Origin of the sequence: Bartonella sp. MF74HXZ, assembly GCF_042194445.1 — a bacterium.
GTDB classification, from domain to species: domain Bacteria; phylum Pseudomonadota; class Alphaproteobacteria; order Rhizobiales; family Rhizobiaceae; genus Bartonella; species Bartonella grahamii.
Genome location: NZ_JBHIMW010000003.1, coordinates 1 through 115343 on the forward strand (window position 1 = coordinate 1; position 115343 = coordinate 115343).

97 protein-coding genes, 4 tRNA genes and 5 pseudogenes (1 of these 106 running past the window's edge) are annotated in these 115343 nt (G+C 35.9%); 71 read left to right on the forward strand and 35 right to left on the reverse strand.

Translation table 11 applies throughout. The features are described 5' to 3' along the window. From ACFIJ8_RS02765 to ACFIJ8_RS02775, 3 genes and pseudogenes are all read left to right on the forward strand, one after another. Nucleotides 1-361, forward strand: a 361-nt coding sequence (locus ACFIJ8_RS02765) for a glycoside hydrolase family protein (RefSeq protein ID WP_375638959.1), incomplete at its 5' end; no start/stop codon positions are given. After that, nucleotides 358-586 (forward strand): annotated as a pseudogene (locus tag ACFIJ8_RS02770) (hypothetical protein). The gene ACFIJ8_RS02765 and the pseudogene ACFIJ8_RS02770, both read left to right, overlap by 4 nt. A 116-nt stretch (nucleotides 587-702) precedes the next feature. Then, nucleotides 703-927 (forward strand): annotated as a pseudogene (locus tag ACFIJ8_RS02775) (hypothetical protein); the annotation flags it as partial. Here the strand turns inward: ACFIJ8_RS02775 and ACFIJ8_RS02780 are convergent. Then, nucleotides 923-2872 (reverse strand): ATP-binding protein, encoded by a 1950-nt coding sequence (locus tag ACFIJ8_RS02780; RefSeq protein WP_375638960.1) that lies wholly within the window; start codon nucleotides 2870-2872, stop codon nucleotides 923-925. The pseudogene ACFIJ8_RS02775 and the gene ACFIJ8_RS02780 overlap by 5 nt on opposite strands. Nucleotides 2873-3149: 277 nt before the next feature. On the opposite strand from ACFIJ8_RS02780, the pseudogene ACFIJ8_RS02785 reads away from it, so the two are divergent. Continuing rightward, nucleotides 3150-3524, forward strand: a pseudogene (locus ACFIJ8_RS02785) (XRE family transcriptional regulator). An 89-nt stretch (nucleotides 3525-3613) separates the two neighbouring features. On the opposite strand, the gene ACFIJ8_RS02790 reads toward ACFIJ8_RS02785, so the two are convergent. Next, nucleotides 3614-3689 (reverse strand) — tRNA-Val (locus ACFIJ8_RS02790). A gap of 173 nt (nucleotides 3690-3862) precedes the next feature. Between ACFIJ8_RS02790 and ACFIJ8_RS02795 the strand changes: the two genes are divergently transcribed. From ACFIJ8_RS02795 to ACFIJ8_RS02910, 24 genes are all read left to right on the forward strand, one after another. Next, nucleotides 3863-3939: transfer RNA gene (locus tag ACFIJ8_RS02795), tRNA-Asp, on the forward strand. A 298-nt stretch (nucleotides 3940-4237) separates the two neighbouring features. Beyond that, a complete protein-coding gene (locus ACFIJ8_RS02800; protein ID WP_005773599.1) occupies nucleotides 4238-4603 on the forward strand; it encodes an NADH-quinone oxidoreductase subunit A in 366 nt (121 codons plus the stop codon). Beyond that, entirely contained in the window at nucleotides 4594-5175 is a 582-nt protein-coding gene (locus ACFIJ8_RS02805) for a NuoB/complex I 20 kDa subunit family protein (RefSeq protein WP_375619772.1), read from the forward strand. Before ACFIJ8_RS02800 ends, ACFIJ8_RS02805 begins: the two co-directional genes overlap by 10 nt. A 17-nt stretch (nucleotides 5176-5192) precedes the next feature. After that, nucleotides 5193-5801, forward strand: a complete 609-nt coding sequence (locus ACFIJ8_RS02810) for an NADH-quinone oxidoreductase subunit C (protein WP_375639059.1) — start codon at nucleotides 5193-5195, stop codon at nucleotides 5799-5801. Between the two features lie 124 nt (nucleotides 5802-5925). Beyond that, entirely contained in the window at nucleotides 5926-7116 is a 1191-nt protein-coding gene (locus tag ACFIJ8_RS02815) for an NADH-quinone oxidoreductase subunit D (protein WP_375638961.1), read from the forward strand. Further along, nucleotides 7116-7769, forward strand: coding sequence for an NADH-quinone oxidoreductase subunit NuoE (gene nuoE / locus ACFIJ8_RS02820; protein WP_015856354.1), 654 nt, complete (start codon nucleotides 7116-7118; stop codon nucleotides 7767-7769). Before ACFIJ8_RS02815 ends, nuoE begins: the two co-directional genes overlap by 1 nt. Before the next feature lie 181 nt (nucleotides 7770-7950). Beyond that, nucleotides 7951-9258, forward strand: a complete 1308-nt coding sequence (gene nuoF, locus ACFIJ8_RS02825; RefSeq protein WP_015856355.1) for an NADH-quinone oxidoreductase subunit NuoF — start codon at nucleotides 7951-7953, stop codon at nucleotides 9256-9258. A 63-nt stretch (nucleotides 9259-9321) separates the two neighbouring features. Then, complete coding sequence (gene nuoG / locus ACFIJ8_RS02830) at nucleotides 9322-11391, forward strand: NADH-quinone oxidoreductase subunit NuoG (protein WP_375638962.1); 2070 nt, start codon at nucleotides 9322-9324, stop codon at nucleotides 11389-11391. A gap of 21 nt (nucleotides 11392-11412) precedes the next feature. Next, nucleotides 11413-12459 (forward strand): NADH-quinone oxidoreductase subunit NuoH, encoded by a 1047-nt coding sequence (nuoH, locus tag ACFIJ8_RS02835; protein ID WP_026500749.1) that lies wholly within the window; start codon nucleotides 11413-11415, stop codon nucleotides 12457-12459. A 14-nt stretch (nucleotides 12460-12473) separates the two neighbouring features. Continuing rightward, nucleotides 12474-12965 carry an NADH-quinone oxidoreductase subunit NuoI gene (gene nuoI / locus ACFIJ8_RS02840; RefSeq protein WP_004860049.1) on the forward strand — a complete coding sequence of 164 codons (492 nt, stop codon included), beginning with the start codon at nucleotides 12474-12476 and terminating at the stop codon, nucleotides 12963-12965. A 93-nt stretch (nucleotides 12966-13058) separates the two neighbouring features. Next, nucleotides 13059-13679, forward strand: a complete 621-nt coding sequence (locus ACFIJ8_RS02845) for an NADH-quinone oxidoreductase subunit J (protein WP_273723185.1) — start codon at nucleotides 13059-13061, stop codon at nucleotides 13677-13679. Nucleotides 13680-13693: 14 nt separating this feature from the next. Next, a complete protein-coding gene (nuoK, locus tag ACFIJ8_RS02850; protein WP_015856359.1) occupies nucleotides 13694-14002 on the forward strand; it encodes an NADH-quinone oxidoreductase subunit NuoK in 309 nt (102 codons plus the stop codon). A gap of 6 nt (nucleotides 14003-14008) precedes the next feature. After that, a complete protein-coding gene (gene nuoL / locus ACFIJ8_RS02855) occupies nucleotides 14009-15973 on the forward strand; it encodes an NADH-quinone oxidoreductase subunit L (RefSeq protein WP_375638963.1) in 1965 nt (654 codons plus the stop codon). Next, nucleotides 15973-17442 carry an NADH-quinone oxidoreductase subunit M gene (locus ACFIJ8_RS02860; RefSeq protein WP_273787991.1) on the forward strand — a complete coding sequence of 490 codons (1470 nt, stop codon included), beginning with the start codon at nucleotides 15973-15975 and terminating at the stop codon, nucleotides 17440-17442. The genes nuoL and ACFIJ8_RS02860 overlap by 1 nt, the downstream gene beginning before the upstream one ends. A 17-nt stretch (nucleotides 17443-17459) precedes the next feature. Continuing rightward, nucleotides 17460-18914, forward strand: coding sequence for an NADH-quinone oxidoreductase subunit NuoN (gene nuoN / locus ACFIJ8_RS02865; protein ID WP_015856362.1), 1455 nt, complete (start codon nucleotides 17460-17462; stop codon nucleotides 18912-18914). Continuing rightward, nucleotides 18914-19723: a biotin--[acetyl-CoA-carboxylase] ligase gene (locus tag ACFIJ8_RS02870; protein ID WP_375638964.1), complete on the forward strand. Its 810-nt coding sequence runs from the start codon at nucleotides 18914-18916 to the stop codon at nucleotides 19721-19723. The genes nuoN and ACFIJ8_RS02870 overlap by 1 nt, the downstream gene beginning before the upstream one ends. A gap of 46 nt (nucleotides 19724-19769) precedes the next feature. Further along, a complete protein-coding gene (locus tag ACFIJ8_RS02875) occupies nucleotides 19770-21446 on the forward strand; it encodes a ribonuclease J (RefSeq protein ID WP_375638965.1) in 1677 nt (558 codons plus the stop codon). 201 nt (nucleotides 21447-21647) lie between these two features. Beyond that, nucleotides 21648-22973 (forward strand): proline--tRNA ligase, encoded by a 1326-nt coding sequence (gene proS / locus ACFIJ8_RS02880; protein ID WP_375638966.1) that lies wholly within the window; start codon nucleotides 21648-21650, stop codon nucleotides 22971-22973. Nucleotides 22974-22984: 11 nt separating this feature from the next. Further along, nucleotides 22985-24253 carry a lipoprotein-releasing ABC transporter permease subunit gene (locus tag ACFIJ8_RS02885; RefSeq protein WP_375638967.1) on the forward strand — a complete coding sequence of 423 codons (1269 nt, stop codon included), beginning with the start codon at nucleotides 22985-22987 and terminating at the stop codon, nucleotides 24251-24253. Beyond that, nucleotides 24253-24933 carry an ABC transporter ATP-binding protein gene (locus ACFIJ8_RS02890; RefSeq protein ID WP_015856367.1) on the forward strand — a complete coding sequence of 227 codons (681 nt, stop codon included), beginning with the start codon at nucleotides 24253-24255 and terminating at the stop codon, nucleotides 24931-24933. Before ACFIJ8_RS02885 ends, ACFIJ8_RS02890 begins: the two co-directional genes overlap by 1 nt. A gap of 66 nt (nucleotides 24934-24999) precedes the next feature. After that, entirely contained in the window at nucleotides 25000-25287 is a 288-nt protein-coding gene (locus tag ACFIJ8_RS02895) for a succinate dehydrogenase assembly factor 2 (RefSeq protein WP_375628437.1), read from the forward strand. A gap of 5 nt (nucleotides 25288-25292) precedes the next feature. Continuing rightward, entirely contained in the window at nucleotides 25293-28793 is a 3501-nt protein-coding gene (mfd, locus tag ACFIJ8_RS02900; protein ID WP_375638968.1) for a transcription-repair coupling factor, read from the forward strand. Nucleotides 28794-29049: 256 nt separating this feature from the next. Continuing rightward, on the forward strand, nucleotides 29050-29889 hold the full coding sequence (locus ACFIJ8_RS02905; protein ID WP_375638969.1) for a hypothetical protein: 840 nt from the start codon (nucleotides 29050-29052) through the stop codon (nucleotides 29887-29889). Between the two features lie 1656 nt (nucleotides 29890-31545). Further along, on the forward strand, nucleotides 31546-32157 hold the full coding sequence (locus ACFIJ8_RS02910; RefSeq protein ID WP_015856370.1) for an invasion associated locus B family protein: 612 nt from the start codon (nucleotides 31546-31548) through the stop codon (nucleotides 32155-32157). Nucleotides 32158-32243: 86 nt separating this feature from the next. On the opposite strand, the gene ACFIJ8_RS02915 is transcribed toward ACFIJ8_RS02910, so the two are convergent. Next, nucleotides 32244-34874: a ribonuclease E/G gene (locus ACFIJ8_RS02915; protein WP_375638970.1), complete on the reverse strand. Its 2631-nt coding sequence runs from the start codon at nucleotides 34872-34874 to the stop codon at nucleotides 32244-32246. Between the two features lie 589 nt (nucleotides 34875-35463). On the opposite strand from ACFIJ8_RS02915, the gene ACFIJ8_RS02920 reads away from it, so the two are divergent. The 3 genes from ACFIJ8_RS02920 to prfB all read left to right on the forward strand — a co-directional run bounded on the left by ACFIJ8_RS02920 (nucleotide 35464) and on the right by prfB (nucleotide 40625). Beyond that, a complete protein-coding gene (locus ACFIJ8_RS02920; RefSeq protein ID WP_273787983.1) occupies nucleotides 35464-36693 on the forward strand; it encodes an N-acetylmuramoyl-L-alanine amidase in 1230 nt (409 codons plus the stop codon). Between the two features lie 168 nt (nucleotides 36694-36861). Next, nucleotides 36862-39327 carry a penicillin-binding protein 1A gene (locus ACFIJ8_RS02925; protein WP_375628429.1) on the forward strand — a complete coding sequence of 822 codons (2466 nt, stop codon included), beginning with the start codon at nucleotides 36862-36864 and terminating at the stop codon, nucleotides 39325-39327. Nucleotides 39328-39496: 169 nt separating this feature from the next. Beyond that, a protein-coding gene (gene prfB, locus ACFIJ8_RS02930) for a peptide chain release factor 2 (protein WP_015856374.1) occupies nucleotides 39497-40625 on the forward strand; the annotation gives its coding sequence in 2 pieces (ribosomal slippage) (nucleotides 39497-39565 and nucleotides 39567-40625; 1128 coding nt in all). A 336-nt stretch (nucleotides 40626-40961) separates the two neighbouring features. On the opposite strand, the gene ACFIJ8_RS02935 is transcribed toward prfB, so the two are convergent. The 3 genes from ACFIJ8_RS02935 to ACFIJ8_RS02945 form a co-directional block, all read right to left on the reverse strand. After that, nucleotides 40962-41447 (reverse strand): peroxiredoxin, encoded by a 486-nt coding sequence (locus ACFIJ8_RS02935; RefSeq protein WP_375638971.1) that lies wholly within the window; start codon nucleotides 41445-41447, stop codon nucleotides 40962-40964. A 186-nt stretch (nucleotides 41448-41633) separates the two neighbouring features. Further along, a complete protein-coding gene (gene tyrS / locus ACFIJ8_RS02940) occupies nucleotides 41634-42887 on the reverse strand; it encodes a tyrosine--tRNA ligase (RefSeq protein ID WP_375638972.1) in 1254 nt (417 codons plus the stop codon). Nucleotides 42888-43202: 315 nt separating this feature from the next. Beyond that, nucleotides 43203-43883, reverse strand: a complete 681-nt coding sequence (locus tag ACFIJ8_RS02945) for an alpha/beta hydrolase (RefSeq protein ID WP_015856377.1) — start codon at nucleotides 43881-43883, stop codon at nucleotides 43203-43205. Nucleotides 43884-44044: 161 nt separating this feature from the next. Here ACFIJ8_RS02945 and ACFIJ8_RS02950 point away from each other — a divergent pair, with 161 nt between their 5' ends. The 10 genes from ACFIJ8_RS02950 to ACFIJ8_RS02995 all read left to right on the forward strand — a co-directional run bounded on the left by ACFIJ8_RS02950 (nucleotide 44045) and on the right by ACFIJ8_RS02995 (nucleotide 54489). Further along, nucleotides 44045-45190, forward strand: coding sequence for a cysteine desulfurase family protein (locus ACFIJ8_RS02950; protein ID WP_273787979.1), 1146 nt, complete (start codon nucleotides 44045-44047; stop codon nucleotides 45188-45190). Between the two features lie 192 nt (nucleotides 45191-45382). Continuing rightward, entirely contained in the window at nucleotides 45383-46894 is a 1512-nt protein-coding gene (sufB, locus tag ACFIJ8_RS02955; protein ID WP_015856379.1) for a Fe-S cluster assembly protein SufB, read from the forward strand. 158 nt (nucleotides 46895-47052) lie between these two features. Then, on the forward strand, nucleotides 47053-47808 hold the full coding sequence (gene sufC, locus ACFIJ8_RS02960) for a Fe-S cluster assembly ATPase SufC (protein WP_015856380.1): 756 nt from the start codon (nucleotides 47053-47055) through the stop codon (nucleotides 47806-47808). Nucleotides 47809-47819: 11 nt separating this feature from the next. Further along, the gene (gene sufD, locus ACFIJ8_RS02965; RefSeq protein ID WP_273787978.1) at nucleotides 47820-49082 is read left to right on the forward strand and encodes a Fe-S cluster assembly protein SufD; all 1263 of its coding nucleotides are present in this window, start codon (nucleotides 47820-47822) and stop codon (nucleotides 49080-49082) included. Nucleotides 49083-49092: 10 nt separating this feature from the next. Then, nucleotides 49093-50337, forward strand: a complete 1245-nt coding sequence (locus ACFIJ8_RS02970; RefSeq protein WP_375638973.1) for a cysteine desulfurase — start codon at nucleotides 49093-49095, stop codon at nucleotides 50335-50337. Further along, the gene (locus ACFIJ8_RS02975; protein ID WP_273787976.1) at nucleotides 50330-50731 is read left to right on the forward strand and encodes an SUF system Fe-S cluster assembly protein; all 402 of its coding nucleotides are present in this window, start codon (nucleotides 50330-50332) and stop codon (nucleotides 50729-50731) included. Before ACFIJ8_RS02970 ends, ACFIJ8_RS02975 begins: the two co-directional genes overlap by 8 nt. 57 nt (nucleotides 50732-50788) lie before the next feature. Continuing rightward, nucleotides 50789-52021, forward strand: coding sequence for a site-specific DNA-methyltransferase (locus ACFIJ8_RS02980; RefSeq protein ID WP_375638974.1), 1233 nt, complete (start codon nucleotides 50789-50791; stop codon nucleotides 52019-52021). Nucleotides 52022-52075: 54 nt separating this feature from the next. Beyond that, nucleotides 52076-52429: a hypothetical protein gene (locus ACFIJ8_RS02985; RefSeq protein ID WP_375638975.1), complete on the forward strand. Its 354-nt coding sequence runs from the start codon at nucleotides 52076-52078 to the stop codon at nucleotides 52427-52429. Between the two features lie 235 nt (nucleotides 52430-52664). Then, a complete protein-coding gene (locus tag ACFIJ8_RS02990; protein WP_375638976.1) occupies nucleotides 52665-53378 on the forward strand; it encodes a DEAD/DEAH box helicase family protein in 714 nt (237 codons plus the stop codon). A gap of 664 nt (nucleotides 53379-54042) precedes the next feature. After that, the gene (locus ACFIJ8_RS02995; RefSeq protein WP_375638977.1) at nucleotides 54043-54489 is read left to right on the forward strand and encodes a hypothetical protein; all 447 of its coding nucleotides are present in this window, start codon (nucleotides 54043-54045) and stop codon (nucleotides 54487-54489) included. Nucleotides 54490-55047: 558 nt separating this feature from the next. Here ACFIJ8_RS02995 and sodC read toward each other — a convergent pair. From sodC to ACFIJ8_RS03015, 4 genes are all read right to left on the reverse strand, one after another. Then, nucleotides 55048-55575, reverse strand: a complete 528-nt coding sequence (sodC, locus tag ACFIJ8_RS03000; protein WP_375638978.1) for a superoxide dismutase [Cu-Zn] SodC — start codon at nucleotides 55573-55575, stop codon at nucleotides 55048-55050. Nucleotides 55576-55787: 212 nt separating this feature from the next. Continuing rightward, nucleotides 55788-56144, reverse strand: a complete 357-nt coding sequence (locus ACFIJ8_RS03005; RefSeq protein ID WP_375638979.1) for a hypothetical protein — start codon at nucleotides 56142-56144, stop codon at nucleotides 55788-55790. Beyond that, nucleotides 56122-56466: a hypothetical protein gene (locus tag ACFIJ8_RS03010; protein ID WP_015856389.1), complete on the reverse strand. Its 345-nt coding sequence runs from the start codon at nucleotides 56464-56466 to the stop codon at nucleotides 56122-56124. The genes ACFIJ8_RS03005 and ACFIJ8_RS03010 overlap by 23 nt, the downstream gene beginning before the upstream one ends. A 542-nt stretch (nucleotides 56467-57008) precedes the next feature. Further along, complete coding sequence (locus ACFIJ8_RS03015) at nucleotides 57009-58235, reverse strand: UbiH/UbiF family hydroxylase (protein WP_273787967.1); 1227 nt, start codon at nucleotides 58233-58235, stop codon at nucleotides 57009-57011. A gap of 182 nt (nucleotides 58236-58417) precedes the next feature. Here ACFIJ8_RS03015 and pcsA point away from each other — a divergent pair, with 182 nt between their 5' ends. Genes pcsA through ACFIJ8_RS03030 form a run of 3 tightly spaced genes read left to right on the forward strand, consistent with a single transcriptional unit; the run spans nucleotide 58418 to nucleotide 60712 of the window. Continuing rightward, the gene (gene pcsA, locus ACFIJ8_RS03020; RefSeq protein WP_375638980.1) at nucleotides 58418-59227 is read left to right on the forward strand and encodes a phosphatidylcholine synthase; all 810 of its coding nucleotides are present in this window, start codon (nucleotides 58418-58420) and stop codon (nucleotides 59225-59227) included. A gap of 28 nt (nucleotides 59228-59255) precedes the next feature. After that, the gene (locus ACFIJ8_RS03025; RefSeq protein ID WP_273787965.1) at nucleotides 59256-60302 is read left to right on the forward strand and encodes an enoyl-CoA hydratase/isomerase family protein; all 1047 of its coding nucleotides are present in this window, start codon (nucleotides 59256-59258) and stop codon (nucleotides 60300-60302) included. Further along, nucleotides 60299-60712, forward strand: a complete 414-nt coding sequence (locus ACFIJ8_RS03030; RefSeq protein WP_375638981.1) for a DUF6163 family protein — start codon at nucleotides 60299-60301, stop codon at nucleotides 60710-60712. The genes ACFIJ8_RS03025 and ACFIJ8_RS03030 overlap by 4 nt, the downstream gene beginning before the upstream one ends. A gap of 373 nt (nucleotides 60713-61085) precedes the next feature. Here the strand turns inward: ACFIJ8_RS03030 and ACFIJ8_RS03035 are convergent, their stop codons facing one another. The 8 genes from ACFIJ8_RS03035 to ACFIJ8_RS03070 all read right to left on the reverse strand — a co-directional run bounded on the left by ACFIJ8_RS03035 (nucleotide 61086) and on the right by ACFIJ8_RS03070 (nucleotide 69646). Next, nucleotides 61086-61445 (reverse strand): hypothetical protein, encoded by a 360-nt coding sequence (locus tag ACFIJ8_RS03035; protein ID WP_375638982.1) that lies wholly within the window; start codon nucleotides 61443-61445, stop codon nucleotides 61086-61088. 110 nt (nucleotides 61446-61555) lie between these two features. Next, complete coding sequence (locus tag ACFIJ8_RS03040; protein WP_273787963.1) at nucleotides 61556-62365, reverse strand: MBL fold metallo-hydrolase; 810 nt, start codon at nucleotides 62363-62365, stop codon at nucleotides 61556-61558. 10 nt (nucleotides 62366-62375) lie between these two features. Next, nucleotides 62376-63149 carry a TatD family hydrolase gene (locus ACFIJ8_RS03045; protein WP_375638983.1) on the reverse strand — a complete coding sequence of 258 codons (774 nt, stop codon included), beginning with the start codon at nucleotides 63147-63149 and terminating at the stop codon, nucleotides 62376-62378. Further along, entirely contained in the window at nucleotides 63139-64698 is a 1560-nt protein-coding gene (gene metG / locus ACFIJ8_RS03050; protein ID WP_375638984.1) for a methionine--tRNA ligase, read from the reverse strand. The genes ACFIJ8_RS03045 and metG overlap by 11 nt, the downstream gene beginning before the upstream one ends. Nucleotides 64699-64774: 76 nt before the next feature. Next, nucleotides 64775-65818, reverse strand: a complete 1044-nt coding sequence (locus ACFIJ8_RS03055; protein ID WP_375638985.1) for a DNA polymerase III subunit delta' — start codon at nucleotides 65816-65818, stop codon at nucleotides 64775-64777. Then, nucleotides 65815-66459, reverse strand: a complete 645-nt coding sequence (gene tmk, locus ACFIJ8_RS03060; protein ID WP_375638986.1) for a dTMP kinase — start codon at nucleotides 66457-66459, stop codon at nucleotides 65815-65817. Before tmk ends, ACFIJ8_RS03055 begins: the two co-directional genes overlap by 4 nt. A gap of 28 nt (nucleotides 66460-66487) precedes the next feature. Continuing rightward, on the reverse strand, nucleotides 66488-67651 hold the full coding sequence (locus tag ACFIJ8_RS03065; protein ID WP_375638987.1) for a D-alanyl-D-alanine carboxypeptidase family protein: 1164 nt from the start codon (nucleotides 67649-67651) through the stop codon (nucleotides 66488-66490). 1095 nt (nucleotides 67652-68746) lie between these two features. Next, a complete protein-coding gene (locus tag ACFIJ8_RS03070; RefSeq protein ID WP_273787957.1) occupies nucleotides 68747-69646 on the reverse strand; it encodes a septal ring lytic transglycosylase RlpA family protein in 900 nt (299 codons plus the stop codon). 285 nt (nucleotides 69647-69931) lie between these two features. On the opposite strand from ACFIJ8_RS03070, the pseudogene ACFIJ8_RS03075 reads away from it, so the two are divergent. Further along, nucleotides 69932-70117, forward strand: a pseudogene (locus tag ACFIJ8_RS03075) (integrase); the annotation flags it as partial. 90 nt (nucleotides 70118-70207) lie between these two features. Here ACFIJ8_RS03075 and ACFIJ8_RS03080 read toward each other — a convergent pair. Further along, a tRNA-Lys gene (locus tag ACFIJ8_RS03080) sits at nucleotides 70208-70283 on the reverse strand. Nucleotides 70284-71449: 1166 nt separating this feature from the next. Here ACFIJ8_RS03080 and lexA point away from each other — a divergent pair. Continuing rightward, the gene (gene lexA, locus ACFIJ8_RS03085; protein ID WP_015856402.1) at nucleotides 71450-72163 is read left to right on the forward strand and encodes a transcriptional repressor LexA; all 714 of its coding nucleotides are present in this window, start codon (nucleotides 71450-71452) and stop codon (nucleotides 72161-72163) included. A 457-nt stretch (nucleotides 72164-72620) separates the two neighbouring features. Beyond that, nucleotides 72621-73934, forward strand: coding sequence for a 30S ribosomal protein S12 methylthiotransferase RimO (gene rimO, locus ACFIJ8_RS03090; protein WP_375638988.1), 1314 nt, complete (start codon nucleotides 72621-72623; stop codon nucleotides 73932-73934). A 523-nt stretch (nucleotides 73935-74457) separates the two neighbouring features. Here rimO and ttcA read toward each other — a convergent pair. The 4 genes and pseudogenes from ttcA to ACFIJ8_RS03110 all read right to left on the reverse strand — a co-directional run bounded on the left by ttcA (nucleotide 74458) and on the right by ACFIJ8_RS03110 (nucleotide 78046). Further along, complete coding sequence (gene ttcA, locus ACFIJ8_RS03095) at nucleotides 74458-75333, reverse strand: tRNA 2-thiocytidine(32) synthetase TtcA (RefSeq protein WP_375628391.1); 876 nt, start codon at nucleotides 75331-75333, stop codon at nucleotides 74458-74460. A gap of 267 nt (nucleotides 75334-75600) precedes the next feature. Continuing rightward, entirely contained in the window at nucleotides 75601-76218 is a 618-nt protein-coding gene (gene rpsD, locus ACFIJ8_RS03100; RefSeq protein WP_273722651.1) for a 30S ribosomal protein S4, read from the reverse strand. Between the two features lie 179 nt (nucleotides 76219-76397). Beyond that, complete coding sequence (gene murI / locus ACFIJ8_RS03105) at nucleotides 76398-77216, reverse strand: glutamate racemase (RefSeq protein WP_273787953.1); 819 nt, start codon at nucleotides 77214-77216, stop codon at nucleotides 76398-76400. Then, a pseudogene (locus ACFIJ8_RS03110) lies at nucleotides 77209-78046 on the reverse strand (RNA methyltransferase). Before ACFIJ8_RS03110 ends, murI begins: the two are co-directional and overlap by 8 nt. A 286-nt stretch (nucleotides 78047-78332) precedes the next feature. On the opposite strand from ACFIJ8_RS03110, the gene sfsA reads away from it, so the two are divergent. From sfsA to radC, 3 genes are read left to right on the forward strand one after another with little or no spacing between them, the layout of a single operon-like run. Next, entirely contained in the window at nucleotides 78333-79049 is a 717-nt protein-coding gene (sfsA, locus tag ACFIJ8_RS03115) for a DNA/RNA nuclease SfsA (RefSeq protein ID WP_015856408.1), read from the forward strand. Next, nucleotides 79042-79872 (forward strand): type I methionyl aminopeptidase, encoded by an 831-nt coding sequence (map, locus tag ACFIJ8_RS03120; RefSeq protein ID WP_015856409.1) that lies wholly within the window; start codon nucleotides 79042-79044, stop codon nucleotides 79870-79872. The genes sfsA and map overlap by 8 nt, the downstream gene beginning before the upstream one ends. Before the next feature lie 17 nt (nucleotides 79873-79889). Further along, nucleotides 79890-80684: a DNA repair protein RadC gene (gene radC, locus ACFIJ8_RS03125; RefSeq protein WP_015856410.1), complete on the forward strand. Its 795-nt coding sequence runs from the start codon at nucleotides 79890-79892 to the stop codon at nucleotides 80682-80684. Nucleotides 80685-80726: 42 nt separating this feature from the next. Here radC and ACFIJ8_RS03130 read toward each other — a convergent pair whose 3' ends face one another. The 4 genes from ACFIJ8_RS03130 to ACFIJ8_RS03145 all read right to left on the reverse strand — a co-directional run bounded on the left by ACFIJ8_RS03130 (nucleotide 80727) and on the right by ACFIJ8_RS03145 (nucleotide 83667). Further along, nucleotides 80727-80939, reverse strand: coding sequence for a DUF3126 family protein (locus tag ACFIJ8_RS03130; RefSeq protein ID WP_375638989.1), 213 nt, complete (start codon nucleotides 80937-80939; stop codon nucleotides 80727-80729). A gap of 616 nt (nucleotides 80940-81555) precedes the next feature. After that, nucleotides 81556-82329 carry an alpha/beta fold hydrolase gene (locus ACFIJ8_RS03135; protein WP_375636085.1) on the reverse strand — a complete coding sequence of 258 codons (774 nt, stop codon included), beginning with the start codon at nucleotides 82327-82329 and terminating at the stop codon, nucleotides 81556-81558. Then, nucleotides 82326-82838 carry a DUF192 domain-containing protein gene (locus ACFIJ8_RS03140; protein ID WP_375638990.1) on the reverse strand — a complete coding sequence of 171 codons (513 nt, stop codon included), beginning with the start codon at nucleotides 82836-82838 and terminating at the stop codon, nucleotides 82326-82328. The genes ACFIJ8_RS03135 and ACFIJ8_RS03140 overlap by 4 nt, the downstream gene beginning before the upstream one ends. A gap of 253 nt (nucleotides 82839-83091) precedes the next feature. Further along, a complete protein-coding gene (locus ACFIJ8_RS03145) occupies nucleotides 83092-83667 on the reverse strand; it encodes a cold-shock protein (protein WP_015856414.1) in 576 nt (191 codons plus the stop codon). A 324-nt stretch (nucleotides 83668-83991) separates the two neighbouring features. Here ACFIJ8_RS03145 and ACFIJ8_RS03150 point away from each other — a divergent pair, with 324 nt between their 5' ends. From ACFIJ8_RS03150 to ACFIJ8_RS03170, 5 genes are all read left to right on the forward strand, one after another. Beyond that, a complete protein-coding gene (locus tag ACFIJ8_RS03150; RefSeq protein ID WP_015856415.1) occupies nucleotides 83992-85125 on the forward strand; it encodes an ABC transporter substrate-binding protein in 1134 nt (377 codons plus the stop codon). A 114-nt stretch (nucleotides 85126-85239) separates the two neighbouring features. Further along, the gene (locus tag ACFIJ8_RS03155) at nucleotides 85240-86316 is read left to right on the forward strand and encodes a branched-chain amino acid ABC transporter permease (protein ID WP_273787948.1); all 1077 of its coding nucleotides are present in this window, start codon (nucleotides 85240-85242) and stop codon (nucleotides 86314-86316) included. Beyond that, on the forward strand, nucleotides 86316-87374 hold the full coding sequence (locus tag ACFIJ8_RS03160) for a branched-chain amino acid ABC transporter permease (protein ID WP_273787947.1): 1059 nt from the start codon (nucleotides 86316-86318) through the stop codon (nucleotides 87372-87374). Before ACFIJ8_RS03155 ends, ACFIJ8_RS03160 begins: the two co-directional genes overlap by 1 nt. Further along, nucleotides 87371-88153, forward strand: coding sequence for an ABC transporter ATP-binding protein (locus tag ACFIJ8_RS03165; protein ID WP_015856418.1), 783 nt, complete (start codon nucleotides 87371-87373; stop codon nucleotides 88151-88153). Before ACFIJ8_RS03160 ends, ACFIJ8_RS03165 begins: the two co-directional genes overlap by 4 nt. Then, complete coding sequence (locus ACFIJ8_RS03170; RefSeq protein ID WP_015856419.1) at nucleotides 88140-88850, forward strand: ABC transporter ATP-binding protein; 711 nt, start codon at nucleotides 88140-88142, stop codon at nucleotides 88848-88850. Before ACFIJ8_RS03165 ends, ACFIJ8_RS03170 begins: the two co-directional genes overlap by 14 nt. A 95-nt stretch (nucleotides 88851-88945) precedes the next feature. Here the strand turns inward: ACFIJ8_RS03170 and gatA are convergent, their stop codons facing one another. Both gatA and gatC read right to left on the reverse strand, forming a co-directional pair. After that, complete coding sequence (gene gatA / locus ACFIJ8_RS03175; protein WP_375638991.1) at nucleotides 88946-90430, reverse strand: Asp-tRNA(Asn)/Glu-tRNA(Gln) amidotransferase subunit GatA; 1485 nt, start codon at nucleotides 90428-90430, stop codon at nucleotides 88946-88948. A gap of 31 nt (nucleotides 90431-90461) precedes the next feature. Then, a complete protein-coding gene (gatC, locus tag ACFIJ8_RS03180) occupies nucleotides 90462-90749 on the reverse strand; it encodes an Asp-tRNA(Asn)/Glu-tRNA(Gln) amidotransferase subunit GatC (protein ID WP_015856421.1) in 288 nt (95 codons plus the stop codon). Between the two features lie 138 nt (nucleotides 90750-90887). Here gatC and ruvX point away from each other — a divergent pair, with 138 nt between their 5' ends. Then, nucleotides 90888-91367: a Holliday junction resolvase RuvX gene (gene ruvX / locus ACFIJ8_RS03185; protein WP_273787945.1), complete on the forward strand. Its 480-nt coding sequence runs from the start codon at nucleotides 90888-90890 to the stop codon at nucleotides 91365-91367. Here the strand turns inward: ruvX and ACFIJ8_RS03190 are convergent. Beyond that, nucleotides 91352-92971, reverse strand: a complete 1620-nt coding sequence (locus tag ACFIJ8_RS03190; RefSeq protein WP_375638992.1) for an acyl-CoA dehydrogenase family protein — start codon at nucleotides 92969-92971, stop codon at nucleotides 91352-91354. The genes ruvX and ACFIJ8_RS03190 overlap by 16 nt on opposite strands. A 125-nt stretch (nucleotides 92972-93096) precedes the next feature. On the opposite strand from ACFIJ8_RS03190, the gene ACFIJ8_RS03195 reads away from it, so the two are divergent. From ACFIJ8_RS03195 to dprA, 4 genes are read left to right on the forward strand one after another with little or no spacing between them, the layout of a single operon-like run. After that, on the forward strand, nucleotides 93097-94062 hold the full coding sequence (locus ACFIJ8_RS03195) for an aspartate carbamoyltransferase catalytic subunit (protein ID WP_273787943.1): 966 nt from the start codon (nucleotides 93097-93099) through the stop codon (nucleotides 94060-94062). After that, a complete protein-coding gene (locus tag ACFIJ8_RS03200) occupies nucleotides 94059-95360 on the forward strand; it encodes a dihydroorotase (RefSeq protein ID WP_375638993.1) in 1302 nt (433 codons plus the stop codon). Before ACFIJ8_RS03195 ends, ACFIJ8_RS03200 begins: the two co-directional genes overlap by 4 nt. An 11-nt stretch (nucleotides 95361-95371) precedes the next feature. Beyond that, on the forward strand, nucleotides 95372-96004 hold the full coding sequence (gene plsY, locus ACFIJ8_RS03205) for a glycerol-3-phosphate 1-O-acyltransferase PlsY (protein WP_375628377.1): 633 nt from the start codon (nucleotides 95372-95374) through the stop codon (nucleotides 96002-96004). Then, nucleotides 95979-97193: a DNA-processing protein DprA gene (gene dprA, locus ACFIJ8_RS03210; RefSeq protein WP_375638994.1), complete on the forward strand. Its 1215-nt coding sequence runs from the start codon at nucleotides 95979-95981 to the stop codon at nucleotides 97191-97193. Before plsY ends, dprA begins: the two co-directional genes overlap by 26 nt. On the opposite strand, the gene ACFIJ8_RS03215 is transcribed toward dprA, so the two are convergent. Beyond that, the gene (locus ACFIJ8_RS03215; protein WP_005773510.1) at nucleotides 97123-97329 is read right to left on the reverse strand and encodes a hypothetical protein; all 207 of its coding nucleotides are present in this window, start codon (nucleotides 97327-97329) and stop codon (nucleotides 97123-97125) included. The genes dprA and ACFIJ8_RS03215 overlap by 71 nt on opposite strands. Nucleotides 97330-97594: 265 nt before the next feature. Between ACFIJ8_RS03215 and topA the strand changes: the two genes are divergently transcribed. The 7 genes from topA (at nucleotide 97595) to ACFIJ8_RS03250 (ending at nucleotide 106263) form a co-directional block, all read left to right on the forward strand. Next, the gene (gene topA / locus ACFIJ8_RS03220; RefSeq protein WP_375638995.1) at nucleotides 97595-100168 is read left to right on the forward strand and encodes a type I DNA topoisomerase; all 2574 of its coding nucleotides are present in this window, start codon (nucleotides 97595-97597) and stop codon (nucleotides 100166-100168) included. A 3-nt stretch (nucleotides 100169-100171) separates the two neighbouring features. After that, entirely contained in the window at nucleotides 100172-102448 is a 2277-nt protein-coding gene (gene rnr, locus ACFIJ8_RS03225) for a ribonuclease R (RefSeq protein WP_375638996.1), read from the forward strand. A 288-nt stretch (nucleotides 102449-102736) separates the two neighbouring features. Next, the gene (locus tag ACFIJ8_RS03230) at nucleotides 102737-103909 is read left to right on the forward strand and encodes an MFS transporter (RefSeq protein WP_273787937.1); all 1173 of its coding nucleotides are present in this window, start codon (nucleotides 102737-102739) and stop codon (nucleotides 103907-103909) included. Nucleotides 103910-104022: 113 nt separating this feature from the next. Next, nucleotides 104023-104190: a 50S ribosomal protein L33 gene (gene rpmG, locus ACFIJ8_RS03235; protein WP_004864083.1), complete on the forward strand. Its 168-nt coding sequence runs from the start codon at nucleotides 104023-104025 to the stop codon at nucleotides 104188-104190. Nucleotides 104191-104534: 344 nt separating this feature from the next. Beyond that, a complete protein-coding gene (locus ACFIJ8_RS03240) occupies nucleotides 104535-105092 on the forward strand; it encodes a thermonuclease family protein (protein ID WP_375638997.1) in 558 nt (185 codons plus the stop codon). Nucleotides 105093-105120: 28 nt separating this feature from the next. Then, on the forward strand, nucleotides 105121-105750 hold the full coding sequence (locus ACFIJ8_RS03245; protein ID WP_375638998.1) for a uracil-DNA glycosylase family protein: 630 nt from the start codon (nucleotides 105121-105123) through the stop codon (nucleotides 105748-105750). Between the two features lie 21 nt (nucleotides 105751-105771). Then, nucleotides 105772-106263: an Lrp/AsnC family transcriptional regulator gene (locus tag ACFIJ8_RS03250; RefSeq protein WP_015856433.1), complete on the forward strand. Its 492-nt coding sequence runs from the start codon at nucleotides 105772-105774 to the stop codon at nucleotides 106261-106263. A gap of 47 nt (nucleotides 106264-106310) precedes the next feature. Here ACFIJ8_RS03250 and cobT read toward each other — a convergent pair whose 3' ends face one another. The 3 genes from cobT to glpD all read right to left on the reverse strand — a co-directional run bounded on the left by cobT (nucleotide 106311) and on the right by glpD (nucleotide 110897). Continuing rightward, nucleotides 106311-107297: a nicotinate-nucleotide--dimethylbenzimidazole phosphoribosyltransferase gene (gene cobT / locus ACFIJ8_RS03255; protein ID WP_273787934.1), complete on the reverse strand. Its 987-nt coding sequence runs from the start codon at nucleotides 107295-107297 to the stop codon at nucleotides 106311-106313. 392 nt (nucleotides 107298-107689) lie between these two features. Continuing rightward, nucleotides 107690-108670 (reverse strand): tRNA dihydrouridine(20/20a) synthase DusA, encoded by a 981-nt coding sequence (dusA, locus tag ACFIJ8_RS03260; protein ID WP_375638999.1) that lies wholly within the window; start codon nucleotides 108668-108670, stop codon nucleotides 107690-107692. A gap of 697 nt (nucleotides 108671-109367) precedes the next feature. After that, a complete protein-coding gene (gene glpD, locus ACFIJ8_RS03265) occupies nucleotides 109368-110897 on the reverse strand; it encodes a glycerol-3-phosphate dehydrogenase (RefSeq protein WP_273787932.1) in 1530 nt (509 codons plus the stop codon). A gap of 345 nt (nucleotides 110898-111242) precedes the next feature. Here glpD and ACFIJ8_RS03270 point away from each other — a divergent pair, with 345 nt between their 5' ends. From ACFIJ8_RS03270 to ACFIJ8_RS03285, 4 genes are all read left to right on the forward strand, one after another. Continuing rightward, entirely contained in the window at nucleotides 111243-112115 is an 873-nt protein-coding gene (locus ACFIJ8_RS03270; protein WP_375619845.1) for a DsbA family protein, read from the forward strand. Nucleotides 112116-112356: 241 nt separating this feature from the next. Next, complete coding sequence (gene accB, locus ACFIJ8_RS03275) at nucleotides 112357-112854, forward strand: acetyl-CoA carboxylase biotin carboxyl carrier protein (RefSeq protein WP_273787930.1); 498 nt, start codon at nucleotides 112357-112359, stop codon at nucleotides 112852-112854. Between the two features lie 14 nt (nucleotides 112855-112868). Then, nucleotides 112869-114227, forward strand: coding sequence for an acetyl-CoA carboxylase biotin carboxylase subunit (gene accC / locus ACFIJ8_RS03280; RefSeq protein ID WP_273787929.1), 1359 nt, complete (start codon nucleotides 112869-112871; stop codon nucleotides 114225-114227). Between the two features lie 205 nt (nucleotides 114228-114432). Then, nucleotides 114433-114508 (forward strand) — tRNA-Thr (locus ACFIJ8_RS03285). A 485-nt stretch (nucleotides 114509-114993) separates the two neighbouring features. On the opposite strand, the gene ACFIJ8_RS03290 is transcribed toward ACFIJ8_RS03285, so the two are convergent. Next, a protein-coding gene (locus tag ACFIJ8_RS03290; RefSeq protein WP_015856440.1) for a hypothetical protein crosses the window boundary here: on the reverse strand, nucleotides 114994-115343 show its 3' portion. 157 nt of this gene lie beyond the right edge of the window; the window shows 350 of its 507 coding nt (coding positions 158-507); the start codon falls outside the window, past its right edge; the stop codon is at nucleotides 114994-114996.

Consider the following 115343-nt stretch of genomic DNA (forward strand, 5'->3'; position numbering starts at 1 on the left):
GTCAACATTATTGAAGAAGCTTAATCAAGGGGATTATGAAGCCGTACCCTTAGAATTACAGAAATGGAATAAGGTTGCTGGGAAGCCTCTTGCGGGTTTAGCCAACCGTCGAGCAGCAGAAGCAGGATTATGGGTAAAAGGGTCTTATGTTTCTTCAAATTATCAAAGGGTAGAAACGAAAACGGCAACCGGACTTCTTAAAATAGAAGCACTTGCCCCGATTATAGGGTCTTGTTCAGGTTTTGGAGGTTTGTTAGCAGGCAATGGACCAATCCAATGGGCATTAGTAGGCATAATGGTTTTAGCGGCTGTAACGGGCATAGTGATTGTCGCCAAGCGTTTTCGGGAGCAACGCTTATGATTTTTTGGCTAAAGAAATATTCTCTTATGTTTACAGCGGCTTTAGCCGTTTTTTTTTATGGCTTTAGCCAAGGCGTTTCACCTTGGCAAGCAAAGCGAACGGCAAAAGAAAACAGAGAATGCTTTAAAGACAGCAACAACGCGGCTTGAGGTAGAAAATGAAGTTAATCAAAAAAGTGATGCTGGTGTGCGCTCTGAACTTTCTCGTTGGGTGCGCGGCAAATAGGTCTGTTTCTTGTGGTGGCTGGTTGCCCATTTATTTGGATAACAAGGATGTTGCGGTCATCAGTTCCAACCTTGCAAGAGATATTTTGAAGCATAACAAGCAGGGAGCCCATTTATGTGGTTGGAAAGATGGTCAAGAAACGGAGCAGCAAAGATAAAGATCTTATAGAAAAAGAACAACAGCTTCTTCACGAGATGATAGAAACCTATCAAGGTTTAAAGATGATGTCACGCATCATGAAATTGATTGCCTTTATTGTCTTTATGTTTATTATCGATTTTGCCCGTTGCGTGGACGCCATAGAGAATAGCTTCTCACATCTTAAAACATTGGTTTTCAAAGGATTGAAGAACAGAATACTTGACTGGCTTGCTTTGATCGATGATGTAACAAATCCTTTTTAATAATATCCATAAAAGTTCTATTTCTTGCTTTTGCATTCCCAATAACAGCACTTGGAGATATAACTTGTACAAATGCATTACCCATAGAAAGACTTCCCTGATAACATTTTCCTTCTTGAGAAAAAACTTCTATGAAATGATTTGTATCAAGCAATGTATATGCAAAATCATCATCTATTTCAGCTATTAAATATAAATATATCTCATTAACACCACATGTTTTAAGGACTCTGGCATAATTACTTAATTGTGCAACGCCTGAATTTTTGTAATCTGCCGTGGGTTTTTTTAATTCTATTAAGACAACACGTTTTTTTTCTTCAGAGTCGAAATAGATAGCTATATCAGGTCGGCTACATAATTCTGTTTTTTTTCTTCCAGAATTAATAGATAACGAATCAACGTTTGAAAGAAATTCTTGTATTGTTTTCTCACTTTGTAAATAGTTATAACTCATAAACTTATCATCAATTATCCATAAATTATTTTCTTTTAATGGCAAAGGAGAAAATTTATCAGCTGTTTTTCCTTGGTGAATAAATAAATTATGAATGTCTTTTTCTAAAGTTTTTGGTGTTAATAATTTAGAGAATTGATTCAAAATATCATCTCGGAACTGAATGTATTGTGTTAATTCTAAACTAGCAAATTTTTGTGCTTTTTGTAAATTTTCTTTTGGCTTTCCTTTGCCTTCATGAAGAGTTTTTCTGAATGCTAGTTTTCTTTTTGAATATTTTTTTTCCGCGTTTTCAATAAATGAATCTTCTTTGAAGACGCCCCCAATGACATCTTTTGTGTCTAGAAAGTCTACTAAATAAGGATATTCTTCAGCAATTTTTTTGAGAAGAGTACTCTTTTTTTCTTTAATTTCTGGAAATCGGATATTAATTATTTCATCTAAAATTATCTCTAGTTTTTGATTAATATTCTCCCAAGTCAGTCGGGTTTCTAAGTCAGGATCTTTTTTATTAATCTCAAAATCATTCCGTTCGTCGTTAACATACTCATCCAAAACAGACGATTCTAATAAAAATATCATCATCACATTATTTATTGGATTGATATTCATAAACTTTGAAAAAGGCATAACAGTACGATTATTAGCACAATAGTAAGCCTCTATTTTAGTATTAGAATTTTTATTCTCTTCAAAATAATAAGAAAGGGTAAAGGGAATATTTAAAGGACCAATTTTTAGAGTTTTATTTTCTAAGTAAGGTAAATCTTGCGTATTGATTGTTTTTTTCTTTAAGCTTTCTACGTCTTCTAAATTTTTTACATCCCTTAAGTTATTTACATCTTCTAAATTTTCTACATTATGTACATAAAAGTTAATTCGGATATTTTCATCTTTCTTTAAAAAAAGTAAAGGAAGAAGATGATAATAAATTTCATTATGAACTAGGTTTATATCTAACACATTTTGTTTATAAGGTCTTTCAAAATATAAATGTGTATTCCACCACTTATCTTTTTGGCCATTTTCTTTTTTAAAAGAATCTTGTGTAAACTGTGGAGTGAAATTTAGTGAAATTTGAGCATTATGCTCATCTTTGCTAAAACTAACAATTTTAACTTCCTCGAATATTTTCAAGTAAGTAATACGTCCAACCCCTTTACATCCTTCTCGAATTTTATAATCACTTTTATAGGTAGAGAAAGATTTGATATTCTCTTTTGTAAATCCATCTCCATTGTCAAAAACGCTTATAGAAAAAACTGGTTGATTCCCCCACAAATCTACATTGCCATGAAGTTGGAATAAAATATCAATTTTTGTTGCATGAGCTTGTATAGAGTTAACGATAGATTCCTTAAGAACTGTAACGATATTCGTTTCTGAAGAAAGATCGCGGATTATAGCATTAAGATTGACAAGCATGGGTAAACCAATATGTTTTATTTATATATCTCTTTGTAATATTTAAATTTTATGATGATATTAAACGCACTGTTCCTGATGAAAATTAATAACTTCTTATCGTAATAGATGAAAATTAATAACTTCTTATCGTAATAGATATTGTATATGCTTGATAATGGTTTTTATATAGAGGTATTGGACAAGATCTCCACACACTAAAAATAATAACTAACCAAAATTTGAAAAATTTTATTAGAATCAGAAGAAATATTTCTTCTCTAACAGGACTTTCTAGATGCTTACATCCTTTGGTAAAATTTTACGGAAACTTCGCATTGATCGCTCAGAACGCCTCTTAGATATGGCTAAGAAATTAGACATATCTGTAGCATTTTTATCTTTTGTATAGATTAGCAAAAAATCTGTTTCTGTAGGACTGGAGGAAAAGATAGTTGAACTCTATGCCTTAGATCAAGAGGTAGCAGAAATTTTGAGAAGAGAATCAGATGCTTGTCGCAAAAGCATCATAATAAAGCCTTCTACTCCGTTGCAACGTGAAACTGTTGTTGCGTTTATGAGACTTTTAGATGGCTCACATCAAGAAGCGTTAGCAGACTTCAAAGAAACATTAGAAACATTGTGCGAAGCGTGCTTTATAAAGAAATGTTAGAAAATCCTATACCCTCACTTTTATTTACGCATCCCTCACTGTAAAAAACATATGAAATATCAACAACTTAATAGGAATATAAAGCTATATGGTGGGCGATGAGAGACTCGAACTCCCGACATCCTCGGTGTAAACGAGGCGCTCTACCAGCTGAGCTAATCGCCCAATGCAATGATTGGCAATTGAATGGGAACTCTTTAAGGAAAAAAATTTCTAAACGCAAGAATAAAGATGGTATTTGATAATTTTTTTTAAAAATGCATAATCCTTCTTGACATAAACGCATGAACCCCTTACACGACCGCTTGTACCAAATTAAATTGGTTCGAAAAAAATGCGCGGGTGTAGCTCAGTTGGTTAGAGTGCTGGCCTGTCACGCCGGAGGTCGCGGGTTCGAGCCCCGTCACTCGCGCCATTTCGTGATTCCTTGTGAAATTTCCTTTTTAAAATATCCATATAGTATTGAGTGTGGTGGTGGAGTATTTGATTGGGGGATGATATGTTTTTTCTTTCTTTTTATATGGTTTATAATAATAGGGCTTGCGTCTTTCTTTGCTCTGCGTTACCTATGCCGATAAGAAAAGTATCGCTCTATACGCCTTTGAAGCAGTATGAATAGAATTAATAGAGCGATTATTAAATTTGTCTGTTTGGTCTCGCAATATTGAATCATTGTGTTAAACTCAGGCATTTCGTTACGATGGAAGAGGGTTATGGCTTATTTATTGAGCTCTTATTTACCGGTCTTGATTTTCATTATTGTGTCAGCTGTTATTGCTGGAGTTTTGTTGATTACACCTTACATTGTAGCATATCGTTCCCCTGATCCTGAAAAGTTATCGGCTTATGAGTGTGGGTTTAATTCATTTAGTGATGCACGCATGAAGTTTGATATTCGTTTCTATTTGGTATCAATTTTATTTATTATTTTTGATCTTGAAGTTGCTTTTCTTTTTCCTTGGGCTGTTTCATTCGAATCAATAGGTATGTTTGGCTTTTGGTCGATGATTGTGTTTTTAGCAATTTTGACTATTGGGTTTATATATGAATGGAAAAAAGGAGCCCTTGAATGGAATTAAGATCTAATAATTCAACGATTGCTGCTCCAAAACCAAAAGGAATCATTGATCCCAATACTGGTGAGCTGATAGGGTCTGACGATAAGTTTTTTCGTGATATTAATGCTGAATTATCAGATAAGGGATTTTTAGTTACCTCGGCAGATGCTTTGATTACTTGGGCACGTACCGGTTCTTTAATGTGGATGAGTTTTGGTTTGGCATGTTGTGCTATCGAAATGATGCAATGCTCAATGCCTCATTATGATAATGAGCGTTTTGGATATGCGCCACGAGCTTCACCCCGTCAGTCAGATGTGATGGTGGTTGCAGGTACTCTAACAAATAAGATGGCTCCTGCTTTAAGAAAAGTGTACGATCAGATGCCAGAGCCACGTTATGTGATTTCTATGGGATCATGTGCAAACGGTGGGGGATATTATCATTATTCCTATTCAGTAGTGCGTGGATGTGATCGTATCGTGCCTGTCGATATATATGTTCCAGGGTGCCCACCTACAGCAGAGGCATTATTATACGGCATATTGTTGCTACAGAAAAAAATCCGTCGTACCGGATCCATAGAGCGATAGAGAGTTTTCTTGTCATGATGGATAAAACTTTGGTTGAACTTGCTGCTTATTTGGAAAACAAGTTAAAAAATAAGCTTGAAGAGACTGTTATTGCTTTTGGTGAGTTGACCATTGTGGCACGTCTTGATGCAATTATCGATGTCTTAATGTTTGTTCGTGATGATTCGCGCTGTCAGTTTATTAATCTCACAGACATTAGTGGTGTGGATTATCCTTCTCGCGATAAGCGCTTTGATGTTTCTTACCAATTGTTATCTCCTCGTGAGAATTTACGCTTACGTGTAAAAGTTCGTACGGATGAAAATACTCCTGTTGCTTCAGCTTGTACGGTTTATCCTGGCGCAGAGTGGTATGAACGTGAAACGTATGATATGTATGGGATTTTATTTTCAGGACATCCGGATTTGAGACGGATTTTAACAGATTATGGGTTTGAAGGATATCCTTTACGCAAAGACTTTCCTGTGACAGGATTTGTTGAATGTCGTTATGATAATGAAGCAAAAAGGGTGATTTATGAGCCTGTTGTTTTGCGACAAGAAATGCGTAATTTTGATTTTCTTTCTCCTTGGGAGGGTGCTCAATATGTTTTACCATGTGATGAAAAAGCAGGTGGTGAAAAATAATAATATTTGTTTTGATAAGGCATTATATTAGAGTACTGTATTTCTTAAATAATTAAATATTTTTTAGTATGATAGATTTTTTTGATATTTGATATGAAGTTTTTTAAAAAGCAAGGGGTTGATTGTGGCTGAGGTCAATGTTCGAAACTTTAATATCAATTTTGGTCCGCAGCATCCTGCCGCGCATGGGGTTTTGCGCATGGTTTTGGAGTTGGACGGTGAAGTTGTTGAGCGTGTAGATCCACATATTGGGTTATTGCATCGCGGTACCGAAAAGTTAATGGAAACAAAAACTTATCTTCAAGCGTGTCCTTATCTAGATCGTTTGGATTATGTTGCTCCTATGAATCAGGAACATGCTTTTGTCCTTGCTATTGAAAAGTTATTGGATATTAAAGTTCCTAAAAGAGGGCAATTAATACGTGTTTTGTTTTCTGAAATTGGGCGTATTCTTAATCATTTGCTTAATGTAACAACACAGGCAATGGATGTTGGTGCTTTAACACCACCTCTTTGGGGGTTTGAGCAACGTGAAAGATTGATGATTTTTTATGAGCGTGCCTGTGGCGCACGTCTTCATGCAAATTATTTTCGCCCTGGTGGTGTGCATCAAGATTTACCAGAATCTTTAGTTGAAGATATAGGTAATTTTATTGATCCTTTTCTTGTTGCTCTTGGTAAACTTGATGCGCTTGTAACGCCAAATCGGATTTTTAAGCAGCGTAATGTGGATATTGGCGTGGTAACTATTGATGAAGCTTGGGCACGTGGTTTTTCTGGGGTTATGATTCGTGGGGCTGGTGTTCCATGGGATTTACGTAAAAGCCAACCTTACGAATGTTATGATGAAATGGAATTTGATATTCCTGTAGGTAAGAATAGCGATTGTTATGATCGTTATCTAATTCGTATGGAAGAAATGCGTCAATCAGCAAAAATTATGCGCCAATGTGTGGAGCGTTTGCTGAGTACTGAAAAAAATGGACCGGTTTCGAGCTTGGATCGCAAGATTGTACCACCGAAACGGAGTGAAATGAAAAGTTCGATGGAAGCACTGATTCATCATTTCAAGCTTTATACGGAAGGTTTTCATACGCCTCCTGGAGAAGTATATGTTGCTGTGGAAGCTCCGAAGGGTGAGTTTGGTGTTTATCTTGTTTCTGATGGAACCAATAAGCCTTATCGTGTAAAGTTGCGTGCTCCTGGGTTTGCGCATCTCCAAGCTATGGATTTTTTAACCAGAGGTCATATGCTGGCGGATGCTACAGCTATTTTGGGTTCGATTGATATTGTTTTTGGGGAGGTTGATCGCTAATGTCCGTACGCCGTCTTGCAGATGATGTTTATCAGCCCGCTGAGTTTTCTTTTACAAAAGAAAATCAGATATGGGTAAAAAATACTATAGAGAAATATCCTGTAGGGCGTGAGCAGTCTGCTGTAATTCCATTATTAATGCGTGCTCAAGAACAAGATGGTTGGGTGACACGTGCCGCGATTGAGCATATTGCTCAGATTCTTTCCATGGCTTATATTCGTGTTTTGGAAGTTGCAACTTTTTACACTCAGTTTCAGCTTAAGCCTGTTGGAACAAAAGCGCATATTCAAGTTTGTGGTACGACCCCTTGTATGTTACGTGGATCTGGTGAATTGATTAAAGTTTGTCAGAAAAAAATTCATCATGAACCTTTTGTTACCAATCAGGATGGAACCTTATCATGGGAAGAGGTAGAATGTCTTGGTGCTTGTGTGAATGCTCCGATGGTTATGATTTTTAAAGATACTTATGAAGATCTTACAGCTGAGCGTCTTGAAGAAATTATTGATGCATTTGAAGCTGGGAAAGGTTCTGAGATAGCTGTTGGTCCGCAAAGTAGCCGTAAGTCGTCGGAACCGATTAGTGGTTTAACTTCTCTTATTGATGATGAGAAGGAAAAAAAGATCTCTCAAGTCTTCACCAAAAAAGGATAAGGAAAGAGTGGGGACATAATAGAGTGGGGACATAATTAAGTATTTTTCTTGAGAAAATATTTTATTATTCTACCCATGATGGCAACATTTAATGAAAAGTAAGAAGTCTTGAAAAGATATTTAAAAATTGCATTTGAGGAAAAGCGGAAAATGCTATGGGTAATAGAAAAAAAGGTGGGGTATGCTAGCTGATAAAGATCGTATCTTCACCAATATTTATGGTTTAAAAGACAAATCATTAAAGGCTGCGATGTTGCGTGGGCATTGGAATGGTCTGAAAGAGATGATTGACAAAGGTCGTGATTGGATCATTGATGAGGTGAAGGCATCGGGTTTACGCGGTCGTGGTGGTGCTGGTTTTCCTACCGGAATGAAGTGGTCCTTTATGCCAAAGCAGAATGATGGGCGTCCTCATTATTTGGTTGTCAATGCCGATGAATCTGAACCTGGAACTTGTAAAGACCGTGATATTTTACGTCATGATCCCCATACTTTGATTGAAGGATGTGCAATCGCTACTTTTGCTATGGGAGCCAATGTTGCTTTTATTTATATTCGTGGTGAATATATTCGTGAACGTGAAGCGCTACAAGCTGCCGTTGATGAATGCTATGATGCAGGTTTACTTGGCAAAAAAACGAAATATGGGCATGCTTGTGATATTATTATTCATCATGGAGCTGGTGCTTATATTTGTGGTGAAGAAACAGCTCTTCTTGAAAGTCTTGAGGGAAAAAAGGGACAACCTCGGCTTAAACCACCATTTCCTGCCAATATGGGGATTTATGGCTGTCCAACAACAGTAAATAATGTAGAGTCCATTGCTGTTGTTCCAACGATTTTGCGACGGGGTGCTTCGTGGTTTTCGTCAATCGGACGAGCAAATAATGTTGGAACGAAATTATTTATGGTTTCAGGGCATGTTAATGCACCTTGTACATTTGAAGACGCTCTTGGTGTTTCATTCCGTGAATTAATTGAAAAACATACGGGTGGTGTTCGTGGTGGGTGGAATAATCTTTTAGCAGTTATTCCAGGGGGGGCTTCTTGTCCAGTCGTCCGTGGTGAGGATATGATCGATGCGATCATGGATTTTGATGGGATGCGAGATGTCGGGTCTTCTTTTGGCACGGGGGGAATGATTGTTATGGATAAATCAACCGATATTATCAAGGCAATTTGGCGTATAGCTGCTTTTTTCAAGCACGAGAGTTGTGGTCAGTGTACTCCGTGTCGTGAGGGGACGGGTTGGATGATGCGTCTTTTAGGGCGTATGGTTGAGGGAAGAGCACAAAAACGCGAGATTGATCTTTTGTTTGAAGTGTCTAAACAGGTTGAAGGACACACTATTTGTGCGCTTGGTGATGCTGCCGCATGGCCTGTACAGGGGTTGATACGTAATTTTCGTCCGGAAATCGAGCGTAGAATTGATGAATACACGCGAAATGTAGTCCAAAGCAAAAACATTGCTTTAGAAGCAGTAGGATAGAAGATTTTTTAAAGAGCAGCCGAATGCAAATTTTAAGTGGGTTATCCGCAGGTTGGATGGGTGATGATAAATATCAAAGTTGATGGCAAAGAGATTGAAGTTCCTGATTACTACACGTTGCTTCAGGCTGCTGAGGCGGCTGGGGCAGAAATTCCACGTTTTTGTTTTCATGAATCTTTGTCAATTGCTGGAAATTGTCGTATGTGTTTGGTTGAGGTTAAGGGCGGTCCTCCAAAACCTCAGGCTTCTTGTGCTATGGGGGTTCGTGATTTACGATTAGGGCCTAACGGTGAAGCACCTGAGATTTTTACCAATACGGCGATGGTAAAAAAAGCACGTGAAGGTGTTATGGAATTTCTTCTCATTAATCATCCTTTGGATTGTCCAGTGTGTGATCAAGGGGGAGAATGCGATCTTCAAGATCAAGCAATGCTTTATGGACGAGATTGTTCTCGTTATAGTGAAAATAAGCGTGCTGTAGAAGATAAATATATTGGACCTCTTGTCAAAACTGTTATGACACGGTGTATTCATTGCACACGGTGTGTTCGTTTTACAACGGAAGTTGCAGGTATTTCTGAGCTTGGTTTGATCGGTCGTGGTGAAGATGCTGAAATTACGACGTATCTTGAAAAAGCTATGACATCTGAATTACAGGGAAATGTTATTGATCTTTGTCCGGTGGGAGCTTTAACTTCAAAACCTTATGCGTTTCATGCTCGTCCGTGGGAATTGGTAAAAACGGAATCGATTGATGTGATGGATGCGCTTGGTAGTGCGATCCGTATTGATAGCCGTGGCCGTGAAGTTATGCGGATTATGCCGCGTACGAATGAAGATGTAAATGAGGAATGGATCTCTGATAAAACGCGTTTTATTTGGGATGGATTGCGCACTCAGCGGCTTGATAGGCCATATGTACGCAAAGATGGAAAGCTTCAGCCTGTCAGTTGGACAGAAGCTTTTGCAAAAATTAAAATGGTGATCTCTAAAATTTTTCCAGAAAAAATTGGAGCCATTGCTGGAGATCTTGCGTCTGTTGAGGAAATGTATGCCCTTAAAGCATTATTGAGTTCTTTGGGCTCAACGCTTTTTGATTGTCGTCAAAGAGGGGGGGCTTTATCGCCTGAGTTTGGGCGTTCGAGTTATATTTTTAATCCTACAATTGCAGGTATTGAACAGGCTGATGCACTGCTTATTGTGGGATCTAATCCACGTCATGAAGCGGCTGTTTTAAATGCGCGTATTTTAAAGCGCCAACGGATGGGAAATTTTCCTATTGCATTAATTGGAGAGAAAGTCGATTTACGTTATCCTTATTCTTATCTTGGATCTGGGAGTGATACATTAACGACACTTATTCGTGGAGAGGATGTTTTTTTTAATGTCTTAAAAGAAGCGAAGAGGCCCCTTATTCTTATCGGAGAGGGAGCTGTTTCAGGAAATGAAGGTTTATCTGTTTTAAAAAGTCTTGCTAAATTAGCTGACAATATTGGTGCTCTTAGTGAAGAATGGAATGGGTTTGGGGTTCTTCATAATGCAGCATCGATTGTTGGAGGATTGGACATAGGCTTTACTTCTAAGCTTGGGGTTGCAAATATTCTTAAAACCTGTGAAGTTTTATTTTTACTTGGTGCTGATGAAGTAGAATTAGCCGATACAAAAGCTTTTACAGTTTATATTGGTAGCCATGGTGATAATGGTGCACATGCTGCTGATGTTATTTTGCCTGCATCTGCTTACACTGAAAAATCAGGGCTTTATGTGAATACAGAAGGACGTGTTCAAATGACAAATCGGGCTGGTTTTGCTCCAGGTGAAGCAAAAGAAGATTGGGCTATTTTGCGTGCTTTATCGGATATTTTAGGACAAAGGCTCCCTTTTGATTCTCTTTCTCAATTAAGACAATGCTTGTTTAATGATTATCCACATCTTTGTGCTGTTGATGATATAGTACCTTCTGATATAAGTGGTCTTAAGGCGCTTGGTTCAAAAATGGTTTCTCTAGAGAGTCAAACCTTTACTTCTATGGTTAAAGACTTTTATTTAACAAATCCGATAGCACGTGCTTCTGCTGTTATGGCTGAATGTTCATCTCTTGCAAAAAACCGTGCTACGCAAACTGTAAAGTAAGGCAAAGGAAAAGGAATAATGATGTATGATTTCTTTATGACTTGGCTGTTGCCATTACTCATTATAGTTGGAAAAACACTTCTTCTTTTGGTCGTTCTTTTGATCTTAGTTGCTTATCTTCTTTACGCAGATAGAAAGATTTGGGCTGCGGTACAATTGCGTCGTGGACCAAACGTTGTTGGTCCATGGGGTTTGTTACAGTCTTTTGCAGATTTAATTAAATTTGTTGTTAAGGAGCCTATTATCCCTGCAGGTGCAAATAAGGGTGTTTTTCTTTTGGCTCCTTTTGTTTCAGCGACACTTGCTTTATCAACTTGGGCTGTTATTCCTGTCAATGAGGGCTGGGAGGTTGCGAAGATTAATGTTGGCTTGCTTTATATCTTAGCCATTTCATCTCTTGAGGTTTACGGTGTTATTATGGGGGGATGGGCATCAAATTCAAAATATCCTTTCTTAGGAGCCCTTCGTTCGGCGGCACAAATGGTTTCTTATGAAGTTTCCATTGGGTTTGTGCTTGTGACTGTCATTTTAATAAGTGGTTCGTTGGATCTCACAACAATTGTTCATAAACAAAGTTCTGGAATTGGTACAACTCTTGGTCTTCCTTTTAACAGCTTTCTCGATTGGAATTGGTTGGTCCTTTTTCCAATGTTTATTATATTTTTTATTTCTGCGCTCGCAGAGACAAACCGTCCTCCATTCGATTTGGTGGAAGCAGAATCTGAACTTGTAGCTGGTCATATGGTAGAATATTCTTCAACGCCTTACATGCTATTCTTTCTTGGTGAATATGTTGCGATTGTTTTAATGTGCGCATTAACAACTATTCTATTTTTAGGCGGTTGGCTGCCACCCTTAGATGTTTGGTGGCTTAATTGGGTTCCTGGTATCATTTGGTTTGTTTTAAAAGTCTGTTTTGTATTTTTTTGGTTTGCTATGGTTAAAGCATTTGTTCCACGTTATCGCTATGATCAGCTCATGCGGCTTGGTTGGAAGGTTTTTCTTCCTCTCTCACTAGCAATGGTTGTGATAACTGCTGCTTTTTTAAAGTTTACGGATTTCGTTTAAGAGGAGATGTTACGATGTCAGGTTTTATTCAGGCGGCAAAGTCACTTCTTCTATTGGAATTTGTGAGTGCTTTTTTCTTAGCTATGCGTCAATTTTTTTCACCAAAGCCCACGATTAATTATCCTTATGAAAAAGGTTTTGTATCTCAGCGTTTTCGCGGTGAGCATGCATTGCGTCGCTATCCAAATGGTGAAGAACGGTGTATTGCTTGTAAATTATGTGAAGCAATTTGCCCTGCGCAAGCGATTACAATTGAGGCTGGACCGCGACGTAATGATGGTACGCGTAGAACTGTTCGTTATGATATCGATATGGTTAAGTGTATCTACTGTGGTTTTTGTCAAGAGGCTTGTCCGGTAGAGGCTATTGTTGAAGGTCCAAATTTTGAATTTGCGACAGAAACGCGTGAAGAACTCTATTATGATAAAGAAAAGCTTTTAATGAATGGAGATCGTTGGGAGCGAGAAATTGCTCGAAATATATTGATGGATGCGCCTTATCGTTAAGCGTATCGTTAAATGAGGTGTCGGATATTTTCCGATAAATTGTAATCTGGTATGAAGTTTATACCAATTGTTTGAATAATTAAGGAGAAGCCTATGCTAACAGATCTAGCGGCGGCATTTTTCTATTTGTTTGCTTTTATTATGCTAACAAGTGCAGTTATTGTTATTACAGCACGCAATCCAGTGCATTCTGTTTTGTTTTTAATCCTCGCATTTTTTAATGCAGCAGCTTTATTTTTGCTTGCAGGAGCAGAGTTTTTAGGGCTTATTCTGCTTGTTGTGTATGTAGGAGCTGTCGCTGTTTTATTTTTATTTGTCGTTATGATGCTTGACGTTGATTTTGCTGAGTTAAAGAGTGGAACTCTTCGGTATGCTCCTATTGGAGCTCTTATTGGTGTTATTATCGCTGTAGAATTGATTGTTGTTTTTGTGAGTAGCTATTTTTCTCCAGTCTTGAGAACGCATGTTACCCAACCAATGCCAGATTTAGCGCAGCGAACAAATACACAAGCATTAGGTGATATTCTCTATACGGATTATGTTTTTTATTTTCAAATTGCTGGAATGATTTTATTGGTTGCAATGATTGGGGCTATTGTTTTAACACTTCGTCATAAATTGGGTGTAAAGCGGCAATCTATTGCGGAGCAAGTTTCTAGAACGGTAGAAAGTGCCATTGAAATCAAACAAGTTGAATCAGGCAAAGGTATGTAAGGGGGGCTATGTAGATGTATATTGATATTACACATTATCTCACTGTTTCTGCTTTGATGTTTACAATTGGTATTGCTGGAATTTTTCTCAACAGAAAAAACGTGATTATTATCTTGATGTCCATTGAGCTTATATTGCTTTCAGTTAATCTCAATTTTGTTGCATTTTCAGCATTTCTTCATGATCTCGTTGGTCAGATATTCGCTTTATTTGTCTTAACCGTAGCAGCTGCTGAAGCTGCCATTGGTTTAGCAATTCTGGTCGTTTTTTTCCGTAATCGTGGTTCCATTGCGGTTGAAGATGTTAATGTAATGAAAGGCTAACCAGTGATGTATTATACGATTGTCTTTCTTCCGCTTTTGGGTTTTTTAATTGCTGCACTAGGTGGAAAAACGATAGGAGATCGTGCGAGTGAATTGATAACATGTAGCTTTATGGTTGTTGTTGCCATATTATCGTGGATAGCATTTTTCAGTATTGCACTTGGTCATATTCCAGCGATTGATGTCTTGGTATTACATTGGCTTGACGTTGGTGACTTAAGCTTTAATTGGGCTTTACATGTTGATGCATTAACAGCTGTCATGCTTATTGTTGTGAACAGTGTTTCGGCATTGGTACATATTTATTCAATTGGTTATATGCACCATGACCCTTCAAGGTCGCGTTTTTTTTCTTATCTTTCTTTGTTTACATTTATGATGCTTATGTTGGTCACATCCAATAATTTGATTCAGATGTTTTTTGGATGGGAAGGTGTCGGACTTGCTTCTTATTTACTCATTGGTTTTTGGTTTCAGCGCGATTCTGCTAATAAGGCCGCAATGAAAGCTTTTGTAGTTAATCGTGTTGGAGACTTTGGTTTTCTCTTAGGAATCTTTAGTATTTTTGTTTTATTCCAATCGGTTGATTTTGCTTCTATTTTTGCAAAAGCTGCAAACAATAACTTTATACAAAATATGACATTTTTAGGTTGGCAATTTGATGGGCAGACGGCAATTACCATTACATGCCTTTTATTATTTATTGGTGCGATGGGAAAATCAGCACAATTTCTTTTACATACTTGGCTGCCTGATGCAATGGAAGGACCAACCCCTGTATCAGCGCTTATTCATGCCGCTACAATGGTAACGGCTGGTGTTTTTATGGTTGCGCGTATGTCGCCAATTTTTGAACTTTCTTCAACTGCTTTGACCGTGATTATTATTGTTGGAGCAACAACAGCGTTTTTTGCAGCAACTGTGGGGTTGGTGCAGAATGATATTAAACGTGTTATTGCTTATTCTACATGCTCTCAGCTCGGTTATATGTTTGTGGCATTAGGTGTTGGAGCTTATGGCGCTGCTGTCTTTCATCTTTTTACGCATGCTTTTTTTAAAGCCTTATTGTTTCTTGGTGCAGGTTCTGTCATTCATGCTGTATCTGATGAACAAGATATGCGAAAAATGGGTGGGTTACGCAAACATATAAAAGTCACCTATTGGATGATGATGGTCGGGACCATTGCATTGACAGGTGTTGGAATTCCAGGAACACTTTTCGGGACTGCAGGTTTTTTCTCAAAAGATGCGATTATAGAGTCTGCTTTTGCATCCCATAATATTGCTTCAGGATATGCTTTTTATCTTCTTGTTTTTGCAGCTTTATTAACAAGTTTCTATTCATGGCGGCTTATCTTTATGACATTCCATGGTAAACCACGGGCAACAGTTGATGTTATGCATCATGTTCATGAATCACCTCCAGTTATGTTGATTCCACTCTTTCTTTTATCTATTGGAGCAATATTTTCTGGTGTCGTTTTCCAACCTTACTTTTTTGGTGACTTGTATAATGGTTTTTGGAAGGGAGCATTATTTACAAGCAGCCACAATCACATTCTTCATGATGCCCACCATGTCTTTAATTGGGTAAAATGGTCGCCCTTTATAGCAATGGTTCTTGGGTTTATTTTAGCTTATTTATTTTATGTTTCTATTCCATCTCTTCCTAAGAAAATGGTTCGTATTATGCCAAGAGCATATAATTTTCTTTACCAAAAATGGTATTTCGATCAATTATATAACTTTTTGTTTGTTCGTCCTACCTTTAGAATTGGTTCTTTTCTTTGGAAAGTGGGAGACGGTAAGATTATTGATGGTCTAGGTCCTAATGGTATCGCAGCGCGTGTTGTTGATATTACAAATAGAATTGTTCGATTGCAAACAGGCTATCTTTACCACTATGCATTTGCAATGCTTATCGGCATTGCATTACTCATTACATGGATGATGATCGGGGGCGTAAACTAATGACCGATTGGCCTATTCTTTCTACGGTTACATTTTTGCCACTTGTTGGTGTGCTTCTGATTTTGTTTATCAAAGATGATAGTGAAGTAGCACGCCATAATATACGTAATGTCGCATTTTTTACGACTCTATTTGTTTTTATTATTTCTTTAATTATTTGGATAGGATTTGATTCTAGCAACCCAAATTTTCAAATGGTTGAAAAGTCCAGTTGGTTAGGGGGAGGCATTAGCTATCATATGGGGGTTGATGGTATTTCTATTCTTTTTGTTGTTCTCTCGGCTTTTCTTTTGCCTTTTTGTATTTTAGCAAGTTGGGAAAATGTTAAAGAGAGATTAAAGGCTTATATGATTGCATTTCTTCTTCTAGAAGTTGCGATTATTGGCGTTTTTTGTGCTCTTGATGCAATGCTATTCTATGTTTTTTTTGAAGGCAGCCTTATTCCAATGTTTATCATTATAGGTGTATGGGGTGGAGCACGTCGTGTTTATGCAAGTATAAAGTTTTTCTTATATACTTTACTTGGTTCAGTGCTTATGCTGGTTGCTCTTATGGCTATGTATTGGGAGGCTGGGACACTTGATATACCAACTTTACTCAATTACCAGTTTCCTGCTCATATGCAAATATGGTTATGGCTTGCATTTTTTGCTTCTTTCGCAGTTAAAATGCCAATGTGGCCAGTTCATACATGGCTCCCTGATGCTCACGTGGAAGCACCGACAGCGGGTTCCGTTATTTTAGCTGGTGTCTTACTCAAATTAGGTGGGTATGGTTTTCTTCGTTTTTCTTTGCCTATGTTTCCTATCGCTTCAGCAGATTTTGCACCTTTGATTTTCACATTATCACTTATTGCGATTATTTATACATCACTGGTTGCACTTGTTCAAAATGACATCAAAAAGCTTATTGCTTATTCTTCAATAGCGCATATGGGATATGTGACAATGGGCATTTTTTCTGCGAATGAACAAGGGATACAAGGGGCTATTTATCAGATGCTCTCGCATGGAATTGTTTCAGCAGCGTTGTTTCTTTGTGTTGGGGTTATCTATGATCGCTTGCATACACGTGAAATTTCAGCGTTTGGTGGTTTAGTGAATAATATGCCTAAATATGCTGTTGTTTTCTTAATTTTCACTATGGCAAATGTTGGTTTGCCTGGAAGCTCAGGATTTTTGGGTGAATTTTTAACCTTAATAGGTGTTTTTCAAGTAAATAAATTGGTTGTTGTTTTAGCAACAACAGGTGTTATCTTATCGGCAGCCTATGCCCTTTATCTTTATCGGCGTGTGGTTTTTGGTTCCTTGGATAAAGAGAATTTAAAAGTATTAATAGATCTTTCTTTAAGAGAAAAATTCATCCTTTATCCAATGGTTATTCTTACAATATTCTTTGGTATCTATCCAACGCCTATTCTTAAAGCAACGGCGTTTTCCGTAGAAACCCTCATCAATAAACTGCACTAGATAAGGGAAGAACGCACATGCAAACTGAAATAATAGCGCAATTAGTCTTAATTCTTCCGGAGCTTTTAATCGCATTAGGAGCTGTCGTGTTGCTTATGATTGGTGTTTATTCCAATACACGTGCTTCTTTAACAGTGACAGGTTTAGCCATGGCACTTCTTGTGGCAACCATTATTATTCTTATAGTTTTTCCGAAAAATGGTTCATTTCAAACCAATGCGCTCGTTATCGATTCCTTTAGTCGTTATATGAAAATTTTAATGCTTATTGGTGCACTCTTTTCTCTTATCATGTCTGTTGGTTTTGCCAATGCACAAAAGTTTAATATATTTGAATTTCCAGTGCTTGTTCTTTTAGCAACCCTTGGAATGATGTTTATGATTTCAGCGGGTAATATGCTGTCGCTTTATATGGGGTTAGAGCTGCAATCTTTAGCTTTATATGTTTTAGCAGCGATTAATCGTAATAATGTAAAATCTTCTGAAGCCGGTATAAAATACTTTGTTTTAGGAGCATTATCTTCAGGATTGCTGCTTTATGGTATTTCTTTGCTTTATGGTTTTACGGGTCAAATTGGTTTTCACGAAATTGCTGTTGCTTTAAAAAGTGAAAATTTGCAATTGGGAGTTATCTTTGGAATTGTTTTTATTTTAGCTGGTTTGGCTTTCAAAATTTCTGCTGTTCCATTTCATATGTGGACACCTGATGTTTATGAAGGAGCGCCAACACCGATTACAGCATTTTTTGCTGGTGCCCCTAAAGTTGCTGCAATGGCTTTAATCATCCGTATTATTGTGATGACCTTTATTCCCCTAGGGCATGTTGATAATGTGATGCCTGCATGGCAACAAATTTTGGTCTTCATGGCGATTGCATCAATGATACTTGGTGCATTTGCTGCAATTGGTCAAAATAACATTAAGCGCTTAATGGCTTATTCGTCGATCAGTCATATGGGCTATGCACTTGTTGGTTTATCTGCTGGAGATATGCTAGGAATAAAAAGTGTTATTCTTTATATGACGATTTATCTTGGAATGACGATTGGCTCGTTTGCTTTTATTCTTGGAATGCGCTCTCAGAATGGCAATGTTGAAAATATTTATGATCTTTCAGGGCTAGCAAAAACAAATCCGTTTATGGCTATTGTTATGACAATACAGCTTTTCTCGTTAGCCAGTGTACCACCTATGGCTGGTTTTTTTGGGAAGTGGTATACATTTTCTGCTGCTGTCCATGCTGGTCTGACGCCACTTGCAGTCGTTGGGATGATAGCGTCTGTCGTTGGAGCTTTTTACTATTTACGAGTCATTAAAATTATGTGGTTTGATGACGCAAAAGCGCATTTTGTTGCTTTATCGAATGAGCTTCAATTTTGTCTCGGTCTTTCTGCATTGTTTATTTTATTTTATACACTTTTTGGAGTTTGGTTTGCTGAATTAGCAGAAAAAGCAGCAGCTGCATTGTTTTAATGAATATGGTTTATATTTTATCAGATTTTGCTCAAGAACAAGGATACACTATTGAAGCGTATGATAGTGTTGACTCAACAAATCTCATTGCGCAACGAAAAGCGCAAACTGGTCATCAAGGTAATCTTTGGATTGTTGCACAAGAACAATCACAGGGAAGAGCAAGAAGAGGGAGGACTTGGTCTAGTCCCAAAGGGAACCTTTATTCTAGTCTTTTATTAATTGATGATATTGTTCATCAAACTGCAGCTCAACTTGGTTTTGTTGCTGGAATAAGTGTGGCAGAGGCAATAAAACAATTGATAAAAGATGAAAAGCAGGCAAACAATATTGTGAGTTTAAAATGGCCAAACGATATTTTGCTCAGAGGAGAAAAAAGCTCTGGAGTTTTGCTTGAGATTTTAAAATTGTCATCACAACAATATGCATTGGTTATTGGTATTGGAATAAATGTGAAATATAATTATGAAGATGCACCCTATCCCACTTCAAGCTTAAAGAATATCGGTTTGCATATTGAAGCAGAACAATTATTTGCGGTTTTGACGGAGTGTTTTTCTAGAAATTACCTTCTTTGGAAACAACCAAAAGGATGTGAAATAATCCGAAAAAAATGGCTTTTATATTCTGCTCACCTTGGGAAATATGTCAAAGTGGTGAATGATGAAAAAGTCATTGAGGGTGTTTTTGATGGTCTTGATAGTGATTTTAACTGCATCATAAAGCAAAAAAATGGTCAGACAGCCATTATAACAGCTGGAGATGTTCATTTTGGTTCGGCTGCTTCTATTAATGCAGGTCGTTATTAAAAAATTATTTTACCATCAGATACCTTAATGATTTTGGGAGATGTTTATGGTTGCAGCTAATAAGAATGAGTTTGTTTTTTTACCTCTGGGGGGTGTAGGTGAAATAGGGATGAATTTAGCTGCTTACGGATTTGGTCCCCAACATCTTCGTGAATGGCTGCTGGTTGATATGGGAATTAGTTTTGCTGATTCTGAATTACCAGGAGTCGACCTTGTTTTTCCTGATATTCGTTTTCTAGAAAGTGAAAAACATAATATACGGGGTCTTGTTTTAACACATGCACATGAAGATCATTATGGGGCCGTTCTTGATTTATGGCCAAAGTTACAAGTTCCAATTTACTGTACTCCTTTTACAGCAGGATTATTGGAAACTAAAAAACAATTAGATTTTGAATCTCAAAAAATTTTACTCAATATTTTTCAAGCTGGTGATTGTTTTCAGGTGGGTTCCTTTGCTGTAGAGGCTATAGCTGTTAATCATTCAATACCAGAATCTGTATCTTTAGCAATTACAACCTCTTTGGGGACTGTGATTCATACTGGTGATTGGAAAATTGATCATACTCCTTCACTTGGGGCTGTGACGAATGAAAAAAGATTTCGTGCGTTAGGAAAAAAAGGTGTTTTAGCATTACTTTGTGATTCTACAAATGCGTGTCGGGATGGTATATCTCCATCAGAGCAGCAGGTTCAAGCCAGTCTTTCTGAGATTATTTCCAAAGCTGAAGGGCGCGTTGCAATAGCAACTTTTTCTTCTAATATTGGTCGGATACGTTCTATTGCTCTTGCAGCTGAAGCTGCTGGACGTAAGGTGCTTGTCATTGGGCGTTCCCTTAAGCGAAGTATTATGGTTGCACAAGAGCTTGGTTATATGAATGGTTTAGCACCATTTGTAACGGAAGATGATTATGGTTACATTTTGCGAAAAGATCTTGTTTTAATTGTCACAGGGAGCCAAGGTGAGCCATGTGCTGCCTTGGCTAAACTGTCACGTGATGGAATGAGAAATATTGCACTTTCTGCTGGTGATACCGTTATTTATTCATCACGAAGTATTCCAGGAAACGAAAAAGCGATTATTGAGGTACAAAATCGTTTCATTGATTTGGGTATTGAAATTATCACGAATGAAGATGCACTTGTTCATGTTTCAGGTCATCCTCGTCGTTCAGAACTTTTACAGATGTATGATTGGGTAAAGCCACAGATACTTGTTCCTGTACATGGGGAAGCAATGCATCTTAAGGCTCAGGCAACTTTAGCGCGTCAAGCGGGTATTAAAATTGTTACAGATATCAGAAATGGACATATGTTACGTTTTGCACCAGAGCCTGTAGAAGTTGTTGATCAAGTTCCTGTTGGCCGCATCTATAAGGATGGTTGCCTAATTGGAGATGAAAATGAACTAGGGATTCGTGAACGTCGCAAACTAAGTTATGCTGGTCATGTTACTATTTCTCTCCATATAAATAGTAAGCATGAATTATTAGGGGATATAGGTCTAACAACATTCGGGTTACCTGAAAGTAATGGAAAGGGAGAAAGTTTAAAAGATATTCTTTTAGATATTATAGAAAATACAGTTTATAATATCCCACGCATGAAACAGAAAAATAATGAACTTATTCGAGAGGCAACACGACGTGCTGTGAGGGCGGCTGTTCATGAAATTTGGCAAAAAAAACCTATCTGTACAGTTTTTTTACATCGGTCAAAATAAGGAACTTTCATATTACGTTATTTAAAAAGAGAAGAGCATTTTTATTTTATTGCTAAATAAGAAAAATAGAGAATAAAGCCCAATAAATTTTTAAATAGTAAGATCGTTATATTTGCAAGTATTCAGAATGCGGCTATAGATGAATAGAGGGTGTGATAAATTGTTCCGATATGATAGGTGTGATTAGGAGTTAGTTATTTAATGCGTCTTACTCAATATTTCCTTCCACTTTTAAAAGAGAATCCTAAGGAAGCAGAGATTGTTTCTCATCGGCTCATGTTGCGTGCCGGTATGATTCGCCAACAAACATCAGGAATTTATTCTTGGCTTCCTTTGGGAAAAAAAGTGCTTGATAAAGTTTGTAAAATTATTCGTGAGGAGCAAGAACGTGCGGGTGCAATAGAAATATTGATGCCTACAATTCAATCTGCTGATCTTTGGCGTGAAAGCGGTCGTTATGATGATTATGGTTTGGAAATGCTTCGCATTAAAGATCGCCAAAAGCGTGATTTACTTTATGGTCCAACCAATGAAGAGATGGTAACAGATATTTTTCGCTCATATGTTCGTTCTTATAAAGATCTTCCACTTAATTTATATCATATTCAATGGAAATTTCGTGATGAAATTCGCCCACGTTTTGGTGTGATGCGGGCACGAGAATTTTTAATGAAAGATGCTTATTCTTTTGATCTTGATTATGAAGGTTCTAAAACATCTTATAATCGTATGTTTGTTGCTTATTTACGCACTTTTTCTCGTCTTGGTTTAAAAGCAATTCCTATGCGTGCAGATACAGGTCCAATAGGGGGGGAACTCAGTCATGAATTTATCATTTTGGCTGAAACGGGAGAGAGCGCTATCTTCTGTGATAAACAATTTCTTGAACTTACTGTTCCTGATAGTTCAATCGATTTTAGTGATAAAGCTGTTTTGGATGATATTGTTAAACAATGGACATCTTTTTATGCAGCGACGGAAGAAATGCATAATGAAAAGGAGTGGGCTAAAGTTTCTGATCATAATCGTCTTTCAGCGCGTGGTATTGAAGTCGGGCATATTTTCCACTTTGGCACGAAATATTCTGCTCCAATGGGAGCAAAAGTTATGGGACAAGATGGAAAAGAGCATGTAGTCTCTATGGGATCTTATGGTATTGGACCTTCGCGTCTTGTTGCGGCCGCTATAGAGGCTTCTCATGATGAAAATGGTATTATTTGGCCAAAGTCGATGGCACCGTTTGATTTTGGAATTATCAATATGAAACCAGAGGATGAAAAATGTACACAGACATGTGAAATGCTCTATCAAGGATTAAGGCGTGCTGGTTTTGATCCATTATTAGATGATAGAAATGAACGTCCTGGATCAAAATTTGCAACAATGGATTTGATTGGTTTGCCAACGCAAATTATTGTTGGTCCTAACAGCATTGCACAAAATGAAGTTGAAATTAAAGATCGAAAAACAGGTGTAAAAAAATCTCTAAAGGTTGAAGATGTACTCAGCCAACTTTCTATAAATTAATAGGAAATGTTATGAAGAGGCTGAAAGACAAATGGTTTTCATCTTATGAGTGGATGATCGCTTTTCGTTACATGATTCCCAATAAAAAACATGTTGTTGCATCTGTTATTTCAATTATTTCTCTTATTGGGATTATGTTGGGCGTATTTGCTCTGGTTGTTGTTATGGCGGTGATGAATGGCTTTCGTTCAGAGCTTCTCAATCGTATTCTTGGTATGAATGGGCATCTTATTGTTCAAACAGTTGATTCTGGTTTTTCTGATTATAAGACTCTTATTTCTTCTTTAGAATCTACAAAGGGTGTGAAGTTTGCTTTGCCTGTTATTGAAGGTCAAGCGCTTGTTCAAGGTGAAGTTCAAGGTGGCTCTGGCGCATTAGTTCGTGGTATGCGCAAACAAGATCTAGAAAAGCTTAAAACAGTCTCTCAAAACATTAAATTAGGATCGATTTCTCGGTTTGATAAAGAAGAAGGTGTTGCAATTGGAAGTGGCTTAGCAGAAAAATTGGGGCTGACAGTTGGAAGAGATATTCGTATTATTACTCCAGATGGTGATGAGACTCCTTTTGGCGTTACACCACGTGTGAAAGCTTATAAAGTCGTTGCTATTTTTGAAGTTGGTATGTCTGAATATGATTCAATATTTATCTTTATGCCTCTCCATGAAGCACAAATGTTTTTTAATTTGGGAGATAAGGTTCAGTCTTTAGAATTATTTCTAAATGATCCTGATGCTGTTGATCAAATAAAACCTGTTGTAGAAAAAACAGTTGATCAACAGGTCTATTTAATTGATTGGCGTACCCGCAATCAGGCTTTTTTTTCAGCCTTACAGATTGAACGAAATGTTATGTTTTTCATTCTTTCTCTGATCGTTCTTGTTGCTGCTTTAAATATTATTTCAGGGCTGATTATGCTTGTAAAAGATAAAAGTCATGATATTGCGATTTTACGCACGATGGGGGCTCAACAGAGTGCGATTTTGCGTATATTTATCATTACAGGAATGATGATTGGTTTTATTGGAACTATATTGGGTTTAGTTTTAGGTGTTATTGCGACCGCGAATATTAATCATATCCAAGACTTTATATCTTGGTTATTTAATGTCGACGTTTTTAATCCTCAACTTTATTTTTTAACAAAATTGCCTGCACAAATTGAGTGGAAACAGACCATCTTGGTTGCTATGATGGCTTTATTTTTGTCGTTTCTTGCTGCTCTCATTCCGGCATGGCGTGCTGCTAAGCTAGATCCCGTACAAGCTTTGAGGTATGAATAATGACAGCTATTTTAGAGCTTGTAGAGATTGAAAGACACTTTTTCGAGAGTCATAAGCCGCTTATTGTTTTAGATAAAGCGAATTTTATTCTTAATCGTGGAGAGCTTGTCGCACTTGTTGCACCATCTGGTGCTGGAAAATCAACACTTCTTCATATTGCTGGATTATTAGAAAAACCAACAGCTGGTGATGTGATGTTACGGGGTATTTCTTGTGCAAAGCGCTCTGATAGTGAGCGAACAGCTATAAGACGAAATGATATTGGTTTTGTTTATCAATTTCATCATTTACTTCCAGAGTTTACGGCGTTAGAAAATGTCATGGTACCGCAAATGATAGCAGGATTAAAAAAATCCATAGCAGAAGATCGTGCGCGCAAATTATTGACGTATCTGCGTGTTTCTCATCGTGCTAACCATCGTCCCTCAGAGTTATCGGGAGGAGAACAACAACGTGTTGCTATTGCACGTGCAGTAGCAAATGGCCCTTCGGTTCTTTTGGCTGATGAACCTACGGGGAATCTTGATCCAGTAACTTCAGCTTATGTTTTTCAAGCTTTATCTATCCTTGTTCGCCAGTCGGGTCTTTCTGCTCTTATTGCAACACATAATTACGCTTTGGCTAAGCAAATGCATCGTCGAATTACACTTAAAGAACAAAAGATTATAGAACTTCCTTAAAAGCAAGGTACAAATTTTATACGACTAATTGAATAGTTTATATTACTTTATTCAAGGAGATTTTTTATGACAGTTTTTGTCGTTGACAAAAATCAATTAGATGTGCGTCGTCGTCGATTGATTTTTCGTGCATGGCATCGCGGTATTCGTGAAATGGATCTCATTTTTGGACATTATGTCGATGCTCATATTACTGAAATGAATGATAAAACGCTCTCTGAACTTGAATATATTATGTCTTTTGATGATCGTGATTTACTCACATGGATTACTGGAGAAGTTTCGCCACCCTCTGAAGTTGATAGTCCACTTTTTCGTGATATTGCCAATTATCGTACTTGCTTAAGTTATTAATCCCGATGCCTATATTTAAAAAAATTGTTATTCCCAAAAATAATTCTGTTCGTATGATTTTTGATGGAGTTCCTGATGGATTCGAAGCCTTTGCGCTTGCTAAATTAAGTTCAGAAATTGCACAAGGTAAACCGCTCATCTATGTTGTCCGCGACGGAACAAAAATTGTTCATTTACAACAAGTTTTAAATTTTATTGAGCCAAATTTACCCATACTTCAATTTCCTGCATGGGATTGTTTGCCCTATGATCGTGTGTCACCAGGAATTGCTGTTATGGCACGTCGACTATCAGCATTGGCACACATAGCAAATTTACGTAAAGATCCGCATCCTGCAATTATATTAACAACAGCAAATGCGATTATGCAAAAGTTACCTCCTCGTGAAATGATAGAAGCTCAGCTTATTCACGCACGTGTTGGCCAGCGCAATAACATGGGAAATCTTATTCAGTTTTTAGAAACCAATGGTTTTGAACGCGTTACGGTTGTCCGTGATGTTGGTGAGTTTGCTGTAAGAGGAGGAATACTTGATATCTTTTCTCCCATGGATGTTGAACCTTTACGTCTTGATTTTTTTGGAGATACCCTAGAAAGTATCCGCATATTTGATCCAGAAAGTCAAAGGACAACAGGCCAAAAAACTGAACTTTTATTACAGGCAATGAGTGAGGTTGTTCTTACACCAGAATGCATAAGCCGTTTTAAGAGCAATTATACCCGTACATTTGGTGTATCACAAAAAAATAACATGCTTTATGAAGCAATTGCTCAAGGTCGGCGTTTTGCCGGTATGGAACATTGGCTTCCATTTTTTTATGAAAACCTTGATAGTTTTTTTGACCATTGTGGCAACTTACCGATAGTTTTTGAGCATCTCATAGAAGAAGCCTTCATTGAACGCTATCGTCTTATTGAGGACTATTATAACGCGCGCAAAGAGCGCGAAAATGATGAAAAAAATTCTACTTCTTATCATCCAATAGATCCTAGTCTTTTCTATTTAACGCCAGAGCGTGTTTTGGAGAGTGTGCAACAATCTTCACAGCGTATTGATTTTTCGCCTTTTAATATTCCACAAAGTTTGGAAAAAACTGTTATTCACACCAATGTTAAACAGGGATATGATTTTGTAAAAGAGCGTAATGCGCAAGAAAAAAATGTTTTTTCAAGTGTTATTGATCATATCGCATCTTTACGCACTGCTGGTAAAAAAGTGCTTTTAGCGTGTTGGAGTGAAGGATCTCTCAATCGTTTGCTACAAGTTCTCGATGAGCATGGATTGAAAAAAATAGATGTTGCAAAATCCTTGCAAACTGTCAAAGCAACACCACGAGATCGCATATTAGCAGCTGTTATCATGATAGAACATGGTTTTGAGGCTGAAGATTTGGCTGTTATAGCAGAGCAAGATATCCTTGGCGATCGTTTTATAAGATCGCCAAAGCGGCGTAAAAATAATACAAATTTTATTTCTGAAATTTCTGCTTTAAATTCTGGTGATATTATTGTGCATATCGACCACGGTATTGGCCAATTTGTTGGTCTTAAAACCATCAAAACTACTGGAATTTTACGAGATTGTCTTGAAATTAGATATGCTGGAGGTGATTTACTCTTTTTACCTGTTGAAAATATTGAGCTTCTCTCACGTTATGGCTCAGAAGGAACAGAGGTAACTTTAGATAAATTAGGGGGGGGTGCTTGGCAAGCACGTAAAGCTCGGCTTAAAAAACATTTATTGGAAATGGCAGGGCAATTAATTCGTATAGCTGCAGAGCGTATGACTCGTGCTGCGCCTGCTTTACTTCCACCAATTGGACCATTTGATGAGTTTGTTGCTTGCTTTCCCTATGAAGAAACGGAAGATCAAATGAATGCAATTGATGCTGTTTTAGACGATTTAGCCTCAGGAAAGCCTATGGATCGCTTGATATGCGGTGATGTTGGTTTTGGAAAAACCGAAGTAGCCATTCGAAGTGCTTTTGTCGCAGCATTAAATGGATATCAGGTTGCTGTTGTTGTACCGACAACTTTACTTTCACGTCAACATTACAAGACATTTATTTCTCGTTTTCAAGGATTACCGGTTAAAATTGGACATGCTTCAAGGCTTGTAAAAGCGAAAGAACTTGCACAAGTAAAAAAAGGTGTTTCAGATGGTACAATCGATATTGTCATTGGAACCCATGCATTATTAAGTGGTGCCGTTAATTTTTTACGGTTAGGCCTTCTCATCATTGATGAGGAGCAACATTTTGGTGTCAAACACAAAGAGCGTTTAAAAGAGCTTAAAAGTGATATTCATGTTCTCACACTTTCAGCAACTCCCATACCACGCACTTTAGGATTAGCATTATCGGGTGTACGTGAACTTTCATTGATAACAACGCCCCCCATTGATAGAATGGCGGTTCGTACTTTTATTTCACCTTTTGATGCACTTGTTATACGAGAGACCCTGCTTCGAGAATATTATCGTGGCGGACAAAGTTTCTATGTTTGTCCTCGTATTTCTGATCTGGCTTTTGTAGAAGAATATCTCAAAACACATGTGCCAGAACTGAAATTCGTTGTGGCTCATGGACAAATGCCGGCTGGACAACTTGATGATATCATGAATGCATTTTATGATGGGCAATATGATGTTTTGCTATCGACAACCATTATTGAATCTGGTCTTGATATTCCAACAGCCAATACCCTAATTGTGCATCGCGCTGAGATGTTTGGTCTTTCTGCACTCTATCAGTTACGAGGGAGGGTAGGGCGCTCAAAACAACGTGCTTATGCACTTTTTACATTTCCTGCTGGTAAAGTTTTGACAGCTGCTGCTGATCGCCGTCTTAAAGTTTTACAATCTCTTGACACCTTGGGGGCCGGTTTTCAATTGGCAAGCCATGACATGGATATCCGCGGTTCAGGCAATTTTTTAGGTGAAGAGCAATCGGGGCATATTAAAGAAGTTGGATTTGAACTCTATCAAAAAATGCTTGAAGAAGCTGTTGCTGAATTAAAAGATGGAGAGCTAAATGAAGATAAGCAATGGTCTCCTCAAATTTCACTTGGTACAACAGTGATGATACCAGAAAGTTTCGTGCCTGACTTGCCATTACGTATGGGGCTTTATCGTCGTTTAACAGAACTTGATGATTTAGAACAAATTGATGAATTTGCAGCGGAGTTAATTGATCGCTTTGGTCCTTTACCGCTTGAAGTTCAACACCTTCTTAAAGTCTTTTATATCAAAACATTGTGTCGAAAAGCGCATGTAGAAAAATTGGATACTGGACCAAAGGGGATTGTTATACAGTTTCGCAATAATTATTTTGCAAATAGTGTTGCTCTTGTTCAGTGGGTTGGAAAACAAGGTTCGATGGCAAAAATTCGACCAGATCAAAGTATTGCTCTTATTCGTGATTGGTCCACAGCGGATGAAAGGCTTGTTGGAGCAGCGAATATTATGACACAGCTTGTCGAAATGGCAGAACAACATTCTGTTTAAAAAATTTCTTTATTGTTTCAGAACTGTTACTCATTTTTATAAAATCATTCTATAAAAACAAACAGTTATTGATTTTGTATAAGAATAAAATTTAAGTTTATAATAAAGAACCCTTTATATATTTATTTTGTTTTTATTATATACGTATTGATATAATGAAGCAAATAGATTAGACGGTTTAACCGCATTAAATAGCACTTGCATATAATAAGCTCCTGTAAATTTTTTAGAAAGAAAAAATTTAGGTAAAGATAGCATGCTTTCTTCATTACAAAAGTGTCTAACTATCGTTTTTTTATTACTCACTTTGATATATGGCGTAAAAGACGCTCACGCTGAGTTATCTTCTGATGAACAATACCAACATTTAAAAAACAAAAGAAAGAATATTAAAGAGAGCATACAATTTATTGAAGAAAGTATGTCTCATTTGGATATTTGGAAAAAAAATATTTCTAAAGCAGAGTACTATGAGCGTTTGCAGGAACAGAATAAGTTATACAAAAAACTGAAAACTCTGAAGAATGAATATTATAATCTTGGTTCGAAATTACAGGATCTAGCTGAAAAAAAACAAAAAATTATCTCTAGAATACATATAGCGAGAGAGTACGAAGTAGGGGAGTATGAAGAAAAGTTGATTAAAACAAAAGACTATTTAAAAAAAACTCAAATGTTTAATGAATGGGGAATGAATGAGAAAAGTGGAGGTGATGATGAGATCATGAAAAATTATCTCATGTTTATTATTGCTTGCAACACGTTAGCGGATATATTGCAGAGTGATATAGGTGCTATTTTGCGCAAAGATTTTGATTGGAAAGATAAAGATTTTAGTTGGGCTAAAGGCGCAAATAATTCAATAAGTCCTAGTTTAGTCAGGGATATTAAAGAATTACTAACAGATGGCTCTTATAGTTATGAAAAACAAATATTTGACGATATAAAAAATAGTCTTACAGGAGATAATTGGTTTGTTAAAAATGCACCTGAGCTTTGTAGAACCATTAAAGAAGTACATAATATAATGCTGCCAAGCAAGAAAAAGAATATTATAGATCGTATGCGTTCTCATGTTGAAGAATTATTCAATTAAAAAGTATTATTTGATTTATGTATAAGTATATTAAAAATAGAAAAATACTTAATTTTTATTAATAGTATAGTTTATAAAATTTATAAAAAATAATGATATAATAATAGCCTATTAAAAATTTACTTAGATAAATACATAGAAATTAAGATAATATACTAAACAATAATTAAAATAGGTTAGTGATAATATATTTTAAAATTTTTGTTTTTAATTATTATTTATAATAAATTAATTTTATACACATAAGATATTATCTATTGTTCTTATCATATAAGATATATTAAATAATAAACTCATATATCTTTTTTATGTTTTCTTTTTATGCATAATTTTTTGTGCTTGTAGTTTTTTATTTTTATCTGATTAATTATTTTAATGACGATACATCTCATATCATAAATCTTGTTTCATTAATACAATAAGAGAAATATTTATAGCTCTAAGTTGTGTTATATATGGAAACAAAATGATATTTTAAATTCATTTTTCTTAAAACTTAAATCATTAATGATTTATATCTTTGATGTTGTGAAAGCTGAAAAGAATTTATCATTTTAGAAGATTCTTTTATTTGAGAAATAACTTAAAATAAATTGATAAAAGCTACATTTTTTATTCACGTTATAAAGCTGAGAGATGATATTTGTACAGAGGTGCAATAATAGATGTATAATATATGAGCATAAATTTATTATGGCTTTGGGCACGTGAGATGATTCATAGGGGGAATTCCTTTGTTCAGTAGTTTTATCTATAAAACTAACTCTGCTTGTGATGTACAAGTGGATAAATTTTATTGATTCAATATAAGAGAGGTTTGCGCTATTAGGATCTTTCATACAATATAGAAATAGAAAAAAGATAAATTATTATTATAAATTAATATGTTATTATATTTTAAGAAAGTTTATTATAAATAAAATATTTTCAGCAATTATAGATTTTCTCTCTAAGAAAATGTGTTGTTTAATTAAGAAAAAAGTACTTCTTTAGTAACGTATTTTTAAACTAAACTTTTTAGTTAAACGCTATGGAATATAAAATTTTTATTACAAAAGCATATCACCATTGTTTTGTGAACAAGGGCAGAAAATTGTTCATTAGCAAAAAGTTCTCTTACAATTATGCAGAAAATTTAGACAATCAGTGGTTTTAATTCATTAAATGTTTCAATAATATCGTAGATGATTTTGTATTTGTGTATCACACGAATCACATAAGGAAAAAAGTAAAATTTATCTGATATTTCGGAGCTTCATGCATTACAACAGCTGTTGCTAAGGCTCCACGAGCTTAACATGAAGAGTAACAAATGTAAAAAGTTTAATTAGTAAGATTTTTAGAGTAGTATGGGAGTTTATTTTAATTAATATTGCAATATTGATTCGTTTGTGTAATCTTAGCTTAAATGCACAGAGGTGTTTTATGGATAGATTGCATCAAACACCAATATGATAAAGAGGGGAATTATATGGGTGTATAAAAATTAGAATAGCTCGTTGTATTTTTTCTCTAAATTTGACTTTTTTTTTTATATTGAAGTAAAAATAGTAAAATTAAGTGTTATTTCATTATAATTTAATAAATTTAAGTTGGAATTATATTTAATATTTTTTTGAAGTTACTTAAAAGCGCGTTGAAAGGATTAACTTAATCATGTCGCATAAAAATGTTTATTCTGCTGTTTCAGTATTAGTTGGAGCCGCTGCCCTTTTTCTTATAGCTGGTATTTCTGCAAATGCGCAAACTTTATCACAAGGTTGGTACAAAGTTTGCAGTAAGCAGCATGATGTTGATATTTGTAATACAATGAATACTGTATTATCGAATACGGGACAACCTTTAACGGCTTTTAATCTTGTTGAAATAAAAGGGAAGCAAAATGAAAAACGTATAGGTATTCAAGTACCTACAGGTCGTTTTTTGCCAGAAGGTGTTCACATTAAAATTGGTGACGACTTCTCTAAAAAAATTCCTTATATTATTTGTAATGGACCAAGTTGTATTGCCAATGATGTCTTAGATGATAAGCTTATAGCTGCTATGAAAAGTGGTACAAAAATGGTTGTAACCACAGTTAATTTCCGTGGTTCAGCTAATCCTATTGAATTTTCTCTTAATGGGTTTACAGCAGCCTATACCGGTCCTGGTATGGAGGAAAAAGATTTCCAACAAGAACAAATAAAGATGCAGCAAGCTATTCAATCAAAGCAAAAAGAAATTGAAGATCGTATGCGGGCTGAGCAAGAAAAAGCAAAACAAAAGTGATAAACCCACACCATAGAATTGGTTGAAACGTCTTCTATAATTATTTATTTAAACCGCCACAGTTTTCTGTGGCGGTTTTTTTATCTTTAATTTTTCGAAAGAATTCTGCGTTTCCACCAACCAACACGTTCAGTTTTGGAAGAATCATTAGGCGTTGATGAAACAACAACGGGTTGATTAATTGTTTTTTCAATTTGGGAAGGAGAGGTTTCAACAACTTCCTCCATCTCGATTATAGTTTCTTTCTCTAATACTTTTTGTATTTGCGTTGTCTCTTTAGACGATGATTTTTTACGTGTTCCACGTGTTGACTTTTTACTATTTTCAAGAGTTTTATCTTCTACTTTATGAATAGATTTGTCTGCTTTTTTTGTTTTAGCTTTACGTACTGAACTAGTTTTAGGTTTTTCTTCAAGAGATTTTTGTTCTACGACATTTTGATCATTCTCTAAAGAAAGTTGATTTTCTACTACTTTTGAAGAACGTATTTTACGTTTTTTAGGTTTAATACTTGTATCATTTTTTTCAGATTCACCCTGTTGTTGTATATCTAGAGCTTGTGTATTATTTTTTGTTTCTTCAAGTTCAAAAGATTTAGCAGGTGAAACACGATGTTTGCGGTGTGCTGCTTTAATTTCTGCTAAAGCCTGCTTAGCAAAATCTCCCACTGGTTCTGCGTAAGGAATGCGAATCTGATGAAAACTATTATCTTGATTGCGTCGACCACCACGACGTCCTCGACGACGTCCTCGACGAAAAGAATCATCACTCAAGGTATCTTCTTTTTTATGAACGTTGGAGAGAGAATGATCAGTAATTTCATCGTGACGATTTTTGCGCCGACGCTTTTGGTTTGTTTCAATGGGAGAAGGATTTTCAATAGATTCACTTTCTATGAAAACAGAATCTTCAATTTCTTGCTTATTAACATCTTCCAATGAAGGTCGAGAAATGCTCTCTGCTATTGAGCCTTTAGAAATAACAAGATGTTGCGTTCCAATACTATCATCTGCTTCAATACTAATATTAAGCTTAAAGCGAGTTTCTAAATTAACAAGAATGTTGCGTTTATGATTTAATACATAAAGCGCTGTTGCTACGGGTGTGCGCACGATAATATTATATTGCGAATTATGAAGAAGATATTCTTCAATTGAGCGCATGACATGTAACGCAATTGATGATTCAGAACGTATATTTCCTGTTCCTGCGCAATGCGGGCAGGGTTGTGTTGTACTTTCTAAAACCGATATGCGAATACGTTGACGACTCATTTCTAAAAGGCCGAAGTGTGAAATATGACCTACTTGAATACGAGCACGATCGTTTTTTAAACAATCTTTTAATTTTTTTTCGACCAGCTTTACATTGCGTTCTTCAAGCATATCAATAAAATCAATCACAATTAAACCAGCAAGGTCACGCAAGCGTAATTGACGCGCTACTTCTTCAGCAGCTTCAAGGTTAGTTTGTAAAGCTGTCTTTTCGACAGAGAATTCTTTCGTAGAGCGACCAGAATTTACGTCAATAGCAACAAGTGCTTCTGTTTGATTAATAACAAGATAACCACCAGATTTTAAAGAAACCTGTGGTTGCAACATTTTATCAAGTTGAATTTCAATATTATTTCTTGCAAAAATGGGTGTAGGATCACGGTAAGGTTGCACAACTTTTGCATGGCTTGGCATGAGCATACGCATAAAGTCTTTCGCTTCACGATATCCTTGGTCTCCAGAGACAAGAATTTCACTAATGTTCTTATTATAAAGATCTCGTATAGAACGCTTGATGAGATTACTTTCTTCATGGACAAGGCATGGCGCCGTTGACTCGAGTGTCAAAGTGCGAATAGTATCCCATAACCGCATAAGATATTCATAATCACGTTTAATTTCAGCTTTTGTTCTGTTGGCTCCAGCTGTTCGTAAGATAACGCCCATACCTTTTGGAACGGCTAATTCTTTTACGATTTCTTTAAGACGCTTACGATCTTGTACGTTCGTAATTTTTCGTGAAATACCACCACCACGTGCTGTGTTGGGCATTAGAACAGAATAACGACCTGCTAAAGACAGATATGTTGTAAGGGCAGCACCTTTATTACCACGCTCTTCTTTGATGACTTGTACCAACAAAATTTGACGTCGTTTAATGACTTCTTGAATTTTATATTGGCGCCCTTGTTTTCTTTGATAAATTGGGAGCTCTTCACGGATGTCCTCAGCACCAACCATTTCGATCTCATCATAAGAGATATCGGCATTTAATGCTTCTTCTGTATTATCAATTATTGTTGATTCAGATGTGATATCATTTTCAATATCGGCTGCTATGACATTGTTTTTTCCATTTTTTTTTGTTCTTCTGGAGCGTTTTTTATTTTTAGTTGCTTCTTCTGTAAAGGAATCTACAGAATTTTCTCCTACAGCTGCTTTTTCCTCTTCTTCAAGAAGAGCAAGGCGATCAGCAATAGGAATTTGATAATAATCAGGATGAATTTCAGAAAATGTTAAAAAACCATGTCGGTTTCCACCATATTCAACAAAAGCTGCTTGGAGAGACGGTTCTACACGCGTAATACGTGCGAGATAAATATTCCCCTTGAGCTGTTTTCTATGTTCTGATTCAAAATCAAGTTCTTCAATTTTGTTGCCGTGAACAACAACAACACGTGTTTCCTCCGGATGGGAGGCATCTATAAGCATTTTGTTTGACATAAGCTAATATCCTGAAGGCGACATGCACAATTTCATTCAAACGAACGCTATAACTATTCGTAAATATAAAAGGCTGTCTGCCATAAAAGGGAGGTACCAGAAAAACAGGACGGAACACCACGTGCAAAGGCATGACTGCATTTACACCATTTCTCATCATTATCTCCATCTGTTTTTTATGACTCATATTTCTTAAAAGTCTCCGGTAAAATAATCTTTAAAACAGTTCGGATATCCGAACCAACGAATCTTAAGTAATGCAATCCTAATTGTTATAACATAGAAATTTTTCATCCATAAAAAAGTCTCAATGCATAATAGGCAAAAAACCTCTAAAGACAACTTAATATGAGTTACAGATAATTTAGATGACTATTATCAGCTAGGAAGCATAAATATTCTTTTATGTTGATATCATGCGTTTGGCAAGTAACAATGTAAATCATGTATAATGATAATGTCTTTAATGACCTTAATTTCGTTTTTGGGTGTTTATTTAGCTTTTATTGAAAAATAGAGAATAAATTGGTGTATCGTTTTTATATAACCAAGATAAATTATTACAAATGTAATGTAGAGTATTTTGCTTATGATAAGAGTTTTCTTTACCAAAAAGCTGAAAATAGCTTATGGGAATGTTATTGTGCTTGTCACATACTTTTTATTATTATTTTTGCTATTCCAAACCAGTGTTCAAGCCGCAGATCCTCTGAGACTTATTAATTTTCGAACCATTGGTGATAGTGTTCATACGCGTATTATTGCGGTTTTCAATTCAAAACCAAATGTTCGTTTACAGATTTTGGACAGGCCAGCACGGTTGGTGATCAATTTACCTACAATTGATTTTTCGATGCAAAATACGCCTTTAAAGAAACAGAATACATTATCCGTTATGCTTTCAGATGTGCGTTATGCTTTTTCTGACATGCAGACTTCACGCATTATTTTGACAAGTAAAACGCCCTTTGTAATTGAAAAAAGTGTCGTAAAAAAATTAAATAATGGTTTATGGCAGTTGCTGATTGATATTCGTAAAACTACACTAGAAAAATTTGATGAAATATTAAAAAAACAGCAAAAAACCAATTTTGATACAAAAACGCAGTTAATGCCAGCATATAATTTCCGTGTTGTTCTTGATCCTGGTCATGGTGGTATTGATGGCGGTGCACGGGGTGTTACTGGAGTTTTAGAAAAAGATGTGACTTTAGACTTTGCGCGTGCATTGCGAGACGAATTACAAAAGGATTCTCATATTACTGTTGCTTTAACGCGAGATTCCAATATTTTTTTAAGACTAAGTGAAAGAGTTAAAAAAGCGCAAGAGTTCGATGCTGATCTTTTTATATCTATTCATGCAGATACGATTGATCTACATTCTCTTCGCGGCGCTACAGTGTATACCATATCAGACAAAGCCTCTGATGACATTGCAAAATCTTTAGCTGAAAATGAAAATAAAGTTGATTTGCTGGATGGTTTGCCTGCAGATGAAACACTCGAAGTTACAGATATTTTGATGGATCTTACACGACGTGAAACACATACATTTTCGGTTAATTTTGCAAATAGTGTTATTTCAAGTTTATCAAAGAATCATATTAACTTGATTAATAACCCACATCGGTATGCTAATTTTCAAGTTTTAAGAGCTTCAGATATACCCTCCGTCTTGATAGAGATAGGTTATTTATCCAATAAAGAGGACGAAAAGTTATTAAATGATCCTCATTGGAGAAAACAAATGGCAGCCTCTATTGCTCATTCTATTCGTCAATTTGCTCATTATAGGCAGAAAATGATACAGCCTCTTTAAATTTGTGAGAAAATAGAGTATCAATATGGGGTTCTAGTGTACCTTAGTATAAATAAAAGATAGAAAACAATTTCTCTTGATCTCAATCTTGTGGTGATATCCGCTTGGTGTGTTTGAAGTAACGTGTTTTTTCTTTGATTAATTCTTAAGAAAGCGATAGCCGTTTTTATGATGATTTTTTTAAGATATCTTCTTCGTTTTTTTGTTGCTATTGGACTTTGTGGAGCAATAACGTGGGGTGTTATGACCAGTGGTCAAGCAAATGCACTCCCTGATTATGAAGTTCTTTCACTTTATGAGCCGCCGGTAATGACCCGCGTCCATGCTTCTGATGGCCGTCTTATGGCAGAGTTTGCAACAAAACATCGCCTCTATTTACCAATTCAATCAATACCAAAGCTTGTTATAAATGCTTTTATTTCGGCTGAAGACAAAAACTTTTATCATCATTTTGGTTTAGATCCCGAAGGACTTTCTCGAGCTTTGATCAATAATATTCGTAACATTGGTTCTGGAAGACGCCCAGAGGGTGCATCAACTATAACGCAACAAGTCGCTAAAAACTTTCTTTTAAGTTCAGAAACAACGTTAGAGCGTAAATTTAAGGAAGCTATTTTAGCAATGCGTATTGAGAAAACTTATTCAAAGGATCATATTCTCGAACTTTATCTCAATGAAATTTATCTGGGTCGTGGTACTTATGGTATAGCAGCTGCTTCTTTGACCTATTTCAATAAATCCGTCAATGATCTGACGCTAGAACAATGTGCTTATTTGGCTGCTCTTCCAAAAGGGCCAGCAAATTATGATCCATTTAAGAATACACAACGTGCTATTGATCGGCGCAATTGGGTTATAGATCGGATGATTGCAAATGGATATGTAACGCGTGAACAAGGTGAAAAAGCGAAAGCTAAACCTTTAGGAGCGACAATACGTGGGAGTGATAGCTATGTTTTTGCGGCTGATTATTTTACTGAAGAAGTGCGCCGTCGTTTAATACATCGCTATGGGGCTAAGACACTTTATGAAGGTGGGCTTTCCATTCGTACAACGCTTGATCCGCATTTACAACTTATTGCGCGACGTGCTTTGCACGCTGGATTAATTAGATTTGATCATTCGCAAGGATGGCGTGGAGCTTATGCGCATATCGATGAAAAAGGTGATTGGGGGATAGAACTTGCAAATATCACGGGGCTAAGTGATGTTCCTGAATGGCGTTTAGCTGTTGTTCTTTCTGCTAATCCCAATAAAGTAGAGATTGGTTTGCAGCCACAGCGCGAAGCTTCGGGTATATTATCAAAAAAACGGGAAATTGCTGTTTTATCTGAATCTGATTCAAAATGGGCACTCCATGTTGTAAAAGAAAATGGTTATCGAAAAACTGTTCAGAACTTATCTCATGTTCTGCAAGTTGGGGATGTCATTTTTGTTGAAAAACTATCCAATACAAACAACACTTATCGTTTACAACAAATTCCAAAGGTTGAAGGTGCAATTGTTGCTATGGAACCTCATACAGGGCGCGTTCTTGCTATGGTGGGAGGATTTTCTTTTGCTGCATCTGAATTCAATCGTGCAACCCAAGCTTATCGCCAACCGGGGTCTGCTTTTAAGCCTTTTGTTTATGCAGCAGCTCTTGATAACGGGTATACACCAGCATCCGTTGTTTTAGATGGCCCCATTGAAGTTCGTCAATATAATGGGGAAGTTTGGCAACCCAAAAATTATGGTGGTACCTTTGCAGGACCTTCAACGTTGCGTTATGGTATTGAGCGTTCTCGTAATCTTATGACAATACGGCTTGCCAATGATATGGGAATGCCTCTTGTCGCTGAATATGCAGAACGCTTTGGTATAGTGGACAAATTGCAGCCTTATCTTCCCATGGCTTTAGGGGCTGGTGAAACAACAGTATTACGAATGGTTACAGCTTATTCAGTTATTGCCAATGGGGGACGCTCTATTAAGCCTTCTCTGATAGACAGAATTCAAGATCGTTATGGAAAGACAATTTATCGTCATGATGATCGTATTTGTGAAAATTGTAATACGCCTTCATGGAATAATCAACGTGAACCCACATTGATTGATGAGCGAGATCAAGTTCTTGACCCTATGACAGCTTATCAGATTACCTCCATGATGGAAGGGGTTGTTCAGCGTGGTACTGCAGCACGTCTACGTTATCTTAATCGACATATTGCCGCTAAGACAGGGACAACCAATGACTCTAAAGATGTCTGGTTTATGGGATTTACTCCTGACATTGTCGTTGGTATTTTTATCGGCTACGATCAACCTGCTCCATTAGGATATAATGGAACCGGAAGTTCATTAGCTGCACCTATTTTTGGTGAGTTTATGGCAAATGCTCTTAAAGGAAAGCCAGATGTTCCCTTTAAGATGCCAAAGGGTATGATTTTAATGCCAATTAATCGGAAAACAGGAATGCTTGCGGAAAGAGGAGATCAAGATGTCATTATAGAAGCATTTAAACCAGGGACTGGTCCTGCTGATATATATCAAGTTATTGGGAGTACAAATTCTTTTCAAGAAGGTGTTCCTGCAGTAACTACTTCTCCACAAGTCAATAAAGCCCTTGAAAGTGGGACAGGTGGGCTGTATTAATCAACAAAATCTCCTTTCGCCATGAGTCTATAGTTTTTATTTTTTTTTACAGTGTCGGTCCTGTAAATAGAATGATAAGTCCGTGCTATTCCCTCACAGCAGCTATCAAATTTGTATAAAATTCTAGAGACATAACCAGAAAGAGTGTTAAAAAATACGGTGTTAAATTATGCGAGCAGAAATAGAAACATTAGTTGATGAAATCCAGAAAGCAATTCAATTGCTAAGGGGGCATCTTTGACTGGGATCAATCACTAAAACGTCTCGAATATCTTAATCAAAAAGCGGAAGATCCGTCATTATGGGATGATGCACAACAAGCACAGGATATGATGCGTGAGCGTCAACGTCTTGATGATTCAATCAATGGTCTTTTATCATTTACAAAAACACTTGAAGAATGCATTGAGCTTATCGCGATGGGCGAAGAAGAAAGTGATGTTGAAATTATCGCTGATGCAGAAAATTCAATACGTAATCTTAAAAATGAGATAGATAAAAGGCAAATTGATGTACTTCTTTCAGGAGAGGCGGATCCGAATGATACCTATTTAGAAGTTCATGCTGGAGCAGGGGGAACAGAAAGCCAAGATTGGGCTTCTATGCTCTTACGTATGTATATGCGCTGGGCTGAACAGCATGAAATGAAGGTTGAAATTTTAGAAATTCATGATGGAGAAGAAGCAGGAATAAAGTCAGCGACTATTCTTGTAAAAGGGCATAATGCTTATGGAATGTTAAAAACAGAATCAGGCGTTCATCGCTTGGTTCGGATTTCTCCATTTGATTCGAATGCAAAGCGCCATACCTCTTTTGCAAGCATTTGGGTTTATCCAGTTATTGATGACAATATTGAAGTTGATGTTTCAGAGGCAGATGTGCGTATTGATACATATCGTGCATCAGGAGCAGGAGGACAACATGTTAACACGACAGATTCCGCTGTTCGCATCACACATATAAAAACGGGTATTGTTGTTCAATGTCAAACAGAGCGTTCTCAACATAAAAATCGCGCTACGGCTTGGTCGATGTTGCGTGCACGGCTTTATGAAGAAGAGCTTAAAAAAAGAGAAGAAGAAACCAATGCTGCTGAATCTTCTAAAACAGAAATCGGATGGGGACATCAAATTAGATCTTATGTTCTTCAACCCTATCAGCTTGTCAAAGATTTGCGTACAGGGATTGAAAATACGGATCCACAATCCGTACTGAATGGTAATTTAGATGCATTTATAGAGGCAGCACTCGCACGGCGCATTTATGGACAAGACAAAGAAATTGAGGATATTCGTTAATTATATATCCTTCCTTCAAGCCATGTAGATTTTTTTCTTAAGTTGTTTGTTTTATTGATGTTGTGATATTACGATAGTTCTTAATACTTTAAAGGTTCAAAGAGGAATTTTCTTGTTCCTTTCTTCAATTTTTTCTCACACGCCAATCCTGCTTATGATATTGCAAGTGATAGAAAGCTGAAATAAGAAAAATTTGCGATATTCGGAGGACTAATATAAATATAAAACAATTCATTATCCTTATAAATCAATATATTATAAAAATTGAATCCATTGAAAAACTAAAATCAATTCGGAGGATGACTTTTGCTTTTTAAGGTAAATAAAACACTCAATTTATAAGTTACCGTTATGATGTAAAAGTGTTGCAGTAGCTAAAACATTTTCAGCATGCCCAGATACGCTTACTTTGCGCCATTCTTCTGCTATTATTCCATTTGCATCAATTAAAAAAGTGCTCCGTTCAACACCCATATATTTGCGTCCATACATGCTTTTCTCAACCCAAACACCATAAGCTTCGAGGGTTGTTTTTTCTTCATCAGAAACCAAGATGACATCAAGTTCATATTTTACTTTAAATTTATCATGTTTTTTTACATTATCTGGAGAGATTCCAATAACAGCAACACCGATTTCATCAAATTTCATCTTTAATTTTGTGAAATTAAGTGCTTCGCTTGTGCAACCGCTGGTGTCATCTTTTGGATAAAAATATAAAACAACAGGTTTTCCTCTAAAGTCAGAAAGACATACTGTCTCTCCTCCATCGCGAGGCAAATTAAAATCAGGAGCAAAAGCACCTTTCATTGATCTTGTCATTGTTTTCATCTTTCTTGTGTAATAAGTATAAGATATCAGAGTACACAGAAGAAAAGAACTATTCAACTCTCTAGAATATTATTGTTTTTAAGAGACCTTTATTTTCCTAACAAAACTTGCTCTATCACAAAGATTGGATTGAAAGAACAAGATCGGCGTGAACAACATAAACAAAACAACAAAAGATTATACTGGTTTTATCACAACATGTTTTTTCTTACCGAAAGAAAGCTTAATGATTCCTTCTGCACTGACATCCCCTTCAATAATAAGATGTGTTTCATCCTCAATAATTTGATCATTTACACGTACACCTCCACCTTGAACGTGTCGGCGTGCCTCACTATTAGATTTAGCGAGTCCTGCTTGTACTAAAAGAGTGAGCAATCCAACACCTTTTTTTAATTCTGAGGCATTAATTTCAACAGTTGGAAGATTTTCTCCCAAAGTTTTTTCTTCAAACGTTTTGCGAGCAGTCTCTGCTGCTGCATTTGCAAGAGCACGTCCATGCAACATTGCTGTAACTTCTGTTGCAAGAATTTTTTTTGCTTCGTTAATTTCTGTCCCTTGTAATACAGAAAGTTTAAGAATCTCATCCATTGGCAATGGGGTATAGAGCTTTAGAAATCTTGTTACATCAGCATCTTCTATATTGCGCCAATATTGCCAAAATTGATAAGGTGACAGCATATCCGCATTCAGCCATATAGCCCCATTCAATGATTTACCCATTTTGGCACCGGAAGAGGTTGTCAGCAATGGTGATGTTAACGCATATAATTGTGGTGTTCCTAAACGATGCCCTAATTCGATTCCGTTAATAATGTTGCCCCATTGATCAGAGCCCCCCATTTGCATACGCAACCCATAACGTTTATAAAGTTCAACAAAGTCATAAGCTTGCAGAATCATATAATTAAACTCTAAGAATGACAAAGAGTGCTCACGCTCAAGTCTGAGTCTGACAGAATCAAATGACAACATACGGTTGACAGAAAAATGTTTTCCTACATCACGCAAAAATTCTAAGTAGTTTAAATTGCATAACCATTCAGCATTATTCACAATACAAGCATCAGTTTCTCGGTCACCGAATGTCAAATAGTTAGCAAATACCTTTTTAATACCATCAATATTTGCAGCAATATCATCTTGTGTCAGAAGACGTCGCGCTTCATCTTTGAAGGAAGGATCACCGATCAATCCGGTCCCTCCGCCCATTAAAGCAATGGGACGATGACCCGTTTTTTGTAACCAATAAAGCATCATAATCTGAAGAAGACTTCCAGCATGTAAACTCGATGCTGTTGGATCAAATCCAGTATAAGCGCTTACAGTTTCTTTTGAAAAAAGATCATCTAAGCCTTTTTCATCTGAAATTTGGTGGATAAAACCACGTTCGCTCATAATTTGTAAAAAATCAGATTTAAAGGCAAACACAGATTCAATTTCCTAATTTTAAGAGTACATTCATTTCATATAATAGGTGTTTATATAATGGAGCGTTATCTACCATAACTGATGCACACATCACAAGAGAAAGAGACATATTGATAATATAAAGATAATAATACAGGTATTATTTCCTTTTTACGTTAAAAAAGAGACTTCTCGGTGATAGAAAAAAGGCATTCTGTTATTCTCATTTCTATCCTAGAATAAAATTTAGAAAAGTTTTAAGTACGGACTAAAAAAATTACTTTGTTATGATCAAAGACGACTTTTTCTGATTTTTTATAAATCTATCGTGTTTTCCTAAGTTAGTGAAAGTATTTCAGGAGGAGGAGCGAGAAGTTCATTGGTGATATGATTATCCAAATAGTGGGCACATCGTTCAATAAGTTCTTCATGACATCCACTGAAAAAGTGATTAGCCTCTTCTAATATTTCTTGTGTGATGATGATTCCTTTTTGTGTTTTCAATTTATCGACAAGTATTTGAACATCTTTTGGGGGGGAAACTTTATCGATACCGCCATGAATGATAAGTCCAGAAGATGGACAAGGTGCAAGAAATGAAAAGTCATAAACATTAGGCTGAGGGGCAACTGAGATAAATCCCTCAATTTCCGGTCGGCGCATTAAAAGCTGCATACCAATCCATGCTCCAAATGAATATCCTGCTACCCAACAATTTTTAGAGTCTGGATGTTGTGTTTGCACCCAATCGAGAGCAGCAGCAGCATCTGAAAGTTCTCCTATTCCATAATCAAATTCACCCTGACTACGACCAATACCACGAAAGTTAAAACGTAAAGTTGTAAAGCCACGTTGTTGGAACATATAAAAGAGGTCATAGACAATTTTATGATTCATAGTTCCACCAAATTGGGGATGAGGATGCAAAATGATCGCAATGGGTGCATTTTTTTGTTGTGAAGGTTGATAACGCCCTTCGAGCCGACCCGCGGGACCGTTAAAAATAATTTCTGGCATAAAATGCTCCTTAAATGCAATAAAAGGCTTTCATTGACCTTGGTCGACTTTTACCATAGAATCTCTTAAATAATTATTAGATATTCTTTTTTTAGTGCACTTTTCAAGAAAATTGCGCTATTTTTTTAATCAATTCATAAGATTAATGATTGCGATGTAAAATGGTTATAAGACGCCGATATTTTGATCATAACGCAACAACACCGCTCAAAAAAATGGCACGGATGGCGTTAGTGGAATCTTTAGAGATATTTGGTAATCCATCATCGGTTCATAAGGAAGGGCGTGCGGCTAAAACCTTGTTGCAAAAGGCACGTCGACAAATCGCTGAAAATCTTAAAACAGATCCAGATCACGTGGTATTCACCTCTGGTGCGAGTGAAGCAGCGATGACTTTGTTAACACCCTTTTACAATATGGGGAATGCAAAAGTTCAATTTTCTCATCTTTACCTTGGAGCGACTGAACATCCCTCTGTTGCAGAGGGAGGGCGTTTTTCTAAAGAATTGATAAGCGTCATTGCTGTTGATCAAGATGGGCTCATTCAACAAGATAAATTAACATCACTCTTAACGGTTCACGATAAAACAAAAGGTTTACCTCTTGTTGCTATTCAAGCTGCAAATAGTGAAACGGGTGTTATTCAACCGTTAACAGAAATCGCCGCTATTGTTCGGGATTTAGGAGGTACTCTTATTGTTGATTTGACACAATATGTCGATAAAAATTTCGTGGATATTAATCAGCTAGGAGGAGATTTTTTTATACTGTCTGCACATAAAATTGGTGGTCCTAAAGGAATAGGTGCTTTTGTTTCATGTGGTAATCTTCTTATGCCACAACCTCTTATTATTGGGGGAGGGCAAGAAAAAGGTCTTCGTGGAGGAACAGAAGCACTGCCCCTTATTGCTGCTTTTGGGGCAGCAATGGCTGATTGTTTCACACAGGAAGAAATAAAACAGTTAATATATTTACGCAATAAATTAGAAGATGGACTACAAAAAATAAGTAAAAATGTTGAAATTTTTGGCAAAAGAGTTCAACGTTTGCCAAATACAACTTACTTTACCGTGAAAAATATAAAAGCTGAAACGATGCAAATTGCTTTTGATTTAGAAGGGTTTTCTATATCATCCGGTTCTGCTTGTTCTTCGGGAAAAGTAAAACAAAGCAAAGTGTTGGAGGCAATGGGGTATCATGTTCCAAATGGTGCCATTCGCATTTCGCTAGGGCGGGACACGACTTCTGAGGATATTGATGATTTTCTATCGTTTTTTTCTCAAATTATAAGCAGGAAAAAAGAGTAAGATTTATCATCAAAAAGTTATAAAATTAGAATTATTTTAAAAATAAGATAAGTTTGATTGAAATTTTTGCACTTTACCTATAGCCTAGGAAATAACTTGCTACTTTAATCTTGTAAAAAAACAAGATTTTTAGTTACCGGTTTTTGACGCCAATAGTTACCGGTTTTTGACGCCAAAAAATGGAGAAAATTGATGCCGGCAGTACAAGAAACAATACGCCAAGTACGTGAAATAGATGTTGACCAATATAAATATGGTTTTGAAACCAATATTGAAACAGATAAAGCTCCAAAAGGCTTAAATGAAGATATTATCAAATTTATTTCTGCTAAAAAACATGAGCCTGAATGGATGCTAACATGGCGCTTAAAAGCTTACCGACGTTGGCTGACAATGCAAGAGCCTCATTGGGCGCGTCTTGAATATCCTAAAATTGATTTTCAGGAGCTTTATTATTATGCTGCTCCAAAAAATCATACAGGACCAAAATCTTTGGATGAAGTGGATCCTGAGTTATTAGCAACGTACGAAAAACTTGGCATTCCCCTTAAAGAACAAGAGATTTTGGCAGGAGTAAGAAAACAGTCTGATCCCTCTACTTTCGATGACAGTATGTCTGTATCGGGGCAGGTGGCTGTTGATGCAGTCTTTGATTCTGTTTCTGTTGTAACAACATTCAAAAAAGAGCTGGCACGTGCTGGTGTGATTTTTTGTTCTATTTCAGAGGCGATTATTGAACATTCTGAGCTTATTAAGGAATATTTAGGAACAGTTGTACCTATAAGTGATAATTATTATGCAGCCTTAAATGCAGCTGTCTTTACAGATGGTTCATTTGTTTATATTCCCAAAGGGGTTCGTTGTCCTATGGAGCTTTCAACTTATTTTAGGATTAATGAACGCAACACTGGCCAATTTGAACGAACATTGATTATCGCCGCTGAAGATTCCTATGTTTCTTATCTTGAAGGGTGTACAGCACCCCAACGTGATGAAAACCAACTTCATGCGGCTGTCGTTGAACTTATTGCCCTTAAAAATGCAGAGATTAAATATTCTACAGTACAAAACTGGTATCCTGGCGATAAAGATGGAAAGGGCGGTATTTATAATTTTGTGACGAAGCGTGGAGATTGTCGAGGTGATAGCTCTAAAATCTCATGGACACAAGTTGAGACTGGTTCTGCGATTACTTGGAAATATCCATCCTGCTTACTCCGTGGTGATAATGCGCGTGGAGAATTTTATTCTATTGCTGTTGCAAACGGTCATCAACAAATTGATTCTGGTACAAAAATGATTCATTTGGGAAAAAATACATCCAGTCGTATTATTTCCAAGGGCATTTCTGCAGGTTTTTCAAATAACACTTATCGAGGACAAGTTACAGCACATCGAAAAGCACAAAATGCGCGTAATTTTACGCAATGTGATAGTTTGTTAATCGGAAATGATTGTGGTGCGCATACAGTCCCTTATATTGAAGCAAAAAATGCAACAGCTCAGTTTGAACATGAAGCCACAACATCAAAAATTTCTGATGACCAACTTTTTTATGTTATGCAGAGAGGAATTCCCGAAGAAGAAGCTATCGCATTAATTGTAAATGGTTTTGTAAAAGAGGTCATTCAAAAACTTCCCATGGAATTTGCTGTCGAAGCACAAAAGCTTATTGGTATCAGCCTTGAAGGTAGTGTTGGATAATTTATTGAATTAGATAAATAGAAGACTTGATGTAAAAGGGCTGTAACAGTAGCAAATAATGCTAAAAATGACCTCTATGGTAATTACAAAAGTAGATGGATGCTAAGGCAAAATAATACGCATTGGTATCTGAAAAACAGCCAAAACAGGATTAAATTATGTTAGAGATAAAAAATTTGCACGCCCGTATTGCTGGGACCGATACAGAAGTTATTCGTGGTTTAAACTTGACAGTTCAAGATGGAGAAGTTGCCGCTATCATGGGACAAAATGGAGCCGGAAAATCAACTTTGTCTTATTTGCTTGCTGGTCGTGATGATTATGAAATAACAGAAGGAGATATTCTCTATAATGGAAAATCGCTTTTAGAAATGGATCCAGCAGAACGTGCTACATATGGTGTTTTTCTTGCATTTCAATATCCAATGGAAATACCAGGGGTAGCAACGATGGAATTTTTAAAAGTTGCGATGAATTCTCAACGCAAAGCGCGTGGTGACAAAGAGCTTAAAATTCCTGAATTTATAAAATGTGTTAAAGAAGTTTCAGCCAAACTTGAAATAGATATGGATATGCTAAAGCGTCCATTAAATGTAGGTTTTTCAGGTGGAGAAAAAAAACGCGCTGAAATTTTACAAATGGCACTTCTTGAACCTAGACTTTGCATTTTAGATGAAACGGATTCTGGTTTAGATATTGATGCATTAAAAATTGTTGCAGATGGTGTTAATAAACTTCGGGATTCAAAACGTTCATTTTTGGTGATTACCCATTATCAACGGCTGCTTAATTATATTATTCCTGACACGGTACATGTTCTTTATAAAGGACAAATTATCAAAAGCGGAGATAAATCCTTAGCGCTTTATTTAGAGCAAAATGGGTATGCTGATCTTATCAGGGAAGCGGTTTGAGGTTATTGAATATGAATACACAACAAAACTTGTTAGCAGTTGAAGAAAATATACTCAGTAATTTCAATCAGTGTGTAAACGACTTACCTGGTAATAAAGCTGTACAGGAAATCCGCAAGAAAACTATTGAGCAGTTTCAAACGGCACAGCTTCCTTCCCGTAAAATCGAAAGCTGGCATTATACCAATCTGCGTACCTTACTGAAGTCTATTAGCAATTTTTCAAAAGTTCAAAACAATCAATTGGTTGATGCTTTGCTTTCAGAAAGTGCTGTTTTCTCCATAAACAATGGAAAAACATCGATAGAGTCAAAGGTAGATAATATTACAGTAAAACGCCTTTCAGATGCATTAGAAGATAATTCTGTACAGATAAATCAAAACATTTCCGATGAGGATTTTATTGGACAGTTAAATACAGCTTTTGTTACAGATGGTTGGCTTTTTCACATCCCTGAAAATACAAAGTTAAATATACCCATTGAATTACAAAATATACAAATGGGGGGACAATCTCATATTTTTTCGGATATAAAAGTTGATAAAAATAGTCAAGTTACGTTTATTGAACATCAGATTGGCAATGATAAAGATACCTTTGTCAGTTCAATATTTTCATTAAATGTTGCTGCTGATAGTGATGTTACATGGATTCTCATTCGCAATCGTGATTTTAATTCTACACAATTTGGTCGATTTTGTGCTGTTCTTGATCAAAGAGCGAAGTTATCACTTTATGTCATTAATATAGGGAGCCAATTAAATCGCCAAGAAGTCGATATTGAATTACAGGGAGAAGAATCTGATTTTCAATTACGCGTTATAAATTTATTATCAGGACAAACACATAGTGATCTAACAATGACTGTTCGTCACGTGGAAGAAAAATCAACATCAAGTGAAATTATACGCAATGTGGTTACAGATAAGGCTGCTGGTGTTTTCCAAGGAATAATACGTGTGTCTCAAAAAGCGCAAAAAACAGATGCACGCATGGCTTGTAATAGCCTTATTCTTTCAGATGATGCAGAATTTAATGCAAAGCCTGAACTAGAGATTTTTGCTGATGATGTTGCATGCGGTCATGGTGCAACAGTTGCTAATATTAATCATGATTATCTTTTTTATCTTATGGCGCGTGGTATCCCATTTAAAACGGCTCGTGCACTTTTGATTAAAGGATTTATCTCTGAGCTCATTGATGAGATCAAGCAAGATAATATTCAAATTGCTTTGGAGAATATCATTAGTAAATGGCTTGAAAAAAATGTTTAAGGTAGAAAAAATGGAAAATAACGTAAAAACATTTACTTATAATGTCGAAGAAATTCGGCGTGATTTTCCTCTTTTGCACCATCAAGTTTATGGAAAGCGATTAGCATATCTTGATAGTAGTGCTTCTGCCCAAAAACCAGTGTCAGTACTCAATGCAATGAATAATTATTATCATTATAGTTATGCTAATGTGCATAGGGGAATGTATTTTTTAGCCAATATAGCAACACAATCATATGAAAATTCTCGTGAAACCGTTCGTGTTTTTCTAAATGCTCAAAAAGCTGAAGAAATTGTTTTTACGAAAAATGCAACAGAAGCTATTAATACCGTTGCTTATGGTTGGGCTATGCCCAAACTCAAAGAAGGTGATGAGATTGTTCTAACGATCATGGAACATCATTCAAATATTATTCCTTGGCATTTTCTCCGTGAACAAAAAGGTGTTAAACTTATTTTTGTTCCTGTCGATGAAAATGGTGTTCTGCACATTGAAGATTTCCAAAAGGCTTTAAGCAAAAAAACGCGGCTTGTTGCTATTACGCATATGTCCAATATATTAGGAACTGTACCTCCTGTTAAAGAGATTATTAAACTCGCACATCAAAATTCTATTCCTGTTCTTGTTGATGGTTCTCAAGGAGCAGTACATTTAACCGTTGATGTGCAAGATCTCGATTGTGATTGGTATGTCTTTACAGGTCATAAGCTTTATGGTCCCACCGGTATTGGTGTTTTGTATGGTAAGGAAGATAGACTAGAAGAAATGCGTCCTTTTCAAGGGGGAGGGGAAATGATCGAGGAGGTAACAACCGATAAGGTTTTTTATAATGCTCCTCCTTACCGTTTTGAAGCAGGCACTCCTCCTATTGTTGAAGCTATTGGATTAACTGCAGCTATTGATTATATACAAGAGAAAGGTCGTAGCACGATTCATGCCCATGAGAGGTCCCTTTTAGCTTATGCGCAGGAAAAACTTAAAATGGTTGAGTCATTGCGTATTTATGGTCATTCTCCCAATAAAGGAGCTATTATATCATTTACAATTGAAGGGATTCACGCCCATGATATCGCTATGTTTATTGATAGAAAAGGAGTTGCAATACGCGCGGGAACCCATTGTGCACAGCCTTTATTACAGCGCTTTGGTCTAACATCTATTTGTCGGGCATCATTAGCCATGTATAACACTCAAGAAGATGTAGATCAATTAGTAGAAGCATTGAAAGAAACAAGGACATTTTTTAATGGCTGAATCAATTGAAGAGCGTCATTCTACAGAATCTGTTGAAACTGTAAGCGAAAATAAAAAATCTTATATATCAGCAATTCCAGCAGATGAAATTGATCGTATGACGAATGATATTATTGCTGCTCTCAAAACAGTTTATGACCCAGAGATTCCTGCTGATATTTATGAGCTTGGACTGATTTATCGTATTGATATTGAAGATGATCGTTCAGTAAAAATTGAAATGACTCTTACAGCACCGGGATGTCCTGTTGCTGGTGAAATGCCGGGGTGGGTAGAAAATGCAGTCAGTGCAGTTGAAGGGGTTTCGTATGTTGAAGTCACTATGACTTTTGATCCACCATGGACACCTGATTGTATGTCAGAAGAAGCTCAAATTGCTGTCGGATGGTACTAACAATACTGTTCGTGAATGCATCGTTTTTCTCAAACATTTGGATTTAAAAACGATTACATGCATCATAATAAACAAAAATTAGAACTTAACTGGATTGGAAAAGAGAAACGTCCCAAACTAAAAACTCATATCTTATTAGAAGATCGTGAAAAATCTTATCATGCCTCACATCAAATATCATCTCAGGATATTTTTGATAATAAACTTATTTTTGGTGATAATTTACTCGCACTCAAAGCACTTGAGAAAGAATATACAGGCAAGGTAAAATGTATCTATATCGATCCGCCTTATAATACAGGTAATGCTTTTGAACATTATGAAGATGGTTTAGAGCATTCCATATGGCTAAGTTTTATGAGAGACAGGCTAGAATTGTTACATCATTTACTGGCGGATGATGGAAGTATCTGGATTTCCATTGATGATGATGAACAAGCCTATCTTAAAGTGGTGATGGATGAAATTTTTGGTCGCCAAAATTTCATCAACAATATTATCTGGCAAAAGAAATATGCTCCACAAAATGATACAAAATGGCTTTCTGATAACCATGATTTTATAATGGTTTATGCCAAAGATAAAATGTTTTGGCGTCCTCAATTGCTTCCTCGTTCAAGCGATATGGATGCGCGCTATAAAAATCCTGATAATGATCCTCGCGGCCCTTGGAAATCTGGAGATTTATCCGTAAAAAGAGTGACGCTTAAGGATATTTATGAAATCATCACACCTTCTGGACGCAAGGTGATGCCCCCTAATGGTAGAAGTTGGGCTATGAATGAAAAAAAGTTCTTTGAATTATTAAAAGATAATCGTATTTGGTTTGGTCCAACAGGAAGCAATGTTCCTTCTCTGAAGCGTTTTTTATCAGAAGTAAAAAATGGTACGGTTTCAATGACGATTTGGCCCTATACAGAAGTGGGGCACAATCAAGATGCCAAAAAAGAAGTCAAAGTTTTTAATTCTGATAATGTCTTTACAACTCCTAAACCGGAACGGTTAATGGAACGCATCATTCAACTTGCCACCAACCCCGGTGATCTTATACTGGATTCTTTTGCTGGTTCTGGCACGACCGGTTCTGTTGCTCATAAAATGGGAAGAAAGTGGATTATGATTGAACTTGGTGAACATTGTCACACCCATATTATCCCTCGTTTAAAACAAGTCATTGATGGAACTGATCAAGGGGGAATTTCCAAAAGTGTCAATTGGCAAGGTGGCGGGGGATTCCGTTATTATCGCCTTACACCTTCTCTGTTGCAAAAAGATCCATGGGGACAATAGATTATTAGTCGCGAATATAATGCTGCGATGCTTTCAGAAGCAATGTGCAAACATATGGGGTTTACCTATGCACCTGATGAAAATCATTATTGGATGCAAGGGTATTCAACTGCGACAGATTATATTTATGTCACAACAAACGCTATGACTCATGAACACCTCCGTATTATAAGTAAAGAGGTAGGCTCTCATCGCACTTTGCTGATTTGTTGTACAGCATTTGATACAAAATCAGCATCATTTGAAAATCTAACACTCACTAAAATTCCCCGTGCAGTATTAGAAAAATGCGAATGGGGAAGGGATGATTACAGTTTAAATATAGCCAATCTTGAACCAATGATTGTGGTAAAAGAAAGCAACAAAGATAAAGATATTGCACAAAAAGAATTAGATCTATTTGAATAATATATAAAAAGCGGAGTTTTTCATAAACACTGTTGAAAAAAGGATTTCTGCTCGCTTATCGTTGTGTAATCCTCAACGTGATTCTTTAAATATTTTGGTAAAAATCTTAAAAAATATAGAGCTTTCTAAAAATGCTGATTTGGTTGCAGAGTTGGAAGTGATAAAAAATCTTTATCCTTCTGTATAAGATTTTGAACAAAACTTTCCTTCTTTTTGTTTTGCTTTAGCAACGGGTGTGGGAAAAACGCGACTTATGGGTGCTTTTATCAGCTATCTTTATTTAACAGGTCGCAGTCGCCATTCTTTTATTTTAGCTCCAAATTTAACTATTTATGAAAAATTAAAACAGGATTTTAGTCTCCAAAGCCCAAAGTATGTCTTTAGTGGAATAAGTGAATTCATTGCAAATAGACCTGTTATTATTACAGGTGACGATTATGAAAGTGGTAAAGGTATTCGCACTGATGATCAGCACTTTCAAGGACAAAAGCGTTTGTTTGAGAGTAAGGATACAGCCTTTATCAATATTTTTAATATTTCTAAAATTAATACAACAGATAACAAAAAAGGTGCATTAAAATCCAGTATTCCACGAATTAAACGCTTGCAAGAAACGATTGGCGAAAGTTATTTTGATTATCTCGCAAATCTTCCTGATTTAGTTTTGTTAATGGATGAAGCACACCGTTATCGTGCTTGCGCTAGTGCGACGGCAATTAATGAGTTAAAACCTGTTTTAGGAATAGAGCTTACAGCGACACCAAAAACAATAGGTGCAAAACCTGTAGATTTTAAAAATGTTGTTTACAGCTATTCACTTGCAGAGGCTATGAGGGATGGTTTTGTAAAAGAGCCTGCTGTTGCTACACATAAAGATTTTCAACCTCAAAATTATACATTTGAGCAATTAGAACATATCAAATTGCAAGATGCAATTCATGCCCATTAAAATGTGAAAACAGATTTAGTTGCCTATAACAAAAAGTTCATTAAGCCTTTTATTTTAGTTATCGCTCAAGATGCAATTCATGCACAAAAACTACGGAATTTATTGGAATCAGATAATTTTTTTCATGTACCTATAAGGGAAAAATATTCAAAAGCTTATTGCAATTGAAGATTTTCATGAACCAACAGAAATTGTTATTCACGTTAATAAATTAAAGGAGGGGTGGGATGTCACGAATCTTTATACTATTGCTCAATGGATATTTGAAAATTACCCAGAAAAATGCCGTCAAAAACAAAAGCATTCAAGGGCAATAATTACTCCCCTTAATAGTGATGCAGCTCTTATTCAGCAAATTGTTGCTGAAATAGGAGCAGGACGCCCTCAGTTACAAAAACGTTATTCAGAAATTAAAACCACTGAAGGACGACCACGGCAATATTATTTTACTAAACAAACAGATAGTGCTGAAATTGATGCAGTAGAGGACAATGCAAAGAGTAGAACAGAAGATGGCTCTGTTAAAGAGCATGATCTTTATCCATTATTATCTAAATTTTTATGGTCAGAATTTGCAGTTTATAGCAAACGCATTAATGAGAAATGTTCTCGTAATAAACATGGTGCAGGCGGAAATAAATGGCTTTATCCAGATCTCGTAGGAATGCAAGATTTAAGCAGTGAATGGAATCGTGAAATCAAAGATTGTGTTTTGCAATATTTTGATAAAAAAACGAAACTTTGGTCTTTTGAAGTAAAAATTCTCATCAATCATTCAAATTTACGAAAAGCATTTTTTCAAACAGTTAGTAATTCGTCATGGGCTAATTTGAGTTATTTAGTTGCTAGTGAAATTGAAGGAGTTGATACATTAAAAGAGCTTCGAATGCTTTCAAGTTTGCATGGAGTTGGATTTATAAGACTTAATAAGGAAAACTCTTCCGAGAGTGAGATTTTAATTCCTGCCAAAGAACGTAGTGATATTGACTGGGATACTGCTAATAGACTAGTGGAGGAAAACAAAGACTTTCTTGATTATATTAAGCTCATTCGTCAATTTTATCAAACTGGCGAGATGCGTCCACTAGATTGGGATCATATGTATCCATGAGAGGTATTTTAAAAAAGACTCTATTGTTTAAAAGCCCTTATTTTCAGAGTGATAAAAAATTACTCTAATTATTTTATTTGACTTATTATATTGATTTATAATGATAATGAGTCATTTGTTTTAAACTTAAATGAGGGAGGTAAATATCCTAGCATTCAATCTTTAAAAACCACCTTATATTGATATTGTATCAATCAAAATTGTTTGCGTGCATCTCATGAGTGGGCTTGAGTAGGGGAAGAGTAAAAATTCTGTTTTAGACCCGTTCTATTTTGTACGTGGGGCGTAATTCTATTAGATACTAGACTTAATAATTATAATTTATTACAAATTTGATATTTTAGAAAGTGAAATTCAATTTTCTTGCTTTTTTTACATCAAACATTGAAAATATTACTTCCTCATATTGAAGTCTTCTTACGGAGAATTTATACCACTATTTCTTTAATTTCCATTGTTATTCGTTTTGATTATTATTAAGTTTTTTGTTATCCAAATTAAACATTCAAAAAACTTTATTCTTATAAAATATTCACACAGTTTGCCACAATATTCTCTTTATTTTTCAATAATACCGCACGCCAAACGCGCACCACCTCCGCCAAGCGGTAATGGTTCGTCTGATTGATTATCTGCTCCTAAATGGATGACTAAAGAGTGCCCTTTAATTTCAGAGATTTTTTTTAATCGTGGAGCAAGAACGCTCATCATAGCATACCCTTGCTTATCAACATAAAGTGCTGGTAAATCACCAAGATGACCATTGACATTATAAGGTCCTAAATGTTTTCCGGTATGTTCCGGATCATAATGTCCACCTGCGCTTCCACCAATTATGCCATCTTTTGTATCACATGAAGGATTTACATGTACATGAAAACCATGCATCCCTTCTGATAAAGTAGATAAATTAGGGATGAAAATCAAACCGTATGTGTTTTCTTCAATTTTAATGCTACCAATAGCCTTTTTGGAATTATTATCTTCTAATTTATAAATATTTACTTGTGTTGATAGTGCTAATGCAGAATTTTTATGAATTAAAAATGCCATAAAAATCAATAATGATAATAATATTTTTTTCATAAAATACCTTATAATTATATTTAAATAAATTTTATCTATAAAAATAATCTATATTATTAAATATATATGATTGCATTAAATTGAAATTTAAGAAAAATAATTTACATAGAAATATTATTTCATTTATAATACGATAATCATTTCATCAAAAACAGAACATATAATTTGTTGATGACTTAATTATTTTTCATAGAAAAAATGACGAAAAATTTTTATTCATTATGAAATTTATAAGAGAAAGAATTATTATGATTCATATAAATTTCCCATAAAATACAGCATATACCGACACTTCCTCCCATTCCTGATCCTATCAGTGTTCCTATTATCATTCCGGCAGAAAGTGCTACTCCTATACCCATTGCGATAACTGGACCAAATCCTGGAAGAGCAATATAACCATAAGCTGCAAGAGTTGCTGCGATAGCTCCTGATATGCTACCATTTAAACCGCCAATGAAAGCAAATTCTTTAATAAAATGGCAGCACTTTTTTAATTTTTTTTCCTTACAGCTATGAACAGAAACGTTACTGTAAGTTTTAAAATCAATCATATTTTTTTCTTTCATTTTGAATGCTAACTGTTCCTGAATAGTCAACGGATACGAAAAAATGGGACTTTTTAAATTTTACTAAAGCACGCCAGATGCCTTTGTCATCTAAACGCAATCGTTTAATATTCTCAAAACCATTTTGCATAAGACAATTTTTAACTTGTGAAGCAGTAAATGAGTTCTGACCTATTTTAGTGACATTTTGAGTAGAGCTATAGGTAAAGGCTTGACAATAAGGAAGATGAAAAACCTCACTGATTGAAGTAGTGACTGTCAACGAGACACATACAATCATTATAAAAAAAATACTTAATTTCAAAAATTTATTTAGTTTCATCTTGTCACCATTTGTTGAAACAACACTTCATTAACCTCTGTGTTACTAACAAGTTCCCAAGATGATTTTATTTTTAATATTATACTTAATGATAAAAAGTTTTGAAACTCTATTGATTAAATAAAAATGTTTTTTATTATTTATTTTCTTATTAAAATTAATGTTATAAAATAACTATTTCAAAATGGTATTATTTTTTATTTGCTTTATAGTGTAAAATTTAACAGACATGATTTAGCAAGATATCTTTACAATTCCATCTGTAGTCTATAATTAACTTAATTATTATGCTTATTAGTTTTTTATCTGTAATTTTTATATTTCATACAAAACTATAAGAAATATATTTATTATAATTATTTTTTCTTATTTTATATTAGTATGCTAAATATATATAATAATTTTTAATAAAAAATGATGTATAGTACTACTAATTTTACATGTTTTATTACAAAAACTCAAATAGAAATAATTTTTCTGTGGTATTGATACCTTATTGACTTATTATTATTTGTTTATTTTACGTTATTATCCATTATTGCTCAGTAGAGCTGTTTAGATGATTTTGTTGGAAATATTTGCATAATTTCCTTGAATCCATAACCGGGATACATTCCTTCGCGCATAAATAAATTACGTAATGGTGAAAAACTATGTAACAAACCAAGCCCAACGCTTCGTATCATATGAACAGGCAACATATGAGAAAGTAGAGCAGAGTTAAGTGTATGAACAGCTCCACTTCGGATTAATATATCTGGTTTGCGGCATTTGTTATAATGCGCAACAATCATTTCAGAGTTAGAGTTGGACATTTTATTGGGTAAAATATCAATCAAAGTTTGGACATCACGGAATCCTAAATTCAATCCTTGTGCTCCAATAGGGGGAAAAACATGAGCGGCTTCACCCACTAAAATTGTTCGATTAGCAGCAAAATGATGAGAAAGAAGTCCTGAAAGCGGCCATGCTTGAATTGATGTTTCTAAGCGTAGCTTTCCAAGCATTGATTGCATTTGGTTTTCGATCATTTTTGCAATTTCTTTTGGTTCTATATTCAACAATTCCTCAGCACGAGAAGGATGAACAACCCATACAAGACTAGATCTTCGCCCTGGTAAAGGAACCTGTGTAAATGGACCATGTTCTGTATGAAATTCGGTTGATGTATTTTGATGAGAAAACTCATGAGAAAAGTTGAGAACAAGTGCTTTTTGTGGATAATTCCACTGTTTGACACTTATTCCTGCTGCGGCACGTGCAAGAGAGTGACGTCCATCAGCAGCAACAACAAGTGGAGCTTGAATGACTCTATGATCAGCAAGAGTAATACATACATGGTTTTTTGTGTGATGAAAAGATTTGGCTGCCGAAACAAATCTTGTAATATTGGGCGTATGTGTAATAGCATCGACTAAAGCACTGTTCAATTTTACATTAGGTATATTATAGCCAAAAGCTTTTTCACCAATTTCAGCAGAAGAAAAATGCACCGTAGGAGCATGCACAATTCTAGAAGTTATATCTACAATCCTCATGTAGGATAAAGCAGCAGCATATTTTTGAATATTATTCCAAATATTGAGTTTTTGAAGCATTCGTATTGCAGGCATCATAAGAGCAGTTGTCCGTAACTCATCTGTATGAGCAGGGGGGCCAACAAGAAAAACAGAAAACCCCTCATGTGCAAGACTCAGTGCGGACAACATTCCCACAGGACCTGCACCAATAACAGCAATATCTTTATGCTCTTTCTTTTCAAATATCACAACGATTTGAACCTTTGTCCATTGAGAAAATATTTTAACATTTCCAAATGATCACTCTCTTTTTATTATATGAAGCTCTTCTATTATAGTATGTAATAAATAATGCGATATAAAAAAGTAACCTTTTTATGATTTTTTTAAATGCTGGGTTATATCATCGGTAAAAAATGGCGTATTGATAGATGGTTGAAGACTTTAAAAACGAGGATAAGAAAACCTTGAAACGTAAACTAACAAAGAAAATTAAAACAAATGCTAAATTATTACGCCATAAAAAAGTAACAATGCCACAAGCAAAGGCTTTTTCTGTTCATTTACTAACAGCTTCGGGATCATTTTTAGCGTTTCTTTCTCTTATATCAGCCTCTCAAAAAGAATGGACAGCTATGTTCTGTTGGCTTGGGCTTGCACTTCTCGTTGATGGTATAGATGGACCAATTGCACGCAAACTTGATGTTAAATACGTTCTTCCAACATGGTCTGGAGAGCTGTTAGATAATATTATTGATTACGTGACTTATGTCTTAATTCCTGCTTTTGCACTCTATCAAAGTGGTTTTATGGGGATAGGGTTATCGTTTTCATTGAGTGCAATTATTGTTATTTCATCTGCTATTTATTATGCAGATACTAGCATGAAAACCAAAGAAAACTTTTTTAAAGGATTTCCTGTTGTTTGGAATATGATGATTTTTACGCTTTTTGTCGTAAGACCGGGAGAGTGGATTACTTTTATCATTATTGTTTTATCGGCGATTATATCTTTTTTGCCAATTTATTTTATCCATCCAGTAAGAGTCCTTCGTTTACGCAGAATTAATTTTCCAATTTTTCTCTTATGGTGTTTTTTTGGTGTTTCTGCATTCTTTTATCAACTAGAGGCTCCCTATTGGGTTAAAATAGGAATTTCAGTAACAGGAATTTATATATATTGTATTGGCGCAATCATGCAAATATTTCCTCAACTTGGGGCAAAAAATATAAAAAAATAATAAATAGTTGTTTTAAGAAGGGTGTAAGATGCAAATTGATTTTGGAGCAGATGATGATATTTCTTTTACGAAAGAAGGGCGTGCTGGTATTATAAAGCTCACACGCCCTTCAGTATTAAACGCTCTGAATCAACGAATGGTTTCAGCTTTAAAAAAAGCTCTCAGGACATGGGAAACAGATGATAATGTTTCTTGTGTTTTAATTGAAGGGGAGGGGCGTGCTTTTTGTGCTGGTGGAGATGTTGTAGAAATCTATCATATGGGGAAAAGTGCCTCTGCGTGTCAATACTTTAGTGATGAATATAGTTTAAATGCTTATATCAAACATTTTTCAAAGCCCTACATTTCTTTCTTAAACGGTATTTGGATGGGAGGAGGGGTAGGTATTTCTCTCTATGGTTCACATCGAATTGTTACAGAAAATACAGTTTTTGCTATGCCAGAAGGTGCAATTGGATTTTTTCCAGATGTAGGTGCAAGTTTTTTCTTACCATCTCTTCCCAATCATTTTGGCATCTATCTTGCATTAACGGGCGCACGCATAAAGTGGGGAGATTGCTTAAATTTAGGATTAGCAACACACGCCGTTGCTGAAATTGAATTCGATATGATTAGAAAAGCTATTATTGAGCAAGGAGATCCTACTTTAGCTTTAAACGAGCGAGCAATTACAAAAGACTATGAAACGAGTCATGAAATACGTTGTATTATTAACACTTGTTTTAGTGCCCATACCTTAGAAGAATGTCTTGAGTTGCTACATAAAAAAAGTAATGAAGGTATTTTATTTGCTAAAGAATGTTATGATATTTTGCAGTCACGTTCTCCGATAAGTTTAAAAGTTATCTGGAAACAAATGAAACAAAATTCATCTCAAACGTTGGAAGATTGTATGAAAATTGAAAACCGTATTGCACATCATATGATTAATTCACATGATTTTCATGAAGGTATACGTGCTATGTTAATCGATAAGGATAAAAGACCTCAATGGCAGCCAGATAAACTTTCAAATGTGACAGATGAAATGGTAGATTCTTACTTCCAACCTGTTGAGCAAGAGTTATTATTGTGAAAAATAATTCTCACAAACGGATTTCAAAAATCAATTTAATTTATAACTGTTATTTACGGTTTTTGGCACTCATTTGCTTAGTCCTAGGTATTTGTTATTGGATACGCCTTGTTGGTGTTTTTCCAGGTATTCTATGGCGTTTTGATCTTATGCCTTGGCAGTGGCAATTTGCATCAGCTATATTGGCTATTCTCTATCCTATTGCCTTAGTTGGACTTTGGATGTATTCGTTATGGGGTATCATTGTGTGGTGTATTGCAGCATTGATTGAAGCAATAACAATATATTATTCTGATTTTATTTATCAGCCATTTGTACCATTATTTCATGGAATATTGTTTTTAGCTTTCATAATACTACAAATTGTGATGATTTTTTTAAAAAGAGTAAAAAATAAAAAAACATCGTGATTGAAATTTTCGAGCCAGAATAACAGGCTCGATTTTCAATCATACTTAACTTCAAAGATTATCAAGTTTTTAAAAGTAGCTCACCACAGTTTTCAAACATACGTTCCTCAAAGTGCTAATGCTAGATATACTTTTTCCATAAAGTTCCATAATATATATTATGCGATAATGTGATACAGAAAAACAAAAGAAACCCTACTTTAAAACATAAATCACATTTGTAATCGTACAATTCACTTTTAAAACAAATTTAAAACAAAATTATGGTAATGGCGATATAATTGAACAGCGTATTAAAATATTTGGTCTTTAAGGAATATTCCTTAAAGACCAAAATAGTTGTAATGAAATTACGTCGTATAAATAATAAAAATTACTGTACTATTTTACAACGTTTTATACGTGCAAGATCACTCAAAACAGCATTACGATTATTTAAAGCTGAAATTTCATTACTTTCACTTGATTTTACATCCATAAAAAACAAAGCAGGTACAAATACAACACCTGCTGCTGCTAAGGCCACGTTTTTATTTCTTGCTTTAGAACGCTCTGCAATTGTATCATTAATCTGACGTTTATTAGCCAAAAACTCCCGTTGAATATCGGCACAACTCATTGATCCGTCATGTATTGTTGTCGTTGAAATGTTTTTTTCTAAACGCCCTCCACATGCTGTCAAGGAAACCGCTAAAACCACAATACATACACCCCGCTTAAAATTCTTATACATAAAAGCCTCATTTTCGACATAAAAAAGCACTAAATATGTCAAAATTGAAATAAAATAAAGGATAAATTTAAAAGTATTTTATTTAACTTAAAATATTGCACATAATAAGCTTACGTATCTGTTTCAAAAGTAAGACCTTGATATGCAGGTTTTACATAGGATGGGACATAATTTATAACCTTGTTGTAATCCAGCGATCTATCCATATGTGTAAGTATTGCTTGTTTTGGCTTTAAATATTCTATCCATTGTAATGCTTGATCAACAGAAAAATGACTCGGATGGGATTTAAATTGAAGAGCTTCAATGATGAGAACATCCAAACCCATTAATTTGGATAAAGTTTTTTCAGGAAATTCACTAACATCCGTACAATAGGCAACATTCCCAATCCGAAAACCTAAGGAATGAATGTTTCCGTGGTGTTGTAAATGTGTATTGACGCTTATTGCTCCGCCCTGCCCCTGAATAATAAATTGGCTATCTTCATTGATAAGATGCTCTTTTAAAATGGGAGAATAAGATGAAGCTTTTGGTGTTTGAAAACAATATCCGAAAGCACTTTTGAGATGCTCTAGTGTAAATCTGTCGGCATAGATATCTATTAGACATTTTTGTGCAAGTGCATAGCTGCGTAAATCATCAATACCGTGGATATGGTCTGCATGAGAATGTGTGTAAAGAGCAGCATCAAGATGGCTTACACGCGCATCAATCATTTGTGAGCGAAAATCTGGACCTGTATCAATAACGATTGTTGTTTTGTCTCCTGAAGGTTTAATACGTTCAACTAATAAAGAACTTCTGTAGCGTTTATTTTTAGGGTTATTCGGATCACATGTTCCCCAATCACCATTGGGTCGAGGCACTCCTGGAGAAGGACCACAACCTAATATTGTAAATCGGTATTGATCACACATATCTTTTGCCTTATTTCATTTTACTAAATAAACGAAAAGCGTTACGCGTTGTTATTTGAGCTGTTTCTTCAATGCTTAAGCCAATTGTTTCAGCCAAAACAGCTGCTGTATAGCATACAAAAGACGGTTCATTTGTTTTTCCCCGATGGGGACTAGGTGCTAAGAATGGAGCATCTGTTTCCACTAACAAATGCTCATGGGGCACAATTTTTGCTATTTCACGGATTTCAAGTGCATTTTTAAAAGTGAGAATACCTGAAAAAGAAATATAACCACCAAGTTCGATTCCAGCACGAGCAAGTTGCATTCCAGACGAATAACAATGAAGGATAAAGGGGAAAGCTCCTTCTTTTATCTGTTCACGTAATATTGTCTCCATATCGAGATCGGCATTGCGTGAATGTATAACAAGAGGAATCTGTGTTTCTCGAGAAGCAATGATATGTTCTTGAAAAACTTTTTTTTGCTCTTCTGGTGTAGAATAATCATAATGATAATCAAGCCCCCCTTCCCCAAACGCAACAATTTTAGGGTGATTCGAGAGCTGTATAAGCTCTTCCGCTGTAATATTTTGTTCTTCATGCGCATGATTGGGGTGTGTTCCAACAGAACAAAAGACTTGATCATAGCTTTGCACAATGGCTAACAGCTTATCTAACTTATGAACATGGGTTGAAATTGTTATCATACGTTTAACGTCAGCATCTAAAGCCCGTTGGATAACATTATCCAAATCTTGTGAAAAATCTTCAAAATCAAGATGACAATGTGTATCAATCAACATGATAAGTATCTTCTTTCTTCAAGATATAACGAGGAAAAATCGGTTCTGGTGGTGGAAGATCAAGCCCTTCTTGAATTCTTGAGTGACTTATATGATACAATAACCGATCATCTTCAGCAACCGCAAGGCTATCAAGAAGTTTCGCTGCTGATTGGGGTATGAAAGGTAAAAGCATAATTCCTATTCTCCGCAAGATTTCTACAGTGATATAAAGAACTGTAGAAAATCGCTCTTGGTCATTTTTACGTAAACTCCAAGGTTGTTCGTTGGCAAAATAGCGATTGGCATCTGCTACAATTGAAAAAATAGCTGAAAGTGCTAAATGCATACTATAAGAAGACATAGCTTGATGTACAGTTTCAAGTACTTGAAGAGATTGTTCTAAAAGCTGTTTATCTTGAGCTAAAAATGAAGTTGGTCTCGGGACTTGTGCATTACAATTTTTGGCAATCATAGACAAACAGCGCTGTGCTAAATTACCAAGATCATTAGCAAGGTCAGCATTAATACGGTTCACAAGGCTTTCATGGGTATAACTACCATCTTGTCCGAATGGTACTTCACGGAGAAGGAAATAACGGACCTGATCAAGACCATAATGATCAACCATTTCAAAAGGATCAACGACATTTCCAATAGATTTTGACATTTTTGCACCACGATTAAGTAAAAAACCATGTGCAAAAATATTTTTAGGCAATTCAATTCCAGCAGACATTAAAAATGCCGGCCAATAGACTGCATGAAAACGAATAATATCCTTACCAATAATATGCGTATTTGCAGGCCAAAAATCACGTTTTTTTGAATTTTTATTGAAAAAACCAATTGCTGATAGATAATTTGTAAGCGCATCAACCCAGACATACATCACATGCTTTGGATTCTCAGGAACAGCAATGCCCCAGTTAAAACTTGCGCGTGAAATAGAGATATCTTTTAAACCTGATTTTATAAAACTTATAATTTCATTACGCCGCTCAAGTGGAGCAATAAAATCAGGATGTTTTTCATAATATTCAAGAAGAGCCTTTTCATAATGAGAAAGTCTAAAAAAATAACTTTCTTCTTCATTCCATTCAACTGGAGAGCCTAATTCTTTCTCACGGCGGATGTTGTCTGGTCCAATTTCCGTATCTTTTTCTTCATAATAGGCTTCTTGGCGAACCGAATACCACCCCGTATAACGACCGAGATAAATATCGCCATTTGCTTCCATCTTTTTCCAAATTTCTTGACAAGCTTGGTAATGGCGTTCTTCTGTCGTACGAATAAAATCATCGTTAGAACAATTTAATACTGCAAGCATTTTTTGAAACACAGCACTATTACGATCTGCAAGTTGCTGAGGTGTCATGCCTAATGCTGCTGCGGTTTGTTGCATCTTTAGACCATGCTCATCTGTACCAGAAAGAAAAAATACATTTTTTCCGTTTAATCGTTGAAAGCGGGCTAAGACATCGCTTGCAATTGCACTATAGGCATGTCCAATATGTGGAGCACCATTAGGATAAAAAATGGGAGTTGTTATGTAATATGTGTCACGCATGTCATACTCGTTGTAAAACGCTATAAATAAAAGATATAATGACATAACGTCGATTCATCGTATTGTCACGGAAAAACTAATCCTCATGAATGATCTTATGAACTTTAAAAAGTAAGTTAATAACAAACTGCTTTTTATCTAGATTAAACAGTTGTATTTCCTCTATTTCTTGATGAATCTCTTGCCATTTTTCCGCATATTTTTTTGAGAGAAATAAGTCACCCTTTTCAACGAGCATGATAGCTTTTTTTTGAATTTTATTAAGAATTTCATCACAAAATTGTTGAAATTGGAATGTAGAAGAAACAGATGAAAATGTTTGTGCAAGAGTATGTACAATCGTTGCGTTACAAACAGGTTTCTCTAAGAGAGCATCAATTGTTCTAATAATTTCAAGACCGCCATGGCAGATAAGTAAAGCAGCTTTTCGAGGACTTCCTTTAGATTTTTTAATAATTATTTCAATTGTTTTCTCATCAGGTAAGTTCTGATTGGCGAAAATATGTGTAATAACTTTTTTCATTTCATCGTTATTTAACGGACGAAAAGAAATTTTTTGACACCGTGAATGGATTGTTGGAAGCAATTTTCCTGAAGAATGCGCGATAATAACAAATAACGTTTTTGAAGGTGGTTCTTCAAGTATTTTGAGAATTGCATTTGCTGCATTTCTATTCATATCATCTGCAGAATCAATAATAACAATACGCCATCCATTATCTTGCGATGTTCGGCTTAAAAAATGCATAATATCACGGACATCATCAACGAGTATTCCTGTTTTAAACTTTTGCGTTTTTACATCAAATCGACGTGAAATATACAAAAGACCAGGGTGACTTCCTTGTGTAATTTGGCGCCATGGAGTAGAATAAGGATCGGGTTTCAAGAAAGCCCCCTGTTGAGAACTTAAAATGTTCCAAGCAAGATGAAAGGCTAATGTAGCTTTTCCAATCCCATATTCTCCTTCAAATAATAATGCATGATGCAAACGCTTTTCTTTAAGCATTTGTGTCAAAAAATGACGAACATCCTCATGACCAAAGACAACATCATTCTGGGATGGTGATAAAATTGTATCAATATCATCATATTGGCGTAAGATATTTACATTACTCATGAAAGCTGATCCAACAATACCTGATGACAAATATTTTTTATTTGATGTGCAACGGCTTCCACTGAGCCAGTGGCATCAATGACTCGAAATCTATGGGGTTCCTGTTTGGCCAATTGAAGAAAAGCTTGACGCCTTTGTTCTTGAATTTCCAACTGATCTTTTTCAAAATAATCAATTTCTTCTGTTTCTTTTCTTCGTAAATTTGCACGTTTCATACCACACATTGCTGGCATATCTAATAAAAATGTTAAATGGGGCAAGATACCATTGAGTGCAATACACTCTAAAACAGCAAGAAGAGAAGAACTGACTGTATCATTGAGTCCTTGATAAACGCGTGTAGAATCAATAAAGCGGTCACATAAAACGATTTTACCTTTTTGCAAAGAAGGCGCGATAACCTCGGTAACATGGTCGACACGTGCGGCTGTAAACAAAACAGCTTCAATCAACGGTCCATACTGTTGCGCCTGCCCTGACAACAAAATATGCCGGATTACTTCTGCTCCTAGCGTTCCCCCTGGTTCTCGTGTTGTGACAACATCATAACCTTGGTGTGAGAGAGACTCAGCAAGTAAAGAAATCTGCACCGTTTTTCCTACCCCGTCCCCTCCTTCGAATGTAATAAAATAACCTGACACGTATGACCTTAACCTTATTAGCACGTAACTACAAATATTTCCGTAACCATCCAATTGTTATTTCATAGAATGCATTTTTTACTTTTGCAAAGAAACTTCCTTCCTGAACATTCATTCCGGCAAAAACTGGTTTTTCCAGAAGAACCTTTTTATCTTCTAAAATTTGAAGAACGCCAACTGATTGCCCAGAAATGATAGGAGCTTTCAATGGACCATGATATTTAATTTTTGCTTTAACATTTACTTTTTTTTCATTCGAAAGCATAAAACTTATTGGTTTTTTAACAATGAGTGGAACAAAATTTTCCTTACCACCATAAACAGAAGCACGACCAACCGTTTCTTCTTTTGTGAAAATCGTTTTGAGATCAAATGCTGTCATTCCCCATTGAAGAATGCGTTCTATTTCTTTTGTATATTTTTTATCATCTTGTAAACCATTGATTGCTAAAAAAAGACGTCGATGATTTTTAGAAATGGTGGCAACCATTGAAAAACCTTCTTTTTCGCTGTAGCCAAAACCAAATCCTTCTACACCAATTTCCTTAGAAATAAGAGGATTTTTATTACGTTGAAAAATATTATTCCACGTAAAATGAGGCTCACGATAAAGTGCATAATAATCCGGATATTCCTGAACAATATGACGTGCTAATATAATCATATCACGCACGGTTACAAATTGTCCCTCTTCGGGTAACCCTGTTGCGTTAACAAAATGACTCTGAGATAATCCTACTATTTTTGCGCGCTGATTCATCAGGTTTGCAAAATGAGCCTCATGTCCAGATATTCCTTCAGCAAGAATAATAGCAGCATCATTTCCATTCATAATAATTAAACCACGTAAAAGATCAGAAACACTGATTTCTGTCTTTATCTTTGCAAACATAGTAGTTGTACCGGAAGGTGCTCCACCTTTACGCCAAGCATTTTCACTAACCTTGAATTTCTGCGTACTCTTTAACAATCCCTCCTTTAAGTGATGAAATACGACTTCCACTGTCATCAATTTTGCTAATGAAGCAGGAAAAAAAGGAATATCACTTTGTTTTTCATAAAGTATTGTCCCTGTATCATCATCGAGTAACAACAATTGTGATGCAGAAATTTGAAAACCTTCTGCTCTCCCCCACATGTCAAATGCCAATATCCCCCATAAAGTCAATAAGATCCTTAATGTTGTATACATAGCTTCTCCTCCCATCCCAAAGATCAACATAAAGAATCTTATATAGGAAAAAACTTTTTTATTTCCGCAAATTGAGGAATTATTGACAACTCAAGAAAAGACTTTATTTTTATTCAACGTTATCAAAAATAATATGATGCACTTTTTATCTTATACCTAAGTTTAGTTTAATATTTTAAAGTATAAAAAACAAAAATATTTTTAATTTTTTTGTTTTATATTTATAGTACATTGTTTATTATAAATAGTTATAATATTTTAACTTATATATTATTAAAAATACTGTAATATTTCTTCTTTATATTTCTTCTCATATTGAATTTAATAAAATTCGCTTACTTACGCATCATAAGTAAAGTTCGTATATGGATAAAAATTATTAAAAAAGAGAGTAAAAATACCTCTCATCAACCTTTCAAGTGTCAAAATTTATCGCACAAAACATTGGAGGCTTGCAAAGTGTACGATGGTGTCGGTTTATATCTTCATAAGTGTAAGATAGTGATGTCTAAAGGCGTTACCAATCATACCATTCATAGGCGCTATCGTAAAATAGGCTTGTAACGTGTTGAAATATTTCCCTTTTAAATAAGTACGTGAATTGGCAGTGTAAGTGTATTTTGTTTGAGACGCTCTGTTTCTCGTGAGGAGACTTACTCCATTAAAGAACATGATAAATAAAAGCATGAAATAATGCATAATCTCTTCATAAGATATTACCGTGGATGCTTTTTGGAAAGCTGCAAAACCGAATCAAAAGAAAATATTTTTTTACTTTTTAAGCTTTTTATTCCTATCAAATTGATTGTATAGTTGCTTTGGAGATTACACAAACAGACCGATACAATAATCCCCCCTCGTCTAGCAAAAGCTATTACAGCAAGAAAAGTGCGTGCTTTATTAAAGCAAGAAATATCATAAAACGACGAATAGACCAGTAATGGAGTGGAAAGTTCGTACTGAATTTATAATAGCACCCAACCACGCTTTTTTAAAAGGACAACGCGCTTTAAGATGAAAACCTTCCACTAAATCCGTAAGTTCTTACCTTTTTTACTAGAGAATTATATAGATAAAAAATCAACGCATATTTTCTTAAAACAGTTGTAGCCAATTGACCTTTGTTTTTTTGTTTAGCTTATTTATAGAAGCAACTTGATCGAATGGCATCGGCTTATCAACCATGATAGGACCAATTTCTGGCAATTTAACTGCAACAGTTTTATTACGTTGTTCCTGTTCAACAGCAGCTGATTTAGCTAATCCTTCTTTGTTTCCTGTATTGCGCTTCTCTTTTAACAAAACAGTTTCTCTTTTTTTCAAAACATTTTCTGACGCTAATGAATACGAGGCAGCATTTCCAGGAGTATAAGAGGCCATTAAATATGCACCATCATAATAGCCAACGGGTGCTTCAGCAATATATTCTACCTTAACATCTGCAACCCCCCTATCTACATACCCCAGTATTGCTGCAGCTTGCCTTGATAAATCAATGATTCTGTCTTTCATAAAAGGTCCGCGATCATTCACTCTAACAATGATTGAAGATCCATTTTTCAAATTAGTAACACGAGCATAGCTAGGTAAAGGCATTGTGGGATGAGCAGCAGTCAAAAGATTCATGTCATAAATTTCACCGTTGGCAGTTAAACGCCCATGAAAATCTGAACCATACCATGATGCTTCGCCAACACGTTTATAAGTCGGATCATTTTGAGGATAATACCACTTTCCTTTTATTTGATAAGGTTTACCAACAACAGCTCGTCCACGCTTTCTTTCTTCCGATTGATTCTTCTTATTGGATACTTGTTGAGGTAGTACAGAAGTGTTCACGTCAATTGGTTTATTATGATAGGAATCTTTTATTGAAAAATTCATAGTTTGGCTTGCGCAACAAGATACCAGTGACTGAGAAATGACGATCATAGAAAACAATTGAAGTGATGGTTTAATAATAAAAGTAAATTTCTTTTTTTTATTTGAAGGCATCTATTCAGTCCACTTATTTCTGTTAAGTACTACTGTAAAAACCACGTCACGCTGTCACGCTTTTTTTACGCGACGGAAGAATTTACGTTTTTAAATGATTTCCCTCGCGCATATACCACTCTTTAATTGTCCCCTTCTATCAAGAAATTAACACATTGTTAACCTTTTTATGATTTTCGTAAGAAATAAATGTACTATAGTAGATGTTTAAAAGAATAAAAATTAAACAAATCAATTTCTTATAGAAAAATCATTTCATAATATAAACTGTGAATAAGTAGTGATTTTAGCAACTTGTTTTGCGAATCATGTAATGCACTAGGTATTAAAAAATCAATCTATGGATTGAGAAAAGGAGCAACCACATGTGCTGCCAACGCAGGTACAAGCGTATCGTAAGCTTAAAGCTCTTTTTTTTGGACAGGAGACAGCATAGCATCGCTCTATTCCAAAACATCTGATAGAAAATGACTGATTATAGAATCAATAAAAAACTTCAAAAAGAATCAAAACGAGAAAGATTCTTAAATTTTTGTATAGTCTATTGATATTATTTAAAATTGGTGAGCGCGCAGGGATTCGAACCCTGGACCTACTGATTAAAAGTCAGTTGCTCTACCAGCTGAGCTACGCGCTCTCACACAAGCTATCTAGTTTGTAGACTATCTAATTTGCAGAAAGTGAAGGGAACATACGGTTGACTTTTCATTTGGTCAACACCTTTTGAAGAAAAATATTATTATTTTCTTCAGTTATCAATAATTTTCCGTTTCCCCCTCCTTTTTTCATCATTGTATAGGTACTCTTTAATCTTCTTTTTGAAGTTTCAATCAAGGAACAATTTCATTGCAAAATATTGCATAGATTCGAAGCGCTAAAACTATAAGAAATTACTCCCCCTTTCCTCACATGGGGTGTTGAGCATAATGGATAGAGAAAAAATACCTTTTACTATAATATTATTTTTATATCTTTATATTTTAGTTTTCAATTTTCAAATATGAATACAGATTTATAATATAACATATTGATTTATAATAATTTATCATTTCATCACTTGAGTGAGAGAATAAAACTATAAAAAAGAAATGAAAATACCTTTTATACCTCCTTTCAATAACCAAAAATTATCTCAACATTAGGGTTCAGCAAAATAGTATATAGCGGTTGGTACGTTAGACCTGAAAATGGGACAATGAGCAACAATGGCATTTTAAGGGTATGATTTTTATTCATGCATAATGAATATATAACGAAAGCCAATTTATCCTATAGAATAAAACAGACATAAAATTCAGTCTCATTGAAAGTATCCCGAATGACTATAAATTATGCTCACTATTATAGCTGTAGATAATTTTACTTAAAAAAGCAGAAATAATATGCAGTGTGCAAAATGATCTAAATACCCATAGAGTGTTCTAAATATATAAAATGCCTTCTAATTAACTTTTTTATATCAAGAAATTACAAAATACGTAGATATATTTTTAGAAGAAAAGAATATCATAAAATTTAGTGTTGGATAATTCAGTCAGAGCTATAAAGTATTTTTATACATTGTTTAATATTAATGTAGATATATAATATATAAATAATAATTTCATAAAATGATTAAAGTAAGTTTTATATAAATAATAATTTAAATATGTCTATAAATAAACATACTGCTTCATTAACTTAACTTATAAGATCAAAATTAAAGAAAATAATTTTGATTTTGCGATAAAAAGTTTGTAAAAGTGTTATATATACATGTATTTTTACTTTACTCCTTTTTTATTATTTGGATTGGAATATTGAATGCTAACATGTAAACAATATGAGCTACTCTTGTTTATTCATAACCACACAAAAGAAACTGGTGTTCCTCCTTCTTTTGAAGAAATGAAAAATGCATTAGAACTTTCTTCAAAGTCTGGTATTCATAAGCTCATTATAGCCTTAGAACAACGAGGGTTTATACGTCGTTTACCCAATCGCGCTCGTGCAGTGGAGGTGATTCGACTCCCTGAGAAAATAACTTTTAACCTTTCTTTAGCACGTAAAATTTCTCCCAGTATGATAGAAAAAAATAAAAGGGAAATATCAAAAAACTTGAGTAACCTTGACAACTTTGATGAAGAAGAAAAAAAAAATATCACCATTCCTATTATGGGACGTATTTCTGCGAGCGTGCCCGCCTCTGCTATACTGCAACAAATAAACACTCTTTCTCTCCCACGTAATATGGTTAATACAGGTGAGCACTACGCATTAGAAGTTAAAGATGATTCTATGATGGAGGCTGGTATCCTTGATAAAGATACGATCATTGTGAAACGTCAAAATACAGCAATAACAGGTGAAATTATTGTTGCGTTTATTGATAAAAAAGAAGCCACATTAAAACGTTATCGACGCAAAGGTGCTTCTATTGCATTAGAAGCTGCAAATCCTCATTATGAAGCACGTACTTACGAATCCGAACGTGTAGAAATACAGGGCAAACTTACCGGACTTATTCGCAAATATTAAAAATAAACCTTATAGTACGCGATAGATACCGCAGTAAGGAGTTGTTGAGTATTTTTTATTGTGCCACACGCAGTTGACTTCCTCTCCACAGCCAAAGGATGCCCCAATTCGGTCTATAAACAGTCCAGATCCTTATCGAGCGGATTTCATTTTCCCTTCCCTCCATTATCCTTCACTTACGCAAGGCGCGACAAGTAAGCTTTAAAATATTCACCACGTACTTTATAAAAGAACTTGAATGCTTTGAAGGAAGCAACCTTATATCATCGTCCTCAATGACAGAATTTTATGATACAATAAGATAAAATTGTATGCATGCATAAAAACACATAAAATTTTGTAGAAAAAAATCAAATAACTTTGTAACAGATTTTATTGCATAGGTATAAAAATAAAGAACATTATTTTTCAGTTATAAAAGTGTAACTCAATCATTCACAATAATTGTAGGATCATCATGGTAGCACCTCGTATTAGTTTTGTCTCCCTCGGATGCCCAAAAGCACTCGTAGATTCTGAGCGAATTATTACACGCCTTCGCTCTGAAGGGTATGAAATTTCACGTCAACATCAAGGAGCTGATGTCGTTATTGTGAATACCTGTGGCTTTCTTGACTCGGCAAGGAGAGAATCATTAGCCAATATTGATGAAGCTCTCAAAAAAAATGGAAAAGTTATTGTAACGGGGTGTCTTGGTGCTGATCCTGATGTTATTCGCCAAACGTATCCTAATGTATTGGCTATTACAAAACCGCAAGCTTATGAAAGTGTTATAGAAGCTGTTCATACAGCAATTCCTCCTGTTCATGATCCTTTTCTTGATTTAGTTCCTCCCCAAGGTATTCGTTTAACACCTCGCCATTACGCCTACTTAAAGATTTCTGAAGGATGCTCTAACCAGTGTAGTTTTTGTATCATCCCCACTCTGCGTGGTGATCTCACTTCACGTCCCATCAGCGATGTTCTTCGTGAAGCTGAAAAACTCGTGCAAGCGGGTGTAAAAGAACTTTTAGTTATTTCACAAGATACGAGTGCTTATGGTATTGATCTAAAATATCTCGAAAATTCTTGGAAAGATCGTACAATCAAAACAAAATTCTTTGATCTTTGTCGCGAATTAGGCAATATGGGTATTTGGATACGTATGCATTACGTTTATCCTTATCCCCATGTTGATGAAGTTATCGAACTTATGGCTGCAAAAAAAATTCTTCCTTATCTGGATATTCCTTTTCAGCACGCATCACCAGCTGTTTTGCGTCATATGAAGCGTCCTGCACTCATAGAAAAAACAAACCGTAGAATTGAAAAATGGCGAAAAATATGTCCAGATCTTACTTTGCGGTCAACATTTATTGTTGGTTTTCCTGGCGAAACGAATGAAGATTTTAATATACTCCTAGAATGGCTAGAAGAAGCAAAAATTGAACGTGCTGGGTGCTTTAAATATGAAGAAGTAAAAGGAGCCGCCGCAAATGATTTGGGATTAGAAAATATTCCTGAAGAGGTGAAAGAAAATCGCTGGCATCGTTTTATGGCAAAACAACAACAAATTTCTACACATCTTTTAAAGAAAAAAATTGGAAAAAGACTCCAAGTGCTTATCGATGAAAGTCAAGGAAAAGTTGCCAAAGGACGTAGTCAATACGATGCTCCAGAAATAGATGGTGTTGTCCATATATCATCACGACGCCCGTTGCGTGTTGGTGAATTTGTCAGCGTTAAAATTGAACAGTCGGATGCTTATGATCTTTATGGTGTAGCAGTTTGAAAATTTAACTTCTTCCCTGTCCTCAATGATGAAGATTTCTATCAGCATTGGTTTATAAAAAGATCGGCTACTCACAATCGAACTTGATCACTTATATAACTCACTTCATGAGAATTTACGAACAACCCTCGCCCTGAATGTTTGCTATACACTCCACAAATACCAAGCAGTTATATATTCTCTTAATTTAATGCCTTAAATGAGGTGACGGCGACGCAAAAGAAAAAAACACAAGGTTCACAATTTTTACTTAACAAAAGAGAAAATCGACAATCGTACTATTTTCCCATTTTTCATATTGCGACAGTCATTAGTTAGTGAAAGGAAACTTTTTTCAATAGTGTCTTATGCACACAAGAATTTCCTTTGTGATGTGCCGGCAGATCTTTTTTATGGATGCAATATAAGAGAATTTGAAACAAAACAATCTTACGGTATTTAAATGAAAAAAATAAATTATCATTATAAATAAGTATCTTATCTTAAACTCTTTGAACTTATTTTTTTAAATATCTAATCTTTATTAACAGGTCTTAAAATCAAAGAATTTCTTATCAAGCAAATGACTTGGGCGTACATTTGTTAAAGCACGAATCATCGTATCTTTACGTCCTGGCATTTGCCTTTCGATATTTTTCAGCATTTCTTTCATTGCATTACGTTGTAAACCATCTTGACTACCGCAAAGATTACAAGGAATAATCGGAAATTGCATTGCTTGAGAAAATTTTTCCATATCCTCCTCAGCTGCATAAACAAGAGGACGTAACACAAAAAGATCTCCTTCATCATTTTTAAGCTTTCCAGGCATGGCAGCTAATCGGCCACCGTGAAACAAATTCATAAAAAATGTTTCTAAAACATCATCACGATGATGACCTAAAACTAATGCAGAACATCCCTCTTCACGTGCAATACGATAGAGATTACCACGTCGTAATCGAGAACAAAGTGAACAATATGTCTGCGACTCTGCCAATTTATCTGTAACAATGGAATAAGTATCCTGATATTCAATACGATATGGAATTTTATAAGAACTTAAAAAGTCTGGAAGAATATGCTTAGGGAATCCAGGTTGCCCTTGATCAAGATTACAGGCAAGAATTTCAACGGATAAAAGACCTCGCCACTTTAAGTCTAAAAGAAGCGCTAATAAACCATAAGAGTCTTTTCCACCCGATAAAGCAACAAGCCATTTTTTTCCTGTAGAGAGCATAGAAAAATCATCCAAAGCTTGTCGCATATGACGCAAAAGTCGTTTGCGCAATTTATTAAATTCTACGCTTGAAGGAGCAACACGAAACATTGGATGACAACTATCTGCTTCGCTTATTAAAGGATCATCTCTCCCTTCGTTTTCTTCTATTGCCTGATATTCAACTGAAACATCATTCATAATACCATATCCTGCACAATAAACAGCTCGTTTTGCAAAGATAAAAACAAATATTAAAGCAAGCTTACATTTATGTTTTTTGAATTTATAAATTAGATACACAAAAAAGAAATGGAACTATATAAGTCTATGACTATAAAACATAGCAATAAACTTAATATAGAACCATTTACAAAAAGCACTTATTAACTTCAGAGATTGTAAAAATAACACAATATCTTGAAGTTATAATAATAGAAGAGAAAAATAACTTCTCTTGCAGAAAAATTATCGAGAATAAAACTCAACAACCAAATTAGGTTCCATTTGCACAGCATAAGGAACATCTGCAAAAGCAGGAATACGTGTAAAGGTTGCTTTCATCTGTTTATGATCTGCTTCAATATAATCAGGGACATCACGTTCTGCCAATTGCACTGATTCTAAAACTAAAACAAGTTGTTTTGACTTTTCCCGAACCTCAATAACATCACCAGGTTTACAACGATAAGATTGAATATTTGTGCGCCGACCATTTACATTAACATGACCGTGATTGATAAATTGGCGAGAAGCGAAAATCGTAGGCACGAATTTTGCACGATAAACAACAGCATCCAAACGTGATTCTAACAGACCGATAAGATTTTCACCAGTATCACCCCGTCGACGAGCAGCCTCTTCATAGGTTTTATGAAATTGTTTTTCTGAAATATCTCCATAAAACCCTTTCAATTTCTGTTTAGCGCGCAACTGCACCCCATAGTCAGAAAGTTTTCCTTTACGACGCTGTCCATGCTGACCTGGACCATAATCACGACGATTGACAGGAGATTTCGGACGACCCCAAATATTTTCTCCCATACGACGGTCAATTTTATACTTTGTTGTTTCGCGTTTACTCATCGCATTTCCTTATAAAATAAAACACGAGATCTTAAGACCCCAAGGAAACGCGCCCTCCTCTGCCTTTAAATACTAAAGACTGACAGAATACCTTAACATATCAATATGCAAAGTTATCCACGGGACACGTCAATTAATGCTATTTTCTTGAAAAGATAGCTAGATCATCATTATTGGTCTTACAACCCAAAGTCAACTCCTTTCATGAGTTTTAAGCCAAATCCTTTAAACAAATTCTCCGTTAAAGAAGTGATATTTTTCGATGTTAATAACGCAAAATCTTGATATTTCTTTATATATTGATCGTGTACTTTTTCCGACAGTGGTAATAATGATCTGATATGTTTGGCAATCGCTTTCGCCGGATCAATCCACTCAACGGACCATAAAGCATGTTCACGAAAGAAGTTAATCAAAAAAGGATAATGTGTGCAGGCTAAAACAATAACATCAGTATATTGTCCATTTTTTTCCACAAAACATGGTAGGATTTCTTTTCTTAACTCTTCTGAATCGATAGATTTTCCCCGTAAATAATCTTCAGCAAATCCAGCCAGCTTTTTACTTCCCACAAGCTGAACATGACACTGTCCGGCAAAAGAATTAATTAATTCATTTGTATAGGCACGTTTCACTGTTCCAGGAGTAGCTAATACGGAAATAAAACCAGATTTTGTTTGTTCAGCAGCTGATTTAATTGCAGGAACCGTTCCTACAAAAGGGACATGAGAAAAATTCTGTCGTAAATCTGCCATCATCAGTGTAGAAACGGTGTTGCAAGCAATCACACATAAGGCTGGATTGTAGCGTGTTAAAAGATTTGTAAAAATCTTTAAAATACGCTCTTTCAAAATATTTTCTTTCCAGTTTCCATAAGGAAATCCTGCATCATCAGCAACATAGATAAATTGCATTTCAGGGATAAGAATACGTGCCTCCCTGAACACTGTTAAACCACCAATACCGCTATCAAAAAAAAGAACAGGTCGTTCATCCATTAGTTTTCACACTTATTTTTAATTTTTTTACGATCACGCTCTTCAGGTGCTCTACTCCCCCGTGGATATTGTGGCGAAAAATGATCCAAAGAAGATATAATGCCTCGCAATAAACGAACCTCAGGTTCACTAAAGTTAGCGCGCGTAAAAACAGAGCGCAAATTTGCAAGCATTACTTCTTTGCGTTCTGGGGGTCTAAAATACCCACGGATATTCAAAGCCTCTTCTAACTGAGATAAAAAACCATGCAATATTGTTTTATTTGCAGGTTCCATCTCTGCGGCACGAAATGCCGTATCGCTGACATTCTCTAGACCTGTTTTCATCCATTCGTAAGACATTAAAAGAACTGCTTGCGCAATATTAAGTGACGCAAAAGCAGGATTAACTGGAAAAGTAATAATTTCATCAACAAGGCTGATTTCATCATTTTCTAATCCCCATCTCTCTCTTCCAAAGACAATACCTGTCTTATGTCCGATACTTTCACGCTGACGTAATACGCTTGCTGCTTCGACAGCACTTTTTACAGTTTTAAATCCACATCTTTCACGTGCTGTTGTGGCAAAAACATAGTGTAAATCTGCAATTGAATCACGCAATGTATTAAAAATCACAGTGTTGTTAATAACATGATCAGCTTTACTCGCAGCAGCTATAGCTTTTTCATTTGGAAACATTTCTCGAGGTTTGACTAACCGAAGCTTAGAAAGCCCAAAATTTGCCATTGCCCTTGCGACCATACCAATGTTTTCAGGAAGCTGCGGTTCAACTAAAATAATAATGGGACCATTTGTTAAATTTTCACGATTCTTATTCGTTCCAGCCATCAATCTTACCTAGTTTCACTTAACTATCTCCCTCTCCACTATTTTTTACGAAACCTTCTTCACAGTACTCTAATGCTGTTTAATAATAAATTATAGACAATGTTATCTTTTCACTCAAAGATAATAAATTCTAAAAGCCATTAAAGTGAACGATGGAATTTATAACAATTTATATAGGATATCGTAGCGTTTTTTACATCAATTTTATCTTTTTTTTTATAGGGAATAGCCCCTACAAATCATAATCTCAGTTGAATTATGAAATCATAAATCCTAAAAAAGGGATATGCACTTTATTCCCAAACTTTTTCCTGCAAAGCTTATCCGTCGTTATAAACGTTTCCTTGCGGATGTTCAACAAGATGATCAGCATGTCCTCACCGTGTCTGTACCTAATACAGGATCAATGCTTGGATTAACAGCTTTCAACTCCAATATCTGGCTTTCATATCATAATAACATCAAACGAAAATATGCCTATCAATTAGAAATTATTGAAGCCGATAATACTTTGGTTGGCATTAATACTGCTTTACCCAATAAACTTGCATTAGAAGCAATTCAAAACGGATTACTACCAGAATTAAGTGGATATAAAACAATTTTAAAAGAACAACGCTATGGAACACAATCACGAATTGACTTTCTTTTACGTGATGACATTCTTCCTGACTGTTACCTAGAAGTCAAAAATGTTCATTTTATTCGTCAAAAAGGATTAGCAGAATTTCCTGATAGTAAAACAAAACGTGGAGCACGTCACCTTGATGAGCTCATAGGAGTTGTACAACAAGGAAAAAGAGCTGCTATGCTTTATATTATTCAACGAGAAGATTGCGCAGCTTTTACAATCTGTCATGATCTTGATCCACTCTATGGACGTAAATTTGATTTAGCATTAAAATCAGGAGTAGAATGTTATGCTGTAAAGTGTCACGTAAGTGTAGAAGGCATTTTTCCGATTCAGAGAGTAAAAATAGAAAACAGAAAAAACAATGACTGAGTATATTGAATATAATAAAAGCCCTTTAAAATTTAATGGGAAGATTCGCATTTTCGATGATTATGCTTTTGCTAAAATGCGTGAAGTTGGTCGCATTGCTGCAGAATGCCTTGATGCACTTACAGATATTATTAAGCCAGGCGTTACAACGCAAGAAATTGATGATTTTGTATTCATTTTTGGTGCTAAGCGAGGAGCACTTCCTGCTGATCTAAATTATCATGGATACAGCCATTCATGCTGTACATCTATCAATCACGTTGTCTGTCATGGCATTCCCAATAAAAGACCCTTGCAAGAAGGCGATATTGTAAATGTGGATGTAACCTTTATCCTTGATGGTTGGCATGGAGATTCAAGCCGAATGTATCCTGTTGGGAAAATCAGGCGTGCTGCAGAACGCCTGCTAAAAATAACCTATGAAAGTCTTATGAAAGGAATCGCTGTTGTTAAGCCTGGAGCAACCACAGGTGATATTGGTGCAGCCATTCAACAGTATGCAGAATCTGAACGATGCTCAATTGTGAAAGATTTTTGTGGACATGGTATTGGGCAGCTTTTTCATGATGCACCCAATATCCTCCATTATGGAAATCCTGGAGAAGGAATAGAATTAAAACAAGGTATGATGTTTACAATTGAGCCTATGATTAACCTTGGTAAACCACAAGTTAAGATTTTATCTGACGGTTGGACTGCTGTTACCCGTGACCGCTCTCTGACAGCACAATATGAACATACAATTGGTGTCACAAATGAAGGGTATGAAATATTTACACAATCTCCTAAAAATATTTTTTATATTCCAAATTCGCATACCTAACGCAATGTAGAGATGTTATGGCTAAAAAATTAAATCAAAAGGAAAATACTCAAAGTGATCACTTTGCATTAACATCGAGTTCTCCACTCACCCCAGTATCAGAAAGAAAAAGTGAAGCCCCTCAGAAAAACGCACAGCTCCATAAACATTATCAAGGACACCGTGAGCGTCTTCGGAAGCGTTATTTAAAGTCAAAAGGAAATGCAATCGAAGATTATGAATATCTTGAATTATTGCTTTTTCGCACAATACCCCGTGCAAACACAAAACCCATAGCTAAAAATTTGATAGCACGTTTTGGTTCATTAGCTGATGTGTTGGGAGCGGATATTCACCGACTTCAAGAAATTCCAGGATGTGGTCCTGCCACTGCAATTGATTTAAAAATTATTTCAGATGTTGCTGGACGTCTTGCTCGTGCGCAATTGTTTAAACGCGATATCTTTTCATCATGGGATAAAGTGTTAGCTTATTGTAAAGCTGTTATGGCTCACGAAACACGTGAACAATTTCGTATTTTGTTTCTTGATAAGAAAAACGGCTTACTTGCTGATGAGGTGCAACAAACTGGAACCATTGATCATACACCTGTTTATCCTCGTGAAGTTATTTCTCGAGCTTTAGAGTTATCTGCATCAGGACTTATCTTAGTCCACAATCACCCCTCTGGCGATTCCACCCCCTCTGATGCAGATATAACAATGACATATAGATTAAAAGATGCAGCAAATGCATTAGGCATTATTATCCATGACCATCTTATTATTGCACGAAATAACCATACGAGCTTTAAAGCGTTAAAACTTATATAAATCTTATGGGATAAAAAGATTCATTTAACTATGAATAACGAATCAATTTTCTAAATCAATATCTAATATAGCCATTGAGAAATTATAGGAGAGCTCATCTTCATCTTCATCTCGATAGATAATGCCTAAAAACTCATCTCCCATATAAACCTCACAAGAATCACTCTTTTTAGGCCGTGCTCTGACTTGCAATGCTGAGTTTTGGAATATATTTTTTAAATAATTATTAAGTTTTTTTATTTCATCAGCATTCACTATGCTCTCCTGTTTTTTTGAAACGACTAAAATAATTGCGTGTCGCGCAAATAAGACACTCCCATGATTCTGTAAAGTCAGTAAAAAAGCTTAACCTGAATATTTACTTAATATTACATACATCTACAATGTCCTTTATACATTCATAAAGAGCTTTTACAAAAGGAGTCTATCATTATTAAATATACCCGTATAGATTAAAAAATGGCAAAAAACTGTATATTTTTAATAATTTTACTTTATCTCCAATTTTAGCATCTGCATTTAGAATGCATATTCGTAAGAAAAATTGATCAATAATTTATAATTTTTTTTCTTTTATAAAAAATACAAATAACAATACTTTTTTTATTTAAAACTACATTTTTTAGCAAAAAATATTATTACATCATTCAAAAATAATTCTTTTTAATAAATTTTAAAGTATAATTATCTAGCCTTAGAAAAATTACATCTCTAAAAAATATAAAAAATAAGCTAATAAAAGTTTATTTTTCTTTCTATTTTTTATAAAAACTTATGTCACAATAGAAAAATTTTTAAATAAGCTTTTTTCAATTTATACGAGATAAAAATACTGAGTATTTTTATAAATACTAAGGCCTATGAAGAATGCTTATCTTATAGGATAACGAGAAAGAAAATCTATAACACCTTTTTTATAAACTTTATCGCCTACAGCAAGCATATGATCTCGACCAGGAATTGATAAAGCTTCACCACAAGGCAATAAAGCTGCTAATGGCTCTGCAGCACCGCCAATTTCATCTAATGAACCAACGGCAACAAGTGCAGGTTGCTTAATTTTATAAACTTCAGACGCCGTTAACTCCTGTTTTGATGTAATGATACAAGCAGCCAGTGCACGTTTATCGCTTTTCGTTTGATCTGCAAATTTACGGAACATTAAACCGCGCGTATTGGTAATGGTAGAAATATCTTCTGCTAAAAGTGCCTCAGCAACAGGCTCCCAATTTCCCGCTCCCGTTACCATACCAATACCTAAACCACCAAAAATGACACTGTGTACATATGTTGGATGCAAAAGAGCCATGAAAGCACTAATACGAGCCCCCATAGAATATCCCATAACATGGGCTTTAGATATCTCTAAATGCTGTAGTAACTTTATTGCGTCGCCAGCCATAGCTTGAGGTGTATAAAAGACAGGATCATAACTTTTAACTGAATCTCCGTGACCGCGATTATCAAGAGCAATAACACGATATCCTGCTTCAGTGAGAATGCGAAACCAACCCGTTGCATACCAATTCACTCGTGCAGAAGATCCAAAACCATGGATCAACAAAACAGGCGCGCCCTGCCCTTCTTCTCGATAAGCAAATCGCAAACCATTATATTCAAAAAAACGAATATCTTCAGCGGTCATTTTTTATTGCACTTTCCACAAAGTACAGGATGAATAACACGTTGCCCTTTTTGTATCTTTTTTTCAGAAACTTCACCAGCATTAATCTCAAGTGCAAAAGCTGCAGGAACTTCCGATGAAATGGTATTTGTCGAAAATGGAGAAGTGTTTTCAATAATCGATACAATAATTCCCTCAGAGTTTAAGAAAATCATATCTAAAGGTAAAGGCGTATTTGCCATCCACATAAAAATTTTCTGTTCATCTCCCGATTGAGAACTTTTTAGCTGCTTAAAGAGCATTGCACGATCGCGCGGAAAATCAGTCCGATACATTAAACCAGCTGCTGCTTGAGACGGCGTAAAAGCAATCTCTACCTTATAATAAACCGTACCTTGCTTTGTATGTATTTCTAAAGGAATCGGATGAACAGGAATCTCTATGGGCTTTTTTGCTACAACAACACGCATTTCTAACATAAAAAGCATTACCAGTAAAACAATATGCCCCTTTTTAAAAGGCTTTAACATTCTTGTCTCCACTACAGAAAAATTTTAAATTTTGTTTCTAAAATAAAAAGTACCAGAGTTTAAAAGTCAAAAAAAATAAGAGGGTTGCTCCCTTGTTGTTTTCTAGTTTCTTTCAACGTAATACGCGCAACTTTCCCCATTTGGTTTATGGATTTACTAGAGCCATATTTTCTTTAAAAACCTACCTCTATAGAAATTTACGAAATAACCACCTTTAAAAACACAGAAGACATACTGTTTTTATTCGTGAAATTTAATGCGTAGCTAAAGGAATGCCTATATCCGGATAAATCTCTGCTGTCATTAAACCTTTTTCTCCTTTACCAAAACGTACAAGAACAACTTGGCCGGAACGAAGCTCTGCTAAACCAAAACGGCGCAACGTTTCCATATGAATAAAAATATCTTCTGTTCCTTGGCCACGGCTAAGAAAACCGTATCCTTTATCACGATTAAACCATTTAACAATTGCACGTTCTAGTCCACTTTCTGGAGTAACAACAACATGGGTACGGGCTGGAACTTCTGATGGATGAATTGCTGAAGAACAGTCTATGGATTTCACCTGAACGCACTTTAATCCTCTTTCAGTTTTTTCCACAGCACAAATAACTTTTGCTCCCTCCAAAGCTGTTTGAAAACCATCCCTTCGCATTACCGTAACATGCAATAATATATCGGGGAAATGAGGTAAATCAGGTACAATAAATCCATACCCCTTACTACCATCAAACCACTTAATGACACCACTGATTTCGATAATCTCCCCACAAGCACCTATACTATCTTCAGATAGGGGACAATCTTTTAATGCATCCTTACTCGTCATAATAACGTGATCCTGTAGCTTATAAATTGTACGATATTGATTCTCTAGGTTTAAGTAAACATTGCTCTTGTATCAACACGCAAGCCCCAAGATAAGATTTCCCCATATTGTCGTATCTTCTATGTTAATGTCAGAGAATATCAACATGAATATTTATAAAACTATTTGATTGTAAGCTTTACATATCTTACAAGGAGTGCCCTACAAAAGAGGTTATATGAAAGGTTTTTTTACATAATGATATTTTCATAAATGTGTAACTTGCATGATGAAGAAGTTCAATATAAGGTGAAAAAACAACAATTCAATTAAGGAAAATGCGCAATGCAATTGAAAAAAATCCTTACGACAATCACAGCATTCATGGCATTTACAGCAAATGTTTATGCAAGTGAACCTATCAAAATTGGTGTTTATCTTCCATTAAGTGGTCAAAATGCATTTGGAGGTCAGCTTGAAATTAGAGGTATAGAATTAGCCCATAAAAAAATTCCAGAAATTTTAGGACGTAAAGTGGAACTTGTTATTATTGATAATAAGTCTGATAAAGTAGAAGCGGCTAATGCTGTTATGCGTTTAACAGCAAGTGAAAAAGTAAGTGGAATCATTGGTAGCTATGGTTCCTCACTTTCGTTGGCAGGTGGTGAAATATCTGAAAAAGCAAAGACTCCAACCATTGCCACTTCCTCAACGAGTCCTCTTGTTACACAGGGTAAAAAATATTATTTCCGCGCTTGTTTTATTGATTCCTATCAAGGGGTGGGAATCGCGACTTATATAAGTCAAACTTTACACGCAAAAAAAGCAGCTATCCTCAAAGATATTTCAAACGATTATGCCATTGGTCTTGCAAGCTACTTTATGCGTGCTTTCAAAAAATTAGGTGGTGAAGTTGTCTCAAATTTAAACTATAATTCCGGAGATCAGGATTTTTCAGCTGTTCTTACGCAAATTATCGCGCAAAAACCTGACATCTTATTCATTCCATCTTACTTTTCTGAGGGTGCTATCATTATGAAACAAGCACGAGAATTAGGAGCAAAGTTTCAAATTATGGGTGGAGATGCTATGGATAATCCAGAAACCATTGCGATTGCAGGAAAAGCTTCAGAAGGTTTCTTACATACGACACTTCCCTATAGTGAGGATATGCCAAATATGTCAGTAGCTGCGCAAGAATTCACAGCAGAATGGAAAAAAGAATATCCTGACAAAGAGCCGAATATCAATTCTGTTTTGGGATATACGAGTTATATGATGTTCATGAAGGCTATTGAAAATGCTGGTAGCGCTGATCGTGAAAAAATTACTATCGCTCTTAGCAAATTAAAAGATTTTCAAACCCCCTTCGGTGATATGTCAATGGATGAAAATCATAACCCTAAGATTCCTATTGGTATCATTAAAATACAGGATGGAAAACGTGTTTATTTAGAAGAGGTTAAGCCTGCTTTTTAATTAAAAAGTTTTACTTATTAAAATGCAAGAATTGGTTGAGGATCTTTTTCTCAACCAAAAACTTAGAAATTTCTTGTTATCCTATGTAAATTAACAAATGTGGAAGGATGAGAGATGAGCACTGAAATGTTCATCCAGTATTTTTTTAATGCACTGGCATTGGGATCTCTTTATGGGCTTATCGCTATTGGTTACACCATGGTCTACGGTATACTGAGACTCATTAATTTTGCTCACGGCGATATCTTCATGCTGGGAGCATATTTTGTTTTCTTTTCCACAATTAGCTTTATGCCTGCTTGGGCAGCACTTCTTCTTTTGTTTCTGGCGGCTCTTATTTATTATTCGGTCTTTATAGGGTTTAAAAGGCGCCCTTCAATTTATTGGATTGCTGTTTTTTTAATCCTTGCGTTAGGTTTTGTTTATTATTTTAAAATTTCTCCACAAGATTTCACCCCAATTTGGGTTTTAGCTCTTTGTTTTTCCATTTTTATTACAAGTGCAGTGGGTATTATTGTTGATCAACTTGCCTATAAACCTCTGCGCCATGCTCCGCGTATCTCGGCACTTATCGGTGCAATTGGTGTTTCTTTTTTTATTGAAAATCTTTCTACTGTACTCTTTAGTGGTGTCCCGAAAGGTGTAAAACAACCAGATTTTCTTGTAACACCATTTTTATGGCATTTAGGATCAGGAGCAGATGGTATCATTAGAATTGCTCCCATGTCTCTGATCGTTCCCGTTGTGTCATTGATTCTTATTGTTTTACTGTTATGGATTATCCATAAAACAAAACCGGGTCTTGCTATGCGTGCAATCTCCCATGATATTGAAACGACGCGTTTGATGGGTGTGTCTGTCAATAAAGTTATTGCATTTACATTTGGAATAGGCTCAGCTCTTGCCGCTATAGCAGGTATTATGTGGTCTTTACGTTATCCTCAAATTCAGCCTTATATGGGCGTTCTTCCTGGTCTCAAAGCATTTATCGCTGCTGTTATCGGAGGTATTGGTTCGATACCAGGAGCAATGTTGGGAGGATTGTTATTAGGGTTTATTGAAATTATGATTATCGCATTTTTCCCCGCGCTATCTGGATATCGAGATGCCTTCGCTTTCATTTTATTGATTCTGATTTTATTGATATTGCCCACAGGATTAATGGGTAAAAAAAGTCAGGAGAAAATCTAATGGCAAAGTCAGTGACAACTGTTTTATCTTGTATAAGTGTTTTAGTTCTCATAGGTTTTTTATTTTATGCTGATAGCCATTTTAATGACTATACGCTTCGTATCATAAATCTGATTGCTATTAATGCGATATTAGCAATTTCGCTTAATTTGATTTACGGTTTCACAGGTATGTTTTCTCTTGGACATGCTGGATTTATGGCTATTGGTGCTTATGTTTGCGCAATTTTACTTCTTTCCCCTGAACAAAAAGAAATGATGTGGATTCTGGAGCCTATCGCTGAACCATTGTATCATCTGCAATTACCTTTTTTTGTCGCTGTTGTTATAAGTGGTATATGTGCTGCAGTTGTAGGTTTATTGATTGCTTTGCCAATATTACGTCTTGGTGGTGATTATCTTGGAATTGCAACATTGGGTTTTGCAGAAATTATTCGCATTGTCATTACGAACGCAACATCGCTTACAAATGGCTCTTTAGGTATCAAGGGAATACCTCAAAATGCAACATTATGGTGGAACTATGGTTGGTTAGCATTTACTGTTCTCTTTATTGTCCTTTTACTGCAAAGCAATACTGGTAACGTATTACGTGCCATTCGTGATGATGAAATTGCTGCGAAAACTATGGGAATTAACGCTTTTTTCTACCGTAGTTTTTCTTTTACTGTTGGAGCGTTTTTTGCAGGTATAGGTGGAGCATTAATGGCTGCTCTTATTTCAACCATTGATCCAAAAATGTTTAATTTTCTTCTAACTTTTAATATTTTGATGATTGTAGTTGCTGGTGGTCTCGGCTCAATTACAGGAAGCATTATTGGCAGCATTATTATTACAGTTATGCTTGAATGGCTTCGTATTATTGAAAGTCCATTTGACTTAGGTTTCATACATATTCCAGAAACACCAGGGCTTCGTATGGTTGTTTTTTCTCTTTTATTGCTGGTAATTATCTTGTTTTGGAGAAAAGGGTTGATGGGACAACGAGAATTCTCATGGAATGGAATTTATAGCTTTTTGACACGCAAAAAGCTTTCTAATACTGAGGGAAAGCTATGAACGACACCATCCTTTCACTCAATAATATTGTAATGCGTTTTGGCGGATTAGTTGCTGTAAATAATATTAATATGGCAATTAAACGAGGAAGTATTACTGGATTAATTGGTCCCAATGGCGCTGGAAAAACAACAGTTTTCAATATGATTTCTGGATTTTATGCTCCTACAAGCGGCGTCATTCTTTTTGATGAGCAAAAAATTTCTGGAGCGCCTCCTTATATTATCTGTAGACGCCATATTGCCAGAACATTTCAAAATATTCGTCTTTTCTCAGGGTTAACGGTTTTGCAGAATGTTATGGTAGGAGCGCATGTTCGACAAAAATATCCTTGGTTTTCTTCAGCTCTATTTTTTTCAAAAGCAATGAAAGAAAAGAAGGAAGTTTATAAAAATTCCTTGGAGCTCCTTGAGCAGCTACAGCTTGATCACCTTGCCAATCAATCGGCAACAGCTTTACCTTATGGTGTGCAACGACGTCTAGAAATTGCACGCGCGTTAGCCACAAAGCCCAAATTGCTTCTTCTTGATGAACCTGTTGCTGGCATGAATCCACAAGAAAGTGAAGATCTTAGAAAATTCATAGCAAAAGTGCAAAAAGACTTTGATCTTACAATTCTTCTTATTGAGCACGATATGAAAGTGGTTATGGGACTTTGCCAACATATTTTGGTTATGGAATATGGCTGTTGCATTGCCAATGGTACACCAGATGAAATTCGTAATAACCCTAAAGTTATTGAAGCTTATCTTGGCGGAGATGTTTATGGATATTCTTAAAATAAAAAATCTTTACGTTCATTATGGCGCCATTAAAGCTGTCCAAAATCTTTCTATGTCCATAAAAAAGGGAAGTATTGTCACTTTAATTGGAGCTAATGGTGCAGGAAAAAGCAGTATTGTACGTTCTATTACAGGACTTAATCGCTCTGTTTATGGAAAAATTACCTATAATGGCAAATCTATTATTAAAAAATCACCAGAAGAGATTTTGCGATTAGGTATTGCTCTAAGTCCTGAAGGACGCCGTATCATGCCCCATCTCACTGTTTTAGAGAATCTTCATCTAGGCGCTTATATTCGTCATGATAAGCAGGGAATTTCCCGTGATATTGAATGGATATTTGATCTTTTTCCGCGTCTACGTGAAAGAGCAAAACAGTTAGGAGGAACAATGTCAGGTGGTGAACAACAGATGGTTGCTGTGGGTCGTGCACTCATGAGCAATCCTGATATGGTCATATTAGATGAACCATCGTTGGGGTTGGCACCGCTTCTCGTTCGAGAAATTTTTTCGATTATTAGAAAAATTAATGAGATGGGAAAAACTGTTCTTCTTATTGAACAAAATGCATTTGCTGCGCTTTCTATAGCTGACTATGCTTATATTTTAGAGGTAGGACATATTTTATTTCACGGTGAAGGTAAAACTATGCTCTCTGATTCGCGTGTTAAAGAAGCCTATCTTGGTGGATAAAGACTACGAATTGAGGAAATAGAGTTCATCCCTCCACCTTTTAAAAAAGCATTTCTCATCCTCAATGAGAAATGCTCCTTTATGAAGTTTGATTATTACATCCACCATTTTTCTGCACTGAATATCCCTGCTTCTTTTTCAATAATGTGCGCTATCTGAAAAATGACTTCCTCAGCAAAAGGTTTACCAATCAATTGCAATCCTAGAGGCAAACCATTTGATGACAGACCTGCAGGAACAGAGATTCCTGGTAAACCAGCCATATTAACGGGTACCGTAAAAATGTCATTAAGATACATTGCTACAGCATCATTTTTTATTTTTTCATCAGCAATACCAAAGGCAGGTGTTAGTGTTGCTGGTGTTAGAATAGCATCAATGCCTGAAGCAAAACATTGATCAAAATCACGTTTTACGAGTGTTCTTACTTTTTGAGCTCTTAGATAACAGGCATCATAATAACCAGATGAAAGAACATAAGTCCCAACCAAAATACGTCGCTTGACTTCATCACCAAAACCAACAGAGCGCGTGTTTTCATACATCTCAATGATGTCTTTTCCAGGCACGCGTAGACCAAAACGCACACCATCATAACGTGCTAAATTAGAAGAGGCTTCTGCAGGAGCTATAATATAATAAGAAGGTAAAGCATATTTTGTATGGGGCAAAGAAATGTTCTTAATCTCAGTTCCTGCTTCCTTTAACCAACTTATGCCTTTTTGCCAAAGCTCAATAATTTCTGGAGACATTCCATCCATATGATATTCTCTTGGAATACCAATTTTCATTCCTTTAATTGATTGACCAAGATAACTTTCATAATCAGGAACTGGTAAATTCACGGAAGTAGAATCTTTTTCATCAAAAGAGGCCATTGATCTTAGTAAGATAGCACAATCACGAACATCTCTGGCAACAGGTCCAGCTTGATCAAGGGATGAAGCAAATGCAACAACGCCCCACCGTGAACAACGTCCATAAGTTGGCTTTATTCCTACAGTTCCAGTAAAAGCTGCTGGTTGACGTATTGAGCCACCTGTATCGGTTGCAGTTGCACCGGCACAAATTTGTGCAGCAACAGCGGCAGCAGATCCTCCCGAAGAACCACCGGGTACGAGTTTTTCATTCGAGTCTTTTTTTCTCCACGGATTAATAACGGGACCATAATATGATGTTTCATTGGATGAGCCCATAGCAAACTCATCCATATTAAGTTTTCCTAACATTACAGCACCGTCTTTCCATAAATTAGCCGTGACAGTTGATTCATAATGCGGTTTAAAACCATCAAGGATATGTGAACAGGCTTGAGTATGAACACCATAGGTTGCAAAAAGATCTTTAATCCCCAAAGGAATTCCTTCTAAAAGCCCTCCCTGCCCTCTCGCTAAGCGACTATCTGATTCAGCAGCCATTTTCATTGCCTGTTCTGCTGTTATTGTTACATAAGCATTCAAAATTGGATTAGCTGATTCTATTGCTTGTAAATAAGCTTCCGTTAATTCTGTTGCTTTGAGATTTTTCTTTGTTAGAGAATCACGAGCTTGCGCAATTGTGAGGGTTGTTAAATCGGTCATATTGGTTCTCAAATTTCAAAAATATAAAAAGTTACTCAACAATTTTTGAGACAAGAAAAAAATTTTCTTCTGTAACAGGGGCATTGGCTACAATATCTGCTGCTTTATCGCCATCTGTAACACTATCTTCACGCATTCGTAGAGTCATCGGCATCACAGATGTTAATGGCTCAACTCCACTGACATCAACTTCATTCAATTGCTCTACAAAACCTAAAATAGCATTGAATTTTTTTGTCACAGGTTCTATCTCATCATCGTGGATAGCAATCCGCGCTAAATGTGCGACCCGCTTGACGGTCTCTTGATCAACAGACATACTATTTACGCCTTTCTGTTTTTATTAATCTTTATTCTGGCTATACAAGGCTGAGCTTGCAAGCGCAAGAATATTAGATAACATGAATGAAGAATATAACCATTAGATCTGAAACATTAAAAAACGCATTATACCCTTATGACCGTTATTAATATAAACGAAGTTATGACACATCTTTTGCCTGGACAAACAATAGCAGGCTTAGATTTAGGGACAAAAACTATCGGAATTGCGATTTCTGATATGGGGCTGACTGTCTCAAATCCGCGTCCTGTACTACAGCGAAAAAAATTTACAGAAGATGCTTACACACTTGTTAAAATTTTTGACCGTGAAAATGTAGGCGTTATTATCATTGGCTTACCCCTTAACATGAATGGGAGCAGCGGTTCTCGTGTTCAAGCAACCAGAGCTTTTGTGAGCAATATGAAAGCTTATACAAAAATTCCATTTGTTTTTTGGGACGAACGTTTGTCAACAATTGCTGCAGAGCGTTCTCTTCTAGAAATGAATGTATCGCGCGCTAAAAGAGCAAGCCGAATTGATTCGGCAGCCGCTGCTTTTATATTGCAAGGTGCTCTCAATAGAATTCAAAACTTTCATCATATGGAAGGATAGAGGACATTGAGCAAATGCCCTGCATTATATCGTGCAATGAGCATCCCGTAGGAAGATCTCCATTGTCCCCCAAGACGGCTTTCCATATAGGCATTTGCAACATGTTCTATGTCTGTAGAACGTAATGCTGCTGCTGCTGCTGCATAGGCTACCTGTTCAACAAAAAACCTTCCTGCACCTTCATTTGCTGATGCCATATCACCTGCTGACTTAATAATTTCAATTGCTCGTGGTCCCGCTGGTCCAATATCAAGAGCAATTTTTTCTAACAATTTCTGAAACAGTCCCGGTGCTTTTTCAGCAATAAGAATGGCATCCTTTACCAATTGATTAGCAGAACTATTTCTCACAATTCGTGCAGGCCCATTATGCAACATTTGTGATAATGGATTATTCTCTATAAAACTTTCAATACCAAGTTGTGCAATAATTTCGCCAATAATAGGCACAACCAATTGACTTACGTGATAAGCAATAATAGGTGTCATAATGCGGGCAAAAGCTGCTTCAGAACGGTCATTTGCTGCATTGTCAAATGCTCTCGCTAAACGCAAAACCAATGCTTGTGAAGCAGCTATATCTAATGCAATATCTGCAAAAATACGTTCTGTCAGTGGTGGTAAAGGTTGATTGGGCATTTTTTTCCGGAAAAAGTCTATGCCAAATTGAAGAGCTGCTCGTAAAACACCTGCCGATATAACTGATTGATCGAAACGCATCATCGTCTCGATATCTTTAATAACTTTAAGCCCTTCTCCAGCATTTCCCAAAAGCCAACCATAACTGCCTTGGAAATCAACAACCCCCTCTGGTGTTAAAAGTTCTCCAGAACGCTGAATTAAATGACGAATCGATATAAATCCATTTAATGCGCCATTTTCTTGTATGCGTGGAATAAAAAAACAACTTAAATGACCATTTAAATCTGCACTAACAAGATATCCGTCAGCAGTAGGATTAATAACATTGGTTTTTACAACATTTAAACGATATAGATCACGTTCCATACTTTCATCGAAAGAAATCTTCTTAACGCTTGGAAAATTAAAAGCGTATTTTTCAATATCATCAAATGCACAAGTTAGAGAAGCAGCCTTTTTATGATGAATAGGCTTTGATGAGGAATCATATTGGCGTGATAAAAGTACATTTTGCCATTTTTTGAAAAGCTCAATATCACTAATTAAAACAGCAATAGCTGCACTCGTTATGATAACTTCATTCAAATGTCCTGTTTCTAAACCAGCAGATAAAGCTAAACGAATCGCACGCGCTTGATAGCGTACTCCATTTTCTGAGCTCGTATTTTCCCAAAGTGAGGTAACCAAACCAGCTTGTCTAGAATATTGTTGAAGAGCTTGATAGGAAGAATGAATCTCTAATTTTTCCGTCGGTTGCCCCCATTCATCATTATAACACAATAAAGGCTTATAACGATTCGCCAAGCAAGAGAGTTTCCATGCTTCTCGACTCGCTGCAAAATCTCCTATTTCTTCAAAACTTGCTAACAAAAACTTAGGCAAAGTAGAGGCAATACGAAACATAAGCGTATCGCTAAGAAATGTATTTTTTCGACGATTATTTTGCGCAGATACAGCACTCATAGGTATATTCCTACATTCAAACCATTCATATCATAGACTATTTGTCTTTTTAGAGTTAAGAAACATTTATCATATTCAAACAAATGCTTGTTTAACCTGTTTAGAGAGAGATAAAGAAGAATGCTATGATTCAAGATAATTTTTTTCCACTTTTCCCTCATCAACATCTTTTAGCTATTAAAGATCTAAGTGTACAAGATCTTAATACATTGCTTGATCGTGCAGAAGCAAATGTTATCCTTTCTAACAAGATTGATAAAATAAAATCTACTTTGCATGGACGGACTCAAATTAATCTCTTTTTTGAAGCCTCTACGCGAACACAATCTTCTTTTGAATTAGCGGGTAAAAGGCTAGGTGCACACGTGATGAGTCTTGCGATCGGCAACTCATCTGTAAAAAAAGGAGAAACATTACTTGATACAGCTACAACTCTCAATGCGATGAAGCCGGATATACTGGTTTTTCGCCATAACAGTGCAGGAGCGGCAGCTTTATTAGCGCAAAAAGTTGATTGTTGTGTCATTAATGCAGGTGATGGTGCTCATGAACATCCAACACAGGCTTTATTAGACGCTCTAACCATTAAAAGGGCAAAAGGTCGTATTGAAGGATTAACTGTTGCGATTTGTGGAGATATCTTACACTCACGTGTTGCCCGTTCCAATATCTTGAGTCTCAATGCTTTGGGTGCTCGTGTTCGTGTTGTTGCTCCCTCAACACTCTTGCCCGCAGAAATCGCTCATATGAGTGTTGAGGTTTTTAACACGATGAAAGAAGGCCTTAAAAATGCTGACGTTATCATGATGTTGCGCTTACAGCATGAACGGATGACAGGTTCTTTTATTCCCTCTACGCATGAATATTTCCATTATTTTGGCTTACATAAAGAAAATTTAGCCTATGCCAAAAATGATTCCATTATTCTGCATCCTGGACCAATAAACCGTGGTGTAGAGATTGCATCTGACATAGCAGATGGACCACAAAGTATGATTCATACACAAGTAGAAATGGGAATTGCAGTGCGTATGGCTGTCATGGAGGCTTTATTAGATTCACGCGCAAAGATCAGTGGAGAAAAAAAATGATAAAACCAATTGTTTTTCAAAATGCTCGTATTATTGATCCTTCGCGCGCAATCGATGAAATTGGTACAGTTATTGTTGAAAATGGACGGATTATAGCCGCTGGAAAAGAAGCTCTGAATCAGGGTTTCCCAGAAGAAGCAGAAATTGTTAACGCACAAAACAAAGCAATTCTCCCTGGCCTTGTTGATGCGCGCGTTTTTGTTGGAGAATTAGGGAATGAACACTGTGAAACAATCGCATCAACAAGTCAATCCGCCGCCGCAGGTGGTATTACTTCTTTCCTCATAATGCCAGATACGCGTCCAGTCATTGATAATGTGGCACTTGTTGAATTTATTAGGCATACAGTACAAGAAAAGTCATCGGTCAATATTTATCCCGTTGCTGCAATCACACAAGGTTTCAACGGACAGAAAATAACAGAATTCGGCTTACTAAAAGATGCAGGTGCTGTTGCCTTTTGTGAAGGAAAAAAAACGCTTCAAAGTTCATCTGTTATGCGACGTGCAATGACTTATGCGCGTGATTTTGATGTTCCATTGATGCATGAAACGCAAGATAAAGATCTTACAGGACAAGGTGTGATGAATGAAGGACTGCTCGCCAGTTGGCTTGGTCTTTCTGGCATCCCCCGCGAAGCAGAAGTTATCCCACTTGAAAGGGATCTGCGATTAGCAGTATTAACGCAAACACGCTATCATGCCGCTCAAATATCAACAGCACTCTCTGCTGATGCACTTCGTTTAGGTAAAAAACGCAGTGAGAAAATTTCAGCGGGTATATCTATTAATCATTTATCTTTCAATGAAAATGACATTGGTGAATATCACACCTCTTTTCGCTTAATGCCCCCATTGCGTACAGAAGAAGACCGTATAGCAATGATTGAAGCAATAAAGGATGGGACTATAGATGTTATTGTCTCTTCTCATGATCCTCAGAGTAACGATACAAAACATTTACCATTTAATGACGCAGCGGTTGGCGCTATTGGTATGGAGACTTTATTGAGTGCAGCCTTACGCCTTTACCATGATGAGAGCCTATCTCTTCTACGGATAACTGAACTTTTGTCAACGGCGCCTGCAAAGCTCTTTGGACTCAATGCAGGAACACTGAAGAAAGGTGCTCATGCAGACCTTATTGTGGTTGATCTTGAAGAACCATGGGTTGTTTCGAAAGAGAAGCTCTATTCACGTTCAAAAAATACCCCTTTTGAGAATGCACGTTTTCAAGGACGCGTGCTCCAGACCTTTGTGAAAGGGAAAACCGTTTTTAAACTTGATCAACAAACTTAATGAGATTCTTAATGAATGAAGCAGAAATATTTTTTCAGTCCACTCCATGGTTTATTTTCCTCATATCTTATCTCATTGGCTCGATTCCATTTGGTCTTCTTTTTACGAGATTAGCCAAACTTGGCGATGTGAGAACAATTGGTTCCGGCAATATTGGAGCTACAAATGTTTTACGAACAGGAAATAAAAAACTTGCTGCTCTAACACTTCTTTGTGATATGTTGAAAGGAACTATCGTTGTTTTCGTTATAAAGTTTTTTAGTGATCCGCTAGACAATAGTATCCTTGTTTCTCTAGCAGGTTTTTTTGTTTTCTTAGGACATCTTTTCCCCATATGGCTTAAATTTAAAGGCGGCAAAGGTGTTGCTACCTATCTAGGGGTCTGCTTAGGAATCTATTGGCCTGCAGCAATTATTTTTATTATTGTATGGATAACGATTTTTCTCCTCACACGCTATTCCTCATTATCCGCACTCATTTCTGTTGTTATAACTGCGATATTTGTTTTTTACTTTTCCGATCCTTATTTCTATTTTATGCTGATTGTGATGAGCATATTTGTGTATATAAAGCATTACGCAAATATCGGTAGATTATTAACTGGGGAAGAAAGTAAGATTGGGACTCAAAACGGGGATAAATAAAGGAATCCTGCTCACTGATCGTCAACGTCTAAATTGGTTACGGTTGTTGCGTAGTGAAAATGTTGGAGCAGTGAGTTTTCGCAATCTCATTGATCATTATAAAACAGCAGAGGCTGCTCTGGCAGCGCTGCCAGAGCTTAGCAGAAAAGGTGGTGGTTCTGTATCTATTAAAATAGCAAGCTTAGAAGATGCAGAAAAAGAAATACAAAAAGCTAAAAGATTAGGTGTTCGGTTTATCGGTATGGGAGAACCAGATTATCCAGCTTTTCTTAAGGTTACAGAAGCCCCTCCGCCGCTTATTGCTATCAAAGGTAATGTTTCAATTTTTCAAAAAACTTCTATTGGAATTATAGGTTCTCGAAATGCTTCAGCTGCGGGAAAAAAGCTTACGGCTCAATTTGCGCGTTTTCTCGGAGAAGCAGACTTTGTAACAATTTCTGGGCTCGCTCGTGGAATTGATAGCGTTGCGCATCAAGCAAGTTTAAAAACAGGAACTGTTGCAGTCATGGCTGGGGGAATTGATCATATCTATCCTCCTGAAAATAAAAAGTTGCATGAAGATATTATCGCCAACGGTGGAGCCATCATCAGCGAAATGCCCATTTCTTGGAAGCCGCGTGCTATCGACTTTCCAAGAAGAAACCGTATTATTGCAGCTCTATCACTTGGTCTCTTGGTTGTAGAGGCAGCTCTGCGCTCAGGGTCCTTAATTACCGCACGTCAAGCAGCTGAAATGGGGCGGTTAATTTTTGCCATTCCCGGCTCACCACTTGATCCAAGATCTGTTGGTACAAACAATCTTATCAAGGACGGTGCTCTACTCACCACACATCCTTCTGACATCATAGAAACACTTACGCCATTAATTTCACCGCTTCCAAATTCGCAACTCAATTTTTTTGAGGAACCATCCTCTTTACAACTTGAAAAGGAGAATTTCAATTTAGCAAATGAAAAAAACAGCAGCCCCTCTTTAGCAGGTGATGATGCAGCACGTGCAGCAGTTCTCTCCGCTCTTTCAACAACGCCAATCGATTTAGACACACTCAGTACCCACACAGGTGTTTCACTTCCAACTCTCTACCTCTTGTTGGTAGAACTCGACCTTGCTGGAAAGCTTATTCGACACTCTGGTGGTTGTGTGTCATTGTCGAATCTTGATCTTCCCCAAGAGCCTCAGCACTATTAATAATGCTTTGCCCTTCTTTGGCAACCATATCCAAAAGCAATGCTAAAAGCGGACTATGCGCCTGACGCGCCATCTGATTCATTTGCTTAGACATGTCTGTAATATATTGGATAACTTTTAAATGATTTATAAACATAATCCTCTATCCTTGAGCATTTCCCCTCCTACCTCTCAATAGACGTTATCTTAGTATTTCGCCGTATGTTTTTGTAATAACAGTGGAAAGTAAATCGTGTAATTCTATATAGGGTGTATTCTAATAATAACAATCATAAGTTGTACAATATTCATGTTTTTTATATGGCTAATATTTTTTTATGTTCTCTTAAGCAATTGTCATTAGCTATTCGCGTAAAAGGCGTTTATAAAAAAGTTTTTTATTTCAATATTTGGGTAAAATTATGAATATCGTTATCGTTGAATCTCCAGCAAAAGCAAAAACAATTAATAAATATCTTGGGTCTCAATACAAAGTTGTCGCATCATTTGGACATGTTCGTGATTTACCTGCAAAAGATGGTTCTGTTTTACCGGATCAAGATTTTTCTATGAAATGGGATATAGATTCTTCTGCCGCTAAACGTTTAAATGAAATAGCAAAAGCCGTTAAAGAAGCCGATAGCCTTATATTAGCAACAGACCCTGATCGTGAAGGGGAAGCTATTTCATGGCATATTCTGGATGTTCTTCGTCAAAAAAAAGTTTTAAAAGATAAACCTATTAAAAGAGTTGTCTTCAATGCCATCACCAAAAAGTCTGTGCTTGATGCTATGAACAATCCACGTGATATTGATACATCACTTGTAGATGCTTATCTTGCACGTCGCGCACTTGATTATCTCGTTGGTTTTACACTTTCACCTGTTTTATGGCGGAAACTCCCTGGTGCACGTTCAGCAGGACGCGTTCAATCGGTTGCTTTGCGTATTATTTGTGATCGTGAATCAGAAATAGAACATTTTATCAAAGAAGATTATTGGTCCGTTACAACACAATTAAAAACCATCCGAAATGATAGTTTCCAAGCAAGATTGACAATGTTTAATCAACGAAAAATAGGCAAGCTTGATATTCAATCTCAAGAACAAGCAGACCAAATTCGCTTTATGTTGGAGAAAGCCCAATATCATACACTCAGTGTTGAAGCAAAACCTACAAAGAGAAATCCTCTTCCTCCATTTACAACCTCCACACTACAACAAGCAGCTTCTTCAAAATTAGGATTTTCAGCTTCTCGCACTATGCAAATTGCCCAAAAGCTTTATGAAGGCATTGAAATTAATGGTGAAACGGCAGGACTTATTACTTATATGCGTACCGATGGTGTGCAAATAGCACCAGAGGCTATTGATTCAGCACGAAAAGTTATTCATGAAACTTTCGGTAAAGACTATATTCCTGAAAAACCACGTTTTTATTCAACAAAGGCAAAAAATGCACAGGAAGCACACGAAGCGATCCGCCCAACAGATTTTCAACGCAATCCTAGTCAAGTCCGTAATTTTCTCGATAGCGATCAAGCAAAGCTCTATGAGTTGATATGGAAGCGTGCTATTGCCAGCCAAATGCGTTCTGCTGAAATTGAACGCACAACTGTTGAAATTGAAGCACAGCAAGGAGAAAACCGTGCAAATCTACGATCAACAGGATCTGTTATTCGCTTTGATGGCTTTATTTCCGTCTACACCGATCAACGAGACGAAGAAAATAATGAAGAAAATGAAACAACACGTTTACCACAAATAAACACTGGTGAAGCACTTACAAAAGAAAAAGTTGAATCTGTACAGCATACCACAGAGCCCCCTTCTCGTTATTCTGAAGCTTCATTAATTAAAAAGCTTGAGGAGTTAGGAATTGGTCGTCCTTCAACTTATGCCTCCACATTGGCGACATTGTGTGACCGTGGATATATTGTAATTGATAAACGAAAGCTTATTCCCGATGCTAAGGGACGTATTGTTACAGCCTTTCTTGAAAATTTTTTTAATCGCTATGTAGAATATGGTTTCACAGCAGATCTTGAAGAAAAGCTGGATCTTATCTCTGATGGAAAACTTTCTTGGAAAGACGTATTGCGAGATTTTTGGGATGGATTTAATGCATCTATTAGCAATATCCAAGAACTCCGTATAACCAATGTTCTTGATGTTTTAAATGTAACATTAGCACCTCTCGCCTTTCCTGAACGTGAAGATGGAAGTGATGTGCGTTCCTGTCCTCTTTGTAAAAATGGTCAATTATCATTAAAACTCGGTCGTTATGGTGCTTTTGTTGGCTGTTCTAATTATCCCGAATGTAAGTACACACGCCAACTCGGTACAGATACTGGAGAAGAGAATGAAGCTGTGCGCAATGATGAACCTGTTATCCTTGGTATTGACCCTGAAACAGGAAAAGATATCTCTCTTCGTAATGGTCGGTTTGGTCCCTATATTCAACTTGGTGAAAGCAAAGAAGTTAAGCGTGCAGGACTACCAAAAGAATGGCAGGCAGAAAACGTAACCCTTGATAAAGCCTTGGCCTTACTATCCCTTCCCCGTGAAATTGGCATTCATCCTGAAACTGGAAAAACAATCACAGCTACGATTGGACGATATGGTCCCTATCTTAGCCATAACGGAAAATCTGCGCGCCTTCTTCATGCAGATGAAGTTTTTGATATTGGTATCAATCGCGCTGTTACAGTATTGGCAGAGCAACAAGAAAACAAAACCAAGCAAAGCAGAGCAACACCTGCAGCATTGGCAATATTAGGAGAGCATCCGGAAGGAGGAACCATTACCGTGCGCAACGGGCGTTATGGTCCTTATGTCAATTGGGGTAAAATTAATGCAACATTGCCAAAAGATAAAGATCCCATTAGTGTAACATTGCCAGAGGCATTAGAACTTATATCGGCTAAAGCATCAAGTAAAAAAACAACTTCAAAAAGAGCTTCTTCTAAAACAAAAGCAAAAATAAAAGAGACATAAATTTTGGCTAAAGGTGAAAAAAACATAAAATATCTCTCTTCATTCAAGGAGAAAAATTTTCCCGATAAGGAAGAAATCCTTTCCTTTATAAATGAGAATCCTAACCACTCAAGTAAACGAGAAATCGCCAAAGCTTTTAACTTAAAAGGCGATTCCCGTATTTGGCTTAGAGATATATTACGTGAGTTAAAGGATCAAAATCTTATATCTAAACAAAGCAAAAGAGCAATAAACAAAGGAAAATTACCTCCTGTTACTTTAGTAAAAATTAGCGGACGTGATAAAGATGGGAGTTTTATTGCACAACCTCTTGAATGGGAAGATTCTCCAAAGCCCAATATTGAAATACACTCTTTTCATCACATAAAAGGAAGTAGCATTGGTGTTGGAGATCATATTCTTGTAAAAGTTTTTCGAAATAAAAATTCTGAAAGCTCAAGCCCCCCTTATTCGGGACGAATTATTCGTAAAATTGATGTATCTCCCAAAAGCGCATTTGCTGTTGTACGAAAATTTGAAAATAATCAATGGCGCCTTGATCCTATAGACCGCAAAACCAATGAACTCATTGTTGAAATGTCTCCAGAAATGAAGATTGAAATTGGTGATCTCGTTGAAGTCGAAATTAAAAAAAATACTGGTTACGGATTAAAGAGCGCAAAAATAAAGAATGTTTTAGGGCATATTAAGAGTGAAAAAACACTCTCAATGATAGCGCTTCTTTCGAAAGGAATTCCTTATATTTTTCCTGAAAGTGTTCTTGAGCAAGTCAAACATATCAAAGCTGCCAATATGGATAATCGTGAAGATTGGCGACAATTACCATTTATTACAATTGATCCACCAGATGCAAAAGACCATGATGATGCAGTTTATGCAACCAAGGATAAGGATCCAGCAAATAATGATGGTTGGATTATTATTGTGGCCATTGCAGATGTTTCTTACTATATCAAAACAGGAAGCGCATTAGATAAAGAAGCATTGAAACGTGGAAATTCTGTTTATTTTCCCGATACCGTTGTGCCAATGTTACCTGAACGCCTTTCTCATGATTTATGTTCTCTGCGTGAAGGAAAAGAAAGACCAGCTTTAGCCGTTCGTATGATTTTTGATGCAAACGGTAATAAACGAAAACATAGTTTTCATCGTACTATGATTCGTGTAAGAGCCAAGCTTTCTTATCAAGAAGTACAATTGGCAATTGAAGGTAATATAAATGAAAAAACAGCCGCTCTTTTTGAGAGCATTTTGCAACCCTTATGGGAAGCCTATACATGCCTTAAAGCTGCGCGAAATCGTCGCCAACCACTAGAATTAGAAATTGCAGAAAAAAAGATTATTCTTGATCAAAACGGATGCATAAAAGATGTTGTGAGTGAAACACAATTAGAAGCGCATCGTTTAATTGAAGAGTTTATGATACAAGCCAATATTGCAGCTTCTGAAACATTAAAACAACATCACCAGCCCCTCATTTATCGTATTCATGAAAAACCTTCTCTTGCTAAGCAAGAAATACTTCGGAGCTTTCTTCAAAGTTTGGGGATACCACTCTCCCGCGGAAGCGAACTTACCTCAGCGCGCCTTAATAGCATTCTGGCAAAAGTGACGAATACACCACAAAAAGAATTGATCAACCAAGTTATTCTGCGCTCACAATCTCAAGCTGAGTATAATCCAAAAAATATCGGCCACTTTGGTTTAAACCTACATAACTATACACATTTTACATCCCCCATCCGTCGTTATGCTGATCTTATTATTCATCGAGCACTCATTAAAGCGCTGAAATTAGGAAATGATCAATTAACAAATACACAAGAACAAAATCTTGCAGAAATTGCTACGCAAATTTCTTTATACGAGCGCCGTGCAATGATGGCTGAAAGGGAAACTATTGATCGGCTTGTTGCTCACTATTTAACGAATAAAATCGGCCGTATTTTTACAGGTCGCATTTCCGGAGTTACAAAAGCAGGTCTTTTTATCTCACTTGATAAACTCAATACAGATGGTTTTGTCCATATTTCTACACTTAAAAATGATTATTATCATTTTGATGAAGCACAACATGTTCTTATAGGACAGCGTAGCCATAAAGGCTATCAGCTCAGTGATGTTGTAGAAGTAAAACTTATAACGGTACAACCTTTTGCTGGCGCTTTATCCTTTGAACTCTTAACAAAACCTCGTCCAATAAAATTTTCACCGACATCCTACCATAAAAACAAATTAAAAAAACAAAAGCACACTTTTTATGGGAAAAGAAAAAATTAAGCTTCTTGTCCTCCATTAAATAGAACATGAATAATAAAATAATGAATAAATTCAAGTTAAGAAATGACTTATATTATGTAATATTTTTATTATTTTATGTGTACAATCTTTTTTCTTTAGTATACAAGAGGATAAATTTTATTGTTATCTTTATAATAACCATATAAAAATTTTGCAGTTTTTTATACTCAGGGAATGAGAAAAACTGCAAAGAATAGTTTTGGCTCCCTTTCATTTCATCTCATCTTTTTATTGTTTAAATCAACAAAAGTATCTTAAGCCATTCTCATGAAAAAAAAAGCTTTTGACTCTCAAAACAATTCTTTGCGTGCAATTATTGCAGCTATTGTAACTATTGGCACCGTTGGAACAGCATTGGGAATAGGAACACAACTTGTCTCTCTTCTTATGGCAGAGAAAGGTATTTCCAATAGTATGATCGGCTATAGTGGAACTGTTGGTGGATTTGCCACAATTGTTGCAGCTATTTTTACTTCTCGAATCGCCTTATGCTTAGGCATTTCTAAAACGATATTATTTATGATGGCCATAGGATCTTTAAGTTTTTTAGGATTCTATTTTTTTGAATCCATATGGGTTTGGTTCATTTTAAGGTTTATATTACATTTTACTATGACAGTTATGTTTATCCTGTCAGAGTTTTGGATCAACAGTTATGCTCCCCCTAAAAGACGTGGTTTGGTTCTTTCCATTTATGCTATTGTCCTAGGATTAGGGTTTGCGGTAGGTCCAACACTATTAGCAAAAGTGGGAACACGAGGATTTATTCCTTTTGCTGTTGGTTATAGTCTTATTATATTGGCTGCTATCCCAATTCTTGCCGCTTGGAAATTAAGTCCAGAATTTCAAAAAAGCCAATATACACCATTTTTTCGTTATCTTTTTCACGTTCCAAGCGCAATGATGGCAGTACTTGTTTACGGTGCTATTCAAATGGGCGCATTAACTCTTATTACACCCTTTAGCTTATCCATTGGTTATAATGAGAATGAAGCAGCACAATTTATAGCAACCCTTGCGCTCGGAAATGTTTTCCTCTTAATTCCTATCAGCATTATAAGCGATTATGCCAAAGATCGACGCTATCCGCTGATAAGTTGCGCTATCTTAGGTTTTGTGGGAACTTTCATGGTACCATGGATCATTCAATATCCATGGATTCTGATGCTTGATCTGTTCCTTCTTGGTGGTGTATCAGCGAGCCTTTATACAATCGGCCTTGCACATCTAGGGGCACGTCTCAAGGGACAAGAACTTGCTGCTGCTAATTCTGCTTTTATTTTTTGCTATGGAATTGGTATGCTTATCGGGCCGACCGTTATCGGAAAATCCATGGATATCTTTAATCCTTTCGGTTTTTCAATAGCTATGGCTGTTTTTTTTAGTTTATATGTCACTCTGGTGTTTGTCCAACTTATGAGAAAATTAATCAGCTCTTGACTTTTTTGAGAACATCCGTAGTGTTGCTGGAAAATCTGATGACATCAGAAATAGGTTTTGATAACAAGATAATATTTTTTCAGTATAATCAGTATAAATAGGGTTCTTACATTATGGCTAAAGCAGCAACCATTAAGATCAAGCTTTTATCAACTGCAGATACCGGTTTTTTCTATGTAACAAAGAAAAACAGCCGTACAATGACAGATAAAATGAGCAAGCGTAAATATGATCCAGTTGTAAAAAAGCACGTTGAATTTAAAGAAACAAAAATTAAATAAATAGACTTATCATTGAATTGATAGATTTTATACTCCAAAAGAGATGTGGGAATATTGCTCTTCAAAGTTATTTTTTGAGGGGTGTTTTTTGTTTCCTTAAGTTTAAAAAGTTTACTTTAAAATTTGTATGTTTTGTACGGTTTTGAATAAGTTGATTTATTATTTAAGTTGCTTACATATATTCTACATGAATATTTGATTATTGTGATTATTGTGATTATCTAACGAAAATTTTGTCATTAAAACGAGACATTGTTTCGTCATATGAATAAAATTTCTCGAACGAATTATAAGCAATACTAAAATAGAGTGCATTATAATAATGTTAGCAGTTTCTTGGTTTCATGAAAAAAATTTCTCATTTTAATCTAAGGAGCTTAAAAAAAATCACTGGTTTCAATATTTTTGTTGCTGCTAGCATTCTTATTTTTATGTCAATTTATTTTAAGCAGAATCAGCCGTTGCCTCAAAAAGAAAAGTTTTCTTCTCAAAACTCTGTTAAAGGAAACGCAGTAATTATTGATGGCGATTCTATCATGATTTCTTCAATTAAGATTCGACTGGTTGGAATTGATGCTCCTGAACTCCACCAATTTTGTGGAAAAAAGAAGGAACGCTACCCTTGTGGACTTGAGGCTAAAAAATATTTAGAACAACTACTAGACAATCAAACTGTTACATGTCACTGGCATAAAATAGACCAATACAGTCGTGTTCTTGCAACATGTAAAACAAAACACGTTAGCAATATCAATGCAACGCTTGTACATAATGGTTGGGCTGTAAGTTATTATGAATACCCTAAAGAAGAACAAGAAGCTAGAAAGAAAAAGAAAGGAATATGGGCATCAAGTTTTCAACGACCGCGAGAATGGCGCAAAGCAAATCCTCGCACTGAATAAGAAAAATATTTTTTAATTTCATTGACCAATGAAACGATGTAATCAGATTATTAAACTTGAAAAAAAAATCTATTCCTGTCGTGTTTGTATCCAACAACCACATTATTTTCCTCCTCTTCCTCACGAACCAAATCCCGTCGTTTATTTATCCGATACGGCTTCGATTGCAATTGCAGGACAAGCACCAGGATTGCGTGTCCATGAAACTTCTATCCCTTTTAATGATCGCTCTGGCAAAAGGCTGCGTGATTGGCTGGGGGTAACGAAAGAGGAATTTTATAACAAATCTCTTTTTGCTATTGTTCCTATGGGATTTTGTTTTCCAGGTTACGACAACAATAAAGCTGATTTACCACCAAGGCGTGAATGTCGAGAAATATGGCATGAAAAGATATTTCAAGCAATGCCTCAAATAAAGCTTGTTCTTGCTATTGGCAGTTATGCGCAAAAGTGGCATATTACAGAATTAAAACATAAAACTGTTTCAGCAACCGTTAGTGATTGGAGAAATATTCTTTCCATCCCCCAACCTCAAGGCTATAATGTTATGCCTTTGCCTCATCCATCATGGCGAAATACTTCTTGGTTACAGAAAAACCCATGGTTTAACGATGAGCTTATTGTATATCTGCGTCGTTTAGTGCGTAAATTTTTATAAATTAAAATACTGAGAAAAAATATGGATCGTCTTGACCGAAAAATTTTACATCTTTTGCAAGAAAATGCGACACTTTCTGTTGCTGATATTGCTAAAAAAGTGGGACTTTCGACCACTCCTTGTTGGCGTAGAATTCAAAAACTTGAAGAAGATGGCGTCATTCAACGTCGTGTTGCCGTTCTTTCTCCAGAAAAAGTAAATGCGCATGTCACTGTTTTTGTGTCTATTCGCACAAACACACATAGTCATGAATGGTTTAAGCGTTTTTCAAAAATTGTACAAGAATTCCGTGAAGTCATTGAATTTTATCGAATGAGTGGAGATATTGACTATTTATTGCGTGTTGTTGTGCCCAACATTGAAGCTTATGATCTTTTTTATAAAAAATTAATTTCTAAAATTGACATCCGTGATGTCTCATCTTCTTTCGCAATGGAACAGATTAAATATACAACGGAACTTCCACTTAATTATATTAAATTACACGACAAAACGCATGAACAAAACTCTTAAGAGTTTTTAGATCGCCTCATTATCTTTTAGGCATTCAAACTTTCTTGTTAAAAAACCACCATTTGTGCATGTGTTAAAACAGCAGCTTTGACAATACCAGCTGCCATAGCTGCTCCTGTCCCTTCACCAAGACGCATCCCCAAATCCAGAAGTGGTTCTTTGCCAATTTTTTTTAAAAGTTTACGATGAGCTGTCTCAGAAGAAACATGTCCAACAAGGGTATGATCAAGAGCTTTTGGATGCATTTTATAAAGGACCGCGGCAGCTGCTGTTGCCACAAAACCGTCTAAGATCACGGGTATTTTTTCTATTCTTGCTGCTAAAATAGCACCAACCATAGCAGCAATTTCACGTCCTCCTAAGCGACGCATTATCTCAAAAGGATCATTAAAATAATCCTTATGTAAAGAAATGGCTTTCTTGACCGCTGCGATTTTACGCTGATAAAAATCATCTTCTGATTCCATGCCATTTTCTGTCCATTCTTCCACTTCTCCTCCAAACAATGCTAAGCATAAAGCTGAAGCTATTGTTGTGTTTCCAATTCCCATTTCTCCAATACATAAAAGATCTGTCCCACCCGCAATGGATTCCATTCCAAATGCCATTGTAGCAGCTGCACTCCGCTCATCCATTGCGGCATCCTTCGTAATATTCATTGTTGGATATTCCAATGCTAAATCAAATATTTTTAATCCAAGATCATAAGCAATACAAATTTGATTGATAGCAGCTCCACCAGATGCAAAATTTTGCACCATCTTTTGTGTCATAGATTGTGGAAATGGTGTAACATTTTCTTCTACTATACCATGGTTTCCAGAAAAAATAGCGACCAAAGGTCGCGTTACAATAGGTTTTTCTGTACCCCTCCATCCCGCATACCAAACAGCAATATCTCCCAGTTTTCCCAATGTTCCTTGCTCTTTTGTTAAGTTTTTTTGCCGTTTTTTTGCCAAGATTATAGAAAACTCATCAGCAACAGGTAAATTTGTAAGCAAAGCACGAAAATCATCAAATGGACTAGCGGTCATAAGGATACCTTTTAAAATCTACAATGTTTATGAAAATCACGTCATATACACAGGATATGAATAATTTATTGTTTTTTTAAACAGTGCTTTTAAAACGTTAAATATTATGAAAGCAATGATTTCTATATTCTATTTTCTAATCAAATAACGAACATGAAAGATTTAAAATATTATCAATATGTTATTACTATTTTTACGTTATGCTCTTAACTTATTTCTCTATTAAATAGGAGCAATCAGCATGTTGTTTAATATATAAATTCTAACATTCCTTCTATAACAAAAGTTGCAAACTTTCAGAAACTTATAAAATCGAAGGGATCAAAATGATCATAAAGAAATCAAAACACAAAGGATCTCAACTTTAACATATGTTAATTGTCAGGCTGTTATTAAATGAGAGCATAAAAAGCTTCTTTTAAAATACATATATCTGCATTTGGTTTTGTTGCGTCATTTGATAATATTTGCCTCCATCGACGTGCCCCACCCCGCCCATGAAATAAACCAATCATGTGACGCGTCACATGAGAAAGCCGCCCTCCCGATGCAATATGTCGAGCCGCATAATCACACATAACCTCAATAAGATCACTCTCACTCAGATTATTTTGAGCCTCATCATAGAGTTCAAAATCAATATGTTTTAACAAAGCTGGATCATGATAAACTTGGCGACCAAGCATGACAGCATCACAGAAAGTTAAGTGTTCTTTGATCTCATCAATCGATTTAATTCCACCATTTATCCCAATGAATTTATGGGGATATTTACGTTTTAATTTATAAACCCTTTCATAATTAAGGGGCGGAATATTGCGATTTTCTTTCGGACTCAATCCTTGTAGCCATGCCTTGCGTGCATGTATCCAGAGCGCATCACATCCAGCATTCCAAACCTGATTAGCCAAAAGATCTAACGCTAACTCTTCATCTTGTTCGTCCACTCCAATCCGACATTTGACAGTTACTGGTATAGTAACCTCTCGTTTCATCGCTTCCACGGCATTTGCCACAATGTCTGGATGTCGCATCAAACAAGCCCCAAAGACACCTGCTTGAACACGATTTGATGGGCAACCGACATTGAGATTTATTTCGTTGTAGCCAAAATCTTCAGCAATTCGTGCAGCTTCTGCTAACTTTTTCGGATCTGCCCCCCCTAATTGTAATGCAACTGGACGTTCTTTATCGCTAAAAGCCAACAATTGTTCGCGAACACCATGAATGACAGAATCTGCTACCATCATTTCCGTATAAAGGAGTGCTTTTTTCGTTAAAAGACGATAAAAAAACCTGCAATGTCGGTCTGTCCAATCCAACATTGGTGCTACTGCAAATTTTACAGGCGATGGAAGGTTGTAAAATATCATGAGGGTATTACTCTCATATCCCTATAGCTCTCTCTCTTTATACATAGAAAAATACTTACTTTTAGTTTACGTAAATTTTTATTCCCTTATACTATCATGAGTATAATAACAGCCCATTATCTTCAATTGATATAAAGGTTTACTACAATCAATCATAATAAAACACAATATGGCATTTCTCATAGATTATCGTTCAGGTATATAAACATGAAAAAATTTTTCACTATAATATAAAAAACTCATTTACAAGTTCTTCTTACGCTCATCAAGCCTCTATCCTTACATGATTTAGCACAGCGTTTAAGATAATGAACGATAAACTAAAACATTGTACAATTTTTCATAATAGATTTAATTTTCTTTAGATTTTTTAACTTATTGTGCAAATAAATGCTACAGAAGGTACTTTTATTTTCTCCTCAAGAAAGAACAAAAATCCTTATTCTACACGAATCTAATTATAAATCAGTTTTTCTCAATGAGTAATTCTTGGTAATATTCTTGGATTTCACTTTATAAGATAGATAAAGTTGATCCTAAATATTCTATCTAATTTTGCCATTTTATGATTCTTGCAAAAAAAAATAAAATTAGGGTATAGACAATCATTGTCTTTTTAATATGTATGACTGACACCAGTATCTCTTGAAGAGAAATATTTTACAATATTGCAGATAAAATCTGTAAAATGAAATGATCATAAACGTTGTTCAATCTCTTGTTGGCTTTGCATATAGGAAGAAAGAGTATCAACCTCTTGTTCATTAAATAGGAGACCAAGTTTTGAACGACGCCATAGCACATCTTCACATGCTTTAGCCCATTCTTTTTCCATCAACCATTTTACTTCTACTTCATAAAGCCCATGTCCAAAATTTTTTCCTCTATTTGCCTTACCATGTGCAAATATCACCAATGCTTCCGTACCGTAAGAGCGTGCAAGTCTGCGATGTGTAAAAGCATCTAAATCTGGCATCAAAAGAGCAATCTTATTTTCGATTATATCTAATTGATTATAGGGAAAATCACCCCCTGGAAGTACTGTCTTAGCCGTCCATGACGCTCCCTTTTTACCAAGAGCTTTTTCAACAAATTTCATCGCATCTTCAGCCAACTTACGATAAGTTGTAATCTTTCCTCCGTAAAGATTAAGAATCTTGGGTGTTGTTCCTGTTCCCATTTCTTTTAAAACATAATCGCGCGTAATTTCTTGTGCTTTTGAAGCTCCATCATCATAAAGTGGACGAACTCCAGAGTAAGACCAGACAATTGTTTCAGGCAACACTGGTTGTATGAAATATTCACTGGCTGCTGCACAAATGTAATCAATTTCTGTATCAGTAATATGAACGTCAGCCGGATCTCCTTGATAATTACAATCTGTTGTTCCAAGCAAGGTAAATTCTTCTTGATACGGAATAGCAAATATAATACGCCCATCACCATTTTGAAAAATATAAGCACGATCATGAGTATAAAGCTTGGGAACCAAAATATGAGAACCTCTAACAAGTCGTACTGGTGGATGTTCTTTACAGTCTAATATGCTTGCCAAAACATGATCAATCCAAGGTCCTGTCATATTCGCGACATAAGAAGCTGTGACACTATATTCTTTACTAGTTAACTTGTCTTGAAGAACGATACGCCATTTATTGTCTTCTTTTTTTAAAGAGAGAACTTCTGTTCGTACTTTTATATCAGCTCCCCACTTTTCTGCATCACGAGCATTGCCAATAACTAAACGCGCATCATCTACTCTTGCATCAGAATATTCAAAACCTCTCTGATATTCTTTCTTCAGTGTAGAGCAAAATTTTTTTGAAAAATTAATTGTTTTACTGCGCCATAATTTCTGATTCCAATTCCCTAAATAATCATAAATAAAAAGTCCAAAACGCAACATCCAAGCAGGGCGCAATTCTTTATGATAAGGAAGGAGAAAACGCAAAGGACGCACAATATGTGGAGCCATACGTAAAATGATCTCGCGTTCTTTCAATGCTTCACGAACAAGCTTGAACTCATAATGTTCAAGATAACGAAGCCCACCATGAATAAGCTTTGTTGACGCACTTGAGGTCCCAGATGCAAGATCGTTCATTTCAGCCAATCCCACTTTAAATCCGCGTCCTGCTGCGTCTCTTGCCAATCCACACCCGTTTATCCCTCCCCCAATGATAAACAGCTCATAATGTGTTGTGGTTTTCATAATTTCACTTTTCATTATTTAATTTTGTTTCTCAGTACTCAATAAAGCAATAGGAAAAAATAATACAAGTGTTCTTCATTGTATTATCAACGTACTTTTTCCTAAAATAAACACGCACAAAAAGCTTTTGATACCCTTATACATCAAAACAACATTTGACAAATTAAAGAGATTTTTTTTATCTTTTACAAAAAATAATTCTTGCCAAGCCAAGGTTCATCATATGAAGTCTTTTTAGAGAAAAATTAATGTTTTTTCTCATTCTTAAATACACACTATAGCTAAATGCTTTATTGCACATAGATAACGCTTTTCATATAGTTCACTCAATGACACACTAGGAAATATGAAGGTATACAGATGACTCATCACTCTCAAAATTCGAAAATAACACCTCTTTCAAAAATTTTAGTCCCAGTTATGTCGAGTATTTTAATCTTTTTACCTTCTTTATCAAACGCAACATCACACTCAAAAACAGCAAATCATTTAAGCTTAGAAAAGCTTAAAACACAACTTTTGGAAGATTCTAGCTTTTTATCTAAGCTTAAAGAAAAAATGATACCACATACTGATTCTCATCATATTCAACAAATTGTCAGAGAGTACCTTCTTACTCATCCAGAAGTTCTGATTGAAATGCAGCTTATTCTTCAAGATAAGCTGGAAAAACAGAATGAATACGAAAATAAAATACAAACTTCTGTCATCCATTTATTAGAAAAAGAAATTTTTCATTCTCCTCATGACGCCGTTTTGGGAAACCCAAATGGTAAAAAAGTGCTTGTCAATTTTTTTGATTACAACTGTGGATATTGTAAAAGTTCCTATTCACATATAGAAGACTTGATAAAAGAATATCCAGATTTAAAGGTTATTATTAAGGATTTACCAATTTTAAGCTCTGATTCTATGGCAGCCCATACTGTTGCCTACGCATTTCGAAAACAATTCCCAGAGAAATATCCTCAGTTTCACAAAACGCTTTTAATGTATCAGGGTCGCGCAAATGAAGCTAAAGCTATTAAAGTAGCTGTTTCATTAGGAGCAGATGAGAAAAAACTACGTAATGCAATAAAAGATCCGACTCTACAAAACGCTTTTAAAGAAAATATCCAAATTGCCTCTAAACTTCATATTACGGGAACACCTTCTTACATCATTGGTAATAAAATATTCATTGGCGCAGCCAGACAAGATACTCTAAAACAAGCGATAGACAATACACGGTGAATACCTGATCAGTTTTAGGACGAATACTGTAAATGAGGTAATTTTATGCTTTCTCTTTTTTGATAACAGGCTTATAAGTGCAATTTTGCGTAAAGCAGATACGAGTTTAAATTGCAAAGTATAATGATTTAAAGGAAATAAAAATCTTTAAAGCCTCAAAAGATCTCATCCCTAATCTAGAGATATTCGGTCATAAAATGAGATAATGACGATCTTCATTGATCAAGGAGTTAGAAATAAAATGGCAACAAAAAAAATGGATTCGGCAAAAACCGCAATTGATACGAAAATTATTCGTGATCTTGCTGAAATTTTGAATGATACCAATTTAACGAACATTGAAGTTGAACAAGGGGAGCTTCGTATTTGTGTCTCACGCCAAAATACCTTAACTTCTTCTGAGCAAGCAATCTATGCTCCTGTTTCTACTCCTACTTTTTCTGTAACATCTTCTCCGGTCCCAACAACTGAATCTCCCATACAATCTATCCAAGAGGATAAATCAAAAAACACAATAACCTCTCCGATGGTTGGAACAGCTTATCTTGCACCTTCACCAGGTGCACAACCTTTTGTAGAAGTAGGACAAAATGTTTCTGAAGGAGAGACATTACTTATTATTGAAGCCATGAAAACAATGAATCAAATTTCATCACCACGCTCAGGCACGGTAACCACTGTTCTTGTCAAAGATGGCCAACCTGTTGAATTTGGTGAACCACTTATTATTGTTGAATAAAGCGAGGGGCAACCATGATTCGAAAAATCCTCATTGCTAATCGGGGAGAAATTGCTCTTCGCGTTTTGCGTGCATGTAAAGAACTTGGCATAAAAACCGTAGCTGTTCACTCTACCGCTGATGCAGATGCAATGCATGTTCGTCTTGCTGACGAAAGTGTTTGTATTGGCCCTCCTCCCGCTCGCGATTCTTATTTGAGTATTCAGCAAATTATTGCTGCTTGTGAAATTACAGGAGCTGATGCTGTTCATCCAGGTTATGGCTTTCTTTCTGAAAATGCAAAATTTGCAGATGTTCTAGAAGCCCATGATATTACATTCATCGGTCCAACAGCTACTCATATCCGAATCATGGGCGATAAAATCGAAGCAAAGAAGACCGCCAAAAAACTTGGTATTCCTGTAGTTCCCGGTTCAGATGGAGCAGTCACTGAAGAATCAGATGCTTTACGCACTGCTCGTGAAATTGGTTATCCCGTTATTATCAAAGCTTCTGCCGGTGGTGGTGGACGTGGTATGAAAGTCGTTCATTCTGAACAAGAATTTTCTATAGCTCTCAAAACAACGCGTTCAGAAGCGAAAGCTGCTTTTGGTGATGACGCTGTTTACATAGAGAAATATTTAGAAAAACCCCGTCATATTGAAATTCAAGTCATAGGTGATGGTGCGGGAAATGCTATTCATTTAGGAGAACGCGATTGTTCACTTCAACGACGGCATCAAAAAGTATGGGAAGAAGCTACATCACCTGCACTTAATGAAACTGAACGAAAAAAAATTGGTAGTATTGTTGCAAATGCCTGTGCCCAACTTGGATATCGTGGAGCTGGTACTATTGAATTTCTTTATGAAAATGGCGAATTTTATTTCATTGAAATGAATACGCGTTTACAAGTCGAACATCCTGTAACTGAAGCAATTACAGGTATAGATTTAGTCCATGAACAAATCCATATTGCATCAGGCTGCGAGCTTTCAGTGACACAAGATGATGTCTGTTTTTCTGGTCATGCCATTGAATGCCGTATTAATGCAGAAGATCCTATTAACTTTACGCCATCACCTGGAACCATTACACATTTTCATACACCTGGAGGTTTAGGGATTCGTGTTGATTCAGGTGCTTATTCAGGTTATCGCATCCCCCCTTATTATGATAGTATGATTGGAAAGCTGATTGTTCATGGACGTACCCGTTTAGAATGTATGATGCGTTTACGGCGTGCTTTAGATGAATTTGTCGTCGATGGGATAAAAACTACACTACCTCTTTTTCGCGATCTTATTAATAATCAAGATGTTGCTGATGGTAATTATAATATTCACTGGCTAGAAAAATACCTTGCTCATCAATCAAAGTCTTCAGATTCGTAATTCGATAGCAAAATGGTAAATTCTTATAAAAGATTCTATAAGATATCAACATAAGGATAATTCCAACCTTGCTGTAAAAAGTGGTAAAAGAGGAAATAAGTTGGTTATTTTTTTATTTGTTATATAGTTTTCTTTTAATATGTACAAAATTTGATAATTTTCTGTTTTCCTTTTTGTGAGTTTGTGCTAACTCCTACATGGTTACGCCCTTATAGCTCAGTTGGTAGAGCACCTGATTTGTAATCAGGGGGTCGGGAGTTCGAGTCTCTCTGGGGGCACCATATGATTTTTTAATTACGTGTAGCTTATTCATTTTCCGATCCTTTTTAAATTCAGGAGAAGGTAGAGCTGGGCGTGAATTTAAAAAACGTATTATTTTTATCAAATTTCTTTTTTAATGCTTTAAATTCAGCCAATTCCTCCCAAGGAAAATATTAGAGTTTAAGTTTCTAGTGAATATACTAACAACTCCATAACATTGGCAAAATTATCCGGTGAGCCGTTATTAAAAGAATCAGAAAGTTTTTTGTAAAATTTCTTTCCACAAATATTTTCTTCAATAAAGCCACCTAATGCATCAGCCTTAACTTTACCAAAGATATAACCAAAGTCTTTTAAAGCTTTAACGCGATAAAGAATGTGATTATAAAATACATGTGTTTCATTTATTAAAACAAATTCTTTTCTTTAAAGATTATAGCCTTCTATCTAACAGCGTTTTTTACTGTAAAATTCAAGTTATCTATCTGCTCAACTAAAAGAACTTTTACTGTTTAGCTTTTGTGCTTTTTTCAAAGAGATGTGGGCTTTCAAGAATAAGCTTTTCTCGTGCTTTCTGTAACTGTTTAATGACTTCATCAATCTTTGATGGAGAACAAAAAGATTCTTGGCTATTCAACAAATGCAGCCTCTCCTTTCCCTCATATAAACATTGCATCTGAGATTGAAGTATTCTAACTTCTTGAAAAAAAAGACGTCCTGTTTCCTTAAAACCATTGTTAAGTGCAAAAAGTTGATCGGAAATGGATAGCAGAATTTGTTTTAAAAAACGCTCATTTTCTTGGCGTTTACGATATTCTAAAATAAGAGCATGGCTTATCTCATCTAACTGTTTTT

Bases quoted from the DNA above. Each gene is read 5' to 3' on its own strand.
- topA (WP_375638995.1), top strand. From the start codon at position 97,595: ATGAATATCGTTATCGTTGAATCTCCAGCAAAAGCAAAAACAATTAAT.
- ACFIJ8_RS03250 (WP_015856433.1), top strand. From the start codon at position 105,772: ATGGATCGTCTTGACCGAAAAATTTTACATCTTTTGCAAGAAAATGCG.
- ACFIJ8_RS03035 (WP_375638982.1), bottom strand. From the start codon at position 61,445: ATGTATAAGAATTTTAAGCGGGGTGTATGTATTGTGGTTTTAGCGGTT.
- ACFIJ8_RS03165 (WP_015856418.1), top strand. From the start codon at position 87,371: ATGAACGACACCATCCTTTCACTCAATAATATTGTAATGCGTTTTGGC.
- ttcA (WP_375628391.1), bottom strand. From the start codon at position 75,333: ATGAATGATGTTTCAGTTGAATATCAGGCAATAGAAGAAAACGAAGGG.
- ACFIJ8_RS02800 (WP_005773599.1), top strand. From the start codon at position 4,238: ATGGCTTATTTATTGAGCTCTTATTTACCGGTCTTGATTTTCATTATT.
- ACFIJ8_RS03010 (WP_015856389.1), bottom strand. From the start codon at position 56,466: ATGAAACTAAATAAATTTTTGAAATTAAGTATTTTTTTTATAATGATT.
- ACFIJ8_RS02885 (WP_375638967.1), top strand. From the start codon at position 22,985: ATGAAGAGGCTGAAAGACAAATGGTTTTCATCTTATGAGTGGATGATC.
- nuoI (WP_004860049.1), top strand. From the start codon at position 12,474: ATGTCAGGTTTTATTCAGGCGGCAAAGTCACTTCTTCTATTGGAATTT.
- sfsA (WP_015856408.1), top strand. From the start codon at position 78,333: ATGCACTTTATTCCCAAACTTTTTCCTGCAAAGCTTATCCGTCGTTAT.
- map (WP_015856409.1), top strand. From the start codon at position 79,042: ATGACTGAGTATATTGAATATAATAAAAGCCCTTTAAAATTTAATGGG.
- ACFIJ8_RS03040 (WP_273787963.1), bottom strand. From the start codon at position 62,365: ATGTGTGATCAATACCGATTTACAATATTAGGTTGTGGTCCTTCTCCA.
- ACFIJ8_RS03240 (WP_375638997.1), top strand. From the start codon at position 104,535: ATGAAAAAAATTTCTCATTTTAATCTAAGGAGCTTAAAAAAAATCACT.
- ACFIJ8_RS03145 (WP_015856414.1), bottom strand. From the start codon at position 83,667: ATGACGAGTAAGGATGCATTAAAAGATTGTCCCCTATCTGAAGATAGT.
- ACFIJ8_RS02895 (WP_375628437.1), top strand. From the start codon at position 25,000: ATGACAGTTTTTGTCGTTGACAAAAATCAATTAGATGTGCGTCGTCGT.
- ACFIJ8_RS03155 (WP_273787948.1), top strand. From the start codon at position 85,240: ATGAGCACTGAAATGTTCATCCAGTATTTTTTTAATGCACTGGCATTG.
- gatC (WP_015856421.1), bottom strand. From the start codon at position 90,749: ATGTCTGTTGATCAAGAGACCGTCAAGCGGGTCGCACATTTAGCGCGG.
- ACFIJ8_RS02925 (WP_375628429.1), top strand. From the start codon at position 36,862: ATGATGATTTTTTTAAGATATCTTCTTCGTTTTTTTGTTGCTATTGGA.
- ACFIJ8_RS02875 (WP_375638965.1), top strand. From the start codon at position 19,770: ATGGTTGCAGCTAATAAGAATGAGTTTGTTTTTTTACCTCTGGGGGGT.
- ACFIJ8_RS03245 (WP_375638998.1), top strand. From the start codon at position 105,121: ATGAAACGATGTAATCAGATTATTAAACTTGAAAAAAAAATCTATTCC.
- ACFIJ8_RS03065 (WP_375638987.1), bottom strand. From the start codon at position 67,651: ATGTATACAACATTAAGGATCTTATTGACTTTATGGGGGATATTGGCA.
- pcsA (WP_375638980.1), top strand. From the start codon at position 58,418: ATGGTTGAAGACTTTAAAAACGAGGATAAGAAAACCTTGAAACGTAAA.
- metG (WP_375638984.1), bottom strand. From the start codon at position 64,698: ATGCGTGACACATATTACATAACAACTCCCATTTTTTATCCTAATGGT.
- murI (WP_273787953.1), bottom strand. From the start codon at position 77,216: ATGGATGAACGACCTGTTCTTTTTTTTGATAGCGGTATTGGTGGTTTA.
- ACFIJ8_RS03150 (WP_015856415.1), top strand. From the start codon at position 83,992: ATGCAATTGAAAAAAATCCTTACGACAATCACAGCATTCATGGCATTT.
- ACFIJ8_RS02870 (WP_375638964.1), top strand. From the start codon at position 18,914: ATGAATATGGTTTATATTTTATCAGATTTTGCTCAAGAACAAGGATAC.
- ACFIJ8_RS03190 (WP_375638992.1), bottom strand. From the start codon at position 92,971: ATGAGTGCTGTATCTGCGCAAAATAATCGTCGAAAAAATACATTTCTT.
- ACFIJ8_RS03195 (WP_273787943.1), top strand. From the start codon at position 93,097: ATGATTCAAGATAATTTTTTTCCACTTTTCCCTCATCAACATCTTTTA.
- ACFIJ8_RS02975 (WP_273787976.1), top strand. From the start codon at position 50,330: ATGGCTGAATCAATTGAAGAGCGTCATTCTACAGAATCTGTTGAAACT.
- ACFIJ8_RS03005 (WP_375638979.1), bottom strand. From the start codon at position 56,144: ATGAAAGAAAAAAATATGATTGATTTTAAAACTTACAGTAACGTTTCT.
- ACFIJ8_RS03160 (WP_273787947.1), top strand. From the start codon at position 86,316: ATGGCAAAGTCAGTGACAACTGTTTTATCTTGTATAAGTGTTTTAGTT.
- nuoK (WP_015856359.1), top strand. From the start codon at position 13,694: ATGTATATTGATATTACACATTATCTCACTGTTTCTGCTTTGATGTTT.
- ACFIJ8_RS02890 (WP_015856367.1), top strand. From the start codon at position 24,253: ATGACAGCTATTTTAGAGCTTGTAGAGATTGAAAGACACTTTTTCGAG.
- ACFIJ8_RS02920 (WP_273787983.1), top strand. From the start codon at position 35,464: ATGATAAGAGTTTTCTTTACCAAAAAGCTGAAAATAGCTTATGGGAAT.
- ACFIJ8_RS03045 (WP_375638983.1), bottom strand. From the start codon at position 63,149: ATGTTGATTGATACACATTGTCATCTTGATTTTGAAGATTTTTCACAA.
- rimO (WP_375638988.1), top strand. From the start codon at position 72,621: ATGGTAGCACCTCGTATTAGTTTTGTCTCCCTCGGATGCCCAAAAGCA.
- rpsD (WP_273722651.1), bottom strand. From the start codon at position 76,218: ATGAGTAAACGCGAAACAACAAAGTATAAAATTGACCGTCGTATGGGA.
- ruvX (WP_273787945.1), top strand. From the start codon at position 90,888: ATGACCGTTATTAATATAAACGAAGTTATGACACATCTTTTGCCTGGA.
- ACFIJ8_RS03140 (WP_375638990.1), bottom strand. From the start codon at position 82,838: ATGTTAAAGCCTTTTAAAAAGGGGCATATTGTTTTACTGGTAATGCTT.
- ACFIJ8_RS02945 (WP_015856377.1), bottom strand. From the start codon at position 43,883: ATGCCAGAAATTATTTTTAACGGTCCCGCGGGTCGGCTCGAAGGGCGT.
- ACFIJ8_RS03025 (WP_273787965.1), top strand. From the start codon at position 59,256: ATGCAAATTGATTTTGGAGCAGATGATGATATTTCTTTTACGAAAGAA.
- plsY (WP_375628377.1), top strand. From the start codon at position 95,372: ATGAATGAAGCAGAAATATTTTTTCAGTCCACTCCATGGTTTATTTTC.
- cobT (WP_273787934.1), bottom strand. From the start codon at position 107,297: ATGACCGCTAGTCCATTTGATGATTTTCGTGCTTTGCTTACAAATTTA.
- sufC (WP_015856380.1), top strand. From the start codon at position 47,053: ATGTTAGAGATAAAAAATTTGCACGCCCGTATTGCTGGGACCGATACA.
- ACFIJ8_RS02980 (WP_375638974.1), top strand. From the start codon at position 50,789: ATGCATCATAATAAACAAAAATTAGAACTTAACTGGATTGGAAAAGAG.
- ACFIJ8_RS02845 (WP_273723185.1), top strand. From the start codon at position 13,059: ATGCTAACAGATCTAGCGGCGGCATTTTTCTATTTGTTTGCTTTTATT.
- ACFIJ8_RS02970 (WP_375638973.1), top strand. From the start codon at position 49,093: ATGGAAAATAACGTAAAAACATTTACTTATAATGTCGAAGAAATTCGG.
- ACFIJ8_RS03170 (WP_015856419.1), top strand. From the start codon at position 88,140: ATGGATATTCTTAAAATAAAAAATCTTTACGTTCATTATGGCGCCATT.
- dusA (WP_375638999.1), bottom strand. From the start codon at position 108,670: ATGATATTTTACAACCTTCCATCGCCTGTAAAATTTGCAGTAGCACCA.
- ACFIJ8_RS02995 (WP_375638977.1), top strand. From the start codon at position 54,043: ATGCAAGATTTAAGCAGTGAATGGAATCGTGAAATCAAAGATTGTGTT.
- ACFIJ8_RS03055 (WP_375638985.1), bottom strand. From the start codon at position 65,818: ATGAGTAATGTAAATATCTTACGCCAATATGATGATATTGATACAATT.
- sufD (WP_273787978.1), top strand. From the start codon at position 47,820: ATGAATACACAACAAAACTTGTTAGCAGTTGAAGAAAATATACTCAGT.
- accB (WP_273787930.1), top strand. From the start codon at position 112,357: ATGGCAACAAAAAAAATGGATTCGGCAAAAACCGCAATTGATACGAAA.
- ACFIJ8_RS02985 (WP_375638975.1), top strand. From the start codon at position 52,076: ATGGGGTTTACCTATGCACCTGATGAAAATCATTATTGGATGCAAGGG.
- ACFIJ8_RS02810 (WP_375639059.1), top strand. From the start codon at position 5,193: ATGGATAAAACTTTGGTTGAACTTGCTGCTTATTTGGAAAACAAGTTA.
- ACFIJ8_RS02935 (WP_375638971.1), bottom strand. From the start codon at position 41,447: ATGACAAGATCAATGAAAGGTGCTTTTGCTCCTGATTTTAATTTGCCT.
- nuoH (WP_026500749.1), top strand. From the start codon at position 11,413: ATGTATGATTTCTTTATGACTTGGCTGTTGCCATTACTCATTATAGTT.
- ACFIJ8_RS03215 (WP_005773510.1), bottom strand. From the start codon at position 97,329: ATGTTTATAAATCATTTAAAAGTTATCCAATATATTACAGACATGTCT.
- ACFIJ8_RS02905 (WP_375638969.1), top strand. From the start codon at position 29,050: ATGCTTTCTTCATTACAAAAGTGTCTAACTATCGTTTTTTTATTACTC.
- accC (WP_273787929.1), top strand. From the start codon at position 112,869: ATGATTCGAAAAATCCTCATTGCTAATCGGGGAGAAATTGCTCTTCGC.
- ACFIJ8_RS02915 (WP_375638970.1), bottom strand. From the start codon at position 34,874: ATGTCAAACAAAATGCTTATAGATGCCTCCCATCCGGAGGAAACACGT.
- nuoL (WP_375638963.1), top strand. From the start codon at position 14,009: ATGTATTATACGATTGTCTTTCTTCCGCTTTTGGGTTTTTTAATTGCT.
- nuoN (WP_015856362.1), top strand. From the start codon at position 17,460: ATGCAAACTGAAATAATAGCGCAATTAGTCTTAATTCTTCCGGAGCTT.
- ACFIJ8_RS02805 (WP_375619772.1), top strand. From the start codon at position 4,594: ATGGAATTAAGATCTAATAATTCAACGATTGCTGCTCCAAAACCAAAA.
- nuoF (WP_015856355.1), top strand. From the start codon at position 7,951: ATGCTAGCTGATAAAGATCGTATCTTCACCAATATTTATGGTTTAAAA.
- gatA (WP_375638991.1), bottom strand. From the start codon at position 90,430: ATGACCGATTTAACAACCCTCACAATTGCGCAAGCTCGTGATTCTCTA.
- sufB (WP_015856379.1), top strand. From the start codon at position 45,383: ATGCCGGCAGTACAAGAAACAATACGCCAAGTACGTGAAATAGATGTT.
- sodC (WP_375638978.1), bottom strand. From the start codon at position 55,575: ATGAAAAAAATATTATTATCATTATTGATTTTTATGGCATTTTTAATT.
- ACFIJ8_RS02780 (WP_375638960.1), bottom strand. From the start codon at position 2,872: ATGCTTGTCAATCTTAATGCTATAATCCGCGATCTTTCTTCAGAAACG.
- mfd (WP_375638968.1), top strand. From the start codon at position 25,293: ATGCCTATATTTAAAAAAATTGTTATTCCCAAAAATAATTCTGTTCGT.
- rpmG (WP_004864083.1), top strand. From the start codon at position 104,023: ATGGCTAAAGCAGCAACCATTAAGATCAAGCTTTTATCAACTGCAGAT.
- ACFIJ8_RS02950 (WP_273787979.1), top strand. From the start codon at position 44,045: ATGGTTATAAGACGCCGATATTTTGATCATAACGCAACAACACCGCTC.
- proS (WP_375638966.1), top strand. From the start codon at position 21,648: ATGCGTCTTACTCAATATTTCCTTCCACTTTTAAAAGAGAATCCTAAG.
- ACFIJ8_RS02860 (WP_273787991.1), top strand. From the start codon at position 15,973: ATGACCGATTGGCCTATTCTTTCTACGGTTACATTTTTGCCACTTGTT.
- ACFIJ8_RS03070 (WP_273787957.1), bottom strand. From the start codon at position 69,646: ATGCCTTCAAATAAAAAAAAGAAATTTACTTTTATTATTAAACCATCA.
- glpD (WP_273787932.1), bottom strand. From the start codon at position 110,897: ATGAAAAGTGAAATTATGAAAACCACAACACATTATGAGCTGTTTATC.
- ACFIJ8_RS03230 (WP_273787937.1), top strand. From the start codon at position 102,737: ATGAAAAAAAAAGCTTTTGACTCTCAAAACAATTCTTTGCGTGCAATT.
- ACFIJ8_RS03200 (WP_375638993.1), top strand. From the start codon at position 94,059: ATGATAAAACCAATTGTTTTTCAAAATGCTCGTATTATTGATCCTTCG.
- radC (WP_015856410.1), top strand. From the start codon at position 79,890: ATGGCTAAAAAATTAAATCAAAAGGAAAATACTCAAAGTGATCACTTT.
- ACFIJ8_RS03135 (WP_375636085.1), bottom strand. From the start codon at position 82,329: ATGACCGCTGAAGATATTCGTTTTTTTGAATATAATGGTTTGCGATTT.
- ACFIJ8_RS03270 (WP_375619845.1), top strand. From the start codon at position 111,243: ATGACTCATCACTCTCAAAATTCGAAAATAACACCTCTTTCAAAAATT.
- lexA (WP_015856402.1), top strand. From the start codon at position 71,450: ATGCTAACATGTAAACAATATGAGCTACTCTTGTTTATTCATAACCAC.
- nuoE (WP_015856354.1), top strand. From the start codon at position 7,116: ATGTCCGTACGCCGTCTTGCAGATGATGTTTATCAGCCCGCTGAGTTT.
- nuoG (WP_375638962.1), top strand. From the start codon at position 9,322: ATGATAAATATCAAAGTTGATGGCAAAGAGATTGAAGTTCCTGATTAC.
- ACFIJ8_RS02910 (WP_015856370.1), top strand. From the start codon at position 31,546: ATGTCGCATAAAAATGTTTATTCTGCTGTTTCAGTATTAGTTGGAGCC.